Origin of the sequence: Oryzobacter faecalis (genome assembly GCF_046764005.1) — a bacterium.
In the GTDB taxonomy this organism is placed as follows: Bacteria; Actinomycetota; Actinomycetes; order Actinomycetales; family Dermatophilaceae; genus Oryzobacter; species Oryzobacter faecalis.
The window spans coordinates 451,247-562,692 of record NZ_JBKOFW010000002.1 but is presented as its reverse complement, the minus strand read 5'-3'; the positions used below and the strand labels follow the sequence as shown (position 1 = coordinate 562,692).

The window sequence follows — 111,446 nt, the reverse complement described above, 5'->3', positions numbered from 1 at the left end:
TGTTGCGCTCGATGAGCTTGGTGAACAGGCCGCCCTTGGTCTCGATGCCCAGGCTCAGCGGGGTGACGTCGATGAGGAGGACGTCCTTGCGCTCGCCCTTGAGGACACCGGCCTGGAGGGACGCGCCGAGCGCGACGACCTCGTCGGGGTTGACGCCCTTGTTGGGCTCCTTGCCGCCGGTGAGCTCCTTGACGAGGGCGCTCACGGCCGGCATGCGGGTGGAGCCACCGACGAGGACGACGTGGTCGATGTCGGACAGGGAGATGCCGGCGTCCTTGATGACGGTCTGGAACGGCTGCTTCGTGCGGTCGAGCAGGTCCTTGGTCATCTGCTCGAACTGCGCGCGGGTCAGCGTCTCGTCGAGGTGGATCGGGCCGTTCTCGGACATCGAGAGGTACTGGAGGGAGATGCCGGTCGAGCTCGCCGACGACAGCTCCTTCTTCGCCTGCTCGGCCGCGTCGCGCAGGCGCTGCATGGCGATCTTGTCCTTGGACAGGTCGACGCCCGAGCTGTTCTTCACGGTCGTGAGGAGGTGGCTGACGATGCGCTCGTCCCAGTCGTCACCGCCGAGCTGGTTGTCACCGGAGGTGGCGCGGACCTGGATCGTGGAGAAGCCGTCCTCGGGGTCCTTGCCGACCTCGAGGAGCGAGACGTCGAAGGTGCCGCCACCGAGGTCGAAGACGAGGATGAGCTCGTCCTCCTTGCCCTTGTCGAGGCCGTAGGCGAGGGCGGCGGCGGTCGGCTCGTTGACGATGCGCAGGACGTTCAGCCCCGCGATCTCGCCGGCCTCCTTCGTCGCCTGGCGCTCGTGGTCGTCGAAGTACGCCGGGACGGTGATGACGGCGTCGGTGACGGTCTCGCCGAGGTAGGACTCGGCGTCGCGCTTGAGCTTCTGCAGGATGCGGGCGCTGATCTCCTGGGCGGTGTACTTCTTGCCGTCGATGTCGTCCGAGCTCCAGTCGGTGCCCATGTGGCGCTTGACCGAGCGGATCGTGCGGTCGGCGTTGGTGACGGCCTGGCGCTTGGCGATCTCGCCGACCAGCACCTCACCGCCCTTGGAGAACGCGACGACCGACGGGGTGGTGCGACCGCCCTCGGCGTTCGCGATGATGGTGGGCTCGCCGCCCTCGAGGACGGCGACGGCGCTGTTCGTGGTGCCGAGGTCGATACCGACTGCACGGGCCATGGTGGCTGGACTCCTTCATGCGGTGACACGGGGTTGAGTGCTTGGGACTCAAGGTAGACCGCCGGGCCGGCATGACCAAACCAGACGGGCGAAACTTGCGTTCACCCGGCTCAACTCTTGTCGCGGCCCCGATGTTCCCGGGCCTCCCGGTCGGCCCCGCCGGGGAGTGCTCCCCACCCGAAGGCGCCGACCGAAGGGGTGGCGGCGGCTAGCCTGCGGGGACGCCCGGACCGGGCGACGCCGCGCGAACCGCGCAGGTGGGGGACGACACGAGGGGAACGACGATGCAACGACTCAAGGCGCTCGCGACGACGCTGGCGGTGGTGACGCTGGGTGGCCTGGTCACGGTGGCGACGCCCGGCGTGGCGATGGCCGAGGACGCCATGTGCCGCACGGCCACGGGCAGCGCGGACTTCTACCCGGGCCCGTCCGCCAGCACGACGTACGACAGCACGTTCCACAACGGTGTCGCGGTTCCCGCGGCGCTCTACTCCGGGCGGTGGGTGCCCCAGGGCCTGGCCTACTGGAACAACTGGAACGGCACGACCGAGGACGTCCTGCTCATCTCGGCCTACGACGACGACGACGGCAACAAGGTCCCCGACGGCCACAGCGCGGTCTTCGGCGTCGTCCTCAGCGGTGACCGGCGCGGCGCCAGCCTGGGCCGCATGCTCATCGCGCAGACCCACGCGGGCGGCGTCGCCATCGCCGGCGGCCACGTCTACGTCGGTGGTGAGGGCGTCGTGCGCTACTGGTCGGCCGCCACGGTCCGCTCGAAGCTCGCCGCCGCCGACACGAGCACCCCGGTCGCACCGAAGGGCACCCAGGACGTCGCCGGGAAGGCGTCCTTCCTCGGGTCGCACGGCGGCACGATCTGGACCGGTGACTTCTCCTCGACGAGCCACCAGTCGATGTGGCAGTACCGCCCGACGAGCACCGGCTCCCTGTCGTACACCGGCGCCAAGCGCTGGGTCCCGAGCAAGACCCAGGGGGTCGCGGTCGTCGGCGACAGGTTCGTCTTCGCCACCTCGGAGGGGCGCGACAACCGCGGCAACGTCTGGGTCCGCCCGACCTCGTACACGTCGGACATCACCGACGGGACGTCGTTCTGCATGCGGGCCCCGTCGATGATCGAGGGCGTCGCCTACGGGAGCTCGAACGGCAACGCCCACGTGTGGGCCGTCTACGAGAGCGGTGCGTACACCTACCGCGACTCGCTCAACCCCATCAGGAACATCCACTGGGCGAACGGGTCGACGCTCGCCGGGCTGTACGGCCAGGCCGACTGAGGCCACCTCGCCGCGGTGCCGGGGTCCGGGTGTCCGGGCCCCGGCACCGGCACGTGTGTCAGAGGCCGGCCGCGTCGAGCGCCTGCTCGGTGAGCCGGCGGCCGAGGGCGACCATCTCGGCCGCACGGTGGAAGTCCATCGTCCGGCACGCGTCGGAGGGCACGCTGACGAGGACGTCCGGCGGGTTGCTCGCCATCCGGTACCGCGTGATGAGCGAGGCCATGGTGTCGAACGAGCGGTTGAAGACCTCGGTCGACGACAGGTCCTTCGGCGCCGGGAGGTAGCCCGGGCCGTCCTCGGCCGGTGAGGCCTCGCGCTCGGGTGAGGCGGTGGGCGCGACCTCAGCACCCGGATCGGCCTGCGGCGCAACGGCGTCCGCTCCGCTCTCGGCCAGCCGCTCGGGCACGATGCGAGCCGCGACGCGCGAGGTGAGTGAGCGCACGGACTCCCCCAGGGCCGACATCGACCGGACCGGGGAGGCCGGCTCGATGTCGACGCCGCGCGTGTGCCCGGCCTGGAGGCTGACCGCGATGGTGAGGTCGGAGGTGACGGCCGTCGTCGGCTCGATCGGGACGGGGTTCATCAGGCCGCCGTCGACGAGGAGGCGCCCTCCGACGACGACCGGGGTCACCAGGCTCGGGATCGCCACCGACGCCCGGATGGCCGTGGCCACCGGCCCCCGCTGGAACCAGACCTCGCGACGGTTGTTGAGGTCGGTGGCGACGGCGGTGAACGGGATGGGGCAGTCCTCGATGAGGGCGCCGTCGAGGATGTCGGCGACCTTCCCGATGACCCGCTCGGCCCGGATCGCCCCACCGCCGCCGAGGTTCATGTCGAGCAGCCGCCACACGTCGTACTGGGTCAGGCTCGTGGCCCACTCGGTGTACTCGTCGAGCTTCCCGGCCGCGGTGACGCCGCCGACGAGGGCGCCCATCGAGGTCCCGGCGACGGTGACGATCTCGTGGCCCCGCTCGCGGATGACCTGCACGGCCCCGATGTGGGCATAGCCCCTGGCTCCCCCGGCCCCGAGCGCGAGGGCGACGCGTCGTCCCATGCGCTCACGGTAGCCCGGTGCGGACGGGTCTCGTGTCGGTGCCCGGTGGCAGGGTCGGGGCATGGAGCCACTGACGTACGCCGATGTCCTCGCGGCCGGTCTCGACGACTGGCGCGTCCTCGCCCAGGGCCTGCACGCCCGCTTCCGCACCGCCGGAACCGCCGAGGGTGCGGCCTTCGTCGCGGCAGCGGTCGCGGCCGCCGGGCCCCGGGCCGACCACCTCGACGTGTCGCTGGGGCACCGCAGCGTCGTCCTGCGGTCGGCCACGCGGCACGACAAGGGGCTGTGGCGCACTGCCGACGACGTGGAGGTGGCCCGCGCGGTGAGCGCCGTCGCCCGCGAGCACGGGCTCACGCCCGAGCCCGGGCTCGTCGTCCAGCTCGAGCTCGCGCTCGACACGTGGTCGACCCCCGAGCAGTCACGCTTCTGGGCCGCGGTGCTCACGGGGGACCCCGACCACCACCACGCGGGCGGCGACGTCGTCGACCTCGCGCCGGGGTTGCCGCACGTGTGGTTCCAGGGCACCGAGGCGCACGACGAGTCGCGCCAGCGCTGGCACTGGGACGTCTGGCTCGCCCCGGAGGTGGCCGACGAGCGGATCGCCGCGGCGCTGGCCGCCGGCGGCACGGTCGCCGACGACTCCGAGGCGCCCTCGTTCACCGTCCTCGCCGACCCCGAGGGCAACAAGGTGTGCATCTGCACCTGCCTCGACCGCGCCGGGGATGACGACGGAGGCTGACGGCGGGGAAAGACGACCACTGGGTACCGACGGTCCGCGTCGGACGTAGAGGGGGCGATGGCAGGCCGGCTGCGCCCTCACTCCCGTGCAGTCACCGACGTTCCCCGAGCTCGGCCCGGACCTCGGCACGTGGTCCTCGGTGCGCGTGGGCCGCCACGCTGGCTTCGACCGGGTCGTCCATCAGTTCGAGGGCCGGGGCAGGCCGCACTACGCCGTCCGATACGTCGACGAACCGATCGCCGACCCGTCCGGTGAGCCGGTACACGTCGCTGGGAGGGCGTGGCTCGAGGTGTACGTCAGCTCGATCGGGTACCCGGGCGTTGACGGCAACAGCGAGTGCCCGGAGCGGTCCGCCCCCGACCTGCGCGGGACGGTGTTCGCCGCGGCCCCGTCGATCTGCGGCGGCTTCGAGGCGCTGGCGCAGACCTTCGTCGGCCTCGACCGTCAGCGGCCGTTCCGGGTCCTCGTGCTGACCAGCCCCAGCCGCCTCGTCATCGACGTCCGCACCGGCTGACCGCGGCCCCCGCTGACCCCGGCCCGGACCGGTGCGAGCCGGGGTCAGCGGGGGACGTCGAGGTCGCGGTGCCAGGACTGGGTCCGGTACGCCGTGACCCACCCCATCGCGAGGTAGAGGCCGTCGGCCCCGGTCGGTGAGTCGGCGTCGACCTCGAGGCCGACCCGGTTGCGCCCGCGCTGCGCGGCGTCGGCGATCACGGTGTGCAACAGCGCCTTCGCCACCCCACGGCCCCGCGAGCGGCGGTGCACCCCGATGTAGTCGACGTAGCTGCCCTCGACGCCGTCGGCGTCCGGGCCGAGCACCGAGGACACGAGGGCGCCCCCGGGCAGGACGCTCCCGTCCTGCTGCTCGACGGTGGCGAGCCACCAGTGGTCCCAGCGGTGGCCGGGGTCCTCGCGCAGCCGCATGACGAACTCGGGGAAGCTCTCGCGGTAGCTGCTGAAGTGGTCCTGGAAGGACTCCTCGAGGACGCGGTGGACGTCCTGGAGGTCCTGGGCGACCGGCAGGCCGTCGTCGTGCCGGTCGACCGGGCGCACGACGACGCCGTCGCGCGGGGCCGGGAGCGACCCTGCCTCCGCGGGGTCGACGGGCCGTGACATCTGCAGCCAGGTCCGCACGTGCTCGTACCCCGCTGCCGCAAGCCACCGCTGCTGGCGCGGGTCGTCGGCGTAGGCGCCCGAGTCGAGGAGGGTGGACCGCAGCCGCCGGGCCCGGGCGATGTCGAGGGCGTGCCGCTCACCGGCGCCGAAGAGGGCGTCGGCGAGCGTCGCCCCGGTCGCGGGGTCGAGCGCAGGGTGCACGGTGACCTCGAGGACGGTGCGCCCGGCCGCCCGGTCGTGCACGGAGAGCCAGGCAGCGAGCCGGCCGTCACCGTCGTCGACGAGCACCTGCCGGCGGGTCCACGACCCGGTGCCGACGAGCAGGGCGAGCACGGCGTCACGGTTCGGGGCACCGCTCCCCCGGGCCGCACGCTGGTGGGCGGCGAGGAGGTCCGCGACCGGCCCAGCGTCATCGGTCCCGGGGGTGCGGGCGGTGAACGGCTCCGGGAGCCCGTCGATCGTCACGTCGGTCACGGTCATCGGGTCGACTCTGCCACTGTCCCCGGGTCGTGTGCTGAGGTGGTTGCCGGGGCGGCCGCCCGGGCACACGACTCGGGGCGGGTCAGCGGCGGACGCGGTGGTGCAGGTGCACGACCTCCCCCACCGTGTCGGCGGCGAGGAGGTCGAGGTCGAGGCGCACCTCGTCGGGGAGCGCACGCAGCCCGCCACCGACGAGGACGGGGTGGAGGAAGAGGTGCACCTCGTCGACGAGGCCTGCACGGAACGCCTCCGCCGCGAGGGTCGGACCGCCGATGCCGACGTCGAGGGCGCTGTCGGCGAGGAGTGCCTCGACGGCCACGGGGTCGAACGACGACTCGAGCCGGGTGCGGGCCGTCGACACCTCCTCGAGCGTCGTCGAGTAGACGACCTTCTCGGCGGCCCGCCAGATGCGGGCGTACTCGCCCTCGGGGCCGGGGACGTCGCCGGGCATCGTCTCCCAGACCTTCATCACCTCGTAGTCGCGTCGTCCGCACAGGTACGTGCCCACCTCGCGCTCGAGGTCGTTGACGAGACGGTGGAGCGCCTCGTCGGGTGCGGCCCAGCCGAACCCTCCCTCGGCGTCGGCGACGTAACCGTCGAGGGAACAGATCGCGGTGTAGCGCAACCGGGCCATCCCGGCATCGTGCCACCCGGGCCGGGCCACCGGAACGGGTCTTGTCGCGTCGGTCGCGACGCCCCCACACTGTGCCGATGGGTCGGTCGCCGGGGCCTCCCCCGTGAGGCGTGTCCGGACGTGGGTGCTCCACGTCCTCCGCGCGCCGCTCCGCGCCCTCGCCGCCGTCCCCGCCCTCCGGCGGGTCGCGTTCCACGCCAACCGGATCAGCGCCGGCCTGGACCTGCACTTCTTCCGCACCCTCGTCCTCTCGCTCACGGGCATCGTCGTCGTCGCCACCGTCGTCGTCACGGTCCTCGAACCCGAGAAGCGCTCCCTCGGCGGCCTCGTCGACTCCGGGTACTGGGCCGTCACGACGGTCATCGGCTCCGGCGACGCGAGCTTCGTCACGAGCGGCGGGGGCTACCTCGTCGGCTGGCTGCTCGCCTTCTTCGGCGTGGCGATCGTCGCCGCGCTCACGGCCGCGATCGTCGGCTTCGTCATCGAGTTCCTGCTCAAGGAGGGTCAGGGGATGGGCGCTGCCGGGTACCGCGACCACATCGTCGTCTGCGGCTGGAACGGGACGGCCCGCGAGCTCATCGAGGAGCTCAAGGGCGACGAGTTCGACGCGAAGGTCGTCGTCCTCCACGACAGCGAGCGCAGTCCGGCCGGCCCGGGCTGCTACTTCGTGCGCGGCGACACGACGAGCGCCGAGGACCTCGAGCGCGCGGGCGTCCCCGAGGCCGCCGCCGCGATCATCTGCCCGTCGGACACGAGCAACGAGGCCGACATGCGCTCCATCCTGTGCGTGCTGGCGATCGAGTCGATGGCGCCGCAGGTGCGGACCGTCGTCGAGGTCAACAACCCCAAGCACGTCGAGCACGTGCGCCGGGCGCACGCCGACGAGATCCTCGTGACGTCGCGGCTCGCGTCGCGCCTGCTGGCGCGGACGGCGCTCTACCCGGGCATCGCGGCCCTCGTCACCGACATGGTCTCCGGCGGTGAGGGGTCCGAGCTGTACCGCGTGCGGCTGCCCGACGAGTACGTCGACCTCGGGCTCGACGACCTGTCGAAGCGGCTGCGCGGCGAGCACAGCGCCACCCTCCTCGCGGTGGCCCGGGGCGAGCGGACGCTCGCCAACCCGCCGTCCGACTTCCGTCTGGCGCAGGGCGACACGGCCATCGTGGTCGCCGAGTCGCTGGGCGACCTGCACCCCTTGCGCCCCGACGAGGCCCTCGACCTCGACTGACTCCCGCGTCAGTGGGCGCCGAGCCGGCGGGCGGCCAGGAGCGCGAGGGCCCGGGCGACCTCGACGACCTCGGCCAGCGGCACCGACTCCCTCGGCGCGTGGGCGAGCCGGACGTCACCCGGCCCGTACTGGAGCGTCGGGATGCCGCCGACCCCCGCGTAGAGACGCAGGTCCGAGCCGTACGGGGCGGCGCCCTCCTCCGGATGACGCCCGCTCACCACGGCGACGGCGTCGACGACCTCCCCGACCAGGCCGTGGCCCTCGGGGAGCCGACCCGACGCGAACTGTCCCCCCGGCCAGGTGACCACCGGCGGGTGGTCGCGCAGGAACGGGTCGGCGGCGGCCGCCGTGGCGACGGCCTCCTCCAGCGCCTGCCGGGCGTCGGCCGGGTCCTCCCCCAGCCGCACGCCCATCCGGCCCTCGGCGACGAGCAGGTCGGGAACGGAGGACGCCCAGTCGCCCGAGCGCAGGGTTCCGACCGAGATCCCGTACGGCAGCGGCGTGTTCGCGAAGCGGGGGTCGGCGTCGGCGTTGCGCCGCGCCTCGAGCCCGCGCAGGGCGACGTGGAGCGGGAAGAAGGTGTCGATGGCCGAGACGCCCTCGAGGCGGGTGCTGCCGTGGGCCGCCCGACCGGGCACCTCGAGCCGGAAGGTCAGGGCCCCGGCGTTCGCCGTCACGACCCTGCCGCTCGTCGGCTCGGTGATGACGGCGACGTCGCCGCCATGGCCGCGCCGCAGGGTCGCGAACGCCCCGAGACCGCCGTCCTCCTCGCTGATCACGCTGTGGAGGGCGAGGCGCCGCTCGAGCGCGACCCCCGAACGGTGCAGCGCCCGGGCGACGGCGAGGTTGGCGGTGACCCCGGCCTTCATGTCGCACGCGCCGCGTCCGTGGAGGACACCGCCGTCGACGCGCGCCGAGAACGCCTCTCCACCAGCCCACTTCGCGAGGTCGCCCGTGGGCACGACGTCGATGTGCCCCTGGAGGACGAGGCCCGGCACGCCCTCGCCGGGTCCGGTGCCCACGAGCCCGTGTCCCTCGGTGCGCGGGGCCTCCGTCCCGGGGAACTCGGGGTCGGAGCGCAGCGCGTCGAGGTCGAGCGACCAGAGGTCGACCTCGAGCCCCGCCTCCTCGTACCAGCGGGCGACCACGTGCTGGAGGTCGGCCTCGGCGTCGGTCCCCGTGACGCTCGGGACCCGCACGAGCTCGACGAGCGTCGCGACGAGCTCGTCCTCGTCGAGGGCGTCCAGGACCCGCTGCTCGGCGCTCGTCAGCTCGGTCACGGACACAGGCTAGGGGCCTCGACGCGGAATGGACCGCCGCCGTCCGGGGTTGCCGCCTGTCGTGACGTCCTCCGCCCCGACCCCGGTCTCGCGCGCCTCGGTGGGGCTGGGGAGCGAACGCGGGCCCGTCCTCCTCGCCGTCATGCTGAGCACAGGGCTGGTGGCGATCGACGCGACGATCCTCGCGGCGGCGGTGCCCGCGGTCGTGGACGACCTCGGCGGGCTGACCCAGTTCCCCTGGCTGTTCTCCGTGTACCTGCTCGCCCAGGCGGTGTCGGTGCCGTTGTTCGGCAAGGTGTCCGACCTCGTGGGCCGCAAGCCGGTCATGCTCGTGGGGGTCGGGCTGTTCGTCGTCGGGTCGCTGCTGTGCGGCGTGGCGTGGTCGATGGGCAGCCTCGTCGCGTTCCGGGCGGTCCAGGGCCTGGGCGCCGGGGCGGTGCAGCCGGTGGGGATGACGATCGTCGGCGACATCTACTCCCTCGCCGAGCGCGCGACCGTGCAGGGGTACATCGCCGCCGTGTGGGCGGCGTCCTCGCTCATCGGCCCGACGCTGGGCGGGATCTTCGCCGACTACCTGTCGTGGCGCTGGATCTTCCTCGTCAACCTCCCTCTCGGCGCCGTCGCGGCGTGGATGCTGTGGCGCCGGTTCGACGAGCGCCGGCCCGCGCGCGAGGCGGGGGCCGTACGCCCACGGGTCGACGTCCTCGGGTCGCTCCTGCTGACCCTCGGCACCGTGGCCCTGCTCGTCGCGCTTCTCGAGGGCGGCGTCGTGTGGGCGTGGTCCTCGCCGGCGAGCGTCGGGCTGCTCGCGGCGGCCGCGGTGCTGCTCGCCGCCTTCCTCCTCGTGGAGCGGCGGGCAGCCGAGCCGGTGCTGCCGCTGTGGGTGTTCCGCCACCGGGTGGTCGGGACGGCGATGGCGGCCTCCCTCGTCATCGGTGTGCTGCTGCTCGGGCTGACCTCGTACGTGCCGCTGTTCGCGCAGGGGGTGCTCGGCACGGGGGCCATCGTCGCCGGGTTCGCCCTCGCGGCGATGACGATCGGGTGGCCGGTCGCCGCGACGACCGCCGGGCGGCTCTACCTGCGGTTCGGGTTCCGGTCGACGATGATGCTGGGCGCCGTGGTGGCGCTCGCCGGGTCGGGGCTGCTCCTCACCGTCGACGGGTCGAGCTCGGTGGTGCACCTCGCGGCCCCGAACTTCGTCATGGGCCTGGGCTTCGGCTGGGTCGCGAGCCCCGCCATCGTCGCGGCCCAGGCAGCGGTGGGGTGGGACCGCCGCGGGGTCGCGACCGGGGCGACGCTCTTCGCCCGCTCCATCGGCAGCGCGGTCGGCGTCGCGGTCTTCGGCGCGGTCGCGAACGCGGTGGTCCGCGGTCGCCTCGGCCACGACCCGGCGAGCCTGGACGCGGTGCCGCCGGCCGTCCTCGAACCCGCGATCCACGCCGTCTTCGTCCTCTCCGGCGTCGTGGCGCTGGCCGCCGTCGTCGCGGTGGCGTTCATGCCTCGCCACGTCGAGGAGGTCGTCGAGGACGTCGCCGCTCGCTCCTGACCAGGAGGGCGTGTGAGCCGGCGGACACCCGTCCGCCGTCGTGCCCCAGCCGTCCTAGCGTGGGACCAGCGGGACGCCAGGGGCCGACCGCCGACCCGGACGCCCGCGCGAGGAGCGCACCATGGACACCACACGGGCCACCCACACCACCGTCCTCCGCGCGACGACCGTCACCGTCGGCATGCACCGCCGTGAGGTCCGCGATCGGGGGTCGTCGCCGCCGCTCCTCCTCACCGGCCCGCGCCTCACGGCTGCGTGGGTCCTCTCCCTCGTCGTCCTCGGGCTGATGGTCGTGGCGTCCGCGCTCGGGCTGTTCGTCGACGCCCTCTACCCCGAGCAGACGTGGGCCGTCGCCGCCCTGCGCGGCAACGACCTCGTGACCCTCGTCGTGGCGGCCCCCACCCTGGCCCTCGCCCTGGGCGCCTCGTGGCGCGCAGCCACGGCTGCGTCGGTGACCGTGTGGGTGGGGATGCTCTTCTACGGCGTCTACAACTTCGCGTACTACGCCTTCGGAGCCCGCTTCAGCGACGTGTTCCTGCTCCACGTGGCCGCGTTCTCCGCCTCGGCGGCAGGTCTCGTCCTCCTCGGGACGAGCATCGACGCGCCCGCCGTGGCCCGGCGCCTCGCCTCCGGCGTGCGGGCGCGTGTGGTCGCGGTGTTCTCGGTCCTCGTCGGCCTGGCGCTCGTCGCGGCCTGGGGTGGGCTCTCGGTGCGGTTCGCCGTGACCGGTGACCTGCCGCCGGAGGACGTCATGCCTCCCGAGGCCGTGCACCTCGTCTACGCCCTCGACCTCGGCGTCCTCGCCCCGGCGTTCCTCACGGCCGGCGTCCTCCTGTGGCGCCGGATCCCCTGGGGCGCGGTCCTCACGGCCGCGGTGACGGCGTCGGGCGCGGCGTACCTCGCGGTGCTGTGGGCCGTCGGCGGCTTCCAGGCCGACGCGGGGATCGACGGCCGCACGTGGTGGTCGCCGGTCGCGATCGGGTCGGCGCTCGCCTGCCTCGCCGCGGCGGTCGTCATGCTCGTCCCGCCATCGGCGGCCGACGACCGCGACGGCTGACGCGGCACCGAGCGTGCGGAAACAGCTGCCGGAGGGGCCGTTTCCGCCCTCGTGGCGGTGGGGGTCAGGCGGTGCGGGCCGCCGCGCTCGCGACGCCGAGCCAGTCGTGCGGGTTGCCGTCCCAGCACCAGCCGAGCTTCGCCGCCCGCTCGCTGATCCACAGGGCCGGCACCCGCCGGTCGCCACGCCGCGAACCGGACAGCATGAAGCACCGGTTCCGCTCGAGGAGCGCGGGGACGTGCGTGACGGCCGCGATGCCCTCCTCGATGGTCAGCGGTGTGCGCCGCCGACCGAGGATGACGGGCAGCGCCTCCTCCGGCCGGACGCCGAGGAACTCCTCGCCCCGGTCGACGTCGAGGAGGAGGTAGGCGCCCGGGTCGGGCAGGGCGACCTGCTCGATGGCCCGGTAGGGGGCCAGGCCCTGCTCGCCGTGGTTGCGGTCGAGGATGCCCTCCTTGCGCCCACCGGTGAGGCGGAGGAGGGGGACGGTGCGCTCGGGGTCGACGAGCTCACGCGTCACGACGAGGACGAGGGGCGTGTGGCCGGGTGGGGTGTCGGCGGGGAGGTCGGGCAGCCGGGCGGCGGCGTCGCGGAGGGGCTCGAGGCGGTCGGTGAAGGCCTGCTCGGTGAGCCCGGCGAGGGCCGGGTACCCGAGGGCGAGGAGGGTCTCGACCTGCTCGTCGAGGACCGTGGTGGCGGCGACGGTGGCGGTGGCTGCGGTGATGGTGACCTCCGGGTCGGGCTCCTGGCGGCCGGGCTCCCGGCACGCCTGCCGGTGCGGGACCGGCCCATCCTCAACGCGGCCCGGGTCGCGGGCGTTCCCGGGGTTCAGGCGCGGGTGACGACGTGCGTCTCGCGCGCCCTCATCCACGGGACGGCCGCGAGCACGGTGATCGCGCCCGTGACCCCGAAGGCCAGCGCGTACGACCCGACGTCGACGAGGAGCCCCGCCACGATCGGCCCGATGATGGCGCCGGTGTCGGCCGCCATCTGGAACGCGGCGAGCGCCGGCCCGCCGTTGCGCTCACGCCCGACGACGTCCGCGAGGGATGCCTGCTGCGCCGGGTTGAGCGTCCCGGAGCCCACGCCCGCGACGACCGAGAGGACGACGAGCGTCGGCAGGTTGGCCGAGAACCCGGTCACCGCGGTGGCGGTCCCGCTGACGAGCAGCCCGGTGACGATGAACGGCTTGCGCCCGACGCGGTCGGACAGCCGGCCCGCGACGGTGAGGCCCACCGCGTTGCCGGCGGCGAACACCGCGAGGGCCATGCCCGCGACCCAGGGCTCCTTGCCGATGACGACCGCGGCGAAGAGGGGAAGGATGGCGTTGCGCACCCCGAAGTTCGCCCAGCCGTTGGCGAACCCGGACCACACGGCCGCCCGGTAGGCGCTGTCGCCCCACCCGTCGCGGACCGTCATCGCCGGGAGCGTGGCGGCGGACTCGTCGGGTCGCAGGGACGCCCCGCCGAGGAAGAGCGCGACCACCGAGGCCGCGACGAGCAGTGCCACCGCGTAGACGAGGAACGGCACGCGCAGGCCCAGGTTGCCGAGCAAGCCGCCGAACACCGGCCCGCCGACGCCGCCGATGAGGAACGCGGACGCGTAGGCCGAGGACACCCGTGCCCGGATCGAGGGCGGGGACAGCCGGACGAGCAGGGCCACCGCCGACACCGTGAACATCACGGACCCGATGCCTCCCAGCCCGCGGAAGAGGAGCAGCTGCCAGTAGGTCTGCGCGAACGCCGTGGCCCCGGTGGAGACGGCGACGATGACCAGGCCCAGGAGGTAGACCGGCCGCTCGCCGAGCCGGGCGATGAGGCGTCCTCCACCGGGCGCGAAGACGAGCCGGAAGAACGCGAAGGCGGAGACGACGACCGAGCTGGCGGTGGCCCCGACACCGAAGCTCTGCGCGAACTGGGGCAGCACCGGGGTGATGAGCCCGAACCCGAGGGCGATGACGAACGCCGAGGCGATGAGCACCCAGATCTCGCGCGGGATGCGGACCTTCCCGACCGGGTGGGGCGAGGAGGCGGACACGGTCGCCCAGTATGCCCGCGCGCCCCCCTCAGCCCTTCGCGGGCCCTCGCGACGTCGCGCCTCTCCGCTCCCGGGGTCGTGTGCCCGGGTGGCTGCCCGGGCGACCACCTGGGCACACGACTCGAGAAGAGTCAGCGGGCGAGGACCGCCACGACGAGGGGGACGGTCGCGAGCGCGACGAGCAGGCTGTCCCGCCACGTCCACCGGGCGGGGACCCACCAGGTGCGCGAGGAGGCGGTCGCGAAGCCGCGGGCGTCCATCGCGACGGCGAGGTCGGCGGCGGAGCGGAGGGTGCGGACGAGCAGTCCCAGCGTCAGGGCGCCGAGGTGGGCGACGAGGGTGCCGGGCCGCCGCCACGAGATCCCGAGCCCCCGGATCCGCCGGGCACGGCCGAGCTCGCGCCAGATCTCCCCGAACGAGTGGACCCGCTGCAGGGCGGCGGCGGTGGCGACGACAGGGCGGTCAGGGAGGCGGAGGCGCTGGGCGAGGTGGTCGCCGAGGCGGTCGGGGTCGATCCAGGGGATGAGGACGGCCGACGGCAGCGTGATGACGAGGACGCGCAGGGCCACGGTTGCCGCGGCATCGACGTCGTGACCGGCGAGGAGCCACGTGGACCAGGCGACGGAGGCCGCGGCGAGCAGGCCCGGCACCAGCCTGACGCCGGTGCGGCGCAGGCGTTTCGGCGGCTTGGCTCGCTCGCCCGGGGCGGACAGCCCGACGAGGGAGAGGACGACCTGCGCCGCGAGCACCCACACGGTCACCGACCAGTGCGGCGAGACGACGCCCGCCGGGACCGCGAGGAGGGCGGACGCGAGGAGGGCGAGGGGGCCGCAGCGCGCGACGAGCGGGGACGCCGTGGGCGGCTCCGGGACCCCGGCCGACGGGGCCCCGGCCGACGGGGCCCCGAGCCGGTGCACCGTCGTCGCGCGGTCGACGACGTGGGTGTCGTGGGTGGCCGTGACGACCGCGCCACCGGCGGTCCGGTAGGCCGCGACGAGCCCGACGAGGGCCGCCCAGGTGCGGCGGTCCTGCCCGACCGTCGGCTCGTCGGCGAGGAGGACGTCCGGTCCGTGGAGGAGCGCGGCGGCGACCGCGAGGCGGCGCTGCTCCCCGCCGGAGAGGTGGCGCGGGTCGGCCCGCTGGAGGTGGAGCAGGCCGAGGGTGGTGAGGAGGGCGCGGGCTCGGCCCTTGGCGGCGTCGTCCTCCCGGCCCAGGGCCCGGGTCGTGGCGAGGACCTCGTCGAGGACGGTGCCGGCGACGATCGTCGAGCTCGACCACTGCGGGACCCACGCCACGTGGGTGGCGAGCTCGGCGGCGGGCAGGGCGGCCGGCGAGCTCGGGCCGGTGGGTGTGGCGATCCTGACGGCGGTGCCGCCGGTGGCGGGCAGGAACCCCGCGAGCGCGTGGAGGACCGTCGACTTGCCCGACCCGCTGGGGCCGACGAGCGCCGTGAGGGTGCCCGGCGCGGCGGCCACCGGGTCGGCGGTGCGCGCCGCGACGCGGGTGCGGACGGTCCCGTCGACGAGGCGCGTCCTCCGCTCGACCGTGAGCGGGGCCGCCCGCAGCGCGGCCGTCACCGACGGTCCCGGCTGCTTCGCACTGCTGCGCCCCACGTCAGCAGCGCGAAGCCGCCCGACCGCGGCACCGTTCGCACTGCTGCGCCCCACGTCAGCAGCGCGAAGCCCATGGACTGCACCGGCCTCGCCCCGTCCGTCGCGGGGGGCGACGAGCGACGGGTCGACGGCGACCGGCGCCGGTGGCCGCTCCCCCGGCACCCACACCCCCATGTCCAGCAGCCGCTCGCGTTCGTCCGCAAGAGTCGCCCGCACCGGACCGTCGGCGACGACCCGCCCGTCGGCGGAGAGGACGACGAGCCGCGACACGAGGTCGACCCACGGGCCGAGGACGTGCTCGACGACGACGAGCGTGGGCGCCCCGGGCCTCGCGACGAGCGCGCCGACGGCCTCGCGGACCTCGGCGGCCGATGCGGGGTCGAGCATCGCCGTCGGCTCGTCGAGGAGGACGACCGACGGGTCGAGGGCGAGGGTCCCGGCGAGCGCCAGCCGTTGGGTCTGGCCCCCCGAGAGCGCCGACGTCGGGGTGTCGAGGGGCAGGTCGCCGAGACCCACGGCGTCCAGGGCAGCAGTGACGAGGGGCGCCATCGCCGCGCGCGGCATCGCCACGTTCTCGGGCCCGAAGGCGACGTCGCGCCCGACCGAGGCGGCGACGACCCCGGACCCGGGCTCCTGGAGCACGAGCCCCACCGACCCCGGCCGGGCACCGGGGGCCGCGCCGTCGACCCGCACCGAACCGGTGACGTCGCCGGCGTCGGCGGTCTCGAGCAACCCGGCGAACGCGCGGAGCAGGGTCGACTTGCCCGACCCGCTCGGACCGACGAGGAGGACGCGCTCCCCCGGCTCGACCCGCAGCGACACGTCCCGGAGCACCGGCTCGCGCCGCCCGAAAGGGCGCCAGGTGAGCGCGTCGACCTCGACGAGGCCACGCCGCGGCCCGTCCTCCTCCGGGACGTGGGTGACCACCGTCGGCGGGCCGACGGTCGTCACCCACGGTCGCGGGGAGGCCGCGGGGCGGGGGTCAGACAGCGTGGGACTCCCGGTGCTCCTGCCCCGCCGGGAACGCGGACAGCGCCCCGGCCCGGGCGAGCGCACGGGTGAGCAGCCAGCCGACGACACCGGCGAGCACGGCGCCGGAGACACCCATCGCGAGCAGGTAGGCCAGCTTGTCGCGCAGGACCCACTCGGCGTACCAGCCGCCGCCGTTCGCGAGGACCGACAGCACCGGCACGTCGGCCCACGACGCCGGGAACCTCACGACCTCGAAGGCCCACTCGAGCGGCGCCGACAGCACCCCGGCGAGCGAGGCCGCGACGACCCCGAACGCCTTGTAGCCGAAGATCGCGAACGCGAGCTCGGCGCCGAGGCCCTGGAGGATGCCGGAGACGAGGACGGTCGCGCCCCACTCGGTGCCCGGCAGCATCGAGACGAGCGCCGCGACGACCTCGCAGAACAGCGCCGCGCCCGGCCGCCGGACGACCAGTCCGCCGACGACCCCGGCGAGGAACCAGGTGCCGACGAACAGGCCGTTGAGCGGGGCGTAGCCGAGCTTGAGGGCGGTGATCGGCCCGTTGTAGAGGATCCCCCAGCCCCAGAACGCGACACCGAGGGCCGCGCCGAGGAAGGCGATCGTGAGGATGTCGACCGTCCGCCACCCCATGAGGGGTGCGGTGGCCGTGATGGAGCCGCGGCGGCGGGCCGTCGGCTCGGTGAGCTGGGTTGCCATGTGTGTTCTCCCGTGGTGTGGACACCTCGGAGAGGGACACTCCCGGCACCTCGCAGGCCACGCCTGGCGGGTGTGCCGGGGGTGCACCTGAGATTCCCGACTCCCTACACCGGTGCTAACCGGATCAGGTTCGAGGGTCTGCGGCGAGCCGCACTCTCAGCGCCGGAGCGCTCCCCTGTCGTTGGACTCGGACAGCGTATACCCGCGGGCATAGGGTAGGGAGACCCGCGTCGGAGGCCCCTCCGGCGACCCCGAACCACGCTGGAGGACGACACATGGGACCGCTCGCCTGGAAGGTTCTCGGAACCGGGAGCGCCATCCTCGCCGGGGTCGTCGCGACCAAGCTCGTCAACGCCGTGTGGGGCAGGGCCCTCAAGGACGAGATCAACCCCAAGGACCCCGACGCCCCCCTCGCCAAGGCCGTCGCGTACGCCGCCATCACCGGCCTCGCCGTCGGCGTGGCGCGCACCTTCACCGAGCGCAAGGCCGCCGCGTACTACGCGAAGTCGGCGGGCCACCTCCCGAAGGAGATCGCCGAGGAGCCCGTCAGCTGAGGTCGCCCTCGGCAGCCTCCGTCGCCGCAGGCCCCGGCTGCTCCGCGAGCCAGCGCAGGATGTCGCGCGGGACCTGCCGCGACGACGCGACCCAGAGGTGCCCTCGGCCGGGGTAGCCCACGAACCGGGCACCGGGGACGAGCCGCACCGTCTCGGCGACGACGTCGGCCGCGAAGAACTGGTCCTCGTCACCGCAGAGGACGAGGACGGGAACCCGGATGCCGGGCAGCACGGGTCGCGCGTCGAAGGCGACCTCCGACTCGGCCTCGACGACGACGTCCGATGCGGGGTGGTCGCGCCCGGACATCAGCATCCGGCCCAGCAGCGGACCCGCGAGGCGCCGCAGCCACCGCCAGCGGGCGGCCGGGAGCACGTACTCGCCGAAGGTCGCCCCGGCCAGCGACCGGTCGCCGCGCTCGACGGCGGCCGCGAGCCGGGCGTCGACGTCCCTCCCCCAGTCGTTCACGCGGGCGGCGGAGGCGACGAGCGCGACGCGTCCCAGGAGCCTGCCGTGCCGGGCGGCGAGCAGCTGGGCGACCATCCCGCCGTAGGAGACCCCGACGACGAGGTCGGCCCGGCCCCCGAGCTGCTCCCGGACGAAGCCGGAGACGTCGTCGGCGACGTCCTCCACGGTGTGGCCGCGCGGCATCCCCCGTCGCCGGCTGACGTAGCAGACGGTGTACCCCGCCTCGACGAACGGGTGCGAACCACCGTTCGGTGCTGCGCGACAGGCGACCCGAGGGCACGCTGCCCCCCGGACCGCCGCCGAGGTAGAGCAGGGTGCGGGGGCCGTCGCCCCACGAGGCGTGGTCCATCCCGGTCGCCGACGTCCCTCGGCGGACCCGTGTGCGCTCGGCCATGTGGACCTCCTCGCGCCCCACGGTCCCGCACGTCGCGGCCCCGGGGAAGGGGTGCGGCTCAGCCCAGGTCGAGGGCGCGGGCCAGGGGCATGCCCGGCCGGTAGGCCAGGTGCTCGTGGCTCGGGGCGTCGAGGACGGCGAGGTCGGCCCGCGCGCCCACGGCGACCCGCCCGACGTCCTCGCGCCGCAGCGCCCGGGCGCCGCCCACCGTTGCGGCGACGAGCGCCTCGGCTGCCGTCATCCGCATCTCGCGCACCGCGAGCGCGATGACGAACGGCATCGAGGCCGTGTTGCACGTCCCCGGGTTGCAGTCGCTGGCGAGCGCGAGGTCGACGCCTGCGTCGACGAGCCGCCGGGCGTCGACCCACGGCATCCGCGTCGAGAACTCGACCCCGGGCAGGAGGGTGGCCACGGTGGTCCCCGCCGCGCCCGCGAGGGCCTCGACGTCGTCGTCCGACAGGAAGGTGCAGTGGTCGACCGATGCCGCGCCGAGCTCGACCGCGAGGCGCACCCCCGGTCCCGGCGACAGCTGGTTGCCGTGGACCCGCAGGCCGAGCCCGGCCCCGCGGCCCGCCTCGAGGACGCGGCGTGACTCGCCCTCGGTGAAGGCGTACGGCGAGGCCGGCTCGCAGAAGACGTCGACCCACCGGGCGTGCGGGGCGCACGCGGCGAGCATCGGGCCGGTGACGAGGTCGAGGTAGGCCGCGCGTCCGGCGGCGTCCCCGCGCGCCTCGGGCGGCACGACGTGCGCCCCGAGGAAGGTCGTCTCCTCGGTGACCTCGCGCGCGAGTCGCAGCGAGCGCTCCTCGTGCTCGACGTCGAGGCCGTAGCCGCTCTTGATCTCAACGAGCGTCGTTCCGAGAGAGCGCATCTCGGCGACCCGGGCCCGGAGGAGGTTTCGCAGCTCGTCATCGGACGCGGCCCTCGTCGCCGCCACGGAGACGCCGATGCCCCCTCCGTCGTAGGGCGTCCCGGCCATCCGTGCGGTGAACTCGGCCGACCGGTCACCAGCGAACACGAGGTGGCTGTGGCTGTCGACGAACCCGGGGACGACGGCGGCACCACCGACGTCGACGCGGCGGTCGGCGACCGGGGCCGCTGCTGCCCGGCCGACCCAGGCGACCCGCCCCTCCTCCACCACGAGCGCAGCGTCCCTCACGGTGCCGATCCGCTCCTGGGCCGGGACGACCGGGCCGAGAACCGGTGTGTCGCCGTCGGGCCCGGCGCAGGTGACGAGCTCGCCGATGTTCGTGACGAGGGTCGACCGGGCACCGGCTCCGATGGGACCCGCGGTCACCGCCGGACCGCCGAGATGGCGTCGGCGAGCATCCGCCCGACGTCACCGGCGCGATGGACGCCACCGCGGACGACGTGCTCACCGTGGACGACGACGTCCGTGACGTCGGCCGCGGTCGCCGCGTAGAGGACCCGGTCGGCGGGGACCCCCGCGGTCCGGGCGCTGTCGAGGCGGACGGCCACGAGGTCGGCGAGCTGACCAGAGGCGACGAGCCCCCCACCGTCCCAGCCGAGCGAGCGGTAGCCGTCGATGGTCGCCATCGCGAGGAGGGAGGAGGGGTCGAAGCGGCCGCGCTCGAGGGTCTCGAGCCGCTCGTGCATCTCGACGCCGCGGACCTCCTCGAAGGGGTCGATGACGGCGTGCTGGTCGGAGCCGAGCGAGATCGGGACGCCGGCGTCGGCCAAGCGGCGGGCCGGCCCGATGCCGTCGGCGAGGTCGCGCTCGGTCGTCGGGCAGAAGCACGCGGTCGAGCGCGCTCCCGAGATCAGCTGGACGTCCTTGTCGGAGAGGTGGGTCGCGTGCACGACGGTCGTCGCGGGCCCGAGCAGCCCCTCGCCGGAGAGGAGCTCGGTCGGCGAGCAGCCGTAGAAGCCCTCGCAGGCGAGGTTCTCACCGGGCTGCTCGGACAGGTGGACGTGGAGGGGGCGGCCGTCGGGTCCGGCGAGCGCGCCGACCGCGGCGAGGTCGTCGCCGGGCACCGCGCGCACCGAGTGCACCGCCGTGCCGATGCGGGTCGTCGCGTCGTCGGAGAGGGCCGAGACCCGCTCGGCCCAGGCCTGCACGGTGCCGTCGCTGAACCGCTGCTGGACCTCGTCGAGCTCGAGGTGGCCGTCGGCGGTGAGGCCCCCGGCGAGGTAGCAGGTGTCGAGGAGGGTGAGCCGGATGCCGACCTCGCGGGCCGCCGCGACGAGGGCCTTGCCCATGACGTTCGGGTCGGCGTAGCGGCGCCCGCCCGGCGCGTGGTGGACGTAGTGGAACTCACCGACCGCCGTGTACCCCGCGAGGAGCATCTCGGCGAAGACCGCCTTGGCGAGGGCGTGGTAGCTCTCGGGGTCGAGGTTGCGGGTGACGCCGTACATGGCGTCACGCCAGGTCCAGAAGTTGCCGCCGTCGTCGTGCGTGCGTCCTCGCAGGGCCCGGTGGAAGGTGTGGCTGTGCCCGTTGGCGAGGCCCGGCAGGACGACGCCGGCGAGGCGCACGTCATCCGGCTCGGCCGTGGCCCCGACGAGCACCTCGCTGATCCGGCCGAGGTGGGTGAGGACGCGCACGGACCGCCGGACACCACCGGGGAGCACGGCATGCTCGCACCAGAACGCGGTCATGCACCCGCCCCGGCGAGGTCGGTGACGACGGACGCGAGGGCGTCGACGCCGGCGAGGCAGTCGTCGGCGGTGGCCCACTCGTCCGGGGAGTGCGAGACGCCGGTCGGGTTGCGCACGAACAACATCGCCGTGCGGACGCCGTCGTTGGCGAGGATGCCGGCGTCGTGGCCGGCACCCGTCCCGATGACGGGCGCACCGCCGAGCAGCGTGGCGACCCGGCGGGCGAGGACGGGGTCGAAGTCGGTCGTCGGCGTCCACGACTCCTGGGTGACGAGGCCGTCGAACTCGTGGACGACCTCGCGCACCTCGTTGACGACGCGGAGCACCGCATCCGCGACCGTGCCCCGGGCGTCGAGCCAGCCGGTGGCGCGCGACGCGATGGCGTTCACGCCTCCGGGGACGACGTGCACCCGCCCGACCGTGGCGACGCAGCCGTGTGTCTCGGCCGCCCGGCGCGTGGCGATGACCGCGGCCGCAAGGCCGAGCATGGCGTCCTCGCGGTCCTCGAGACGGGTCGTACCGGCGTGGTTCGCCTCCCCCGGGACGTCGAACCGCCAGCGCCCGTGCGGCCAGATGTCGCTGCCGACGCCCACGGCGTGACCGAGGTCGACGAGGGCCCGGCCCTGCTCGATGTGCAGCTCGACGAAGGTCCCGATGCGGGCGAGGGTCTCGTCGTCGCGGCCGAGGTGGAGCGGGTCGCGGCCGGCCGAGCGGATCGCCTCGGCCATCGAGATGCCGTCGCTGTCGGTGAGGGAGCGGGCGCGGTCGGGGCTGAGGGCGCCGGTGAGCACGCGCGAGCCGGCGCAGGCCACGCCGAACCGGGCCCCCTCCTCGTCGGTGAAGTTGACGACACCGATCGGCCGGCTCGGCCGGAAGCCGCTCGCGCGCAGGCGGTCGACGGCGGCCAGCGCGCCGGCCACGCCGAGCGGACCGTCGAAGGCGCCGCCGTCGGGGACGGAGTCCAGGTGCGACCCCATGACGACCCCGGGGTCGCCGGTCGCGACGGCGGCATCCGCGTCGCCCCACCAGGCCCACTGGTTGCCGACGCGGTCGGTGGTGACGTCGAGGCCACGGTCGCTGCACTCGCCCTCGAACCACTCGCGGAGGTCGGAGTCGGTGCGCGTGAGGGCGAAGCGGTGGTAGCCCCCGCTGCCTGCGTCGCGCCCCATGGCCTCGAGGTCCCGCCACATGCGGCGGAACCCCGTGGCGGCCCCGTCTGCTGGAGGCGTCGACGACATGAGGACATTCCACCAACTCGGCTCGGTGGGTGGGGGCGTAGCGGCGGCCGCATTGTCTCGGGTGCCAGATTGTGCAACGTCAGGCCCCGTCCGGACGCGTGATCTCCGGTCCACGTCGTCGGGCGCGTCCCGCCCCGCGAGGACTGCCTAGGCTGGGTCCATGGACGGTGAGGAGCGCGCCCTCGCGGCGCTGGCGTCATCCGGGATCGACCACGAGGTGACCCGCCACGGCCGGGTGGGCTCGCTGGAGGAGGCCGCGGCCGCCCGCGGGGTCGAGCCGCGCGACATCGTCAAGACCCTCGTCGTGCGGCGGGGGGAGGGCGACTTCCTCTTCGTGCTCGTCCCCGGGGACCGCGAGATCTCGTGGCCCAAGCTGCGGACGCACCTGGGCGTCAACCGGATGTCGATGCCGGACGCCGACACCGCGTTCTCCGTGACCGGCTACGTCCGGGGCACGATCACGCCGTTCGGCTCGACGACCGCCTGGCCCGTCATCGCCGACGCGACGATGACCGGCCGACGGGTCTCCATCGGGGCCGGCGCGCACGGCGTCGCGGCCACGCTGGGGGCCGACGACGCCGTCCGGGCCCTCGGCGCCGAGGTCGCCGACGTCACCGACCCCGCCTAGGGCCGTCGACCGTCGCGGGGTCAGCCCTCGCGCATCGGGACGCGGACGCCGCGCTCGGCCGCGACCTCCTCGGCCCGGTCGTACCCGGCGTCGACGTGGCGGATGACGCCCATCCCCGGGTCGTTCGTGAGGACGCGGCGCAGCTTCTCGGCGGCGAGCGGGGTGCCGTCGGCCAGTGACACCTGACCGGCGTGCAGCGAGCGCCCGATGCCGACGCCGCCTCCGTGGTGGATCGAGACCCAGCTCGCGCCTGACGCCGTGTTCACGAGGGCGTTGAGGAGCGGCCAGTCGGCGATGGCGTCGGAGCCGTCGAGCATCGCCTCGGTCTCGCGGTACGGCGAGGCGACCGAGCCGCAGTCGAGGTGGTCGCGGCCGATGACGATGGGCGCGCTGACCTCACCGCGGGCGACGAGGTCGTTGAACGCCTCGCCGGCCCTGTCGCGCTCGCCGTAGCCGAGCCAGCAGATGCGGGCGGGCAGGCCCTGGAAGGCGATCTTCTCGGCAGCGCCGCGCATCCACTTCTGGAGGCGGTCGTTGTCGGGGAAGAGGTCGAGGACGGCCCGGTCGGTGGCGGCGATGTCCCGGGGGTCGCCGCTCAGGGCCGCCCAGCGGAACGGGCCCTTGCCCTCGCAGAACAGCGGCCGGATGTAGGCCGGGACGAAGCCCGGGAAGTCGAAGGCGCGGTCGTAGCCGCCCTGGCGGGCCTCGTCGCGGATCGAGTTGCCGTAGTCGAAGACCTCGGCGCCGGCGTCCATGAACCCGACCATCGCCTCGACGTGCCTCGCCATCGAGGCCCGGGCGCGGTCGGTGAGCTCCTCGGGCTTCTTCTCCGCGTACTCGGCCCACTCGTCGAGGCCGACCCCCTCGGGCAGGTAGCTGAGCGGGTCGTGGGCGCTCGTCTGGTCGGTGACGACGTCGACGGCGACCCCGCGGCGGAGCAGCTCGGGGAACACCTCGGCCGCGTTGCCGACGACCCCGACCGACCACGCGCGGCGCTCGGCCCTGGCCGCCAGCGCCTTGTCGACCGCGTCGTCGAGGGAGTCGGCCACCTCGTCGAGGTAGCGGTGCTCGACCCGGCGGCGCAGCCGGCTCTCGTCGACGTCGACGATGAGGCAGGCCCCGCCGTTGAGGGTGACCGCGAGCGGCTGCGCACCACCCATCCCGCCGCACCCGCCGGTGAGGGTCAGGGTGCCGGCCAGCGTCCCACCGAAGCGCTTCTCTGCCACCGCGGCGAAGGTCTCGTAGGTGCCCTGGACGATGCCCTGGGTGCCGATGTAGATCCACGAGCCGGCCGTCATCTGGCCGTACATCGTCAGGCCGAGGTGCTCGAGGCGGCGGAACTCGGGCCAGGTGGCCCAGTCGCCGACGAGGTTGGAGTTGGCGATGAGGACGCGCGGCGCCCACTCGTGGGTCTGCATGACGCCGACGGGGCGGCCGCTCTGGACGAGCATCGTCTCGTCGGCCCTGAGGTCCTGGAGGGTGCGGACCATCGCGTCGAAGGACCGCCAGTCGCGGGCCGCCCGGCCGGTGCCGCCGTAGACGACCAGGTCGTCGGGACGCTCGGCGACCTCGGGGTCGAGGTTGTTCATGAGCATCCGCAGCGGCGCCTCGGTCGACCACTGGCGGGCGGTGAGGGTGGTGCCGCGGGGGCTGCGCACGGGGCGGGCGCCGTCCATGTCCGTCTCCTTCGTCTGGTGGTTCCACTGTGGGGGCGGCGCGTGGTGGGCGGGACCCCTCGAGCCCGGAGCGTGTCTGCGATCCGAGACCCCGGCCCCGTGCCCTTCTCGAGTCGTGTGCTCAGGTGGCCGCCGGGGCGGCCACCTGAGCACACGACTCGGGGTGTCGGGGCAGACTCGCACCCATGACAGCAGCCGAGCCGCCGACCGGTGGCCACCCGACCGGCCGAGACCACCGCGGCGGGCACGTGCACGACGGGGTGTTCGCCAGCGGCCACGCCCACGGGACCCGGCCCGGCGAGGCCGAGTGGGACGCCCGCTACGGCGAGAACGCGTCGGGGATCTGGAGCGGCGCACCCAACCACGCACTCGTCGTCGAGGCGTCGGCGCTGCCGCCGGGTCGTGCCCTCGACGTCGGGTGCGGCGAGGGTGCGGACGCCGTGTGGCTCGCCCGCCGGGGATGGGAGGTCGTGGGGCTCGACCCGTCCGGGGTCGCCCTCGCCCGGGCGCGTGCCGTCGCGGAGGCCGCCGGGGTCGACGTCACCTGCGTGCACGGCGAGCTCTCGGGCGTCGAAACCACCTTGGGGACAGGGGAGTTCGACCTCGTGTCGGCTTTCTACTCGACGCTCTTCCATGACACCGACCCGCTGGCCGCCCTCACCCGGCTCGTCGCCCCCGGCGGGTCGCTGCTCGTCGTGCACCACGCCGACGTCGACCCCGAGCGGGCCCGCGCCCACGGCTTCGACCCGGCGGAGCTGCTCTCCCCGGCCGACGTCGCCGCGGGTGTGCCCGAGGGCTGGACCGTCGCGGTCGACGAGCGACGCGCGCGCGTCATCGACGGCGGCGCCGGAGCGCACCACAGCGACGACCTCGTCGTGCGGGTCACCCGCCCCGCCTGAGGGCCGCCCCGCCGCACGCCCGCGCGGACGTGGGTGAAGATCGTCGCCCTGGCGACGGTTATCACCCACGGTCCGCGACGAGGACCACGAGGACCACGGGGCCACGGGGACCTCGGGGGCGGGGTCAGGCGAGGGGGCCGGTGTGGGCCTCGGCGACGCGGCGGACCGTGCCGTCGGTGACGAGGCGGCGGGCGACCTCCACCTCGGGCGCCAGGAAGCGGTCCGGGCCCGGGGCGGAGGCGCCCGCGGCGACGAGGGCCTCGACGACCGCACCGGTCGCAGGTGCCGGCGCGAGCGGCGCCCTCAGCTGGAGGCCGCGGGCGGCGGTGAGGACCTCGACCGCGAGGACGCGGGCCAGCCCGTCGACCGACCGGCGCAGCTTCCGGGCGCCCGACCACCCCATCGAGACGTGGTCCTCCTGCATCGCCGAGCTCGGGATGGAGTCGACGGACGCGGGGACGGCGAGGCGCTTCATCTCGGAGACGATCGCCGCCTGGGTGTACTGCGCGATCATGTGGCCGCTGTCGACACCGGCGTCGTCGGCGAGGAACGGCGGCAGGCCGTGGTTGCGTGCCACGTCGAGGAAGCGGTCGGTGCGCCGCTCCGACATCGAGGCGAGGTCGGCGGCGACGATCGCGAGGAAGTCGAGCACGTACGCCACGGGCGCCCCGTGGAAGTTGCCGTTGCTCTCGACCCGACCGTCCGGGGTGACGACCGGGTTGTCGACGGCGCTCGCGAGCTCGAACGCCGCGACCCGGGCGGCGTGGTCGACGGTGTCACGGACCCCACCGGCGACCTGGGGGGCGCACCGCAGCGAGTAGGCGTCCTGGACCCGAGTGCACGCCTCGGTGCGGTGCGACTCGCGGATCTGGCTGTGCGCCATCACCTTTCGGATGTTCGCGGCGGACACCGCCTGACCCGGCTGGGGCCGCAGGGCGTGGAGGTCCGCGGCGAAGACGTCATCCGTGCCGAGCAGGCCCTCGACCGACATGGCCGCGGCGACGTCGGCGACGACGAGCAGCTCGCGCAGGTCGTGGAGCGCGAGGCACAGCATCCCGAGCATCCCGTCGGTGCCGTTGACGAGCGCCAGGCCCTCCTTCTCCTCGAGCTCGACGGGCGCGAGGCCGGCGGCCGCCAGCGCGGCACCTGCCTCGACGACCTCCCCCTTCGAGTCGCGCACCGGCCCCTCCCCCATGAGCGCCAGGGCGCAGTGCGAGAGGGGGGCGAGGTCGCCGGAGCAGCCGAGCGAGCCGTACTCGTGGACGACCGGCGTGATGCCCGCGTTGAGCAGCCCGACGTAGGTGGTCAGGGTCTCCTCGCGAATGCCGGTGCGCCCGGTCGCGAGCGTGGCGACGCGCAGCAGCATCAGGGCGCGGACGACCTCCCGCTCGACCTCCGGCCCGGACCCCGCGGCGTGGCTGCGGATGAGCGAGCGCTGGAGGCGGTGGCGCAGGTCGACGGGGATGTGCCGCGTCGCGAGCGCGCCGAACCCGGTGGAGACGCCGTAGTGCGGCTGGGTGTCGGAGGCGAGCCCGCGGACGACCTCGCGGGTGCGCCGGACCTCCTCGAGGGCGGCCGGGGCCACGACGACCGGGGCCCCGTCGCGTGCCACCCGGACCACGTCCTCGATGACGAGCGGTCCGCCCCCGACGACGACCGGCTCGAGCCCGGGGACCGCGTCGGCCGAGGCGACGTCCGTGGCGGGACCGCCGGCCCGGTAGGAGGTCGGCATCCGCTCGCGGGAGGTCTCGTCGCTCATGGTTCCCATTGCAGCGCCGACGGCGGGGCGGGACCACCACGAGGGGCCGCGTCATGTCTCGGATCCAAGACCCGGCTGTACCAGCGGCGACGACGGGGAGGGGCTGCGGCCCGGGTGGCGGACCGTGGGCCCCGAGGCGCTCGACGACGAGGCCTGACGAGGCGGACCCGCGGGGTGCGAGGATGGCGCCATGGCCAACGCACCGGCCGCGGGGCACGCCCTCGACGTCCTCGCCCTCATCGCCCGCCGCGGCGAACCGGTGCCCGCTGCCGCCATCGCCCGCGACCTCGGCCTGCCCCGTTCGAGCGTCTACCACCTGCTCAGCGTCCTCGTCGACCGTGGCTACGTGCGCCACCTGCCCGAGGAGCGCCGCTACGGGCTCGGGATCGCGGCCTACGAGCTCGGCTCGGCGTACCAGCGCCAGGCCCCGCTCGAGCGGATGGCCCGCGGCGTCATGGACCGCCTCGCCGAGGCCACCGGCCACAACGCCCACCTCGCGGTCCTCCACGGCCGTGACGTCCTCTACGTCATCGAGCAGCGGGCGCCCGGCCGGCCGCTCCTCGTCACCGACGTCGGTGTCCGCCTCCCCGCCGCGCTGACGGCCTCCGGGATGGCGATGCTGGCCGCCCTTCCCGCCGCCCAGGTCCGCGCGCTCTACCCCGACCGAGCCGCCCTCGTGCAGCGCGACGGCCGCGGCCCGTCGTCGACGACCCGGCTGCGCGCCGAGCTCCAGGCGGTGCGCCAGCGCGGCCATGCCGTGGAGGACGGGCTCGTCACCCCCGGGCTGGGGTCGGTGGCCGCCGCGGTGCTCGACCACAACGACTACCCCGTCGCCGGGGTGGCGGTGACGTTTCCGCAGGTGGACGTGGATGCGGCGACGACCGCCCTGCTCGTGGCAGCCGTCCGCAAGGCGGCCGCGAGCCTGTCGACCCGGCTCGGACGGGCTACTCGCTGAGGGGTACCGACCCCCCGGTCGGGCCATGGACGCCCCGTCCGGGAGGGTCATACGTTGACAGGTGGCCCGGTCGACGGCGGCCGGGCCATCTCCTTGTCGAGAGGACGGTCCCATGAGGACGTGGCGTTGGCGTGTGGCAGTGGCGGCCGGGGCGGCAGGAGCGCTCCTCGTCGGGGGCCAGGCGGTGGCCGCGCCGGGGGGCAACGGCTGGACGACGGCCGGCGGTGACCGGCAGAACACCCGGTTCGCCGCGAGCGAGTCGAAGATCTCGGCGGCCAACGTCTCCGGCCTGACCACCAAGTGGGCGTTCACGACCGAGGGCGACGTGTCGGCGACGCCGGCCGTCGACGGCCAGAACGTCTACGTCCCGGACTGGCGGGGCAACCTCTACGCCGTGAACAAGGCGACCGGACAGCAGGTGTGGCGCACGACGGCCTCCACGCTCACCGGCGTCGGCTTCGACAAGTTCCGCGCCACGCCGGCCCTGACGGACACCTCGCTCGTCATCGGCAACCAGGGCCCGTTCGGCGGCGGCGGAGCCGTGGTCGCGGTGAGCAAGGCGACCGGCGCCCTGCTGTGGCGGACCCAGGTGGAGACGCACCCGGCGGCGATCATCACGCAGTCGGCGACGGTGTTCGACGGCGTCGTCTACGTCGGGGTGGCCAGCCAGGAGGAGCTGCTCTCCGCCGTCGTCCCCGGCTACCCGTGCTGCTCCTTCCGCGGCAGCATGCTGGCCCTCGACGCGAGGACCGGAGCCATCCTCTGGCGCACCTACATGACCCCCGCGAACTTCCCGGGCAACGCGGTGTGGGGCAGCTCGCCGGCCATCGACACCAAGCGGCGCACCGTCTACGTCGCCACCGGCAACAACTACGACGCCCCGCCGGAGACCCTCGCGTGCGTCGCGGCGGCGACGACCCCGGAGGGCCGCGCGGCCTGCCTCCCGGCGGACAACTACTTCGACGCGATCGTGGCGCTCGACATGCGCACCGGTGCCGTGAAGTGGGTGACCAAGGCGCTGGACTTCGACGCCTGGACGGTCGACTGCATCCCGTTCATCGGGGACGGGTCGAACTGCCCCGAGCCGGCCGGGCCCGACTACGACTTCGGCCAGGCCCCCAACCTGTTCACCGTCGCGAGCGGGCCGATGAAGGGGCGTGAGCTCGTCGGTGCCGGGCAGAAGAGCGGCCAGTACTGGGCGCTCGACCCCGCGACCGGTGCGGTCGTGTGGGTGACCCAGGCCGGTCCCGGCGGCACGGCCGGTGGGCTCCAGTGGGGCTCGGCCACGGACGGGCGCCGTGTCTACACCGCGAACGCGAACAGCGGTGGCGTCTCCTGGAACGGCGCGAACACCGGTGTGTGGAGCGGGCTCGACGCCGCGACCGGCGAGCTGGTCTGGGAGGCACGACCCTCGCAGGGCGGCTCGACGTCCGGCCCGGTGACGACGGCCAACGGCGTCGTCTTCGGGTGCTCCCTCGACCCCCTCGGGCACATGTACGCCCTCGACGCGGCCGACGGCAGCGAGCTGTGGCGGTTCGCGAGCGGCGGCTCGTGCCTGTCCGGCGCGGCCATCTCGAACGGCACCGTCTACTGGGGCTCCGGCTACAGCAACTTCGGCTTCGGCACCCCGAACAACAAGCTGTTCGCCTTCGGCCTCGGCTGAGCCGCAGGGTCCACGTCGCCGGCTGAGGGCTCTCGTCCTCAGCCGGCGGCGACCCAGTAGGTCCGGGTGTTCGTGAACGCGTGCAGCCCGGCGGCGGCCAGCTCGCGCCCGTAGCCGCTGCGCTTGGTCCCGCCGAAGGGCACCCGCGGGTCGGACGCGACGACCGCGTTGACGAACGCGGCGCCCGAGGTGACCCGTCGTGCCACGGCCAGGGCCCGCTCGGTCGACCCGCTCCAGACGCTCAGCCCGAGGCCGTAGTCCGTGGCGTCCGCGAGCTCGACCGCGTGGTCCTCGTCGCGGGCGACCGCGACGGCGGCGACGGGGCCGAAGGTCTCCTCGTCGAACACCGGCATCCCCGGACCGGTCCCGAGGAGCACGGTGGGCTCGTAGAAGCTGCCCGGCCCGTCGACGCCCCGGCCCCCGGTGGCGAGCTCGGCACCCGCAGCCAGGGAGGCGTCGACCTGCCGCTGGAGGGCGTCGCGCAGGTCGCGTCGTGCCAGCGGGCCCACGGTCGTCGCCGGGTCCGTCGGGTCACCCTGGACGAGGGCGCGGACGCTAGCGACGAACGCCGCCGTGAACGCCTCCGCCACCGGTGCCTCGACGACGAACCGCTTGGCGCACACGCAGCTCTGGCCGGAGTTGGTGAACCTCGACCGCACCGCGGCGGCCGCAGCGGCCTCGACGTCGGCGTCGGCGAGGACGACGAACGCGTCCGACCCGCCGAGCTCGAGCACCGACGGCTTGGACGCCCGGCCCGCGGCGGCGCCCACCATCTCGCCGGCGCGGTTGCTGCCGGTGAGGGTGACCGCGGCGACCCGCGGGTCCTCGATGAGCCGGGCGACCGTCTCCGGGACGTCGGACTCGGCCACGACGAGGGCCGTGACCAGGTCGGCGGGGAAGCCGGCCCGGGCGGCGAGGTCGGCCATCGCGAGCGCGCAGCCGGTGACGTTCGGGGCGTGCTTGAGGAGGACGCCGTTGCCGGCGGCCAGCGTCGGGAGGGCGAACCGCATGACCTGCCACACCGGGAAGTTCCACGGCATGACCGCGAGGACGAGCCCCACCGGCTCGTGGGCGACCCAGGCCCGCGTCGGTGTCGGACCGAGGTCGACCGGGCTGTCGGCGAGCAACGCCGGGGCGTGGGCGGCGTAGTACTCCGCCGTGACCGCCGACTTGTCCACCTCGCCGTGGGCCTCGGCGAGCGGTTTGCCCATCTCCCGCGTCACGAGCGCGGCGAGGCCGTCGGCCTCGGCCCGGAGCAGGCCGGCGAGGTCGGTGAGCCGCGCGGCGCGCTCGGCCACGGGCACCCTCCCCCAGGAGGCCGCGGCCGCGGCTCCTGCGGCGACGGCGGCCTCGACCTCCGCACCCGTCATCGGCTCGTACGAGGCGATGGTCGTGCCGTCGGCCGGGTTTACGGTGAGGATGCTCATGTCGCGCGGAGCCCGCCCCGGTCGCTCTCGGAGAGGTGCTCGAAGGTCTCGCCGGTCGCGGTGATGGTCCGGGTGACGTCGCGCCCCCCGTAGACCCAGTAGATGCGCATCGTGCCCTCGCCCCGGTTGTGGAAGCGGTGGGGGATCCCCGCGGGGACCCAGGTGGCCTGTCCCGCAACGAGGTCGAAGGACTCGTCGCCGATCTCGGCGAGGGCCTCACCCTCGAGGACGAGCACCGACTCCTCGACGTTGTGGCTGTGCAGCGGGAGACCGGTGCCGGGCGCGAACCGGGTCTGGCCCGTCGTCACCCGGTTGGTCTCGCAGTTCCACCTGCCCACGTACGGGATGGTGACGACGCCGTTGCCGCGGTCGAACGGCACGACGTCCTCCGGCGTGATGAGCAGGTTCGGCGCCTTGGGCTGGGGGGTCATGGGTGTCCTCTCGGGGAGATGGGGCGGGGACAGAGGGGTTCAGGCGGAGCGGAGCCGGGTCAGCAGCGCGTCGGCGAAGCCGGCTGTGGAGCACGTGCCGCCGAGGTCGCGCGTGCGGGAGGAGGGGTCACGGAGCACCGCGTCGACGCCTGCCTCGAGGCGGCCCGCGGCGGCGACGAGCGCCGCGTCGTCGGACCTCTCGCCGTGCCACCGGAGGAGCATGGCGGTGGACAGCAGCAGCGAGGTGGGGTTGGCGACGCCCTGACCGGCGATGTCGGGGGCGGAGCCGTGCTGGGCCTGCGCCACGCACAGGTCGTCGCCCCGGTTCACGGCGCCGCCGAGCCCGAGGCTGCCGCACAGCTCGGAGGCCTGGTCGCTGAGGATGTCGCCGAACATGTTCGTCGTGACGACGACGTCGAACTCACCGGGCGCCCGGATGAGGCGTGCGGCCGTGGCGTCGACGATCAGCTCGCGGTACCCGACGTCGGGGAACTCCTCGCGCACCTCCCGGACGGCGCGGAGGAAGAGCCCGTCGCTCAGCCTGAGGACGTTGGCCTTGTGCACGGCGGTGACGTGCCGGCGCCGGGTGGCCGCGAGCTCGAACGCGGTGCGCGCCACGCGTTCCGACGCCTTCCTGGTGATCTTGCGGATCGAGAAGGCGCTGTCGGCATCCGGCATGAACTCACCCGAGCCGGCGAACATCGAGCGGTCCGAGTAGAAGCCCTCGGTGTTCTCCCGGACGATGACGAGGTCCATCGGCTCGCGCAGGACACTGAGGTCGTCGAGCGAGCGGCAGGGGCGGACGTTGGAGTGCAGCCCGAACCGGGTGCGCAGGACGGCCGAGGGGTTGAGCCCGCCCTGCTCCGTCGCCGGGTACTCGTAGTGCGAGACCGGCCCGAGGACGGTGCCGTCGACCTGCGGGACGAGGGCGAGGACGTCATCAGGGAGGGTCGTGCCGACGGCGGCGAGCGAGGCGAGCCCGATGTCCCGGGTCTCGACGTCGAGGGCCACGCCGGTGAGCCGGGCGAGCTCGGCGAGGACGTCGAGGGTGACGGCGGTGATCTCGGGCCCGATGCCGTCGCCGGGCAGGGCGAGGATCCTCACGGCGCGTCACCTCCGCCGTGGTGGAAGCGTCGCTCGGCGATGGTGTTGACCTGGCTGCCGGGGACGACGAACCGGTCCGCGGCGGAACGCCACTGCGCGAAGTGCGGGGCACTCCGGTGGGCCGCGAGCGCGTCCTCGTCGGCATACAGCTCGTAGAAGTGGAAGTGGTGCGGGTCGGCCGTGTCCTGCACGACGTCGAACCAGAGGCAGCCCGTTTCGTCGGCGACGGAGCGCTCGGCGTTCTCCCCGATGGCTGCGAGGAAGTCATCGAGGTGCTCGGGGACCACGTGGAGGGAGACGACGAGGGCGATCATGCGGAGGGCTCCTTCGTGAGCGGAGTGGGGAGGTCGACGCCGGTCTCGCCGGAGAGCCGGGTGAGGTTGTCCCAGGTGGTGTCGGCGACGGGGATGCCGGCCGTGGCGAGGCGCGCCGCGGTCGCGTCCTCGAGCTCGCCCGGGACGAGCACCCGGTCGGCCCAGTCGGCCGTCGGGGTGGCGCGCGTGCGGTCCACGAGGTCCTCCATCCGCGCCGCGAACTCGGCCGGTTCGGCCATCGCGGCGACGTCGACGGTGAGGAGGAGGTGGCCGGCGCCGCTGCGCCCCTCCGGGGTGTAGGGGCCGGCGACGCCGTCGCCGTAGGCGCTGCCGGTCAGGACGCCGGAGAGGACGTCCATCATGAACGCGATGACGTAGCCCTTCGGCCCGGCCATGGGGAGGATGAGTCCGTGGATCGCCGCGTCGGCGTCGGTCGTCGGGGTGCCGTGCTCGTCGGCGGCCCACCCCTCCGGGATGCCGGTGCCGCGCTCGGCCGCGAGGTGGACCTTGCCGCGGGCGACGGCCGTGTTCGCGAGGTCCATGACGACGACCCCGTGGCGGCCGGCGGGGGCCGCGATCGACCAGGGGTTCGTGCCGACCGCCTTCGTCCGCCCGCCCCACGGCGCCATCGCGGGGCTCGCGTTCGTGGAGAGGACGGCGACGCAGCCGGCCTCCGCGGCGCGCCTCGTGAAGTAGGCGGCGGTGCCGAAGTGCCCGCTGTTGCGGACCCCCACCGCGCTGACCCCGTGCGCACGGGCCCGCTCCACGCCGAGGTCGACGGCACGGCTCGTCACGACCTGGCCGATGCCGTGGCGCCCGTCGAGGACGACGACGGCGCCGTGGTCGCGCACCACCTCGGGCTCGGTCACGGTCTCCGTCGCACCGCTGCGCAGCCGCTCGAGGTACCACGGCAGGCGGAGCATCCCGTGCGAGGCGTGCCCCCACAGCTCGGCGACGACGAGGGTGTCGGCGAGGAGGGCGGCGTCCGGCTCGGGGACACTGTGGGCCTGCAGGACCGCCGTCGCGAAGGTGCGCAGGGCGTCTGGGGCGACGGTCCGGGTGCCGTGGGTGTCGCTGGTGACGGTCACGGTGCTGGCCTCCCTCCGGGTGGGTCGCTATGATGGAAGCATAGTTGTATACAAGTACGCAAGAAGGGTCCGGGGCATGGTCGAGGCACGCCGCACGTCGGGGGGCCGGCTCGTCTACGAGGAGCTGCGCCGGCGCATCCTCGCCCTCGAGCTCGAACCGGGGAGACGCCTCTACGAACCCGAGCTGTCGGCCCTGATGAAGGTCAGCCGCACCCCGCTGCGCGAGGCGCTGCGCCTCCTCCTCGCCGAGGACCTCCTCGAGCAGCTCCCCACGGGCGGCATGGTCGTGCGGGGGGTGTCGGCCACCGACGTCGCCGAGCTCTACGGGGTGCGGGGCGCGCTGGAGGGGCTCATGGCCGCGGAGGCCGCCGTGCGGCTCACCGACGACGACGAGCGCGACCTGCGGGCGCTCGTGGCGCGCAACGAACGGCTCGTCGACATCCCCGAGGACGCGATGAACGCCGGCCACGACTTCCACGCGCGGATCGCCCGGGCCGCCGGGCACGGCTGGGCCGAGCGGCTGCACGCCCAGATCGACGGCCACATGGTGCGCTACCGGCGCTACTCCAACAGCAGCGACGAGCGCCGGCAGGCGGCGCTGGAGGAGCACCGGGCGATCCTCGCCGCCCTCGTGGCGCGCGACCCCGCCGGGGCGCGGGCGGCCGCCGAGGACCACGTCCTGCGCGCCCGCGACGCCGCCCTGGCATCCATCGGCGAGGACCTCCCCGGCTGAAGGTCCTGCCCCGGCCTCGCGGTCGAGGTATTCCGGCGGCCCCAGTGCCTGGCCGAATACCTCGACCGGGGACGGGACACCGGGTCGGCGTTACGGCAGGCCGACCGGGTGGTAGCGGCGCTCGGGACGGCCGGCCGCCCCGTACCTCGGGCGCATCATCGCGACGCCGGTGTCGACGAGGTGGTCGAGGTAGCGCCGGGTGCTGCTGCGCGAGAGCCCGGTCGCCTCGGCGGCGTCCGTGGCGGACAGCCCCTCGGGCCCCGCGGCCGAGAGGGCGTCGGAGATCAGCACCATCGTCTCGGCGCTGATGTTCTTCGGCAGCGACTCCTGCGTCGTCGCCCGGGTTCGGAACACGCGGTCGATGTCGGCCTGCGACACGTCCTCGAGGTTCGTGATCGTCGCGCGGTGCCGTGCGTACTCGGACAGCCGGTCGCGCAGCGAGTCGATCTCGAACGGCTTGACGAGGTACTGGAACACCCCGCCGTGCATCGCCCTGCGCAGCGTGTCGAGGTCGCGGGCCGCGCTGATGATGATGACGTCGACCGGCGGCATCCCCGGCTCCCGCAGCCGCTTGAGGACGTCGAGCCCGGTCATGTCGGGGAGGTAGACGTCGAGGAGGACGAGGTCGGGCCGGGTCTCCCGCGCCGCACGCAGCGCCTCGGCCCCGGTCTTCGCCACGCCCGCGAGCTCGAACCCGGGCTGCCGTGCGACGACGCTCGAGTGCAGCCGCGCGACCATGAAGTCGTCGTCGACGACGAGCACCCGGGTCACGACGCCACCGCCGGCCGCCGCACCGGGAGGCGCACCGTGAACACGGCGCCGTTGTCGTTCGCCACGGTCACCGCTCCCCCGCGCTTGGTGCAGATGAGCCGCACGAGGGTCAGGCCCACCCCGCGCCCGCCCGGTCGGGTCGCCTTGGTGCTGAACCCCTTCCGGAACACGCCGGCACCCACCCGCTCGTCGACGCCGGGGCCCGAGTCGCGCACCACGACGACCACCTCGTCACCCTCCAGCCGCAACGTCGCCCGCACCGTCGGGTCCTGCGAGTCGGCGGCGGCGTCCATGGCGTTGTCGACGAGGTTGCCGAGGACGGTCGTCACGTCGGCCGACAGCTGCTCGTCGAGCCGGGGCAGCGCCGTGCCCTCGTCGATGAGGAAGGTCACGCCGCGCTCGGTGGCCTGGCTCGCCTTGGCGATGACGAGGGCGGCGACCGCGGGGTCCTTGACGACCGAGCCCACGCTCGTGAACCACTGGGTGCGGTCGGCGGTCAGCTGGCGCACGTAGGCGCGGACGTCGTCGTACTGCTCGAGCTCGATGAGCCCGCTGACGACGTGCATCCGGTTGCTGAACTCGTGCGCCTGCGCGCGCAGGGTGTCGGTGGCCTGCAGCGTGCGGTCGAGCTCGTTCTGCAGCTCGAGCATCTGGGTCCGGTCGCGCAGCGTCACGACGAAGCCGATGGGCCGCCCGCGGCTCTGCACCGGCCGCCGGTTGAGCGTGACGAGGCGCCCGTTGATCGGGACGACCTGGTCGGTCGCCGGGTGCGGGTTCTCGAAGATGTCGGCGACCCGACCGCTCGGGTCGATCTCCGCGAGGGTCCGACCGGTCGAGGTCTGCGGGATGCCGAGCAGGTGGGCCGCCTCGTCGTTGACGATCGTCACGACCCCCTGGAGGTCGACGGCGATGACGCCCTCCTTGAGGCCGTGGAGGAGCGCCTCACGCTGCTCGACGAGCCCGGCGATCTCCGGCGGCTCCAACCCGAACGTCTGGCGCTTGACGTGCCGGGCGAGCAGGAGCGACCCGGCCACCCCCAGCACGCTGGCGATCCCGAGGTAGGTGAGCAGGCTCGGCATCGCGGCCCCGAGGTCGTCGACGATCGAGGGGTAGTCGCGCACCACGGCGACGACCCCGTCGGTCCGGCGGGTCTGCGGGCTGATGACCGGCACCATCGCCATCGCCGAGCCGGTGCCCTCCTCGGTCCCGACCCAGGAGCGTCCCTGCATCGCCACGGACATCTGGATGCGCACCTCGCCCTCCCGCGGGAGCGGCTCCGAGGAGGCGATGACGCGCCCGTCGGTGTCGGCGATCATCACCGCGCTCGACCCCGAGAACTGCTTGCCGATCTGGACCACGGACTGCGCCTGGCTGCTGAACACGTCGTCGACCGACGCCGCCGCCTCGCGCACGCCGGGGTTGTCCGCGAGCCCCTCGGCGACGGCGAGGGCGCGGCGCCCCTCGGTGTCCTTGAGCCGCTCCTGCGACTGCGCGACGGAGACACCGGCGACCCCCACGAGGACGATGAGGACGATGCCCAGCTGCATGAGGAGCATCCGCCCGACCAGCGTCGTCCTGCGGGTCAGGAGGCGCGGGCTCCAGCGACCGCTCATGGCCGGATCGTGGCAGATGAAGGGTCCCGGGCGCCAAGAACGGGCTGAGCAGAATGCACACAATGCTGTTTGCGTGCGCAACGGTGACAGGTGCGGCGGCGGGCTCCACCCTCGGAGGAGACCGACCGCGAGGTCGGACCCCAAACGAGACAAAGGAGTCATCGTGCGCCTTCGCACCTCGCTCAAGATGACGGCCGCGGCCGTCGCCGCGGGCCTGCTCTTCACCGGATGCGGCGTCAGCTCGGAGGAGCCCGACGCCGGCACCGCGTCGTCCGCCGGACCGGTCACCGGCCTGCGCATCCTCGTCCCCAACTCCCCCGGCAGCGGCTACGACGTCACCGCCCGCGCCGCCGCTAAGGCGATGCAGGACGCCAAGCTCTCCGAGACCATCGAGGTCTTCAACACCGCGGGGGCCGGTGGCACCGTGGGCCTGCAGCGCCTCGTGAACGAGAAGGGGTCCGAGGACCTCCTCATGCAGATGGGCCTGGGCGTCGTCGGCGCGGTCTACACGAACAAGTCGGCCGCGACCCTCCAGGACACCGTGCCGATCGCGAAGCTCATCGAGGAGTCCGAGGCGATCGTCGTGCCGAAGGGCTCGCCGTACAACACCCTCGACGACCTGGTCGCGGCGTGGAAGGCCAACCCGGGCAAGGTGCCCGTCGGCGGCGCGTCCAACCCCGGTGGACCCGACCACCTGACCCCGATGCTGCTCGCCAAGGCGGTCGGCATCGACCCGAAGACGGTCAACTACGTCGCCTACGACGGTGGCGGCGAGCTGCTCACCGGCGTGCTCGGCAAGAAGGTCGCCTTCGCGGCCACCGGCGTCGGCGAGGTCGCCGAGCAGGCCAAGTCCGGCGACGTGAAGATCCTCGCCGTGACCAGCGCCGAGCCGGTCGAGGGCGTCGACGCCAAGACCCTCAAGGAGCAGGGCGTCGACCTCGAGTTCACCAACTGGCGCGGCATCGTCGGCCCTCCCGGCCTCTCCGACGCCAAGAAGCAGCAGTACATCGACCTGCTCACCAAGATGCACGACTCGGCCGAGTGGAAGAAGACGCTCACCGACCAGGGCTGGGCCGACGCGTTCCAGACCGGTGACGAGTTCGGCACGTTCCTGCAGAGCGAGAACGACCGGGTCGCCGGCGTCCTCAAGGAACTGGGCCTGGCCTGATGTCCGACGTCACGTCCGCGAAGGGGGGCCGCTCCGAGTACGGGGTGGCCCTCCTCCTCGCGGCCCTCGGCAGCTGGGCGATCATCGACGGGCTGCGGCTCGGCGACACCGCCTCGCGGGGGCCCGTGAGCGCGAGCACCGTGCCGGTGGCGGTCGGGCTCCTGCTCCTCGCCATGGCCGTCCTGCTCGTCGTGGACCTCGTCCGCGGCGGGCGGGGCGAGCCCGAGGGCGGCGAGGACGTCGACCTCTCCCACGGCAGCGACTGGCGCACCATCGGCCTCCTCGTGGCCGCGTTCGCCTTCAACGCGCTGTTCATCGACCTGCTCGGCTGGCCGATCACCGGGGCGGTGCTGTTCTTCGGCGCCACCTTCGCCCTCGGCGGGCGGCACTACGTGCGGCAGGCGCTCATCGCGCTCGTCCTCTCCGTGGGGACCTGGTACCTCTTCTTCCTCGGCCTGGGCCTGAAGCTCCCGGCCGGTCTCCTCCAAGGGATCCTGTGATGGACGGCATCAACGGCCTCATCGAGGGGTTCGCCACCGCGCTGACCCCGCTCAACCTCCTCTACGCGGTGGTCGGCGTCGTCCTCGGCACGGCGATCGGCGTCCTCCCCGGCATCGGCCCGGCGATGACGATCGCGCTGCTCCTGCCGCTGACGACCTCGCTCGACGTCCAGCAGGCGCTCATCATGTTCGCCGGCATCTACTACGGCGGCATGTACGGCGGTTCGACGACGTCGATCCTGCTCAACACCCCGGGCGAGAGCGCGTCGGTGGTCACGGCGATCGAGGGCAACCTCATGGCCAAGGCGGGCCGAGGAGCCGCCGCACTGGCCACGGCAGCGGTCGGCTCCTTCGTCGCGGGTACCATCGGCACCCTCCTGCTCGCCCTGGTCGCCCCGCAGATCGTCAAGGTGGCCATCGGCCTCGGCGACCCCGACCTGTTCGCGGTCATGGTGCTGGCGTTCATCGCGGTCACCAGCGTCCTCGGCTCCTCGAAGGTCCGCGGGCTGGCCTCGCTCGGCATCGGCCTGACCATCGGGCTCGTCGGGATCGACCTGACGTCGGGCCAGCAGCGGCTCACGTTCGGCATCCCGCAGCTCGCCGACGGGATCGACGTCGTCGTCGTCGCGGTCGCGATGTTCGCGGTCGGCGAGGCGCTGTGGGTCGCGGCCCACCTGCGCCGCTCGCCGGTGCAGGTCATCAAGGTCAAGGCGGCGCGGATGTCGCGCGAGGACTGGCGCCGGTCGTGGCCGGCGTGGCTGCGCGGCACGGCGATCGGGTTCCCGTTCGGGGCGATCCCCGCCGGTGGCGCCGAGATCCCGACGTTCCTCTCCTACGTCACCGAGAAGAAGCTGACCAAGCACCCGGAGGAGTTCGGGAAGGGCGCCATCGAGGGCGTCGCCGGCCCGGAGGCGACGAACAACGCGTCCGCCGCCGGTGGCCTCGTTCCGCTGCTCACCCTCGGCATCCCGACGACCGCCACCGCGGCGATCATGCTGGGCGCGTTCCAGACCTACGCCATCCAGCCCGGCCCGCGCCTGCTCCAGACGCACCCCGAGCTGGTGTGGGGCCTCATCGCGAGCCTGTTCATCGGCAACACGGTGCTGCTCCTGCTCAACCTGCCGCTCGCGACGGTCTGGGCCCGCCTGCTCCACATCCCGCGGCACTACCTCTACGCCGGCATCCTGTTCTTCGCCAGCATCGGGGCGTACGCCGCGAACAAGCAGAGCTTCGACCTGTGGCTGCTGCTCATCATCGGCGCGCTCGGCTTCTTCATGCGCCGCTACGGCCTGCCGATCGTGCCGGCGATCATCGCGATCATCCTCGGCCCCGCCGCGGAGGAGAGCCTGCGCCGGGCCCTGCAGATCGCCGACGGCTCGGTCACCGGGCTCGTCGACACCTGGTTCGCCCGCACGGTCTACCTCATCGTCGTCCTCATCCTCGTCGTGCCGCCGGTCGTCCGGCGGGTCCGGCGCGGGCGCGGGGACGACACCGACCTCCGGGACACCGTCCCGGCCAACAGGGAAGGACAGTGACGATGCCCGTCCTCGTCGGTTACGTACCCACCCCGGAGGGCAAGGCCGCCCTCGACACGGCGATCTCCGAGGCCGGCCTGCGGTCCGCCCGCCTGGTCGTCGTCAACGTCAGCCGCGGCGACGCGCTCGTCGACCCCCGGTACGCCTCCCCTGACCAGTGGGACGACGTGCAGGCCAGGCTCGCCGAGAGCGGCGTCGAGTACGAGGTCCACCAGGGCGTCGAGGCCAAGGACCCCGCCGAGCAGCTCATCGAGCTCGCGGCGAAGGTCAACGCCGAGCTCATCGTCATCGGGCTGCGGCGCCGGTCGCCGGTCGGCAAGCTCATCCTCGGCAGCCAGGCCCAGCGCATCCTCCTCGACGCGGACTCGCCCGTCCTCGCGGTCAAGGCGAGCCGCTGAACGAGCCCACTGGCGCCGCGGGGACGACGTCCCCGCGGCGCCAGTGGGCCGTCCTAGTCGTGGCGACCCTGCTCGTGCAGGTCGTCGCCTTCGCGGTCCGCCCGGCGACGATCTACCGGGGCATCGAGGCCGGGGTCCCCACCGCCTGGCTCGGTGTCCTGTCGGCCTGCTTCGCCCTGACCCCGCTCCTCCTCGCCGTGCCGGCCGGGCGGGTCATCGACCGGGTGGGCGAGCGGGTCGTCGGGGTCGCGGGCGCCGGGTGCCTCGTCGTCGCGACCGGGGTGCTCGTCGTCGGCGGCGACGCGGTCGTGGGGCTGTTCGCGGGCACCGTGCTCCTCGGCCTGGGCCACCTGTTCAGCATCATCGCCCAGCAGACGTGGGTCGCGAACGCCGACCTCGGCGGGAGCCTCGACACCGCCTTCGGCCGCTACACCTTCGCCGCGTCCTTCGGCCAGTCGCTCGGTCCCGGGCTGCTCGCGGTCGTCGGGGGCACCGCCGTGCGGCCCGACACCACCCCCGTGCTCGTGTCCGGGCTGGTGCTGTCGGCGGTGCTGCTCGCGGTCGTCCCGTGGCTGCGCCCCGCGGGTCCCCGCGGACCGGGTCGCCCGGACGGCGCCGACGCCGCGCCGGTCACCACGTGGGGCCTGCTGCGCCGGCCCGGGGTGGGGCAGGCGCTCGTCACGAGCAGCGTCATCCTCGCGGCGGTCGACGTGACCCTCGCCTACCTGCCGGCGCTGGGCGTCGAGCGGAACATCGGCGCGGCGACGGTGGGCACGCTCCTCGCCCTGCGCGGTGTCGCCTCGATGGCCTCGCGCCTCGGGCTCGGGCGGCTCGTCGACCGCTTCGGCCGCAAGGCCGTCATGGTCGGGTTCTCCTGCGCCGCCGCGGTCGGGCTGGTCCTCACCGCCGTACCGGCCCCCCTGGCGGTGCTGGCCGTGGGTGTCGTCGTCGCCGGCGTGGGCCTGGGGGTCGGCCAGCCGCTGACGATGTCGTGGCTCGCCGAGACGGCACCGCCCGGTGCGCGGGGGCGGTCGATGTCGCTGCGGCTCGTCGGCAACCGCGCGGGGCAGGTGGTCATCCCCTCCCTCGCCGGAGCCGTCGCCGCGGGGACCGGCGCGGCCGGCGTCATCCTCATGACCGCCGCCGCGGTGGGGCTGGTCGGCGTCGGCGCGACCCGGCTGCCCCTCGGCGGCCGGAGCGCGGGCTCGGCCGACGCCTGACCCGCCACCCCTTCGCCGCGAGTGCGGAAGTGGTCGCCGGGGCAACCACTTCCGCACTCGCGGCGGGATCCCGTCGATCCCGGCGCGGTCAGCCGCGGCGGCCGCTGCGCAGCGACGTCACGCGGACCTCGTCGAACTCCGCGGTGATGACGCCCGTCACCTGGTCCGTGGCGCCCATCGACACCAGCCCGATCCGCGCGTCCGGGCCGAGGTCGTGGGTCCACACCCCGCCGCGCACCCAGGTCCGTCCGTCCTGGCTGGTGTAGGCGGTGTAGCGCTCCGTGTCGCCGTCGGCGGCCCTGCGCTCGGCCCCGGCGAGCCGTTCGACGACGATCCGCAGCCACGTCCAGTCGGCTCCGGGCGGCCCGACGACGGTGTTCCCGTAGCGGCTCCACCCGTCCGGCACGGGAGCGGTCTCCTTGGCGAACTCGGTCTGGCGGGTCTCCCAGATGGAGATGTCGGTCAGCTTGACGAAGTCGTCGTCGCCGCCGTACACGACGAGCCCGGCCTGCGCGTAGTTGAAGCAGCAGCCCTCGTCGGGCAGGCCGTCGAGCCGGACCTTGGTCTCGACGACGTAGTCGCCCCGGGGGGCGTCGCGCACGAGGACCGAGGCGGTGTTCGAGTCGACGTAGAGGTCGGCGTGCTCGACCGGCCAGCGCAGCACGCCGCCGCCGACGCTGGCGGATCCGGTGCGCCCCGCCGCCCACGACCAGCCGTCGTCGAGCGTGGAGCCCGAGAACTCGTCACCGTCGAGCAGGGTGCCGACCTCGTGCGGCTCGACGAGCCTCGGGCGGTAGCGGCTGCGCTCGCCCTCCTGCGCCGCCGGCGCCGGCATCCGGGTGTCGGAGGGTCCGGCGCCGCCGCGCACCACCGGCCAGCCGTCGACCCAGTCGACCGGGTCGAGCAGTGCCGGCCGCTTCGTGAAGCCCGTGGCGAACGCGTAGTACGGGTCGGTCCGGTCGACGGCGTGGTAGACGGTCCACCACTGGCCGCCCTCGTCGGCGAAGACGATGTTGTGGCCGGTGCCGACCCAGCGGTTGCCGTTCTGGGTCAGGAACGGGGTCCCCCCGACGGCGGCGTCGAGGAAGGAGCTGCCCTCCTTGTCGACGAACGGGCCGTAGGGGCTGTCCGACCGGCCCACGAACACGCCGTACCCGGTGAGGGCGCCGTTGCAGCAGTTCGTGGCCGAGCCGAAGAGGTAGTAGGAGCCGTCGCGCTCGACCACGGTCGTGCCCTCGTAGCGGTTCCCGATGGCGATGCGCGTGTCGTCCCCGGTCGCCGCGGTCCGGGCGGTGATGCCGCTCGGCGTGACGTCCACCGCGGTCGCGAACACCCCGCCGTAGTACGAGCCGTAGTACAGGATCCCCTCCTCGCCCACGGTGTCGCCGAGGACGTCGGGGTCGAAGGTCCAGAAGTACGAGCACTCCCCGCCCTGCGGGTCCTTCCGGGGCCCGACGACCGGCTGCTCGGACCAGGTCCACGGCCCGGTCGGGCTCTCGGCCACGGCGACCCCGATGGCGCTGTCGCCGCGGCAGGTGTCCGAGCCACCGCCAGCGGCCGTGGTCTCGGTGACCGTCGTGAGCAGGTAGTAGCGGTCGGTGGCCTCGGAGTACACGACGTCCGGGGCCCAGAAGGCGGCGCTCGGGTCGATCCACGCCGGGAGGTCGCCGCCGTCGAGGGGGAAGGCGTCACCGGTGTAGGTCCAGGTGACCAGGTCGGTGGAGACGCTCGTGGGGATCCGGTGGAACACGGGGTCGCCGTTCGCGTCGACGTCCTCGTCGTCCAGCGGGTCGGTCGTGCAGTAGAGGTACCAGGCGCGCTCGCCGTCGACGGTCTCGCCGTCCTGGCCGGCGATGACCATCGGGTCGGCGCAGCTGTCGATCGTCCCCCCGCCGGGCACGACCGGCGCCAGGGGGTTGTCGTAGCCGCCGGTCACCGGCAGCGGCGGTGGCACGGCGGGCACGGTGGCCGCGGCCGCCTGTCCGGGCGCGACCCCTGTCGCCACGGGGGCGCCGAGGAGCAGGGCGAGGGTGCCGGCGAGGCCGGCGAGCCCGGCCCGTCGCCACCGGCGGGCGCGGCTGCGCCCTCGAACGGGGTGCGGCGTCTCGGACATGGTGGTCCTTCCTTCCGGTGGCTCTCGGTGGGTCTGCTCAGTCATCGGTCACTCCCATGACCAGTCCTTCGATGTCGTGCTTCTGCACGACCGGGCGCAGCGTGTCGACGACGCGGGCACCGAGGTGCGCGCGCACGGAGTCCGGCAGCGCCTCCCAGAAACCGCGCGTGACCGTGAGGTCGTGGAGGTCGGCGTGCCCCGCTCCCGGCGCGTCCACGCCGAGCACGACCACCGGCCTGACCCGGTCGCTGTGGTTGGCCGTCCCGCGGTGGACCGTCAGGGCGGAGCGTGCCGAGACGTCCCCGCGCCTCGGCATCCGCAGCTGCGAGCCGGCCTCGTAGCGCGGCCACTCCGAGCGGGGCGGGAACATCCCGTGCTCCCAGTCGACCCCGCCCTCGTACTGCGTGCCCGGGGCGATCTGGAACGGTCCCATGTCGGGGGTGGTGTCGACGGTGGTGACGTTGAACGCCAGCGACGTGAGGCGGCGCCCCACCCGGGTCTCCTCCGGTGCGGGGAAGTCCCGGTGCCACGGCTGGTCGGCCGCCCCGGGGAACGGGATGTCGAAGCCGATCTCGACGATCTCGTACGCCGGTCCGAGGACCGCCTCGCAGATGCCGGTGACCCACGGGTGCGACACCAGGTCGACGAACCCGCTGAGCTGCTCGGGGTTGACCTCGACGTACCAGCGCTGCGGCCCGCGGCTGATGGCACCGCCCTCCCGGTCGCGGGCCTCCTCGAAGGCCGCGAGGACGTCCTCGTGGAGCCGGTCCACCCAGGAGGGGTCGAAGGCGCCCCTCCGGGCGACGATCCCGTCGCGCCCCAAGTCCTCGAGCTCGCTCGCCCGCGGCAGGCCGCTCACGGTCCCTCCTCCACGGACGGCGGGTCCTGGCCGAGCCGCCACTGCGTCCTCGACAGGTACTCGGACCCGGGGTCGAGGACGGCCGAGCGGGCCCAGGACCGGTTCGGGGCGTCGGGCGGGTTCTGGGTCTCCAGCGCGACGCCGTCGCCCTGCCGGTACCACCGGCCGGAGGTGCCGAGGACGGTGCCGTCGAGGTGGTTGCCCGTGTAGACCTGCAGGCCCGGCTGGTCGGTGTGGACCTCGAGGTGGCGCCCTGAGCGCGGCTCCTCGAGCCGGGCGGCGCGGCGCAGGCCGCCCCCGTCGAGGACGAGGCAGTGGTCGATGCCGCGGACCGCCTCGGTCTGGGGGTGGGAGCGGCGCGCGCACGCGCCGAGGGCCTCGCCCCGGCGCAGGTCGAGCGGGGTCCCGTCCACCGGCTCGGCGCCGTCGAGCGGGATGCCCTGGGAGTCCACGGGCAGGTAGTGCGCCGCGTCGACGGTGAGCCGGTGCCCGTCGACGCTGCCGCTGCCCTCCCCCGCGAGGTTCCAGTACGTGTGGTTCGTGAGGTTGACGACCGTCGTCGCGGTCGTCGTCGCCCTGAGGTCGACGTGCACCGCAGCGCCGGTCACCGTGTAGGTGACCGACGCGGTGAGCTCACCGGGGAAGCCCTGGTCCCCGTCCTCGCTGACCAGCTCGAGGGTGATGCGGTCGGGGCCGAGGTCGGTCACGGTCCACACCCGGGAGTGGAACCCGCCCGGCCCGCCGTGCAGGCACGTGTCGCCCTCGTTGGGCGCGAGCCGGTGCACCACGCCGGCCAGCTCGAAGCGGGCGCCGGCGATGCGGTTGGCGAAGCGCCCCACCGTCGCCCCGAGGTAGGGGGTCGGCGTCCGCAGGTACCCGCCGACGTCGCGGTGCCCGAGGACGAGGTTCGGGCGCTCCCCGTGCGGGTCGGGGTCGAAGGCGTGCAGCGAGGCGACGGTGGCGCCGAGGTCGAGGACGCGCAGCTGCGGGCGGTCCGCGCCCCCGATGGTGTGGGCGTGCACCGGCGAGCCGTCGGGCAGCCGCCCGACCACCTCGGACACCGTCACGTGGCCACCTCGCGCAGCCGGTGGGCGATCGCCTCGGGCGACACGTCGTTCACCCAGGCGCCCGCAGCCGACTCGGACCCGGCGAGGTACTTCAGCCGGTCCGGGGTGCGCAGCACCGAGAACACCTGCAGGTGCAGACGGGACACCTCCCGGGGCGAGTGCACGGGCGCCTGGTGCCAGGCCGCGATGTACGGCATGACGACGTGCTCCCCACCGGGCGCGGGGTAGTACCGGTCGAGGCGCCCCAGCAGCTCGGGGTAGAGGACGGCGAGCTCGTCGCGCTCCTCGCCGTCGAGGGCCGCGAGGTCGGGGACGTCACGGTGCGGGACCAGGTGCACCTCCACCGGCCAGCGGGCCGCGAACGGGACGTAGGCGCTCCAGTGCCGCCCCTCCAGCACCATGCGGACCCCGGCGGCCCGCTCGGCCTCCAGCAGGTCCTCGCCGAGGGTGCGCCCGGTGGCGGCGTGGTGCCGGCGGGCCTGCCGCAGGACGGCCTCCGCCCGGGCGGGCACGTACGGGTAGGCGTAGATCTGGCCGTGGGGGTGGTGGAGGGTGACGCCGATCTGCACGCCGCGGTTCTCGAAGCAGAAGACGTGCTCGACGTCGGGGCGCGCCGACAGCTCCGCCGTGCGGTCGGCCCACGCCTCGACCACGGTGCGGACGCGGCTCGGGGGGAGGGCGGAGATGCTGCCCTCGTGGTCGCTGGTGAACGCCACGACCTCGCAGCGCCCACGGGCGGGGCGCAGGGCGTGCAGCGAGGCCCCCCTCCCGGCCGGCCCCGCCGGGGCGGGGTCGGGGACGCCGATGGGGTCGGGGACGTCGGGGACGTCGGAGGTCCCGGAGGCGAACGAGGGGAACCGGTTCTCGAACACGACGACGTCGTAGTCGGCCTCCGGGACCTCGGACGGCACCGTCCCACGCCCCGTCGGGCACAGCGGGCAGGCGTCCGCGGGCGGCAGGAAGGTGCGGTCGGAGCGGTGGCCGGCGATGGTCACCCAGTCGCCGGTCAGCGCGTCGAGGCGCAGCTCCCCGGCCCGGGACCGCTCGCCCAGCTCCCGGTCGTCCGACGCGGTCCGCGGCGGCGTCCCCGGCTCGTCGAAGTAGAGGATCTCCCGCCCGTCGGCGAGGGTGCGCCGCGTCCGGCGCACGGGACCCGCGGCCACGGCCGACAGGGCTCGCGCGGCCGTCACCGGTCCGCCTCCGTCGACTCCTCGAGGACGACGGTGCCGGACTCCACGCGCAGGGGGAGGCGGTGCGGGCGGCGGCGGTTCGACGTCGGGTCCCACGCGTGGAGGAACAGGTGCAGGCGCCCCGAGTCGTCGGTGAGGACGCTGCAGTGCCCGGGTCCGCTGAGCCCCGTCCCGGTGCTCGTGATGAGGGGCTCGGCGTCCGGCTCCTCGGTCCACGGCCCGAGGGGATGGGGGGCGTGGGCGACCGCCACGCCGTAGCCGGGCGTCTGCCAGTTGCCCCCTGAGTAGAGCAGGACGCACCCGCCCTCGCCGTCGTCGAGGACGGCGGGCCCCTCGAGGGTGTGCCAGTCGTGGGTGCCGCCGTAGATGTCGCGGTCCGCCTCGTACCGCTGCCAGTCGGCCGAGGCGCGCAGGACGACGGTCGTGCTGCCCTCGAGACGGGTCATGTCGACGAGCCGCTGCACCGCCAGCACGGTGCCGGGTCGGTCGCCGTCGACGAGGTCGGTGGCGTAGAACAGCCACCAGTCGCCGGCGGGGTCGCGGTACGGGGAGGGGTCGATGGCGAACGGCAGCCCGGCCGTCAGCACGTCCCCGGTGTCCTCGAACGGCCCGGTCGCCTCGGCCGAGCTCGCGACCCGGATCTGGTGGCCGGCGTCGCCCCGCCCGCGGGAGTAGTACATCCAGTACCGCTCCTGCGCGTACGCGACCTCCGGCGCCCAGTACTCCAGGCCCTCGGGGACCGACGGCGGCAGGACGAGGGCCCCGCCGGCGTCCTCCCACGTGTCGAGGTCGTCGCTGACCAGCACCTGGAAGGCCCGGCCGTCGATCGGCGTCCGCGGGGTGGTCCCGTACATGACGTAGCGGCCGTCGTGCGTCTGCAGCACGAACGGGTCGGCGCAGTAGCCGTCCCACAGCGGCGGGACCGGCTGGTGGGGCGGGGGGACCCCGTGGTCGGTGGACGTGGTGCGGATGGGCACGGCGCTCCTAGTGCGTCGACGTCCGGCCGCCCGCCCTCACGTCGGGCGACCGGACGAGCTGGGGTCAGCCCTTGAGGCCACCGCGGGCGATGCCCTCGATGACGAACCGCTGGCTGACGAGGAACAGGATCAGGACCGGGATGCTGGCGATGGCTCCGCCGGCGAGGATCGTGGCGTAGTCGGTGGTGTAGGCGCTCTGCAGCGTCGACAGCCCGGGCTGGATGGTCAGGCGCTCCGGGCTGAACAGCACGTAGAGCGGCCAGAGGAAGTCGTTCCAGTTGGCGAGGAACGTCAGCAGCGCCAGCGTCGCGAGGGCCGGGCGCGAGAGCGGCACGATGACGGCGAGGAAGACCTTCCACCGGCTCGCGCCGTCGAGCAGCGCCGCCTCCTCGAGCTCCACCGGCAGGGAGAGGAAGAACTGCCGCATGAAGAACACGCCGAAGGCGCCGGCCGCCCCCGGGACGATGACGGCCGCGAGGCTGTCGAGCCACCCGAACCTCGCCACGATGACGTAGTTGGGGATGAGCAGCGAGATCGGCGGGACGAACAGCGTCGCCAGCACCAGGCCGGTGAGGAGGCGCTTGCCCGGGAAGGACAGCCGCGCCAGCGCGTACGCCGCCGTGGTGGCGACGACGAGCACGAGCAGGGTCTGTCCGGTCGCGGCGAGCATCGAGTTGAGGAACCACTGCGCCACCGGCGTCTGCGGGGCGTCGAGGATCTTCGAGTAGCCCTCGGTCGTCGGGTCCTTCGGGAGGAAGGTGAGGTCGGCCCGCGACACCTCGCTCGTCGACTTCAGCGACGTCGACGCCAGCCACAGCAGCGGGGTGAGGAAGAGCAGGCCCAGCAGCCCGAGGAAGACCGCGCGCCACGGGACGCGGCGCCGACCTCCCTCCGCCGCAGGGGCCTCCCGGCGGTCCTGCCGGTCCGCACGGGTGCGCGCGGGGGTCGCCGAGGAGCTCATCGGGTCTTCTCCTTCGGGGTGCGCTCGCGCAGCAGCGACAGGATGGCCAGGCTGACGAGCAGCAGCACGAGGGTGAGCACCGTGCTCATCGCCGAGGCACTGCCCATGTTGAACCGGCGCAGGCCCTCCTCGCCGATCTGCATGATGGCGCTGCGGGTCTCTCGGCCGGGCTGGCCCTGGGTGATGAGGTAGGACTGCCCGAACAGGTTCGCCGAGGCCAGGATCGTGATCGTGAGGACGAAGATCGTCACCGGTCGCAGCCCGGGCAGGGTCACGTGCCGGAACCGCTGCCAGGCGTTGGCCCCGTCGAGCTCGGCCGCCTCGTAGAGGTCGGTCGAGATGTCCTGCAGGCCGGCGAGGAAGATCACCATGTTGTAGCCCGCGGTCCACCAGATCGTCGGCAGCACGAGCGCCACCCACACCCACGGCGTGGCCGTCGTGAACGGGATCCGGTCCAGACCCAGTCCGTCGAGGTAGTGGTTGACCACACCGACGTTCGGGTCGAGCAGGTAGCGCCACAGCAGGCCGATGACGGCCACGCCGAGGACGAACGGCGCGAAGAAGATCGCCCGCACCGCGTTGCGTCCCCGGAACTTCTTGTTGAGCGCGACGGCGAGCGCCAGGGGCAGCACCATGAGCAGCGGCACGCTGATGAGGGTGAAGATGCCGGTGGCCCGCATCGAGGACCAGAACGGCTCGGACGTCGTGGAGCCGCCGGTGAACAGCTCGACGTAGTTCTGCAGCCCGACGAACGGCTTGCCCGGCAGGAGGAAGTCCCACTGGTGCAGGCTGATCCAGAGCCCGTAGACGATGGGTGCGAGGACGAACGTGCCGAACAGGAGCAGGTAGGGCCCGAGGAAGAGCAGGGCCGTGCCGAGGCCGGCGCGCATGACGGCGGGGTCGGCGCCCCTGCCCTTCCTCCGCCTCGCGCCCCGCGGTTCCGTCGCCGGAACCGCGGGGGACACGCGGGTGATGGTGGACACGGTCAGGCCTGGTACTTCTTGCGGTTCGCGTCGAGCATCGAGTCCGCCTTCTTGGCGGCCTCGTCGAGGGCGGCCTTGACCTCCTTCTTGCCGAGGATGATCTCGTTGACCGCGGTCTCGAACGTCGGCGCCGTGACGTCACCGATGCCGGGCACCGAGGGCGGGAAGACGACGTTCGGCAGCTGCTCGGCGAGGGTCGACTGGACCTTCAGCTCCTTGAACTCCGCCGACTCGCGCACGCTGTTGCGGGCGGGGATCTGCCCCGACTTCGCCCAGTCGATCGAGCGCTCGGAGATGTAGGAGATGAAGGCGCGCGCCGCGGCGAGCTTGTTCGGGTCCTTGGTCGCCTGCGTGGTGACGACGAAGTTGTGCGAGCTCGCCCAGACGGCCGGCTTGTCACCGATGGTGGGGACGGCGGCGGCCGCCCACTCGAGGTCCTTGACCTTCTCCCACTCGTTCATCATCCAGATGCCGTCCCAGGTGAGCGAGTCCTTCTGCTGGCGGAAGGCCACGGCCTGGGCGTCGTTGGAGACGTTCTTCGGGCTGGCGCCGTTCTCGATGAAGCTGCGCAGCCACTGCATCGCCTCCACGCCGGCGTCCGAGTTGAAGGTCGCCTTCGCGCCCTCCCCGTCGTAGATGCCGCCGCCGAACTGGTGGATGAGCGAGGTGAACATCAGGTGCGCGGGCCACGTGGCCGTGACCCAGAACGGGTTCTTGACCCCGGCCTTCTCCTGCAGCGCCTTCACCGCGGCCTCGAAGCCGGCCCGGTCCGTGGGCAGGCCGTCGACGCCGGCCTTGGTGAGCTGGGCGGTGTTGCCGTAGAACCCGAGCGGGTGGATGTCGAGCGGGATGCCGTAGCGCTTGTCCTGGTACACACCGGCGCTCCACACGACGGGCGCGAAGTCGGACTCGGTGAGCTCGAGGCCGGAGGCGACCTCGTCGAGGGGCACGATGACGCGCCGGGCCGCGTTGGTGGCGAGCTGGTCGATGTGCATGATGCCGACGTCGGGGCCGGCGCCCGAGGACACCGCGTTGGGGACCTTGGCGTAGTAGTCGCCCCACTGGAGGGTGTTCATCGAGACGGTGACGTTCGGGTTGGCCTTGTTGAACTCCTCGACCATCTGCTTCATGAACGGGCCGTCACCGCCGGTGAAGCCGTTCCAGAAGGCGAGCGCGACCTTGGGGCCGGTGTAGGTGTCGCCCTTGCCGAAGGCGCCGCTGGAGGGGGCGGCCCCGGGCGGCGCGCTCGAGCCGGCGCACGCGGCGAGCGCGCCGCTGGCACCGACCGCGCCGAAGGACCCGAGCAGGAGGCGGCGGGAGAGCTCCCGGGGGGTGGAGGTGGCCGACATGGTGTGAACTCCTTCGTGGATGGCTGACGCGAGGTGCGCCGACGGGGCCGGGGGTACGAGGTCGGGAAGGGTGGAGGCGCGGGGTGCGCGTGAGCGGGTCATGGTGCGGTGCGGGCGAGGACGACCGCGGTCCACGAGACGGGGGACAACCGCATGTCGAGATACCCCGTTTCGGCCGTCACATCCGGGTCGGTGCGCGGCCGGACGGCGTCGGGCTCGGCGGCCGTGTTCGTGCGGTAGGGGTCCTCGCCCTCGAGCCGCAGGCACTCGACGACCCGGGTGCCCGGGAAGCCCCGCAGGTCGATCCCGACGTCCACGGCCTCCGTGGTGTGCCGGTTGACGAGGAAGACGGCCAGCCGGCCGCTCTCCTCGTCCCACGTCGCCGCGGCGTCGACGGTGTCGACCTCGCCGTGGGCGGGGGTGTCGTGGCGGGCACCCTGGACCGCCACGAGCAGCGCGGTGCCCCGGGCCAGCCGGGCGGTGTGGGCGAACGGGTGGTAGATCGTCTGCCGCCAGGCGGGCCCGTTCGCCTCGGTGCGCAACAGGCCGATGACGTTGACGAGCTGCGCCTGGCAGGCGATCTTCACCCGGTCGGCGTGCCGCAGGAAGGTGTTGAGGAACCCGCCCACGGCCACCGCGTCGGCGAGCGAGAACGTGTCCTCGATGAGCGGGGGTGCGTGCTCCAGCCCGAGGTTGGTGTGGCCCACGAAGTCGCGTTGGTACCAGACGTTCCACTCGTCGAAGGAGAGGTCGATCTGCTTGCGACGACGACGCTTGGCACCGACGTGGTCGGCCGTGGCGACGACGGCGCGGATGAAGCGGTCCATGTCCTCCGACGAGGCGAGGAAGCTGGCGAGGTCGCCGTCCCTCTCCTCGTAGTAGGCGTGCAGGCTGATGTAGTCGACCTCGTCGTAGGCGTGCTCGAGGACGGTGGCCTCCCAGGCCCCGAACGTCGGCATGTGGCTGTTGGAGCTCCCGCAGGCGACGAGCTCGATGGAGGGGTCGACCTGGCGCATCGCCTTGGCGGTCTCCACGGCCAGGCGCCCGTACTCGTCGGCCGTCTTGTGGCCGGTCTGCCAGGGCCCGTCCATCTCGTTGCCCAGGCACCACAGCCGCACGCCGTGGGGGTCGCGGTGGCCGTGCCGCGCCCGCAGGTCCGACAGGGCGGTCCCGCCGGGGAGGTTCGTGTACTCGAGGAGGTCGCACGCCTCCTGGACCCCGCGGGTGCCGAGGTTGACCGCGAGCATGGGCTCTACGCCTGTGCGGCGCGCCCAGCCGGCGAACTCGTCCAGACCCACCGTGTTCGGCTCCAGGCTCCGCCACGCCAGGTCCAGGCGCGTCGGGCGGGACTCCACCGGCCCGACCCCGTCCTCCCAGCGGTAGCCGGAGACGAAGTTGCCGCCGGGGTACCGCACGACGCTGACGCCGGCCTCGCGGGTCAGGTCCGCCACGTCCTCGCGGAAGCCGAACGCGTCGGCACGGGGGTGGCCCGGCTCGTGGATCCCGCCGTACACGCACCGCCCCATGTGCTCCACGAAGGACCCGAAGATGCGGCGGTCGACCTCCCCCACGGTGAACGAGGGGTCGAGCGCGATGGTGGAACGGGGCAACGGGGGCCTCCCACGGCGATGTGGACGTTCTCGGCCCTTCAGGTATACAACGTTGAAACAACGTTGTAAAGACTGTGGTTGGATGTTTCCATCGTGGGAAAGGAGGCTCGGGATGGCGGTGCGGCTGCGTGACGTGGCCGAGCATGCGGGGGTCTCGGTGAAGACGGTGTCGAACGTCGTCCACGGCCACCCCAGCGTCAGCCGGACCATGCGCGCCCGGGTGCAGTCCTCGATCGAGGCGCTCGGCTACCTGCCCAACATGTCCGCCCGGTCGCTGCGCACCGGACGGAGCGGGCTGATCGGCCTGGCGATCCCGGGCCTGGCCGACCCCTACTTCTCCCGCGTGGCCGAGGCCGTCATCGACGCCGCCGCCCGTCGCGGCATCTCGGTCCTCGTGGAGCAGACGACCGGCGACCCGACGCGCGAGGGCGACGTGCTCCTCGGGCGACGTCCCACCATCGTCGACGGCCTGATCTTCTCGCCGATCTCGATCACCCAGCAGGCCCTCGACGAGGCCTCGCCCGCCGTGCCCCTCATCCTCCTCGGGGAGCACCTCATGGTCAGCCAGCGCACGCGCGTGGCCGTCGACAACGTCGCCGCCTCCGTCGACGCGGTCACGCACCTGCTCTCGACCGGCCGGTCCGCGGTCGCCGCGGTCGGGGCCAAGCGGGGCTCGACGGCCGCCACCGCCGAGGTGCGCCTCGCCGGCTACCGCCGTGCCCACGGGGAGCGCGGCCTCACCGTCGACCCGGCGCTCGAGGTCGCCACCGCGCACTTCTCACGGGCGGCCGGCGCCGAGGCCGTGGACCGGCTCCTCGATGCCGGGACGCCCTTCGACGCCCTGTTCTGCTTCAACGACCTGCTCGCGCTGGGCGCCATGCGGGAGCTGCGCCGCCGGGGCGTGCGCGTGCCCGACGACGTGGCCGTCGTGGGCTTCGACGACATCGAGGAGGGCCGCCACAGCGACCCGGGGCTGACGACGATCGCCCCGGACATGGGCGTGCTCGCGGACCGTGCCGTCGACAGCCTGGTCCAGCGCCTCGACGAGCCCTCGCTGCCCGAGGGCTACAGCGTCGTCGTGCCGCACCGGCTCGTCGTCCGCGAGAGCGCGCCGGCCGGCTGACCCTCCTCAGACGCCGATGCGCTCCCACGGGCCCCAGACGGCGAAGGTCAGCCCGCGGCTCGCCTGGATGTTGAGGAAGAGCGTGTGCCCGTCGGGGCTGAACGTCGACCCGGCGAACTCGTCACCGGTGCGCCCGGCCATCCGGTTCAGCGCGATGTCCCACAGCTGCCCGCCGCGGGAGAGGCCGCGGACGTAGTTGTCCTCGGTGTTGTCCTCGCAGAGCACGATCGTGCCGCGCCGGCTCACCGTGACGTTGTCCGGGAAGTCGAGGACGTCGCGGCCCGGCGACTGGTAGACGAGGAAGAGCGTCTCGGACCGGGTGTCGTAGCCCCAGACCTGCCCCGACCCGGTGCCGTAGCCGGTCGAGGTGTTCGGCCCGTCCATGACCGCCCCGCCGCCCTGCGTCGAGGTGAAGTAGACGACGCCGTTGTCGTAGACGGTCCCCTCGAGGCGGGAGAACCCGGCGGCACCCTGCGCCCGGCCCTGGTCGCCGACGTGGTTCAGCGCCTCGTCGTTCGTCGTGGGAGCCACCTGCCCGGGGGTGTAGGGGAAGGTGGGGTCCGGGTCGTCGATGTCGACCCACTCGACCCGGTAGCGCGTGCCCTTGGCCTGGCTCGCCTCGAGGTGGGCTCCGTCGACACCCTTGACCTTGAGCATCTGCAGGTGGCCGTCGTTGTCGAGGCGGCCGGTCTCCATCGGCGAGGTCCCCGGCGTGTAGCGGTAGAAGCCCGACGGGAAGCCGAAGTTGTCCTCGCTGAGGTACAGGTGCCCGCCGCGCGGGTCGAACGCCACCGACTCGTGGGCGAAGCGCCCGGCCTTCGTCACCGGCTCACCGCTCGCGCGCCCGCTCGTCGGCACCTCGAAGACGTAGCCGTGGGGCTTGGTGAGCGGGATGTTGGAGGTGCGCGTGAAGTCCGGGCCGACGTCGGGTCCGTTGACGGTCTCCTCGCACGTGACCCAGGTGCCCCACGGCATCGGGCCGCCGGAGCAGTTCATCATCGTGCCGTTGATGCCGGTCCAGGCCCGCGCGACCTCGCCCGTGCGGCTCGTCTCGACGACGGTGCAGCCGCCGAGGGCCTTCGGGTCGTACGTGTGGTCACCGATCGGGCCGAAGGCGGTGCCGTTGCCGTTGACCTCGTGGTTGCGGACGAGGGTGACGGTGCCGTCGTCCGCTTGGAACGCGGCCATGCCGTCGTGCCGCCCCGGGAGGACGGTGCCGTCGTCGAGGACGACCGGCGTCGACGTGTCGTGGAACGACCGGTAGGAGAAGCCCTCGGGGAGGTGGAGGCGCACCACGCCGTCCCGCAGGTCCGGGACCGCGCGCAGGCCGCGGAACGCCGGTGCGCCGAGGGCCCCGGCCGGTGCGGCGACGAATCCCGCGAACGGTCCGCCGAAGACGGCCCCTCCGGCGACGACGGCTCCTCCCTTGAGGACGGTACGGCGTTCGATCGACATGGTCATGCGCTCCCATCGGTGGTGGTCGGCGGATCCCTCACCGTAGGACGGTCGCGTCGCCGATGGAAGATTCGCGACCGGGTCCCTTCACCGACCCCGTCGCGGCCCGTTCTACGGTGGCGGCATGAAGGCGATGACGCTGCCCTCGTTCGGCGGACCCGAGGTCCTCACCCTCGCGGACGTCGACACCCCTGAGCCACGCCCCGGCGAGGTGCTCGTCGAGGTCGCGGCCTCGGGCGTGAACCGGGCCGACCTCCTCCAGCGCCAGGGGTTCTACCCGCCTCCGCCCGGTGAGTCGCAGGTGCCCGGGCTCGAGGTGAGCGGCCGGGTGGCGGCGCTCGGGGAGGGCGTCGAGGGCTGGGCGGTGGGCGACGAGGTGTGCGCCCTCCTCGCGGGAGGCGGCTACGCGGAGGCGGCGCGGGTCCCCGTGGGCCAGCTGCTGCCCGTGCCGCGCGGGGTCTCGCTCGTCGACGCGGCGGCGCTGCCCGAGGTCGTGTGCACGGTGTGGTCGAACGTCTTCCTCACCGCGAACCTCCAGCCGGGCGAGACCCTCCTCGTCCACGGCGGGTCCTCCGGCATCGGGACCATGGCGATCCAGCTGGCGCGCGAGGTCGGGGCCCACGTGGCCGTGACGGCCGGGTCGGCGGCCAAGCTCGAGGCCTGCCGCGCGCTCGGCGCCGAGGTGCTCGTCGACTACCGCGAGGAGGACTTCGTCGAGCGGGTCCTGGCGGCCACGGACGGCCACGGCGCCGACGTCGTCCTCGACAACATGGGCGCGAGCTACCTCGCCCGCAACGTCGCCGTCCTCGCCACGGCCGGGCGGCTCGTCGTCATCGGGATGCAGGGCGGCACGAAGGCCGAGCTCGACCTGTCGGTGCTGCTCCGCAAGCGCGCGGCCGTCATCGCGACGTCCCTGCGTGCCCGGCCGCTGTCCGAGAAGGCGACGATCGTCGCAGCGGTCCGTGAGCACGTCTGGCCCCTGGTCGAGGCCGGGCGGGTGCGGCCCGTGGTCCATGCGCGGTTCCCGCTCGCCGAGGCCGCTGCCGCCCACCGCGAGCTCGACTCCGGCACGCACGTGGGCAAGGTCCTGCTCACCACGTGACGGGGGCAGGCGGGCCCGCCACCCCTACCGGCACCGGACCAGGCTCCGGTAGACATCGGCCATGAGCATCGTCGCCGCCGTCCTCACCGCCCTGGTCGCGCTCGTCCACGTCGGCATCGTCGTGCTCGAGATGGCGCTGTGGACGACCCCTCGGGGCCGGGCCGCCTTCGGCCTCACGCCCGAGTTCGCCGAGCAGACCACGGTGCTCGCGGCGAACCAGGGCCTGTACAACGGGTTCCTGGTGGCAGCCCTCGTCCTCGGCCTGGTCGGGCCGGCCGACCACCGGTTCGCCTTCGCGGTGTTCGGCCTGTCGTGCGTCGTCGTCGCCGGGCTGTACGGCGCCGCCACGGCGAGCCGCCGGATCCTGTGGGTCCAGGCGGTGCCGGGCGCCCTCGCGCTCGCCGCCCAGCTGCTCTCGGCCTGACCCCGGTGTCCGGTGGCGGCTGCTGCCGGCTCAGCGCACGAGGACGTTGAGCAGGACGGTCAGCAGCACGGACAGCGCCACGGACACGAGGAGCATGACGAGGCAGCCGGTGGCACCGCCGACCGGTCGGACGCGCAGGGGACTCATGACCGCACCTGTGCCCGGTCCGGCTCCGTTCAACCCCGAGGACGTCGACCTCCTCGGTCCGTGGGGCGTGGCCGCTCGGCCGCCACACCCGCGGCGGGGCCGGGGCTGGCGTGTTGCAGGATGGGGGCATGAGCGAGCAGCCGCGTGACGACCGCGACCGGGACGACGAGGGTCAGGCGGTGCCCGCCACCGTGACGAGCGACGGCGAGCGCGTCGTCGTCGTGACCCCCCAGGGGATGGGGGTCGCGCCGCACGTCACGTCGGACGCTGCGCCGGAGCGCGAGCGGTCGACCAACCCCGCCGACCTCGTCGAGCAGCCCGCCAAGGTCATGCGGATCGGCTCGATGGTCAAGCAGCTCCTCGAGGAGGTGCGCAGCGCGCCGCTCGACGACCGCGGCCGGGCGCGGCTCGCCGACATCCACGACCGCTCGATCGCCGAGCTCAAGGACGGCCTCGCCCCCGAGCTCATCGCCGAGCTCGAGCGGATCGCCCTGCCGTTCAGGGACGCCGAACCCTCCGACGCCGAGCTGCGCATCGCGCAGGCGCAGCTCGTCGGCTGGCTCGAGGGGCTCTTCCACGGCATCCAGACCGCCCTGGTCGCCCAGCAGATGGCGGCGCAGGCCCAGCTCCAGCAGATGCGCCAGCTGCCGCCCGGTCACGGCGCGCACCAGGGCGCTCCGCACGGCACGCACCCGGGGGGCCCCGGCGGCCCCCAGCAGCCCGTCGAGCCCGGGCACGCCGAGGGCACCGGCCAGTACCTCTGAGGCCGTGCCGGTCGTGAGCCCCCCGGGCCGCGGTCAGAGGGCGGCCGCGGCGGCCCGGCCGGCCGTCCTCCCCGAGAACAGGCAGCCACCGACGAACGTCCCCTCGAGGGCGCGGTACCCGTGGACGCCACCGCCGCCGAACCCGGCCACCTCGCCCGCGGCGTACAGCCCCGGGACGGGCTCGCCCGAGGGCGTGAGCACCCGGCCCGACAGGTCGGTGTGCAGCCCGCCGAGCGTCTTGCGCGACAGGATGCGCAGCCGGACGGCGACGAGCGGGCCGTGCTTCGGGTCGAGGATGCGGTGGAGCGGGAAGGCCCGCTTGGTCAGCCGGTCGCCCCGGTAGCGCCGCGCCACCCGGATGGCCGCGACCTGGGCGTCCTTGGTGTACGCGTTCTCCACCTGCCGGTCGCGCTCGACGACCTGCTGCTCGATCCGGGCCGCGTCGAGGGGCGCCTCGGGGGTGAGGGCGTTCATCCTCGCGACGAGCTCGGTGAGGGTGGGCGCCGTGAGCCAGTCCTCGCCGTGCTCGAGGAAGGCCCTGACCGACGGGGTGACCTTGGTGACCGGCCGCTTGAGGACGTCGCGCCAGCTCCTGTTCGTGAGGTCGAGGTTCTGCTCGGACCCCGAGAGGGCGAACTCCTTGCCGACGATCGAGCTGTTCAGCACGAACCACGAGTGGTCGAAGCCGGTGTGCCGCAGGTGGTTCAGCGTCGCGAGGGTGTCGAACCCGGGGAAGTTCGGTGCGGGGAGACGGTTTCCGGCTCCGTCGAACCACATCGACGACGGTCCGGGGAGGATGCGGATGGCGTGGCCCGGCCAGACCGGGTCCCAGTTGCGGACGCCCTCGACGTAGTGCCACATCCGGTCGCGGTTGACGACGCTCCCTCCGGCCGCCTCGGTGATGGCGAGCATGCGTCCGTCGACGTAGGCGGGGACGCCGGTGAGCAGCTCGCGCGGCGGCTCCCCCAGCCGCGCCGGCCAGTTCTCGCGGACGAGGGCGTGGTTGCCGCCGATGCCGCCCGAGGTGACGAAGACGGCCTGGCCCCCGTACTCGAACTCGCCCACGACGTCGCGGTTGCTGGCCGCTCCCCGCGGCGAGCCGTCCTCGGCGAGAACCGCACCGCGCGCACCGGTGACGGCGCCGCCGGTGACGACGAGCCCGTCGACCCGGTGTCGCGGCTTGTAGAACACCCGCCCGGCCGCGATGTGCTCGCGGACGCGCGCCTCGAACGGGGCGACGACGCCGGTGCCCGTGCCCCACGGGATGTGGAAGCGCGGCACCGAGTTGCCGTGCCCGCCGGCGGTGCCGTCCCCGCGCTCGGCCCACCCGACGACGGGGAAGAAGGAGATGCCGAGCCCGCGCAGCCACGACCTCTTCTCGCCGGCCGCCCAGTCGACGTACGCGCGCGCCCACGCGCGCCCCCAGTGGTCCGGGCCCGGCGACCCGTCGTCGGCGACGAGGCGGTCCCAGCCCGCCGTGCCCTGCCAGTCCTGCCAGGCGAGGTCGACGCTGTCGGAGATGCCCATCCGCCGCTGCTCCGGGCTGTCGACGAGGAACAGGCCGCCGAAGCTCCACCACGCCTGGCCGCCGAGGTTCGCCTCGCCCTCCTGGTCGAGGAGGACGACCGAGCGGCCGGCCTCCGCGAGCTCGCAGGCGGCGACGAGGCCGGCGAGGCCGGCCCCGACGACGACGACGTCGGCATCCATGGGGAGAACCTAGTGCCCGACGACCCGGACCCGGCCACCCCCGACGGTCGTGACGAGGTGCGACACGTCGTCGAGGACGACGTGCGCCACCTCCTGGAGCTCCTCCCTCGGCGTCGTGCCCAGCACCCCGACGAGGCCGCGGCAGCCGGCCTCGCGGGCCGCCCGCAGCCCGGCGACGGAGTCCTCGACGACGAGGCAGTCCGAGGGGTCGACGCCGAGCCGGCGCGCCGCCTCCAGCCACGGGTCGGGGAACGGCTTGCCCCGCTCGACGTCGCTCGCGGTGACGACGACGGGAGGATGCGGCAGCCGCGTGGCCGTGAGCCGCGCCTCCGCGAGGTCGTCGGTGCTCGACGTGACGATGGCCGTGGGAACCCCTCCCGCGGAGAGCATCCCGAGCAGCTCGGCGGCGCCGGGGAGCACCGTGATGCCCTCGACGTCGGCGACCTCGATGGCCCGGATCCGCGCGAACGCCTCGGCGCGGACGTCCTCGGGGAGCAGCGCCGCGACGACCTGCTCGGCCGTGACCCCGTGGAAGCCGCGCAGCCGGCGCGGGTCGACGCCGTACTCGCCGCTCCACGCCGTCCACGACCGCTCGACCGACCCGATGGAGTCGATGAGGGTGCCGTCCATGTCGAGCAGGACCGCGCCGAACGGCTCGGCGAAGGGGGACGAGGACGCCGGGACGGGGGACGACATGACGTCACCCTAGGTCGGCGACCTAGGGTGGTCCGCATGGCCGAGCCGCGCCCGACCACGTCCGCCCCCGGGGCGGGTCGCACCACGGGGTCCGGGCGCGCCCGGGTCAGGCGGCTCGTCGGCCACCCCCGCACGGCCGTCCTCAGCGCCCTCACCGCGGTCGTGTCCCTCATCGGAGGGTGGACGTGGGCGGCCGCCACCCAGCCCGGCGGGTTCGACCAGGCCCGCGAGTCGATCTCGGCCCTCGCCTCGTCCGCGACCCCGCACCGCTGGATCATGACGAGCGCGCTCGTCGTCACCGGGCTCGCCCACCTCGTCACCGCGTGGGGGCTGGAGGCCGCGCGCCGGCCCGGTCGCGTCCTCCTCGCCGCCGCCGGTGTCGCGACGCTCGGTGTCGCCGCCCTCCCGCTGCCGTCGCGCACCGAGTCGTCGGCGGCGCACACCGTGGTCGCGACCCTCTCCTTCGCGCTGCTCGCCGCCTGGCCGTGGTTCGCGGCGCAGGAGGGTGGGGCCGCCGTCCTCCGGCCGCGGGTCGCGCGGCCCGCAGCGGTCGTCCTCACCCTCGCCGTTGCGTCGCTGGGGCTCGGGTTCGCCCTCGGCGGAGGGCTGTTCGGGCTGCACGAGCGCGTCGTCGCGGCGCTCACGGTGCTGTGGCCGCTCGTCACGGCCGTGGGCGTCTGGTGGTGGTCGGGTCACCGGGTCGGGTCGAGGCGGGTGCGCCACACCCTCGCCGCCGCCGGGCTCACGGCTGCGTGCGCGTTCGCGGGCATCTCGGCGACCTCGGTCGCGCCCGTGACCGCGGAGACCCGCAACTACCAGGCGTCCGTCTCCCTCGACCCGAACCCCGCCCGCAGCTCAGACCTCGTGGCGACCACGGCGTTCGGCGACATCGTCGTCGGCTTCGGTGGCGCCGCCCCCGGCATCCACGCCGTCCCGCAGGTCAAGGCCAACATCACCGAGGTGCTCTCCCGGCCGGGTGTCTCCCTGGCGACGCTGCGCCCCGGGCCGGAGGAGCTGAGCCAGGCGATCCGCGACGCCGCGGTCGACGTCGTCGTCCGGTTCACCGCCGGCGCCCTCGGTGTCGTCCTCCTCGTCCTCGGCGGGTGGGCCGCCGTGACCCGGCGCCGGCCGCCGACCGCGCTCGTCGTGGCCGGCCTCGTCGGCTGGCTCACGTCGACCGCCGCGGTCGGCGGGTCCCTGTGGGCCACCTACCAGCCCGACCGCCAGGAGACGTTCACGACGACCGGCGTCCTCGGCACGCTGCAGCGCAACCAGGGCATCCTCTCCGACGTCGAGACCCGCGCGACCCAGGTGGCCCCCTACCTGCGCAACCTCATCGCCCTCTCGACGGCACTGCAGCAGAAGTACTCCGCGGCACCGCTCGAGGCCGACACGTCCCTGCGCGTGCTCCTCGTCAGCGACATCCACGGCGGCAACCAGTACCCGCTGATGCGCACCGTCATCGAGGAGGAGTCGATCGACCTCGTCATCGACGCCGGGGACCTGCTCAACTTCGGCACCGTCGAGGAGGGCGAGGCCGCGGGCATCTTCGCCGGCATCGAGTCGCTCGGCGTGCCGTACCTGTTCACCAAGGGCAACCACGACGCGACGAGCGCGACCGACACGGCGGTCGTCGACCGGATGGCGCGCATCCCGAACGTCGTCCTGCTCCAGGGCGGCGACGGCGACTACACCGAGGTCGTCGCCGGGGGTGTCCGCATCCGCGGCTTCAACGACCCACGGTGGTTCGGCGACTCGGGCAAGGGGTCGCCCGCCAAGCAGGTCCCGGCGCGCGAGGCGTTCGTGGCCTCGTTCACCGGGCGCCCTGTCGCCGACCTCGTCGTCGCGCACGAGCCGTGGGCGGTGCAGGGCGTCGAGGCCGGCGTGACCGCGAACGGCCACATGCACTCGGTCGACCTCGAGGGCAACCGGGTCCAGGCCGGCACGTTCACCGGTGGTGGTCCGCTGACGCACTTCCTCGCCGGCGAGGCCGGTGAGGAGCTCGTCGGTCAGCCGTCGGCGTTCGACGTCCTCACCTTCGGCACCGACTGCCGGCTCGCGACGCTGACGCGCTACCGCTTCCGCGACGTCATCGAGGGGCGGCCGGCGTACGACGACGTCTCGCTCGTCAACGGCCGCCGGGTCGACGAGCGCGAGGCCGACCCCAGCCGCACCTGCACCCCGGACGGGGAGGTCACGACCGAGCCCGTCGCCGCGGCCGACCCGGCGAGCACGGCCACGGCGTCGCCGACGCCCTCGCCGTCGGGCACCCCGTCCGTCGTCGCCACCCTCGTCGGCCCGGGCGTCACGCCCTGAGGACGGCCCGCGTCACCCCGTGAGCTCGGTGCGGTAGGCCGTGTGCGCCTTGGCCTCGTCACCGCACGACAGCGGCGCCTCGGGCAGCGCCTCGGCCGTGACCCGGACGACGGTGCGCGGCGGCAGCCCCCGGCGCCCGAGGACCTCGACCGTCGTGCGGTCGCCGTCCTCCTCGACGAGCCCCGGGACGAGGTCGTCGACCGAGCCCGGCCCGTGCGCCCCGAGCACGGCGACGAGGGCCGCCTGCACCGGTGGGATCCAGCGCGAGGTACCGCGGAGGAAGGCGGCGTCGACCGCGCCCTCCCGCAGCGAGGTGACGGTGGCGAGCGCGGTGTCCGGGTCGAGTCGCCCGAGGCAGGTCCCGTCCGGCAGCGACAGGAGCGTGCCGGAGAACCGGTGCCCGCCCAGGTGCGTGCACTCCCACACCTCGTCGGGCAGCGCGCGGGCGAGGGTGGCGACGATGGGCCGGCCCCGCACGGCGCAGCAGGCGTCGCGGACGCCGTGCGTGCACACGAGGAGCATCGGGTCGGCGTCCTCGTCGCTCGCGCTGAGGGGCGAGCCGAGCGCCTGGGCGGCGGTGTGGAGGTCGTCGGAGGTGCGCCACAGGCCGCGGACCCATGTGCGGCGCACGGTGTCGACGGCGTACCAGGCGTTCTGTGCGTCGCCCTCGTCGCGGCGACCCGGGCGGCGGACGAGGAGGACCTTGCCACCGAAGGAGGCGGCCGCGTCCTCGACCTCCCGGCCCAGCGCGCCGAGGAGGGGCGGGGTCTGCATCGGCTTCTTGGCCCACGGTCCGGGGTGCTCGACGAGCAGCCACCGCGACGCGACGGGTGCCGTGCCCGCCTGCGGGTCGGCGCGGTGCCGCGACGCCGCCGAGCAGCGCGAGAGGTCGGTCATGGCCATCCCGCGATGCTATGCGGTGGTGGCACGCGGGCCGGCGGGAGGTCCACGGCGGTGCCACGCCCTCGGCCGCGTCGTCCGGCGCTGCCCGCGGGACCTCCACCCCCGGTCCCGCTCGGCAGGCGCGACCGGCCTACCAGCGAGTAGCGTCGCCGCCATCCACACATCGTCGTCTGGAGGTCCCATGGCCCACCGTCGTGCCCTGGCCGCCGCCGCGCTCTCCGCGGTGACCGCCCTCGTCGTCTCCGCCGCGCCGGCCACGGCCGCCGCCCCCTCCTACGTCGCGCTGGGCGACAGCTACTCCTCGGGCACCGGGACCCGCAGCTACATCGTCGACGGCACCTCGTGCCTCCGGTCGGTGTACGCCTACCCCTCGCTCATCGCCTCCGCCCGCGGGTACGCCCTGAACTTCCGGGCGTGCTCCGGCGCGAAGATCCCCGACGTCACGAACACCCAGCTCTCCGCGCTCGGCGCCGGCACGAACTACGTGACGATCTCGATCGGCGGCAACGACGCCGGCTTCGTCGACGTCCTCACCACGTGCGCCCAGCCGGCCTGGCTGAGCAACTGCAACGGGGCGATCGACAAGGCCGAGAGCTACATCCGCAACACCCTGCCGACCGCCCTGAGCTCTCTCTACGCGCAGATCAAGGCGCGCTCGCCGCAGGCGAAGGTGACGGTCGTCGGCTACCCGCGGATCTTCAACGGCGAGGACTGCAACCTGCTCACCTGGTTCTCGGGCAGCGAGATGACGCGCCTCAACGCCACCGCCGACCTCATCAACTCCGTGACGAGCGGGCGCGCCTCCGCCGCCGGGTTCTCCTTCGCCAACCCGACCTCGCGGTTCGTCGGCCACGCCGTCTGCGACGACGTCGAGTACATCAACGGGCTCTCGAACCCGGTCGTCGAGTCGTACCACCCCAACCGGTCCGGCCACTCCAGCGGCTACACCCCGGTCGTCAGCCCGCTCGTCACCGGCGCCACCGTCACCGCGAGCCCCGCCCTGATGACGAAGGCGGCGGGGTCCTCGAAGCGGCTCGCCGAGCAGCAGCGCCAGTACGCGACCCTCGACGCGTCGATCGCGCCGGAGCTGTTCGTCGTACCCGACCTCACGACACCGGAGGCGAAGGCCGCGGCCGCGAAGGCAGGGGTCGACCTGTCGAGCCGGGCGAGCATCGACGCCGCCGACCGCCGCTACGCCGCCATCCAGGCCCGGGAGCACGCCGTCCGCTGACCCCGGCCCCCGCGAGACGACCACACCCGAGGACTCGTCGAGCGGGGTCCCGCCCGGTGGTCCGGTCATGACGGCCCGGCCCGGTCCCTGAGAGGATCGGACCGGGCCGTCGTCGCACCCGGCGCGCGAGGCCGCACGCCCCAGGAGGACGCATGACCGACCGACCGCTCGTCGCCGGGGTCGACACCTCGACCCAGTCGTGCAAGGTCGTCGTCCGCGACGCGGAGACCGGCGAGGTCGTCCGCAGCGGGCGCGCCTCGCACCCCGACGGCACCGAGGTCGACCCACGGCACTGGTGGTCGGCCTGGGAGGAGGCCACCTCCGGCGGGCTCCTCGACGGGGTCGCGGCGGTGTCGGTCGGCGGGCAGCAGCACGGCATGGTGCTCCTCGACGAGCACGACGAGGTGGTCCGTCCGGCCCTGCTGTGGAACGACACCCGCTCCGCGCGGGCCGCCGCCGACCTCGTCGACGAGCTCGGCGCGCAGGCCTGGGCCGACGCCACCGGCGTCGTCCCGGTCGCGGCCACGACGGTCAGCAAGCTGCGCTGGATGGCGGTGCACGAGCCCGACCACCTCCGGCGGGCGGTGCGCTGCGTCCTCCCCCACGACTGGCTCACCGGCCGGATCCTCGGGGAGGCCGGCGCGCGCGGTGGCTGGACCACCGACGGCGGCGACGCGTCGGGCACCGGCTACTGGTCCGCGGGCACGCGCTCCTACCGCGAGGACCTCCTGCGCCACGCGGTCGGGGACGCGGGCGCGCACCTCGACGTCCCGCGGGTCGCCGCGCCCTCGGAGACGGTGGGGCACAGCCCGGCCCACGCGGGGAGCGGGATCCACGGGATGGCCGTGGCCGCCGGCACGGGCGACAACATGGGGGCGGCGATGGGCCTCGGGCTCACTCCCGGGGACGTCGTCGTCTCGCTCGGCACGTCCGGCACCGCCTTCGCGCGCCACGACCGGGCGGCGGCCGACCCGACCGGTGCCGTCCAGTCCTTCGCCGACGCCGAGGGCGGTTTCCTCCCGCTCGTGTGCACGCTCAACGCCGCTCGCGTCCTCACGGCCGGGGCCGCCCTTCTCGGTACCGACCACGCCGGGCTCGACCGGCTGGCCCTCGCCGCGGAGCCCGGGGCCGGGGGCCTCACCCTCCTGCCCTACCTCGACGGCGAGCGCACGCCCAACCTCCCGACGGCCACCGGGTCCCTGCACGGGCTGACCCGCGCCAACGCGACCCCCGAGAACCTCGCCCGCGCGGTCGTCGAAGGGATGCTCCTCGGGCTCGCCGACGCCGTCGACCGGGTGCGGGCGGTCGGCTGCCCGGTCGAGCGGGTGCTCCTCGTCGGCGGAGCCGCGGCGTCGCAGGCGGTGCAGGAGATCGCACCCGACCTGTTCGGGGCGCCGGTGGCCGTGCCCGCACCGGGTGAGTACGTCGCCGCAGGGGCGGCGCGCCAGGCGGCGTGGGCGCTGTCGGGGGCGGCCAGCCCCCCGGCGTGGCCGGTCGACGTCGACGTCACGGTCGACCCGGGCGACCTCGCCCGTGGGGCCGAGGTCCGCGAGCGCTACGCGGATCTCGTGACCGCCACCCACCCCGACGCCCGCTGACTCCGCCGGCCAGCGGGCCTGCTCCGGCGAGGTGTCAGGCCGTGGTGCCGGGCTCGAGGCGCGCGCCCGGCTCGATGACCACGCCGCGCCCGATGACCGAGTCGCGGGCCACGACGGCGATGTGGTCGTCGTGGGGGCGCGTGGCGCGGGTCGCCGCACCGACCCGCGCCCCGTCCTCCACCCTCACCCGTTCGTCGAGTACGGCCGTCGTGCCCCGGGCGTCGCGCCCGACGACGACCCCCGAGAACAGCACGGCGTCCTCGACGACCGCGCCGGGCTCGATGACGACCGCCGGCCCGATGACGCTGCGCCGCACGGTCCCCCGGACCCGGCAGCCGGGGCTGACGAGCGGGTCCTCCACGACGGCGCCGGCGTCGATGCGGGCGGCCGGCTGCTCGGGCCACCTGGTGTGCACGGGCCAGCCGGGGCGCCCGAGGGCGTCGACTCGCCCCGCCAGCAGGTCGCGGTGCGCGGCGAGGTACGCCGCGGGGGTGCCGAGGTCGGCCCAGTACCCGTCGAGCGGGAACACGTGCACGGCGCCGTCGCGGACCAGTCGGGGGACGAGGTGCTCGCCGTAGTCACCCAGGCCCGTCGTGCCGTCCTCGTCGGTCGGGGCGAGCTCGCGGCGCAGCTCGTCGAGGGTGCGCACGAGGACCTTGGGGTCGAAGACGAACACCTCTGCGGCGATCGTCGTGCCCGACGGCTCGTCGGGCTTGTGCTCGACCGCCGTGACGCGCTGACCGCGCCCGACCGTGACGACGTCCTTCTGCGCCGCCCGGGTGGGGGTCACCTCGGTGGTGACGACCGTGCAGTCGCTCCCCCGCTCGAGGTGCTGCTCGACGACGGGGCGCAGGTCGAGCGCGAACACCTGGTCGGTGCTGAGGACGACCACGGCGTCCGCCCCGAACCGGAGGACGGCGTCGGCGTACTGGTGGAGGTCGTCGGCGTTGCCGGCGGAGAAGCCGTCGACGGCCCGCGAGCCACCGCCCTCGGCCGGCATCAGCCAGCGCAGCCCGCCGCGGGTGCGGTCGAGGTCCCACGGGCGGCCCGACGCGAGGTGCCGGTGCAGCGAGCCGGCCTGGTACTGCACCGAGAGCCAGACGTCGTCGATGCCGCTGTTGACGAGGTTCGACAGCGCGATGTCGACGAGCTGGTAGCAGCCGCCGAACGGCAGGGTCGGCTTGGCGCGCTCGCGCGTGAGGACGTCCATCCGCGAGCCGTGGCCGCCCGCCTGGACGACCGCCAGCACCTTCGAGGACGACCGCATGGGCCCACTGTGCCTGACCCGGCGCTCGAGCGGACCCCTAGGGTGGCGGGATGAGTGACTCACCGCGCGAGCTCGACCTCGTCCTCGTCGGCGCGACGGGGTTCGTCGGCCGGCTCACGGCCCATCACCTCGCCGAGAGCGCACCGGAAGGGCTGAGGATCGGTCTCGCCGGCCGCTCGCTGACCCGGCTCCAGCGGCTCTCGCGCGAGCTGCCCGAGGGCGCCCGCGGCTGGCCGCTCATCCCGGTCGACACCACCGACCCCGACGAGTGCGCCGCCCTGGCGGCGCGCACGCGCGTCATCGCGACGACGGTGGGTCCGTACCTCAGGCTCGGGGCCGCGCTCGTCGCCGCGTGCGCCGAGGCCGGCACGCACTACGCCGACCTCACCGGCGAGACGCTCTTCGTCCACCGCAGCATCGCCGCCAACCACGAGACCGCCCGGGCCAGCGGGGCCCGCATCGTCCACGCGTGCGGCTTCGACTCCGTGCCGAGCGACCTCGGCGTGCTGCTGTGCGCCGAGGCCGCCCGGGCCGACGGGGCCGAGCTCGGCCGCACGCGGCTCGCGGTGAAGGCGATGAAGGGGGGCTTCAGCGGCGGGACCGTCGACTCGGGGCGCACCCAGGCCGCCGAGCTGCGCGCCGACCCGGCGGCCCGGCGGGCCGTCGCCGACCCCTGGGCCCTCGCCGACGGAGGACGCCCACCGCGCCCGGTGCCCACGGTCACGTCCGAGGCGGGTGCCGCGTCCTCGGGCGGTCTCGTCGACCGCCTGCCCGCGCCGGTCGCGGGTCTCGTGGGGCGCGCGGTCAAGGCCTCCCCGGTCCGGCGCCAGCCCGACACCGGCAGGTTCACCGGACCGTTCGTCATGGCGGAGTTCAACAGCCGCGTCGTCGCCCGGTCGGCCTCGATGCTCGGGTACGGGGCAGGGTTCCGCTACGGCGAGTTCTCCGACTTCGGGCCCGGGGTCAAGGGCGCGGTCAACGCCTCGGTCACCTCCGCCGCCCTGCTCGGCGTGGTCGCCGGGATGTCGTTCGCGCCGACCCGCCCCGTCCTCGACCGCCTGCTCCCGAAGCCGGGTGAGGGCCCGAGCGCCGAGACGATGCGGTCGGGGAGGTTCCGGATGGAGGTCACCGCCGAGGCGACGAACGGCTCGCGCTACCGGGCCGTGGTCGGCGCCCCGTACGACCCCGGCTACGGCGGCACGGCCGTGATGCTCGGCCAGGCCGCCCTCGCCCTGTGCGAGGACGGGGACCGGCTGCCCGACGCGGCGGGCGTCCTCACCCCGGCCACCGGCATCGGCCTCACCCTCGCGGAGCGGCTGCGCGAGCACGGGTTCACCCTCGACGTCGGCCCGATACCCACCAGGTGACCCGACCGTGCTCCGGCGCCGTCCCGGAGGCCCCGGTCACCCGTCGAGGGGGCTGAGCACGGTGACCCGGAACGGCGCGGCCACCAGGTCGAGCAGCGGGGCGTAGGCGCCCGCGGCGGCGGCCTCGAGGTGGGCCGCCCGCGCCTGCACGGACTCCCAGTCGGCGACCTCGACGAGGACGTCGGTCGACGGCATCCTCCCACCACCGGCCGGCGGCTCAGTCGGTGATCCTGAGGACGCGGGTCGCCCGGGACGCGGTGCGCGCGATGAGCTCGGCGTTGCGCTGGTCGCTGCCGAGCGAGCGCTCGCGGGCCTCGTCCTCGCCGCGACCGAAGTGCACGTGCCGCGCCACGAGCCGGGCCAGGCGCAGGTCCTCGTCGACGTCGACGAACCAGCAGGCGTCGAGCATCGGGAGCACCTCGTCCCACGGTGGCTCGTCGTGGAGGAGGTAGTTCCCCTCGACGACGACGAGCCTGGCCGCCGGTCCCACGGGGAGCGCGCCGGCGATGGCGTCCTCGACCTCGCGGCGGAACTGCGGTGCGTAGACGACCGAGCCGTCGTCGGCGCGGACCCGCCGGAGGAGCGCGACGAAGCCGGCGGCGTCGAAGGTGTCCGGGGCCCCCTTGCGCTCGACCCGCCCGAGCCGCCCGAGCTCGGTGTGCGCGAGGTGCCAGCCGTCCATCCCGACGAGCGCGGCCTCGTCCGCGAACCGGGCCGCCAGCGCCTCGGCCGTCGTCGACTTGCCGGACGCCGGCGCACCGGTGATCCCGAGGAGGACGCGCCGCCCGTCGCGCAGGAGGTCGGCGGCCGCCCGCTCGAGGTCGTCGAGCGTCACGTCCTCCGCCGGGAGCCCTGCGCCGTCGCCGCCGGTCACCGCGCGGCCCGCGACGAGGACGCGGGCCCGGCGCCAGAGAAGGCAGACGGTGAGCCCTCCGTCCGGGAGGCGATCCGGGCGGCGATCCGCTCGGCGTCGATCCGCAGCTCGCGCAGCATCCCCGAGATCGGGTTGGTGAACCCCGTGAACCACAGGCCCGCGGCGCCGGGCGGTTCGTGCGCGCCGTGGACGACCGGCCGCTCGCGGTCGTCGAGGACGCCGAGCGACCCGACGAGCGCGTCGAGCCCGGTGCGGTAGCCGGTGGCGAGGAGGAGCGCGTCGGGCCGCAGCCGGGTGCCGTCCTCGAGCAGGACCTCCGCGCCCTCGACCCGCTCGACCGCCGCGACGGGTTCGACCCGGCGCGCCCGGATGGCCGCGACGACCCCGACGTCCTGCACCGGGACCCGCCCGGCGAGGACCCGCGAGTAGAGGTCGGCCCCCGCCCTCGGCATCCCGAACGCGGTGAGGTCGGGCTCCTGCACCACGGCGAGGGCGTTGGCGAGCCGGTCGACGAGGCGCGGGGGGAGGCGCCGCACGAGGATGCCGGTGCCCTGCTGCGGCCAGCCCAGCCGCGTCCTCGGGAGGATGTGCGGCGGCGTGCGGACCGCGAGCCAGACCCGGGTGGCGCCGTGCTCGGCGAGGTCGGTGGCGATCTCGGTGCCGGTGTTGCCGGTGCCGACGACGAGGACGTCGCGCCCCGCGAAGGGGCGGCCGTTGCGGTAGTCGCGGGCGAGGACGACCTCGCCGGTGAAGCCGTCGAGGCCGGGCCAGTCGGGCACGACCGGGGTGTGGTTGTAGCCGGTCGCGACGACGACGTCGCCCGCGGTGAGCGCCGACCCGTCAGCGAGGCGGACGCGCCAGCGCGCTCCCGGCGGCGCCGCGTCATCAGCCCGTTCGACCGCCTCGACGGCGACACCGAGCCGCGTCGCGAGGCCGTGGTGCGCGGCGTACTGCTCGAGGTAGGCGACGACGTCGTCGCGGGCGACCCACCGGCCGTAGCGGCGCGGGATCGGCAGGCCCGGCAGTCCCGACCAGCGCCGCGGGGTGTGGAGGTGGAGGCGGTCGTAGTGGGTGCGCCACGACTGGCCGACGACCGGTGCCCTGTCGACGACGAGGGCCCGGACCCCCCTGGCCTTCAGCGAGGCGGCGACGGCCAGGCCCCCCGGCCCGGCTCCGATGACGACGACGTCGACGTGGTCCACGCGGGCACGCTACCCCCGCCCGGTCGGGGGCCGGATCCTGGCCGGGGCGCGTGATCCCGGTCTCGGGGTCTCGCGTGACCGCCACCCTGACAACTACGCTGTGTCGTAGAAAGACGAAGGGAGGCCACCATGTCCGACCACGACCCGGTCACCGAGCTCTCCGAGGAGGAGTGCTGGGAGATGCTCCACGACGACGAGTTCGGCCGGCTCGCGTACCACCTGGCCGACGAGGTCCACCTCGTGCCGGTCAACTACGCGCTCGACGGGCACCGCCGCATCGTCATCCGCACCGCCGAGGGGAGCAAGCTCCTCGGGATGACGATGAGCGCCGACGTCGCCTTCGAGATCGACACGGTCGCCGAGGACGAGGCGCGCAGCGTCGTCCTGCGCGGCCGGGCCCACGAGCTCCACGGCGCCGAGGCCGACGCCACCGACCAGCTGCCCCTGCGCCCGTGGGTCGACACCGCGAAGTACCACGTCGTGGCGATCGAGGTCGACGAGCTGACCGGGCGCCGCTTCGAGCTCACCCGGCCGTGGCGGCACCTGCGACCGCACGAGACCGCCTGACGACGATCACCACCGCGGGGCGCACGGGGCTCAGCCGCGCACGGGCGTGAGCGGCTCCTGGCCGGCGAGCACGGCGAGGACGTTGTCGGCCGCGAGGTCGGCCATCGCCGCCCGCGTCTCGACGGTCGCCGACCCGACGTGCGGCAGGAGGACGACGTCCTCGCGCGCGAGGAGGCCCGGGTGGACGCGGGGCTCGTCCTCGAACACGTCGAGGCCGGCGCCGGCGATGACCCCGGCCTCGAGCGCCCGGACGAGGGCGGCCTCGTCGACGACCGGGCCGCGGGCGGTGTTGACGAGGTGGGCGCTCGGCTTCATCGAGGCCAGGCGCCCGGCGTCGACGAGGTGGTGGGTCTGGGGGGTCAGGGGGCAGTGGAGCGAGACGACGTCGGCGGTCTCGAACAGCTCGTCGAGGCCGACCACCCGCGCCCCGAGCCGGTCCACGGCGACCGGGTCCGGTTCCGACCGGCCGCTGAGGGCGACCTCCATCCCGAGCGCCACCGCCCGCCGGGCCGTCGCGAGGCCGATGGCTCCCGGGCCGACGACGCCGAACACCTTGCCGCGCAGGCCTGTTCCGAGGCCACCGGTCATGCTCCACCCCCACGGCTCCCCCGTGCGCACTCGCCGCTCGGCCGCGCCGAGGCGGCGCGTCGTCATCAGCGTCAGGGCGATGGCGAGGTCGGCCGTCGCGTCGGTGAGGACGCCCGGGGTGTTCGTGACGACGACGCCGCGGGCCCGGCAGGCGGCGACGTCGACGTTGTCGTGTCCGACGGCGACGTTCGCGACGACCCTCAGCGCCGGCCCGGCGGCGTCGAGCAGCTCGTCGTCGACCCGGTCGACGAGCATGCAGGCCAGCGCGTCGGCGCCGGCGACCGCGGCGAGGAGCTCGGCGCGCGGCGTCGGGGAGTCGACGTCGCGGTGGACGAGGTCGTGGGCGGCCGCGAGGCGCCCGGCCGCACCCCCGGGGACGCGCGCGGTGAGGACGACCCGGGCCATTGCTCAGACCAGCCGGCGGACGATCGGCAGCGGCAGGTGGCGGATCGCCTTCCCGAGCGGCACCCAGGGCCACGCCGGCACGAGGGCGTTGGCCTTCTCCTTCTCGATGGCGTCGACCATGGCGCGCACGCCGGTCTCGGTGTCGACCATGAAGGGGGTGTGCGTGACGCGCTCGTTCATCTCGCTGCGGATGTAGCCGGGGTAGATCGTCGAGACGCGGATGTCGAGGTCGGGTTCGCCGAGCATCTCGTTGCGGACGCCCTCGGCGAGCGAGGCGACACCGGCCTTCGTGGCGGCGTAGGTGGTGATCGTCTTGCGCATGCCGCGCATGGCCGTCACGGACGAGATCATGACGAGGTGCCCCCGCTTCTGGGCGCGGAAGATCTCCATGGCGGCCTCGGTCTGGGCGAGCGCGGCGACGAAGTTCGTCATCGCGGTCTGCCGGTTCGCGTCGTAGCGGCCGGTCCCGAGCGGGGCGCCCTTGCCGAGGCCGGCGTTGACGATGACGCGGTCGAGGGTGCCGAAGTCGTCGCGAAAGGCCCGGAACACCTCGAACACCGCGTCGTCGTCGAGGACGTCGAGCGCGCGCAGCTCGACCCGGCGGCCCGGGTTCGCGGCGAGGATCTCCTCGCGCAGCCCCTCGAGGCGCTCGGTGCGGCGGGCGCAGAGGGCGAGGTCGTGGCCGCGTGCGGCGAGCTGGCGGGCCATCTCTGCGCCGAGGCCGGAGCTCGCGCCGGTGATGAGTGTGGTGGGCATGAGAGGGGCTCCTCCGGGGTCACGGGTCAGGGGGCGCCGGCGATGAGCCGGGTGCAGCGGGCGTCGAGGATGCGGACGACGTCGCCGAACGCGCCGTACGCGGGGTTCGTCGTCTGTCCGTGGTGGAAGCGGTAGTGGATCTGCTGGGCGATGCCGGCGAGGCGGAAGGCGCCGAACACCTCGTAGAAGCGCCACTGCCCAGGGGTGACGTCGAGCGAGCGGGCCCGCAGGTAGTGCTCGACCACCTCGGCGCGCGTCATCATCCCGGGGGCGTGGGTCGGCTGCAACCGGATCGCGAGCGAGGGCGCGTCGTCGTCGGCCTGCACCCAGTAGGCGAGGGCCGAGCCGAGGTCCATGAGCGGGTCGCCGACCGTGGCGAGCTCCCAGTCGAGGACGCCGACGACGCGCGTGGGGTCGCCGGGGGCGAGGACGAGGTTGTCGAAGCGGAAGTCGTTGTGCACGAGGACGTGCGGGAGGTCGGCCGGCTGGTGGGCGTCGAGCCACGCCATCGTCGCCTCGAAGTCACCGACGTCGGGGGTGCGGGCACGCCGGTAGCGGGTGGCCCAGCCCTCGACCTGTCGCCGCACGTACCCGTCGCCGCGGTCGAGGGCGCCGAGCCCGGACGCGTTCAGCTCGACCTCGTGGAGGGTGACGAGGGTGTCGACGGCGTTGCGGCACAGTCGGTTCACGCTGTCTCGGTCGAGCCCGAGGTCGTCCGGGACGTCGCGCCGCAGGATCGTCCCGACGACGCGGTCCATGACGTAGAACTCCGAGCCGATGACGCCGTCGTCACCGCAGTACCCGACCATCGTCGGCACGAGGGGGAAGGACGGGGCGAGCGCGGCCTGGAGGTCGTGCTCGCGCCGCATGTCGTGGGCACCCTTGGCCTTGGTGCCGGACGGTGGGCGGCGGAGGACGAGGTCGCGGCCGCCGGCGTCGGGACCGCCCTCGTAGCGCAGCAGGTAGGTGAGGTTGCTCGCCCCGCCGACGAACTGGGTGACCTCCGGGGTGGTGCCGAGACCCGCTGTGTCGGAAGCGTTCTCGCGGATCCAGGTGGCGGCCCGCTCGACGTCGAAGGCGTCCTCGGCGCGCACCGGCGCTGCCCCGGGGGCGGGTGCGACGCTCACGGGAGGAACTCCGCCGGGTCCTGGCCGCCCTTGCGGGCCAGCCGCTTCGCCTGCGCGAGCATGGCCCGCTCGTACACCGGCCGCGCGAACCGCTTCGTGAGCCAGGCCTGCCGTCCGAGGCGCTCGGTGAGGATGACCTTCTTGCGCGCGTCGATGCCGTCAAGGACGATGCGCGCGATGGCGGCGGCGTCCTCCTTGGCCTGGGTGATGAGGCGGACACCGGCCTCCTGCATCGCGGCGTCCTTGCCGGAGAACGACTCGTGGAGGTTGGTGCGGAAGAACGCCGGGCACACGACGGAGACGTCGATCCCCCACGGGGACAGCTCGAAGAGGAGCGTCTCGCTGATCGCCACGACGCCGGCCTTCGTCGCGTTGTAGCTCGCCATCCCCGGTCCGTGGACCAGGCCGGCCAGGGAGGCGACGTTGGTGATGTGCCCCGCGCGCTGCTCCTTGAGGAGCGGGGTGAACGTGTGGCAGCCGCGGGCGACACCGAGCAGGTTGACGTCGACGACGCGCTCCCAGTCGGAGATGGCCTCGACGTCGATCCGCCCACCCGTGGCGACACCGGCGTTGTTGACGAGGAGGTCGAGTCCGCCCCACTCCGCGCGGACCCACGCGAGGGCGGCGTCCCAGTCGTGCTGGGACCGGACGTCGAGCCGCCGGTAGTCGACGCCGTCGGGGAGGGTGTCGGGTCGCTCGTCCGCGAGGTCGACGGCGAGGACGCGGTCGCCGCGCGCCGCCATGAGGCGGGCCAGCTCGAGGCCGAGGCCGGAGGCACCGCCCGTGACGAGGGCGCGGCGGGTCATCGGCCCGACCCCTCGGCCGCAGCCGAACGGTGCTGTGCCGCTTCGGTGTACGGCCGGAGCAGGTGTCGGGCGACGACGCCGAGGTGCACCTCGTCGGGCCCGTCGGCGAGCCGCAGGCTCCTGGCCCCGGCGTAGGCGGCGGCGAGGGGGAAGTCCTCGCTCATGCCGCCACCGCCGTGCAGCTGGATCGCGAGGTCGATGACGTCGCACGCTATCTGCGGGACGACGGCCTTGATCTCCGAGACCTCGCTCAGCGCCCCGCGGATGCCGACGGTGTCGAGCTTCCACGCGGCGTGGAGGACGAGGAGGCGGGCCTGGTTGACGGCGATGCGGGCCCGGGCCAGGCGCTCCCGGTTGCCGCCGAGGTCGGCCAGGGGCCTGCCGAACGCGACCCGGCTCGTGGAACGCGCACAGGCGAGCTCGAGGGCCTTCTCGGCGAGGCCGACGAGGCGCATGCAGTGGTGGACCCGGCCCGGGCCGAGGCGGCCCTGGGCGATCTCGGATGCCCGGCCCGGGCCCACGAGGATCGCGCCCTGCGGCAGCCGGACCCCCTCGAGGGAGACCTCGCCGTGGCCGAGCGGCTCGTCGAAGTGGCCCAGGGCGCTCAGCATCCGCTCGACCCGAACGCCCGGGGCGTCGAGCGGGACGAGGACCATCGAGTGCTGCGCGTGCCGGGGGGCGGCGGGGTCGGTGAGCCCCATGAAGATGCCGAGGCGGCAGTCGGGGTGCCCGGCACCGGTCGACCACCACTTGCGCCCGTCGAGGACCACGTCCTCGCCGTCGAGCCGGGCGGTCGCGCGCATGTTCGTGGCGTCCGAGCTGGCGACGCCGGGCTCGGTCATGAGGAAGGCGCTGCGCAGGCGGCCGTCGAGCAGGGGCACGAGCCACTGCTCCTGCTGCTCGGGGGTGCCGTACTGGAGCAGCACCTCCATGTTCCCGGTGTCGGGGGCGTTGCAGTTGAGGACGAGCGGGGCGAGGGTCGAGCGGCCGGTCTGCTCCGCGACGCTCGCGTAGTCGGCGTTCGTGAGGCCGGTGCCGCCGTCGGTGCCGAACCGCTCCGCCCAGGCGTCGCCGTGGCCGGCCGGGAGGAAGAGGTTCCACAGGCCCAGGGCTCGCGCCTTGGTCTTCAGGTCCTCCACGGCGGCGGTGGGTGGCCACGGGTCCTCGCCGCGCGCCCTCCGGGCGGCGACGTCACGGACGAGCCCGGCCTCGACCGGCGCGACCTCGGTGTCGACGAACTCGCGGACCCGGCGCGCGAGGTCGGCGGCCCGGGGCGACGGTGCGAAGTCCATGGAGCGACCCTAGACCGCACGTCCCGAGGAGTCGCCGGGGGATTGTCCCGGCGCGGACCGGGTACGGGGCAGGCCACGCACGGGCGGACCTGCACGCCGCGCGCCCACTGCCGTCACCCGTCAGGAGCAGCCCATGGACACCACCTCCGTCGTCTGGCTCGTCGCCGCCCTCCTCGTCGTCCTCGTCGTCGCCGTCCTCGTCAGGTCCCGCACGGGCTCGCGCCACACGGACCGGAAGCGGACGACGGCCGGCCAGCTGCGGGACGAGGCCGCGGCACGGGACCGGCGGATGCGCCAGGAGGAGGCCCACGCCGCCAAGGTGCAGGCGCAGGCCCAGCTGGCCGAGGCGGAGGCGGCCCGGCAGCGGCTCGAGGCCGAGCGCCTCACCGAGCTCGCCCAGGAACGCCTGAGCAGCGCCCGGAGCCTGCGGCAGGAGCGCGACGAGACCCTCCGGGAAGCCGACCGGCACGACCCCGACGCCTCGACGGCCGAACGAGGTGGCCGGTACGCGGCACGGATGCGGGCCGAGCGCCTCGAGTCCGAGGCCCGGCACCGGGACGGCGAGGGCGGCGAGGACGGCCACGACGCTCGCCGGGAGGCCCGGCGCGACGGCTGACCGCCGCTCCCGCTCCCCAGCCGCGACCTCGCGCCGGCGGTCCGGTCAGGCCAGACCCGCGCCGACGTGTCGTTGCGGACATCGCTGCGCCGGTCGTTCTCGAGCGGTGGAGAATGGGGGGTGGGAGGAGGTGTGTCGACATGACGGACGGACTTCCCACCACCGCGGTGACCAGCACGAGCGACGAGGAGCGCGACCTCCGGGCCCGCGCCCTGAAGCGCCTGGAGGACAAGCGTGGCCTCATGGCCCACTCGTTGGCCTACGTCAGCGTCAACGTGCTGCTGACCGCGATCTGGTTCGTCACCGGCGCCGGGTTCTTCTGGCCGGTCTTCCCCATCTTCGGATGGGGCATCGGCCTGGCCTTCCACGCGTGGGCCGTCATCTGGCCGGAGCCGGGTGAGGAGCAGGTGCGCGCGGAGATGGATCGCCTGCGCGGGCGTCGGACCTAGCAGGGTTCGAGTGTGACCGGGACGCCGTTGAGGACGGCGTTCCCCGACACCGCCTCGACGACGGACGGGTCGGTGAGGTCGTTGACGCAGACCCCTGGGAGGGCCGTGGCGCCGGTGAGCCGCACCCCGTCGCGGGCGTGCCCGTAGCCGTGCGGCAGGCACACCACGCCGCGCGCGACGTCCTCGGTGGCTTCCACGTCGACCTCGACCTCCCCCGCCGCCGACCGCACCCGCACCCGGTCACCGCCGCGCAGCCCTCTGACCGCGAGGTCGTCCGGGTGCGCCAGCAGGGCGTGGCGCGGGCGCCCGCGGGTCAGGCGGGGCTGGTTGTGCAGCCACGAGTTGTTGTCGCGCTGGTGACGCCGGCCGACGAGGAGCAGGTCGTCGGGCCCGAGCCCGGGGCCCGCCTCGAGCGCCGCGACGAGGCGCGGGAGGTCGTCGAGGACGACGTCGGCGTCGAGGTGGACGCGCCGGTCAGGGGTGTGGAGGCGCCCGGGGAGGCGCGGGCGCAGCGGCCCGAGGTCGAGGCCGCCCGGCCCGGCCCCGGTGAGCTTCCGGAGCGAGAGTCCGGCGCCACCGGTGCGCAGCAGGAGGTCGAGCTGGCGGGTCGGCGAGGTCCGCAGGCGGGCCTCGGCCTCGAGCGAGCGGCGGGTGAGCCGCCGCCGGAGGGTGGTGCCGAGGGAGGCCCCGGCGCGGCGCTCGCGCTCGCGGACGACGGCGAGCCCGAGGTCGCGGGCGATCTCCCAGTCGTGCCGACCCCCGGGGTCCTTCGGCAGCAGCGCCGGGGTGAAGCGGGCGGTGTCGCGGACCGCGAGGACGTGGAAGACCAGGTCGTAGTGGTCGCGCTCGAGGGGGCCGGTCGGGGGCAGGACGACGTCGGCGTGGCGGGTCGTCTCGTTGAGGTAGAGGTCGACGGCCACCATGGCGTCGAGGTCGCGGACCGCCTCGTCGAGGCGGTGCCCGCCGGGGGTCGACGAGACCGGGTTGCCGGCGATCGTCAGGAGGGCCCGGATCCGCCCCGGACCGGGGGTCGCCATGTCCTCGGTGAGCGTCGAGACCGGGAGCTCCCCGCCGAAGCCGCGCAGGCCGCGGACGCGTGAGCGCCTGCGGGAGAACCCTCCCGGGCCGATGAGGCCTCGCCCCACGAGGTCGACCGCCGGCGACGTGAACATCGTCCCGCCGGGGCGGTCGAGGTTTCCCGTGAGGACGTTGAGCGCTTGGCAGGCCCACTGGCACACCGTGCCGTAGGCCTGCGTGGAGACGCCCATCCGCCCGTGGACGGCGGCGGAGGGTGCGGCCGCGAGCTCGTGCGCGAGCCGGCGGACGTCATCGGCCGGCACGCCGCTGAAGCGCTCGGCGAGCTCGGGCGTGAACGGCTCGACGGCTGCCCGGACGGCGTCGATCCCCTCGACCCACGACGGCGGGGTGGCGAGGTCCGCGACGAACAGCTCGCGGACCATCGCGAGGAGGACGGCGGCATCCGAGCCGGGCCGGACGAAGAGGTGCTCGTCGGCGACCTTGGCCGTCTCGGTGCGGCGCGGGTCGAGGACCACGAGTCGCCCTCCGCGAGAGGCGAGCTCGCGTCGCCGCTGGGGGAAGTCGGGGACGGTCCACAGTGACCCGTTGGACGCCATCGGGTTGTGCCCGACGAGGACGAGCAGGTCGGTGCGGTCGATGTCGGGGACCGGGAGGAGGAACTGGTGGCCGTAGAGCGCCCAGGCGACGACGTGGTGCGGGAGCTGGTCGACCGAGGTGGCCGAGTACCGGCTCCTCGTCCGGAGGAGGCGGAGGAGGGTCGGGTGGTGGGTCAGCGCCCCGAGGCTGTGGACGTTGGGGTTGCCGAGGTAGACGGCCAGCGCGTCGTCGCCGTGGCGCTCCTGGACGCCGACGAGCAGCTCGGCGGCTCGGGCGAACGCCTCGTCCCACGTGGACTCGCGGAGCTCGCCGTCGGTGCCGCGCACGAGCGGGCGGCGGAGGCGGTCGGGGTCGTCCTGCAGGTCCGGGAGCGCGAGCGCCTTGGGGCAGACGTGGCCGCGCGAGAGGGGGTCGCCCTCGTGCCCACGGATGCCGGCGACGGTGCCGTCGGGCGCCATCGTCACCTCGAGCCCGCACATCGCCTCGCACAGCGTGCACGCGGCGTGCCGGGTGTCCGCGCCCGGGGCGGTCATCGGCGGCGCGGGTCGAAGACGGGGGCGACCCGCTTCATCGCGGCCTCGCGGGCGATCGTCGTGTTCCGTGTGGCGAGGAGGCGGGCCTGCTCGAACCGCTCGCGGGCGAAGGTGCGCCGGTCGCCGGCGGTCCAGGTGCGCTCGAAGAGCCGCTTCGTGGCGGCGACGGCGTCGGGCGAGCGGGTCGCGACCTCCTCGAGGAAGCGGGTCGCGGCGACGAACGGCTCGTCGTGGACCTCGCTCGCCAGGCCCAGCTCGACGGCCCGGGTGCCGCTGACGACCTCACCGGTCATCGTCAGCCGCTTGGCGACGTCGATGGGGACGAGCTGGCTCAGGGCCTGGGCGCCGCCCATGTCGGGGACGAGGCCCCAGCGCGCCTCGAGGACCGACCACTGGGCGTCCGCAGTGGTGAACCGCAGGTCCGCGGACAACGCGATCTGCAGGCCGCCGCCGTAGCAGTGGCCGTGGACGGCGGCGACGACCGGGACGGGGAGGCGGCGCCACGCCCAGCAGGCCTCCTGGAACAGGTTGGTGCCGCGCAGGGGGCTCGGGACGAACGAGCGGGCGACGCGGGGCGGGTCGGCGAGGACGGTGGCGAAGTCGAGGCCGGCGCAGAACGAGTCGCCGTTGCCGCCGAGGACGACTCCGCGCAGGGTGCGGTCGCGCCGCAGCTCACGGGCGGTGTCGCGCAGCCCTTCGAGGGTGTCGAGGGTGAGGGCGTTGAGCTTGTCCGGTCGGTCGAGACGGACCTGGGCGATGCCGCCCTCGACCTCGCAGCGCACGGTGCTCGACATGCCGCCACCCTACGTGCGCCCTGGGCTCCCGGCACGGTCGTGCTCGTCGCGTCGCCGGCCGCGGGCAGGGCTTCGGTGCCGCCCGGGCCGCGCCCTCCGGACACGGCGGGCGCCCCGGCGTCACCCCTGTCCGCCGACTACGCTTCGCACCCCCACACGATGCAAAGTCACCCGCCTCCCCACCGGACGCAAAGCCGGCTGCATCCCCCCACGACGCACCTGCCTTCGCCCCCACCAGGACGCACAGCCGGCTGCATCCGCCCACGACGCACCTGCCTTTGCGCCGTCAGGGGGAGCAAAGCGTAGTCGCCGAACGGCACCCCTGACGGACCGGCCTCAGCCCGCGCGCACGGCCTCGGCGTCGTCGCCCGCCGCCTGGCCCGCACGCGCACCCGCCTCCGCACCGGCACCGGCACCGGGGCCAACCGGACCCACTGGCCGCCAGGTCGCGCGATTGGGGTGCGAGCGCCGGTGGACGAGCACCGACAGCCCGAGCACGACGAGCCCCAGCACGGCCAGGGCCACGCCGACCCACGACGGCGCCGTGTACCCCCAGCCGGCCGCGATGACGACGCCACCGAGCCACGCCCCCAGCGCGTTCGCGAGGTTGAGCGCCGCGTGGTTGCTCGCCGCGGCCAGCGTCTGCGCCGAGCCGGCGACCTGCATGAGCCGCAGCTGGAGGTTGATGACGAGCACGGACGCCAGCACCGAGGTCAGGGCCAGCACGACGAGGGCCGGCACGACCCACCGGGCGACGACCGCGAACATCGCGAGCGAGACCCCGAGCCCCGCCATCCCGATGACGGTCGAGCGGATCACCGACCAGTCGCCCATCCGCCCGGCGACGAGGTTCCCCACGAGCCCGGACGCGCCGAACACGAGCAGGAACAGCGGCACCGCCGAGGACGGCAGACCGGTCACGTCGGTCACGGTCGGCGCGATGTAGGAGTACATCGCGAACATCCCGCCGAAGCCGATCGCGCCGACCCCGAGGGTCAGCCACACCTGGAGGCTGGTCAGCGCGGTCAGCTCCGAGCGCACGGTCTTCGAGCGGTCGCGCGCCAGGTGCGGCACCGCGTACGCGACGAGGCCCACGGTGACGACGCCGATGACCGCGACGAGCCAGTACGCCGACCGCCAGCCGAGGTTCTGCCCCAGCCAGGTCGCGCCCGGGACACCCAGGACGTTCGCGATCGGGATGCCGAGCATCACCCGGCCGACGGCGCGCCCGGCCTGACCCTGCTGGGCGAGGTCGACGGCGACGAGCGCCGCGACGCCGAAGAACGCACCGTGCGGCATCCCGGCGAGGAAGCGCGCGGCGACGAGCGTCTCGTACGACGGGGCCAGCGCGCTGAGGACGTTTCCGACCGTGAATGCCACCATGAGCCCGACGAGCAGCGCCCGCCGCGGCCAGGTCGCCCCGACGACGGCGAGCAGCGGGGCCCCGATGACGACGCCCGCCGCGTACGCGGAGATCGTGTGGCCGGCCTCCGGGATGCTGGCCGACACGCCCTCGGCGATCTCGGGGAGCAGCCCCATCGTGACGAACTCGGTGGTCCCGATGGCGACGCCGCCCATGATGAGGGCGATGGTCGCGAGGGTGGCATGGCGGGGCTGGGGCACGTACCGACAGCGTCGTGACGCCCCCCGGGCATTCCCGCTCCTACGATGAGGCGATGCGCGCAGCCCAGGTGACCCGCCTCGACGGGCCGAGCAGCGTCGAGGTCGTCGACCTCCCCGACGTGGACCCCGGCGCCGACCCGACGAAGGTCGTCATCGAGGTCGCGGCCGCCGGCATCTGCTTCCCCGACGTCCTGCTGACCCGCGGGCAGTACCAGGTCACCCCCGACCTGCCGTTCGTCCCCGGGTCGGAGGTCGCCGGCCGGGTCCGCTGGGCGCCCGCCGGCAGCGGGGTCGAGGAGGGCGACCGGGTCGCCGCGTTCCCGTTCCTCGGTGGCTTCGCCGAGCTCGTCGCCGCCGACCCGGCTGCCGTCTTCGCCCTCCCCGACAGCACGACCTACGAGCAGGGCGCTGCCCTCCCGATGAACTACCTGACCTGCCACTTCGCACTCCGTGAGCGCGGCCGCCTCACGGCCGGCGAGACCGTCCTCGTCCACGGCGCGGCCGGCGGCATCGGCACCGCCGCCCTCCAGCTCGCCCGGGCGTGGGGCGCCCGCACCATCGCCGTCGTCTCCTCCGCCGACCGTGAGGATGTGGCCCGCCGCGCCGGCGCCGACGAGGTCGTCCTCGCCGACGGCTTCCGCGGCGCCGTCGCCGACCTCACCGGCGGGCGCGGGGTCGACCTCGTCGTCGACCCCGTCGGCGGGGACCGCTTCACCGACTCGCTGCGCTCCCTCGCCCCCGGTGGCCGGCTCCTCGTCATCGGGTTCACCGCAGGGTCGATCCCCGAGGTGAAGGTCAACCGCCTCCTGCTGACCAACGCCTCGGTCGTCGGTGTCGGCTGGGGCGCGTGGTGGACCCACCCCGGGGGACCGGGCGCGGCGTTCCTCCGTCAGCAGTGGCACGACCTGCTCCCGCTGCTCGAGGCCGGCCGCATCGACCCGGTCATCGGGGAGGTCCGCGACCTCGCCGAGGTCGCCGACGCCCTCGCCGCCGTCGACGAGCGCCGCGCCCTCGGGAAGGTCCTGCTCGCACCCTGAGCGCAGGCGCCCGGCCATAGGCTCGGGGCATGGACTTCCGCAACGTCTATGCCCAGGGGTTCGCCCGGGTCGCCGCGTGCACGGTGCCCGTCGCCCTCGCCGACCCCGCGGCGAACGCCGAGCGCATCGTCGCCGAGGTCCGCCGGGCCCACGACGACGACGTCGCGGTCGTCCTCCTCCCCGAGCTGAGCCTGTCCGGCTACGCCATCGACGACCTCCTGCTCCAGGACGTCCTCCTCGACGCCGTCGAGGCCGCGGTCGTCACCGTGGCCGAGGCCACCGCGAAGCTCCTCCCCCTCGTCGTCGTCGGCGCCCCGCTGCGCCACGGCAACCGCCTGTACAACTGCGCGGTCGTCATCCACCGCGGCGAGGTCCTCGGCGTCGCGCCGAAGTCGTACCTGCCGAACTACCGCGAGTTCTACGAGAAGCGCCACTTCGCCGCGGGCACCGGCCACCAGGGCGAGTTCCTCGTCCGGCCCGGGTGGCCGGGTGCCGACGTCGACGGCGAGATCCCCTTCGGCCCCGACCTGCTGTTCCAGGCCGAGGACGTCCCCGGGCTCACGGTCCACGCCGAGGTGTGCGAGGACATGTGGGTGCCCGTGCCCCCGAGCCACGAGGCCGCGCTCGCCGGCGCGACCGTCCTGCTCAACCTCAGCGCCTCCCCCATCACGGTGGGCCGCGCCGAGGACCGCCACCTGTACGCGCGCTCGGCGAGCGCGCGCTGCAACGCCGCCTACCTCTACGCCGCCGCGAGCGCCGGCGAGTCGACGACCGACCTGTCGTGGGACGGGATGACGATGGTCTACGAGCTCGGCGACCTGCTCGGTGAGAGCGAGCGGTTCCCCGACGGCCCGCGCTCGACCGTCGTCGACGTCGACCTCGACCGGCTGCGCCAGGAGCGCCTGCGCCAGGGCAGCTTCGACGACAACGCGCTCGCCTACACCGCCGACGACTCCGGGTTCCGGGTCGTCCCGTTCCGCCTGAAGCCGCCGAGCGGAGACCTCGGCCTCCGCCGCGCCGTCGACCGGTTCCCGTTCGTCCCGGATGACGAGGCACGCCTCGCGCTCGACTGCTACGAGGCCTACAACATCCAGGTCTCCGGCCTCGAGCAGCGGATGCGCGCCATCGGCGGCGGCGACCCCGAGCGGATGCCGCGGATCGTCATCGGCGTCTCGGGCGGGCTCGACTCCACCCACGCGCTCATCGTCGCGGCCAAGGCGACCGACCGCCTCGGCCTGCCCCGCACGCACGTCCTCGGCTTCACGATGCCGGGCTTCGCGACGAGCGCCGGGACGAAGAGCAACGCCATCCACCTCATGGAGTCACTGGGCATCGAGTGGGAGGAGCTCGACATCCGTCCCGCGGCGCGCCAGATGCTCGCCGACCTCGGCCATCCGTTCGGGCGCGGAGAGGAGGTCTACGACGTGACCTTCGAGAACGTCCAGGCCGGCCTGCGCACCGACTACCTGTTCCGCGCGGCGAACCAGCGCGGCGGCATCGTCCTCGGCACCGGAGACCTGTCCGAGCTGGCGCTCGGCTGGTGCACCTACGGCGTCGGTGACCAGATGTCGCACTACGGCGTCAACACCGGGGTGCCGAAGACGTTGATGCAGCACCTCATCCGGTGGGTCGTGTCGTCGGGGCAGTTCGAGGGCGAGGTCAACGACACGCTGCTGGAGATCCTCGGCCAGGAGATCAGCCCGGAGCTCGTGCCGGCGAGGGAGGGCGAGAAGATCCAGTCGACCGAGGACTCGATCGGGCCCTACAACCTCCACGACTTCACCCTCTTCCATGTCCTGCGCCGCGGCTACCGCCCGAGCAAGATCGCCTTCCTCGCCGAGCACGCCTGGGCCGACGCCGCCCGTGGCGCCTGGCCCCACGGGTTCCCCGAGGGCGCCCGCCCCGAGTACGACCTCGCCGACATCACGCGGTGGATGGCGGTCTTCCACCGGCGCTTCTTCGGCAACCAGTTCAAGCGGTCGGCGATCCCCAACGGGCCGAAGGTCGTCGCCGGCGGGTCGCTCTCGCCGCGGGGCGACTGGCGGATGCCCTCGGACGCCGCGGCCACCGCGTGGCTCGCCGAGCTGGAGGCCGAGGTCCCCTCCTCCTGAGGCTGGTGGGGCACCCGGGGCCGGCGCGGGTGGTGGTAGCACACCAATCGCCTCGACGGGGGTTTACGGCCGCACGGGAGAGGGCCACCATCGGGAGCACGGCCGGCGCCCCGTCGGTCGAGGACGCGGTCGGGGTGCCGCACCGACTCCCCTGCTCCGCGTCGCCCACCTGGCACGGGAGACATCATGAGCGTGAGCACGAGCACCACCCCCACCCGCCGACTCAGCCGCCGCACCTCGGTCGCCGCGGCGCTCGCTGCCGTCGCCGTGGTGGGCGTCGGCGCGTTCCAGTACGCCGACGCGGCCGACCCGGGCGTCGACATCGTCTACGTCGCGACGGGCGCCGACTTCCCCGACGCCCTCTCCGGCAGCGTCCTCGCCGCCCTCGACGGGGCGCCCCTGCTCCTCGTGACCCGCACGTCGATCCCGGCCGCCACGGTCACCGAGCTCGAGCGGCTCGACCCGCGCTACATCCGGGTACTCGGTGGGACGGGTGTCGTCAGCGACGCCGTCCTCAACACGCTCAAGACGTACGCGACGGCCAACACGGCCGACGAGGTCACCCGCATCGCCGGTGCCAACCGGTACGCGACAGCCGCCGAGATCTCCAAGAAGGTGCCGGCCGCGGCGATGAAGATGCCCGAGAACCAGGTGAAGGTCGTGACGGGGTCGCCGGCGGCACCCACCGTGATCGGCGTCGTCGCGTCGACCACCGTGACGCTGCCCGACGTCTGCCCCGGGGTGGACCAGTGGAAGGTCCGCGCGACGGCCAACGGCTACTTCCTCACGTCGGGCTCGGTGACGTCCGGCGGCGCCACGGCCGCGCTGTCCCTGGACAACGCGGGGACGTTCGACGGCGCGACCGTGGTCAACCAGAACTTCGTCGAGGGCGTCGGCCAGACCCGTGAGGCCTACACCAGCGACTTCATCTACGACAACGTCGACGCGGGCAACCACACGATCCGCGAGTGGGGGGTCGAGAGCACGGACGTCAGTGTCACGATGGCCAACAACCGGCTGCTCGTCCAGGTGATCGGCTACACCTGCTGAGCGTGTCCCCGCTCGGCGGCGGCGTCCCGCAGGGCGCCGCCGTCGAGGCGGAACCGGGTCCACTCGTCCTGCGCGACGGCGCCGATCGACTCGTAGAACCCGATGCTCGGGGTGTTCCAGTCCAGGACCCACCACTCGAGGCGGTGGTAGCCGCGCTCGACGCAGAGGCCCGCGAGCGTCCGCAGCAGCTCCTGTCCGAGACCCGAACCGCGATGGGCCGGAGTCACGTACAGGTCCTCGAGCCAGATGCCGTGGGTGCCGGTCCACGTCGAGAACGACAGGAACCAGATGGCGCAGCCCACGACCTCACCGTCGACCTCGGCGACGTGGGCGAAGGCGGCGGGTTCGCGACCGTCCGGGAAGAGCCCCTCGCGCAGCTGCTCCTCGGTGGCGTCGACCTCGTGGAGCGCCTTCTCGTACTCGGCGAGCTCGCGGACGAGGCGGAGGACGACCGGCACGTCCTCGGGGGCTGCGGGGCGGATGCGCTGGCTCACCCGGCGATCGTAGGCGGCGGGCGAGGGCCCGCCTCGCCGGCTCCAGCAGTGGTGTGCCGCCGACTTCTTCAACCCGCTTGATCAATCGATCCAGCGGCTTGGGCACCTACTCAACCGGCTTGATCTATCAATCCAGCGGTTTGAGCAACCACTCAACCGGTTGGACGGATCGATCAAGGGGGTTGACGAGGTTCCGCAGCACGTGACGATGCACGACCGCCCGTCCGCCGCCCCCCGCGTGGCAGCGTGGACCCGTGACCGACCCGACCGACCCGATCCACCACCTCGCCGAGACCGAGCACTGGGAGGCCGCCCGACGGACCGGTCGCTACGAACGCTCCACCCTCGGACGCTCCCTCGCCGACGAGGGCTTCATCCACCTGTCGACCGCGGCGCAGTGGCCCGGCGTCCTCGACCGCTACTACCGCGAGCACGAGGGCGACCTCGTCCTCCTCACCGTCGACCCCGCCCTCCTCGACCCGGAGACCGAGCTGCGGTGGGAGGCAGGCGGACCCACCACCGGCGAGCTGTTCCCGCACCTCTACGGCCCCCTCCCGCTGGGCGCCGTCACGGCGACCCGCCTCCTCACGCCTCCCCACGGCGCGCCGACCGGCTGAGCGGCCGGCCCCGCCGGCGTCAGGAGGGCGCGAGGGCCGTGGCCGGCAGGTCGAACCAGCGCAGGTGCTCGAAGTCGTCCGACAGCACGGCGGGGACCGACAGGTCGGGCGGGACGGCCGCCGCCAGCAGCGCCGCACCATCGGCCAGGTGCGCCGCCAGCACGTCCTCACCCGCGGTGGCGTGCGAGCGCGGCACCTCCATGCGACCGTCGTCGGTGTAGCGGATGCCGCCCAGCCGGACGGGCGGCTCGACGACGCCCTCGCGGTGCCTCCAGCGCCCGGTCACCGGGTCGAAGAGGTAGTCGCCGAGGAGCCGCCACCCGTCGCGTGCGACGAGGCGGACGGCCTCGACGACGTAGTCGGCCACCGTCTCGGAGATGAAGTAGTTGAAGTTCACCCGCACCCAGCCGGGCTTGATGCCCTCGCAGCCACCGGTGATCTCGCGCTCGAACTCGTGGCTGCGCTCGAGGTCGATGCCGAGGAGCCGGTGTCCATACGGCCCCGCGCACGAGCACCCACCACGCGCCTGGATGCCGAACAGGTCGTTGAGCAGCGCGACGACGTAGTTGTGGTGGAGGTACTGCCCCGAGGGCGCCCGCACGACGAACGAGACGATCGACAGGCGCGGGGCGTCGAGGTTGCCGAGGATCTCGATGCCCGGCTCGGCCCGCCAGGCCGCGACCGCCCGAGACAGGAAGTGCTCCTCGCGCGCCCGGATCGTCTCGACCCCCACGGCCTCCTTGAGCTGGAACACGAGCCCGGCCCGGACCGACTCGATGATCGCCGGGGTGCCGCCCTCCTCGCGGTGGGCGGGGTCGGCGAGGTACGCGTGCTCCTCGGGGTTGACGTAGGCGACGGTGCCCCCACCGGGGACGACCGGCACCCGGTTCGTGAACAGCTCGCGCCGCGCGACGAGCACCCCGGGCGTCGACGGCCCGCCGATGAACTTGTGCGGCGAGAGGAATACCGCGTCCTTGTAGGCGAGCGGGTCGCCGTCGGCCGGTGCCGTCATCTCGATGTCGACGTAGGGGGCGGCCGCCGCGAAGTCCCAGAACGCGAGCGCCCCGTGGGCGTGGAGCATCGCCGAGATGCCGTAGGTGTCGCTGACGATGCCGGTGACGTTCGAGGCCGCGCTGAACGACCCGATGACGAGGGGTCGGTCGGCGAACTCCTCGAGCCGCTCGAGCAGGTCCTCCTGGCAGACCCCGCCGTCGGCGTCCTGGCGGATGGCGACGACGTCGGCGACGCACTCGCGCCAGGGGATCTCGTTCGAGTGGTGCTCGTACGGCCCGATGAGGACGACCGGCCGCTCGTCGGCGGGCACGTGCCGCGCCAGCTGCCAGCGGTCCTCGAGGTTGCTCGGCAGCCGCAGCCCGAGCACCCCGATGAGCTTGTCGATCGCGCCGGTGCAGCCCGAGCCGGTGAACAGCACGACGGTGTCGTCGTCACCGTGGACGGCGTCGCGGATGATGCGGCGCGCGTCCTCGCGCAGACGGGTGGTCTGCAGGCCGGTGCCGCTGCTCTCGGTGTGGGTGTTGGCGTAGCCGGGCAGCACCTCGTCGCGGATGAAGTCCTCGATGAAGGTCAGCGCCCGCCCGCTCGCCGTGTAGTCGGCGTAGGTGACCCGACGTCGCCCGTACGGCGTCTCCATGACGTGGTCCTCGCCGATCACCGACCCGCGGATGAGCTGGAGGAGCGCGTCGGCGCGCCCCGGTGCCTCGTTGCTGCCGTGCATGCGTCCAGCGTCCCACGGGTCGGGGCCGGCCCCGTCGCGGGACCGGCCCCTCCCCTCGTCGTGGGGCGAGCGCTCACTCGAGCGAGAAGCCCTCGACGTCGTCGTCCCACCAGCCGCCGCCGCCGTTGACGGTGCGGTCACGGGCGACGCCGCGCAGCACGTAGCCGCAGGCCTGCATCCCGGCCGTGTCGAACGACCACGTGCCGTTCGTCCCGGTCGTGGCGGCGGCGGGGTAGGCCGTGGCCCCCGTGACCGACCACCGTGGCGTGCCACCCGGCGTCGTGGCCGTGTAGGGCGCGCCCTCGACCGAGAGCGAGACGTGGTCGAAGTGCTCGTCGGTGGCGGAGAAGGTGCCCTCGAGCACCGCGCCGATCGGGAACTTCATGCACGAGCCCGCCGGGATGGTCGGCTGGCCGGGCAGGTGGTAGCCGGTGATCTCGACGTCGACGACCGGGCTGGCCTGGTCGAGGTGGAGCCGCACCTCCTGCCGGGTCGAGCTGTCCGGGCAGGTGATGACCTGCGCGGCGTAGGTCGTCGTGGCGTCCTTGGCCAGCAGCTCGATCTCCCACGTCCCGACGCGCGGCTGCGAGGACCACGGGTAGAGGAGGTTGCCCACGACCTGCCGCCAGCCCGCACCCGACGGCGAGGGGTCGGCGAGGTAGGTGAACCAGCCGCCGGCGTCGGCGCTCTGGTGCACCACGTGCTGCGTGGGCGGGGCCCCGCCGATCGACTCGGTGACCCAGACGTCGAACGGGCTGGTCAGCTGCTCGGTCGCGAGAACCGTTCCGTCGGAGGCGATCTGGTGGGCGAACAGCTTGTACTTCATCGGCGTCGCCGCGAGGTCGGGCGCACCCGGGATGAAGCCGGCGATGCCGATGCCGCCGCCGAACGGCCGCTCGTGCACGTGCGTGAGCCCGGTCGCCTGGTCGACCTGGCACACCGCCAGGCCGCTGACGCTCTCGAGCACCGGGGCCAGCGGGGTGACCGCGCCGGCGGGCAGCTCGAAGCGGGCCTCCTCGCGGTTGCCCCACGTGGGCACCCAGCTCGGGTTGCCGGGCGGCGGCGCCTGCTGCCACGACAGGATGGCGCGCACGCGCGGCTGCACCGGACCGTCCGAGCAGGCCCGGCGGCGCGAGTACGACCCCAGCGGGTGGTACACCGAGAACCGCAGGCCGCCCTTGGGCACGTCCTCGTCGTGGACCACGGTCGACGTCGTGCCGACGTACTGCCAGCCCGATCCCCAGTCGACCCAGAACGCGACGTACTCGGTCGAGCCGGCGGTGCATGCCGACCCGCTGTAGCCGTACGGCCTCTTCACGGTGAAGACCCCGACGAGGGCGTCCTGCACCGGGTCGTAGCCGACGCAGCCGAGCTCCTCGTACGAGGTGTCGCCGTCGGTCTTCAGCAGCTCGGCGAGGAAGTCGGCGTACGACATCCCGATCTGGTCCAGGACCGAGCCGAGCGAGGCGCTGCCCGTGAAGGGCAGGGGAGCCGCGAGGGCGTCCTTGGCCGCCTTGCCCTTCTTCGTCGTGACCCGGCGCTGCTTCACCACCGGCGCGGACGTCACGGCCTCGCGCAGCCCGGTCGTCGTCGCCTTGAGGTAGGCGGGGAAGACGAACCGCGCGGCGGGCACGTCGTTGGACAGGTACGCCTCGGCGAGGTCGACCGGCGCGGGCGTCGGGGCGACGGTCACCTTCAGCTCGGACTGCGGGTCGATGACGTCGGCGACGAGCTCGGGCAGCTTGATCGCGCCGATCTCGACGAGCTCCCACAGCTTCGGGAAGCGGCGGCTGCGCGGCCGCACCCGCACGTCCATGACGTTGCCCCACGGCGGCGGCCAGTCGGGCTGTCCCGCAGGCGGCGGCACGTTCCACGACACGATCGCGCGCACCATCGGGTGGTTCTCGATCCAGCACAGGGTGTGCCGCATCGGCGTCACGACGTTGACGGCGTGCACGAGCGGGCGCGGCCCCGGGGTGTCGTGCACCGGGAACGAGTCGGCGCCGGCGTCGACCCAGGTGGCACCGTCATCCGTCGAGACGTAGAACCGCACGTACTCGGTGGAACCGGACGCACACAGCGGCCCGGAGTACCCGCTGTTCGCGGTGATGGCGACCGTCGCGGTCAGCTGGTCGAGCGAGGGCGTGAGGCCGACGCAGGTGAGCTTCTCGAAGGTCGTGTTCCCCGAGACCGGCTCGAACCCGAGCAGCTCGGTGGGCAGCACCCCCTTGGCGTCGACGAACGCACTGAGCGCGAGCGTCTGGGTGCGGACGGCGACGAGCGTGTCGTCGACCTGCACCGCGGTGTCCTTCTCGCCCAGGGGGCGACGTGGCTTCGTGGTCATGCTGTGATTCCTTCCCCGTGTGGGGCCACCCCCGACGGGTGCCCCCGGAGCCCTCGGCGAGGACTCCCCCGTACGCACCAAGAGCCCCCTCCCGTCACTCCTGATACGGCACCCCCGGCGACCTGCGACGACGCCCCCGCCGCACGACGAACCGCCGGCACCGAGGGGGCTCGCTGCCGGCGGTCGGCCGGTGTCAGGACGAGGGGGTGGGCGGGGTCAGCGGGTGCGCAGGATGTCGCCCAGCACGTCCGGGTAGTCGGTGATGATGCCGTCGACGCCCCAGTCGATGCCGCGGTTCATGTCGCTGCCGTGGTTGACGGTCCACACGTACGTCTTCAGGCCGAGCTCGTGGGTGCGGTCGACGATCGCCTTGTCGATGTTGCCCAGGGCCGGGTTGACGGCGTCGACCCAGGTGCTGGCGGCGACGAGCTGCTCGTCGGTGGGGCGGGTGTAGTACAGCAGCGCGACCGGGACGTCGGGGGCGAGCTGGTGGTAGGAGCGCAGCCACGCCTCGTCACCGGCCTGCATGATGACCTTGCCCTTGCGCAGCGCCTGGACGAACGTCGGGATGGAGCGCAGCTCCTTGTCGATGTCGGTCTCGATGCCGGGGAAGGCCCACGGGTCCTTGGCCTCGAGGAGCATGCCGGCGCTCGACCCGACGGCCTCGACCCACTCGCGCAGGGTGAGGATGCGCTCGCCCGCGAACTGCTGGCCGAACCAGATGCCGGCGTCGAGCTGCTTGATCTCGGCGAGGGTGTAGTCGGCGACCCGGTACGAGGTGCGCTCCGGGAAGACCTGCTCGACGTTCGTCGTCTTCGCGAGGCTGAGATCGTGGGTGACGACGAGGTGGCCGTCCTTGGTCCGCATGATGTCGTTCTCGATGTAGTCGGCGCCCTGCTTCAGCGCCAGCCTGATCGAGGCGAGGGTGTTCTCGGGGGCTGCCGCGGACGAGCCGCGGTGTCCGATGACCGCGACGTCCGGTGGGGCCGCGGCGGCTGCGCTGCCGACCGGGACGGCCGCGAGCACCGCGGTGAGGAGCAGGAGGAGGAGCGTGGGGAGGACGCGCGGGCGGGACATGGCAGGGGATCCGTTCCTGGGTCGACGACTCTGTCTGGACGATGCCGTTTGTAAGCGCTTACAGGCAGCACCAGCCATCGACCCTGCCACGGCCGGGTGGACCTGTGGGGGATCCGGTGCGCGCCGATCGACGACCGGTCGTCCTCCGGACTCTCGGCTCGAGCGGCTCCTGACCCGACCCTGACCGCCCCTTCACCGAGCGTTCACCGCCTCGACTCGCGAGGGCTGCGGCCGCGGGGCAGCGTGGACGGCATGCGCCTCCTCCGACCCGTCCTCGCCTCCGTCTTCGGCTCCGTGCTCGCCCTCGGCGCCGCCGGTGTCGCGCCCTCCGTCGCGTCCGCCGCCCCGCCCGCGCGGTCGACCGTCCAGCCCCTCGAGCGGGCCCACGCGCACAACGACTACGAGCACGACCGCCCGCTGCTCGACGCCCTCGACCACGGGTTCACCTCGGTCGAGGCCGACGTGTGGCTCGTCGACGGCGAGCTGTACATCGGCCACGACGGCCCCGACCTCACCCGCACGCTGCGCAGCACGTACCTCGACCCGCTCGCTGACCGGGTGCGCGACAACGGTGGCCGGGTGTACCCGCGGTGGCGCGACAGCCTGCGCCTCCTCGTCGACGTCAAGTCCGAGGGCACGGCGGCCTGGCCGGTCATCGAGGCCCAGCTGGGCGAGTACCCGTTCCTCGTCTCCTCGTACCGCGAGGGCCGGGTGCACGAGCGTGCCGTCACCGCCGTCATCTCGGGCAACCGCGACCTCCCGGCGATGAGCGCCGCCTCCACGCGCTTCTCGTTCTACGACGGGCGGCTCGGCGACCTCACCGGCCCGCTCGACGACTCGCTGATGCCCCTCGTCAGCGACAACTGGACGCGGCACTTCACGTGGCAGGGCGTCGGCGAGATGCCGGCCACCGAGCGCGCGAAGCTGCGCTCGATCGTCTCCACCGCGCACGCCCGCGGCTACGACGTGCGCTTCTGGGCCACGCCCGACCTCGCCGGCCCCGCCCGGGAGGCCGTGTGGCGCGAGCTCGTCGCCGCCGACGTCGACGTCCTCAACACCGACGACCTCCCCGGCCTCCAGTCCTTCCTGCTGGCGCAGGACCCGGAGGAGGCGGCCGCCTGACGCGACGCTAGGCCGCGCCCCCTCCCTCGCCCTCGCCCTCGCCCTCGACCGTCAGGACGATGAGCGGGCTGTGGCGGAGCATCTCGTCGACGTCGGTGCGCCGCCACCGCCTGGCCGCCGCCTCGATGAGCGGGCGGCGCTCGTCGGGGTCGCAGATGACGCGCGCCGTCGCGGGGACGTCGGCGACGACCGACTGCTTGAGGTGGATGACGACCCGCGGGTCCGCGTCGACGTTGCGGATCCAGTCGCGCGTGCGGTCGGCGCGCGGCATCCCGGTGATGAAGAGGCGGCCGTCGTCGCTGTGCAGGAAGATCTCGATGCGCCTGGCCCGACCGGTCCGCCGCCCCGTCGTCGTGAGGTCGATCAGCTGGCTGTGGCCGAGCGCGGCGCGGACGGCGTCGCTCGGGCGGTCTCCTGGCTCCATGTCCACTCCTCTCGGCGGAGGCGTCGCGCCGGTGACGGCGGGCGCGTCCGGACAGGAGAACCGCTCGAGGGCGAGCGGTAGTCCCGGTCGGTGGAGGACGCCGGGCCTCAGAGCTGGAGGATCGTCACCGCGACGGCGAGGGAGGCCGACACCCCCGTCGGGTCGTGGAGGTCGCCGGGGTTCCTGATGACGTCGTCGGCACGCGCGCGCACGGCCTGCCCCGGGTCGTCGGAGACGAGGTCCTCGCACAGGGCGCCCACGACCGCGCGGGCGTCGTGCTCGTCGAGCCCGTCGAGGGCGAGGCCGTCGTGGAGCAGCCTCGCCGCCTCCTCGAAGACCTCGAGCGCCAGGTCACGGTCGACCTCGGGCCGCTCCCTCGCAACCCGCTCGGCGGTCGCGAGCAGCTGGTCGTACGGCGGGTCGAACGTCTGGTGCGGCATCCCGCGAGCGTGACAGCCGGCCGCGCCCGGGCCAACCGGGTTTCGGCGCCGCCGCCCACCTGTCGCGACGTCGCCGCAGGTCGTACGGTGCTGAGCACGACGACGACGAGGAGAACCAGCATGAGCTCGGTCGACAAGGCCCCCGCCCCCGTGACGTGGATGCGGCGGCTCGAGGAGCTGTCCGCCCTCGACGAAGCGGTCGGCGCCGTCGAGCCCACCATCCGCTCGACCTTCGCCAGCGGGTTGCGCGGCAAGGTGCTGCGTGGCGACTGGCTGGGCCACGCCCTCCACCCGGTGCTCACGAGCATCGCCCTCGGGTCGTGGCAGTCGGCGTCGCTGCTCGACCTCGTCGGCGGGAAGGGCTCCCGCGATGCCGCGCGCCTCCTCGTCGGGGCGGGTCTCGCGGTCGCGGGTCCCACGGCCTGGACCGGCTGGGCGCAGTGGGCCGAGGCGGGGCCGCGGGAGAAGCGTGTCGGCCTGGTCCACGCTGCGAGCAACGGCCTCGTCATCGGGCTCTACGCGGCGTCCTGGGTCGCCCGCCGTCGCGGCGCCCACGGCGCGGGGGCCACCCTCGGGTACGCCGGCGCGTCGGTCGCTGGCTTCGCCGCCTACCTCGGCGGCCACCTCACCTCGGCCCGCAAGGTCGGCACTCGTCATCCCGCCTTCGCGACGACCGACACCGACTGACCTGCGCCGATCGTCGGACGTCATCGGTCGAAACGCTTGCGGGCGTCGATCCTGCGGGCCCACCCTTGTGGGGGACCTGCTGCAGGGCCCACCACGACAGGGGCGGTGACGATGACGAGCAAGGAGTCCGGCTCCGCGGCGGCCGGCTGGGTCAGCGCCATCGCCACCGCCGCCGCAGCCGCCATCGCGCTGTTCGCCTGGCTCTGGCCCGACCCCTCCGCCGACGGCCCGCCCCGCACCCCGGTGGCCGGCGCCGCGGTCACGACGCCGGCAGCGGGTGCGACGCCGGCAGCGGGCGCGACGGACGACGGGACGACGCCGCCCGCAACTCCCAGCCCGCGGGCGAGTGCCTCGCTCGAGCCGCTGCCGCCCATCCCACAGCCCGTGACCACCTGCAGCAGCATCGTTTTCGCCGGCCCCAGGACGAGCTGTCCGTTCGCGCTCAACGTCGAGGCCGGATGGCGGGAGGCCGGCGGCGGGACGGTCCGCTTCAAGGCGCACAGCCCGGTGACCAACCTCGCCTACGACATGCGCTGCACCGACGGCAAGGTCGTCGTCTGCACGGCGCAGACCACGGCGGTCGTCTACATCCGCAACTAGCCTGCCCCGTGCACCCGGCCCCTACCCTCGCCCGCCGCGGTGGGACTGGTCGGTCTGGGCGACCTTGCGGTCGGTCGTGATGATCCACACGGCCAGCGCGATGCCGGCCACGGCGGCCAGGAGGAAGAACACGATGGCGATCCCGGGGTAGCCGAGCAGGGTCCAGGACGACGGCACGCGCATCATCAGCGCGGCCCCGATGAGGGTTGCGGCGATCACCAGGCCGAGGGTGAGGCGGTTGGCGGTGCGCTGCAGCACCAGGTGGAGGCGCTGCTCGTCGATGGCGTCGACGCGGAGCCGGAACTCGCCGGCGGCCATGGCGTCGAGGATCCGGTTGGCGCGCTTGGGCAGCTGGGCCGTGAAGTCCTTCGCCTCGATCGCCGCGGAGAGCAGTCCGCCGGGGGTCGCCTTCAGCCTCGAGGCGAAGATCTGGCTGACGTTGTCGCGGATGCACTGGGCGGGGGCGAACGTCGGGTCGAGGTGGGAGGTGGCCTGGTCGAGGTTGAGCATGGCCTTGCCGATCATCGACATCTCGGCCGGCGGGCGCAGCCCGTGGACGCCGGAGAGGCGGCTCAGGTCGACCAGCACCGTCCCGACCTGCAGGTCCGCGCCGCTCGCCACCGCCTCGGAGACCAGGTGGGTCACGTCGTCGCGGAAGGCGGCCGCGTCGTAGCCCTCGATCGGGTGGCCCATCGCCGCCAGGATCGCGGCCGTCTCCTCGCCGTCGCCGTCGCTGATCGCCAGGAGGAGCTTGACGACCTGGTCCTGGACGCGCGGGGGGACCGAGGCCGTCATCCCGAAGTCCAGCAGGGCCAGCCGGCCGTCGTCGGTGAGGAGGAGGTTGCCGGGGTGGGGGTCCGCGTGCAGGACCCCGTGGTCGAGGATCATCCGCAGGTAGGCCTGGAACAGCTGCTCGACGATCGGGCGGGCGTCGATGTCCATGAGCCCGAGGCGTCCGATGTCGGTGATCTTGCGGCCCTCGACACGGTCCATGGTCAGGAGCCTGCTCGTCGTGTACTCCAGGACCGGCTGGGGCACGAGGAGCCGGTCGCACTCGGCGGTCAGCTCCGCGAAGGTGACGAGGTTCTTGGCCTCGCGCCGGTAGTCCAGCTCCCCGGCCACCGAGCGGCGGAACTGGGCGAGCAGCTGACCGAACCCGAACTGGCGGCCCGCCTCGGTGCGCTTGTCGACGACGGTGGCCAAGCGGGTCAGGACCTCCATGTCGTCACGGATGGTCTCGCGCACCCCGGGCCGCTGCACCTTGACGACGACCTCGTGGCCGTTGCGCAACGTCGCGGCATGGACCTGCCCGATCGACGCCGAGGCCAGCGGGTCGACGGAGAAGTCACTGAACCGCTCCCCGATCGACGCCTCCAGCTCGGACTCCACGACCTCCCGGACCTCGGCGAACGGGATCGGCTCGACGGTGTCCTGCAGCCTGGCCAACGCGGTCGTGTACGCGGCCGGGAGCAGGTCGAAGCGGGTCGACAGCAGCTGCCCGAGCTTGATGAAGGTGGGCCCCATCCGTTCGAGGTCCGCCGCGAACTGCTCCGCCGTCTCGGTGTCCCCGCTGATGGGGTCGCCGGTCCCGGGACCCGGGTCATCGACGGAGAACTCGTCCAGCTGCGCCCCGGACACCAGGTCGGATCGGCCGTAACGGTGCAGGAGTCGCACGAGGTCCACGTATCTGCTGTCCACAGGGCTCGGCATGCGCACATCCTTGCGCCTGCACCCTCGAGTGCAACCACCGGCACTCCTCTGGGACTCTGGCGGTGTGACGACTGGAGCAGAGCGTGACCGCGACACCGAGGGTCGGGCTCGTCAAGCGAGGCCTCGGGACGCGTTGGGTCGACCACTGCCCTACGGCGCTGAGGGTGTCGAGCCGGTGTCCGAGGAGCCCCTGCCGCCGCGGGAAGCGCTGAGGAAGGCCAGAGAGCTCATCGACGCAGGCCGCCCGTTCGCAGCCCACGAGGTCCTCGAAGCACGGTGGAAAGCCGGACCGACCGAGGAGGCGGATCTGTGGCAGGGCCTTGCGCAGGTCTGCGTTGCTCTCACCCATGCCGCCCGCGGGAACCAGGTCGGGGCGGAGCGGCTCTTCGAACGGGCGGCGGACAGACTGGCCGCGTTCGCATCGACGGGACGCGGGGCCCACGGCGTCGACGTGACCGAAGCGGCGGATCAGGCTCGCAGGCACATCGGCACCTTCTGACGGTGCACCGTTCCACGGTCTCTTGCGAGCCCTCAGTCCGTCAGCGGCCTGACGCGCACGTGCCGCGCGTTCGGCGCCAGCCGATCGCGCATCCGCTCGCCGGCGTGGGCTAGCTCGCGCCCGCCTCATCCGCGCGGCGGGTGGGGTAGCGGAGATGGAGGACGCGGTTGCCCTGGATGACCGTCGTCGCGTCTCCCAGGAGGTGCTGGGCGTCGAGGTCGCCGAAGAACCTCTTGCCCCTGCCGAAGACGACGGGGACGACGTCCATGGCCACCTCGTCGACGAGGCCGAGCGCGAGGGCCTGCCCGCCGACGTTGCCGGCGCAGATGGCGACGACCTTGTCCCCGGCTCGGCGCTCGGCCTCCTCGACGGCCGCGGCGACGTCGGAGAAGAACGGCACGTCGGCCTCCGGGTGCCAGCCGTCGGGCTTCGGGCGGTGGGAGACGACGACCAGGTGCTCACCGGCCGGCGGGTTGCCGTCCCAGCCGTTCGTGAGGTCGAACAGGTGACGGCCCATGATCGTCGCGCCGATGCTGTCCCAGAACGGGCGGGTGTACGCGGCGGAGGCGGCACTCACCCGGAACCGTGCGTGTTGCCGCTCGCCGGCCTCGTCGGTGAGCGGTTGGTCGCCGTTGACGTACCAGTCGAAGAGCGGTCCGGGGTCGTCGTCCTCACCGGCGATGTAGCCGTCGACCGAGACCACTGCGTGCAGCACCACCGTTGCCATCCCTCGACAGTGGCAGACCCTCCACGCGGTCGGGGTCCTGCGCACGGGCCGCGTCGATCCTCCGTGAGTCGGGCCGCGTGGATCCCCCACGGCGCCCGCAGCCACGAGACGTCACGGGGAAAGCTCAAGCGACTGGATCAACACATCAAGCGGCTTGCGGGAGTCGGCGGATCACGTGTGTCGTGCCCGAGCACGCGCGTCATCGGAGCGCAAGTGCATCGGTGTGCACGTTTGCACGGCAGTGCACTTCAGCGCTACCGTCGTCGTCGTGACCATCCGACCCCGCTCCCGCGACACCGGCCGCGACCGCTGTGCCGTCGTCTCGGCCGCGACCTCGCTGCGCGACCGCAAGCGCGACGAGACCCGCCGCTCCCTGGCCGACGCGGCCTACGCGATCGTGCGCGACGAGGGCGTGGAGGCCCTGACCGCCGAGGCCGTCGCCGACCGCGCCGGCGTCTCGCGGCGCACCTTCTTCAACTACTTCCCCTCCGTCGACTCCGTCCTCACCGCCAGCCTCGCGCAGTTCTTCGACTCGGTCACCGAGCGCCTCCACGCGCGTCCGGCCGACGAGGACGTCCTCGACACCGCGCTCGCCTGCCTCACCGACTCGAGCGACACCGAGCTGCTCGAGCGGATCGCCGTCATCGCCCGCGCCGCCGAGGTCTCGACCCACGCGCGCGGCCTCGTCCTCGTCGAGATGCACGCCTGGCTCGACGAGCTCGAGGAGTGGCTGCGCGGCCGGCTCCCGGAGGGCACGAGCGACCTCGTCGTCTCGACGACGGCCTCGATCGCCGTCGGTGCGGCCGAGGGCGCCTTCCGCGTCTGGGCCCGCGCCACCGCGGATCCCACGGCCGAGCCGGTCGACCTCGGCGAGGCCGTCGCCACCTCGCTCGCCATCGCCCGCACCGGCCTGGGCTCCGCCCGGCCCCACCGCACCGGCAGCGCCGCCGGCCGGTCCTCCTGACCGCCCCACCCCGAGAAGGTCCCATGTCCTCCCTCCTGTACCGCCTCGGCCGCTGGTGCGCGACGCACGCCTGGCGCGTGCTCGCCCTCTGGGCGGCGCTCCTCGTCCTCGTCGGTGGGCTCGCCGGAACCGTGGGCAACCCGCTGAGCAGCCGGATCACCATCCCGGACACCCAGTTCCAGCGCGTCCTGGACAACCTCGGCCGCGAGATCCCCGAGGCCGCCGGCGGATTCGCCACGGTCGTCCTCGAGAGCGGGTCCGGCGAGTTCACCGACGCGCAGCGCGCCGCCGTGCAGGAGGTGCTCGCCGACTGGCGCGAGGTCCCGCACGTGACCCGCGTCATCGACCCCTTCGAGGCGCAGGAGCAGCTCGACGCGTCCGGCGCCGAGCTCGAGGCCGCGCGCACGCAGCTCGCCGAGGGCGAGAAGAAGCTCGCCGACGGCCGCGCGCAGCTCGACGCCGGGAAGGGCCGGCTCGCCGGCGGCGAGGCCCTCCTGAAGCAGCTCCAGGCCGCGAACCCCGACGACCCCTCGATCCCGGCCCTGCGCGAGCAGGTCGAGGAGGGACGCGCTCAGCTCGCCACGGCCGAGGCCGACCTCGAGAAGGGCACCGCCGAGCTCAAGGCCGGGCGCGACCAGCTGGCCGACGGCACCGACGTGCGCGCCGCGTCCGGCGGCACCGGGCTCGTCAGCGAGGACGGCCGCGTCGCCGTGACCCAGCTGCAGTTCGACGACGCACCGCAGTCGGTGCCGCTCGAGGACCGCGAGAGGATCCCCGCCGCGGCGGAGGCGAGGCTCGCCGCCGCCGGCGTCACCGCCCACTACAGCGTCGAGATCACCCAGGACGTCGCGCTCGTCGGTCCCGGCGAGGTCATCGGCCTCACCGTGGCGGTCCTCGTCCTCGTCGTCGTCCTCGGCAGCCTCGTCGCGGCGGGCCTCCCGCTCCTCGTCGCGCTGCTCGGCGTCGGCGTCGGCCTCGGGGCCGCGATGGCGACGACGGCGGTCGTCGACCTCAACCAGACGACGCCCGCCCTCGCCCTCATGCTCGGCCTCGCGGTCGGCATCGACTACGCGCTCTTCATCGTCAACCGCCACCGGTCCTCGCTGCTGCGCGGTGACGACCCCGTCGAGTCGATCGGCCGCGCCGTCGGCACCGCGGGCAGCGCGGTCGTGTTCGCCGGGATGACGGTCGTCATCGCCCTCGCGGCCCTCACCCTGTCCGGGATGCCGATCCTCGCCGAGATGGGCCTCGTCGCGGCGGCGACGGTGGCGGTGGCGGTCGTCGTCGCCGTGACGGTCAGCCCCGCCGTCCTGCGGCTCATGGGCCCGCGGGTCGTGTCCCGCCGCGGGTGGCGCAAGGCGGGCTGGGCCGTGCCGGGCGACCCCGCCTCGCGGACGGCCCCCTCGGCCGACGACCCCGAGGACGGAACCGCCTCCGCCGAGGAGGAGCACGGCGGCTGGTACGTCCGGCTCGTGACCCGCCACCCGTGGCTCACCGTGCTCGGCGTCGTCGCCGTCCTCGGGACGGCCGCGGTCCCCGTCGCCTCGATGCAGCTCGGGCTCCCCGACGGCGGCGCGGAGCCGAAGGGCTCGTCCGCCCAGGTGGCCTACGAGACGATCGGCTCGGCCTTCGGCGCGGGCATGAACGGCCCCGTCGTCGCGGTGGCCACCCTCCCCGAGGGCGACCGGCCCTCCACCGACGCGCAGGTGCTCCACGAGCAGGCCCGCATCGCCACCGCGCTCAAGGACGTCGACGGCGTGCGCAGCGTGCTCCCGTTCGGCGTGAGCGGGGACAAGGACACCCTCGCCTTCCAGATCGTCCCGACCACCGGCCCCGCCGACCCCGCGACGAAGGAGACCGTCGACCGGATCACCTTCGCGAGCGGTCTCCTCGAGCGGCACACCGGCATCGACGTCGGGCTCACCGGCCAGACGGTCGCGAACATCGAGCTGTCCGAGCGGATGGCGGCGGCACTGCCCGGCTACCTCCTGGTCGTCGTCGGCCTGTCGGTCGTCATCCTCGTCCTCGTGTTCCGGTCGGTCGTCGTGCCGCTCGTCGCGACCGGCGGCTTCCTCCTGTCCATCGGAGCCGCGTTCGGCGCAACCGTCGCGGTGCACCAATGGGGTTGGGCCGCAGCGGCATTCGGCGTCAACCACCCCGGACCCATCCTCGCGTTCGGGCCGATCATCCTCATCGGCGTGCTCTTCGGCCTCGCGATGGACTACCAGATGTTCCTCGTCTCGGGGATGCACGAGGCGCGCGCCCACGGGCAGGACAGCCGCACCGCCGTCCGCACCGGGTTCGTCCACGGCGCCAAGGTCGTCACGGCCGCCGCGGTCATCATGTTCTCCGTCTTCCTCGGGTTCGCGTACTCCCACCTCGCGATGGTCCGGCCGATCGGGTTCGGGCTCGCGGTCGGCGTCATCGTCGACGCGGTGCTCGTGCGGATGACGCTGACGCCGGCCGTCATGCACCTCCTCGGCGACCGCGCCTGGTACCTGCCGCGCTGGCTCGACCGGTTGCTGCCCGACCTCGACGTCGAAGGGCTCAAGCTCGCGCAGCGCCTGGAGTCAGGCCACTTCGGCGGCGGGCGGCACACAGCACCAGCGCCGGCGGCCACCTCTGAGGCCGAGCACACCAAGGAGCCCGTCTCCTCCTGACCCGACCCCGGGTCAGCGGGGGAGGGCGCGGCGCGGCAGGGCGCTCGGGTGGTGGATGAGGTCGGTCAGCAGGGCGACCGCCCGCTCCGCGGCCGGGTTGGCGGTGCCGGAGTCGCGGACGAGAGCGGCCAGGTGCCGCACCGGCGCCGGCGGCTCGAGGTCGATGCGGGCGACGGTCGCCGGCAGGCTGCGGGCGGCGAGGCCGGGCATCACCGACACCCCGATGCCGGCACCCACGAAGCCGATCGCCGTGTAGTGGTCCTGCGCCTGCACGGTGAACCTCGGGCGGAATCCGGCTGCGGCACAGGCGGCCACGAGCAGCCGGTGGCCGAACGCCTTGGGGTAGTCGTTGCTCACCCACGTCTCCCCGCGCAGCGCCGTCAGGGGGATGGCGGCCTCCTCGGCCAGCGCGTGGGTTCGGGGGACGACGGCGACGTACTGGTCGTCGATGAGGTCGACGCGGTTGTAGCCCTGTGGCACAGGGGAGTCCGGCGGGTCGATGACGAGGTCGATGTCCGGCCGCGGCCCCCGGTGCTCGACCTCGGTGAGGACGAGCTCGAGGACGAGGTCGGGGAACTCGTTGGTCAGCCGCTTGACGAGAGAGGGCATCCACGCGGCCCCGGCCGACGCGAAGTAGCCGATCGTCAGCCGCCCCGACCGCCCGTCGCGCAGGTCCGAGACGACCTGCTCGAGCCGGCCCCACTGGCTCATCACCTCGTCGCTCTGCGCGTCGAGGACGACCGCCGCGTCGGTGGGGACGATCCCGCGCCCCGAGCGCTGGAACAGGGTGAGGCCGGTCTCGCGCTGGAGGGCCTGGAGGTGCTGGCTGACGGCCGAGGACGTCAGCCCGAGGTTGTCGGCGGCGGCCTGGACCGAGCCGCTCGCGACGACGGAACGGAAGACGCGGAGGCGGTGGGGGTCGAGCATGGGCCAATGTTAAGCGCTGCTTGATGACTCCTAAGCAAAGTCGCGTTGTGCTGAACAGTTGCAGGGTCCACCATTGAGGACATGAACACTGCATCCCTCTCCGTCCAGAAGGCCCGCGCCATCGCCTCCCAGTTCCGGACCAGCCGCCAGGCCGGCCGTGGCTGGACCCAGCACACCGACCGCGACCTCGTCCGCGAGTCGCACGAGCTCTACCTCATGGCCCAGTCCAGCCCCCGCATGTTCTGAGCCGCACCCCGACCCGGCAGGCGCCACCGCCGCCGCCGCCGGGACGCGCGACCGCACCCGGTCGCACCGCCTCACTGACCCTCACGCCACGACCTGGCGGAGGGTCAGAGTCGTCTCCGGGGTCGTGTGCTCCAGCTCGGCGCGCTGGGCGAGGTAGAGCTCGGCGCACGCGAGGGCGTCGGTGAGCGCCTCGTGGAGGGGGTAGGGCGGCAGCCCGCGACGGGCCCGGGCCGTCGCGAGGCGCAGCGCACCCGGTTCGGCGTGCCGCCGATCGGCCCGCACCAGCGCGCGGCGCTCGAGCTCGAGGGTGTCGACGACGACGAACGGGGGCTCTACCCCCCACGACCGCCGGCAGGCCGCCCCGAGGAAGCCGGTCTCCACCGCCGCGAAGTGCGCGAGGAGCACCCGCCCGGCGAGGGCGCCCAGGAGGGCGCCCACCGCGTCCTCCGGCGCCGTGCCGTGGACGAGGTCGTCGTCGGTGATGCCGTGGACCGCCGCGCTCTGGCCCACACCGTCCGCGCCCCCGTCGCGCACGACGACGCGGCCGGCGCCCCCGAGGCGGACCTCACCCCCGTCGACGGGGACCCAGCCGATCGACAGGATCCGGTCGCGGCGCGGGTCGAGCCCGGTCGTCTCGAGGTCGACGGCGAGGAGCGGCAGGCGGTCGAGCGGGGTGTCCCGGTCGGGCAGGGGTGTCGCGAGGTGGTCGGCGAGGGGACCGGGCCGCACCCGGCGCAGCGCCCGCAGCCGGCGCCCCTCCGGACCACGGCGCAGGAGGGCGTCAGCCCAGCCGTTCACCGGACCTCCGGGGGGCTGCTCACGACACGTACTGGACCGGGTAGCGGTGCGCGAGCGCACCCTGGGCGGCCCGCACGATGGCGAACGCCTCGCGCAGGTGCCGCTTGTCGAAGTTCGAGAGGGCGCTGGGGTCGACGTACGAGTCGGGGGCGGTCCCGGCCCGCACCTGTGCGGCCTGGTGTCGGAGCCGCACGTAGGAGATGAACTCGTAGGCGTCCCGGAGGTCCGCCGCCCGCTCGTCGGCGAGGACGCCGGCGGCCCGCGCGGCCTCGAGGCGCGCGTGGGTGTTGACGGCCGGCGTGCCGACCGCGAGCGCGTGGACCCGGGCGAGCTCGACGACGGCCGCCACGCCGCCCCGCTTGATGTCGAGCGTGCGCCGGTGCTCGCCCTCCCTCTCGAGGACGAGCCCCCGGAAGAACCCGAGCGGCGGCTCGCGGTCGCGCGCGTGGGCGGCCAGGTGGGTGAGGAAGGTCGTCGAGCCCGGCGTGATCGACAGGACGTGCCGCTCCAGCCGCTCGTGCAGGGTGCGGTCCCCGTGGACGGGCCGCATGTCGAAGAAGACGCTCGCGCCGAGGACGGCCTCCGGGACGGGCTGGGCCACCCACCGCGAGAACCGCGTGCGCCACCCGTCGAGGCTGCGTCGCCATCGCGGGTTGCTCGCCATGATGTCGCCGCGGCAGCGCGGCCAGCCGCAGGCGGCGAGGTCGGCGGTCACGCGCTCGGCGAGCGCCTCGAACCACGCGGCGTCCCCCGCCCCGGCGGCGTCGTCGACGACGAGCGCGCTGTCCTGGTCGGCCGCGAGGGCCTGCTCGAGCCGGGCCCGCGAGCCCAGGGTCACCCAGCAGTACGGCACCGGCGGCGGCCCGAGGTCGGCTTCGGCGAGGGTCAGCAGCCGGCGCTCCACGGCGTCGCCGACCGCCGTCACGACCCGGCCGATGTCGTCGGCCGTGGCGTCCTGCTCGACGAGCGAGGCGACGACGTGGGGCAGCCGGCTCGCCGCCCGCGCGACCCCCTCGGCATCCGGCTGGCCGGCGACCTCGCTCGCGAGGTAGACGGGGTTGCCCTGCTCGACGCGCAGGAGGTCGGTCGTCGTCACGAGGCCGACCGGGCGCCCCTCGGCGTCGACGACCGGCACGTGGTGGATGCCGCGCGCGACCATCTGGAGGAGCACCTCGAACGCCAGGGCCTCGACCGACCCGGTCACCGGCTCGCGCGTCATCACCTCGCTCACCGGGACGGTCGGGTCGACCCCGGCGGCGAGGACGCGCGTTCGCAGGTCCCGGTCGGTGACGATCCCCTCGAGGCGCCCGCCCTCCATGACGAGGAGGGAGGAGACGCCCTCGTCGTCCATCGTCCGCGCCGCGTCCCGCACGCTCACGGTCGCCGGCACGGCGACGGGTGCCCGCTCGACGAGGTCCCGGACCCGGGTCCGGAGGATGGCCGAGCCGGTCGTCGAGAGCTGGAGCTCGGCGACCGCGCCGCTCAGCCGGCGGCGGCGCTGGGCGTCGAAGAACGCGTCGACGTCGGGGTGGTCGGCGCACAGCCGGGCGAAGTCGTCGGCGGGGAGGAGGAGGGCCAGGCAGTCCTCGATGGCGGTGACGTCCATCGTCGACGGGTTCCCCTGCGTCAGGGTGATCGAGCCGAAGCAGGTGCCCTCGCCGCCCCGGTCGACGAGGGTGCCCTGCGCGTCGTGGACCTCGGCCGCGCCGGACCGCAGGACGAAGAGGTGGTGGTTGTCGTGCCCGCGCTCGATGAGGCGGGTGCCGCGCCGGTAGTAACGCACCGTCATGCGGGCGGGCAGGCGGTCGAGGACGGCCGGGGGCAGGGCGTCGAACGGCTCGTGCGCGGCGAGGAAGTCGCGCATCGGCGCGAGCTCGGCGTCGAGGGCCATGTGTCCATCGTGGCAGGAGTCCGCCCGCGGGCGCCCGGGCCGCGTCCGCGCAGGTCAACCGGCTCGTCGAAGGTCGCGCCCTGCGGACGCAAACCCCCGCTCGTCCCGCCGGGGTGCTTGAGTGAGTGGTCCGCGGTGCCGAGCCCGGCGCCCGAGTGGAAGGGAACAGCCATGAGCGACATCCCGAGCGAGGAGCAGCTGCCCGACGTGGGCTTCGGCACCGAGGGACCGGCCGACAGCGGAGCCGACGAGACCGGCGTCCCCGGCGAGCACGACGGCGGCGCCGACGGCGGGGCGGACGGCGGCGGCGCCGACGCCGAGGGACCGGCCGACAGCGGGGCCGACGAGACCGGCGTCCCCGGTGAGCACGACGGCGGCGCCGACGGCGGGGCGGACTCCGGGCAGTGACGACGCCCGCCGACGCCCGGGCCACGGTCCCGACCGACGGCCCGGGCGCCGGCGCGGCCACGCGCGGGCTCGCCACCTTCGTCGCCCTCACCCGCGAGGAGTTCGCCCGCGACCACTGGGGCCGCGCCCCCCTCCTCACCCGCGCCGACGCCCTCCCCCCGCCGACCCACGGCTTCGGCCAGGCCGCGGTCGACGAGCTGCTCTCCTCCCGGGCGCTGCGCACCCCGTTCCTGCGGATGGCTCGCACCGGCGCCACCCTGCCCGACAGCGCGTTCACCCTCGGCGGGGGTGTCGGGGCGACGGTCGGTGACCAGGTGAGCGAGGACAAGGTGCTGCGCCTGTTCGCCGAGGGGGCGACGATCGTCCTCCAGGCGCTGCACCGGACGTGGGCACCGGTCGCGACGACGGCGCGCGAGCTCGCCGCCGACCTCGGCCACCCGGTCCAGGTCAACGCCTACGTCACCCCTCCCCAGAACCAGGGGTTCGCGGACCACTACGACGTCCACGACGTCCTCGTCGTCCAGGTCGCCGGCGAGAAGCACTGGCGCGTGCGTCCTCCCGTCCTCGAGGCGCCGCTGCGCAGCCAGCCGTGGACCGAGCGCCGCGACGAGGTCGCCCGCGCCGCCACCGCCGCCCCCGTCGTCGACGCCGTCCTGCGTCCCGGCGACTGCCTCTACCTCCCCCGCGGCTGGCTCCACTCGGCCACCGCGCTCGGCGGGGTCAGCACCCACCTGACCTTCGGCATCCACGTCTGGACCGTCCGCACGCTCGTCGACGACCTCCTGCGCGCGGCGGCCACGCACCTCGACGCCGACGCCGAGGCCCGGGCCTCCCTCCCCCTCGGCGCCGACGTCCTCGATGCCGGGACGAGCCGTGACGCCCGCGGGGTCGTCCGTGCCGCCCTCGACCGCGCCCTCGACGCCGTGACCGACGACGAGCTGGCCGCCCTCCTCGCCGCCCGGGCCCGCGGCGCGCAGCGGGCCGAGCCGCTCGGCGTCCTCGGGCAGCACGCCGCCGCCGAGCGCACCCACGTCCACGGGTGGCGCGTGCGCGACGGCCTCGCCTCCCGGTGGGAGGGCGACACGCTCGTCACGCGCGTCGGTCGCGTCGAGGTCCCGCACGACGCGCACGACGCCCTCCGCGTCGTCCTCTCCGGCGCCCTCGAACCGGGGCGGCTGCACGAGGACCTGCTCCGCCGTCTCGTCCTCGCGGGGGTGGTCGTCCCGTCGGATGACGAGGCGCCGGCCGCGGCCCCGCGCCCGCCTCTCCCCTGACCGGGTACCTAACCCGAGGCCCGGACCACGAGGGTCGTCGGCAGGACGGTCTCGGCCGGGACCTCGCGGCCTGCGATCCGCGCGAGGAGGAGGTCGGCCATCACCGCGCCCATCTCCTCGACCGGCTGCCGCACGCTCGTCAGCGAGGGGTCGGTCAGCAGGCAGACCGGGGAGTCGTCGAAGCCGACGAGCGCCACGTCCTCCGGCACGCGGATCCCGTTCTCGCGCAGGACGCGCAGCGCACCCGCGGCCATGAGGTCGGAGGCCGCGAAGACCCCGTCAGGGCGCTCCCCCGTGGCGAGGAGCTCGCGCATCGCGGAGGCCCCGGACCCTTCGCCGTAGTCGCCCTCGACGACGCGGAGGACGTCCGGGTCGCGGCCCGCCTCCGCCCAGGCGTCGCGGGCGCCGGCGAGGCGGTCGACCCCCGACGACATGTCGAGGGGGCCGCTCACGACCGCGACGCGGCGCCGCCCGGACCGCACGAGGTGGTCGACCGCCGCGCGGCCGCCGGCGCGGTTGGCGGCGTCGACGACGCACGCCGGGTGCCGGCCGACGGGCCGTCCCGCGGTGACCGTGGGGAGCCCGCGCGCCTCGAGGACGTCGGCGAGGTCGTCCCCCGCGTGCATCGACAGCAGGAGGGCGCCGTCGACGTGCTGGTCGGTGAGGTACTCCTCGACGCGGGCGCGCTCGGCCGCGCAGCCCGCCATCGTGAGGACGAGCTGGTGGCGCGAGGCGGCGAGCCGCTCGCCGATGCCGCGGACCGTCGCCGCGAAGAACGGGTCGCCGAAGAGGCGGTCGCCGTCCTCGGACACGACGAGGGCGACGGTGTCGGTGCGGCGGGTGACGAGCGAGCGGGCCGCCCGGTTGGGCACGTAGCCCAGCTCGTCGACGGCGCGCTGCACGGCGGCCCGCGCCGCGTCGGACACCTGGGGCGAACCGTTGACGACGCGCGAGACGGTGCCCCGCCCGACCCCGGCGGCGCGGGCGACCTCGTCGAGGGTGGGGGCCCGCCCGGCACCCGTGCCGTGGCCGGGTTCCCGGTCGGCCTCGGCACGGGTGCCAGACGGTGCGGGACGGGACGGCCGCGGTGGACCCGCGACGCGGCTGCGCGTGGGAGCGCTCCCATCCTCCACGTCCCGATCGTGCCGCGTGCAACGCGCGAGATCCACCCCTGTCGAGGGAGCGTGTCGAAACCGTGACCCCGGGCTGCCGGTCGACCACGCCCCGGCCCGCATCCCTCGGACGTGGGTGAACATCGTCGGCAGGCCGACGATGTTCACCCACGTTCGCGAGAAGGGCTCGTCCGGTGGCGGCGCGCCCGCACAGGGGTCCGGTCGGATTGTGTGCGGTGCCCACATGAGGGCGCCGCCCGCCCGCGCCTAGCGTCCTCGTCCATGGCCGACGCACGCGACGACGCCCCCCGACCGCCCGTCGCCGGGCTGCTCCCCGACCTCGACGGGCGCACCGCCCTCGTCACCGGGGCCGCGAGCGGCATCGGCCTCGCCGTCGCCCGGGCTCTCGCCGACCGCGGGGCCAAGGTCCACGCGGTCGACCGCGATGCCGGCGCCCTCGCCGCCCTCGCCGACATGGCGCTCGTCACCCCCGTCGTCGCCGACCTCTCCGACCTCGACGCCCTCGGTGGCCTGCCCACGGACGTCGACGTGCTCGTCAACAACGCCGGCGTCCAGCACGTCAGCGCCGTCGAGGACTTCCCCGTCGACCGCTTCGACCTCATCCACCGGCTCATGCTCGCCGCCCCGTTCCGCCTCATCCGCCAGTCGCTGCCGCACATGTACGAGCGCGGATGGGGGCGGGTCGTCAACGTCTCGAGCGTCCACGGGCTGCGGGCGAGCGCGTACAAGTCGGCGTACGTCAGCGCCAAGCACGGCCTCGAGGGCCTGTCGAAGGTCGTCGCGCTCGAGGGCGGGCCCAAGGGCGTGACGAGCAACTGCGTCAACCCGGCCTACGTCCGCACCCCGCTCGTCGAGGCGCAGATCGCCGACCAGGCCCGCACCCACGGCATCGAGGAGTCCGAGGTCCTCGAGGACGTCATGCTCGCCCCCGTCGCGGTCAAGCGGCTCGTCGAGCCGGAGGAGGTCGCGAGCCTCGTCCTCTTCCTCTGCGGCCCGGCCTCGGCGTCGGTCAACGGCGCGAGCCTGACCATGGACGGCGGGTGGACGGCCCACTGAGGGCGCTCGGCCCGCCGCGCGGGCCCCGCGCCCTCCCTAGGATCGGGGCCGTGACGACGCAGCCGGAGGCGGGGGCCGCCCTCGAGGACCTCATGGGCCTGCTCGAGCTGCTCGCCGACGACGCCCCGGCCGCCGACGTCGCCGCCGCCACCGCACCGCCCGCCGCGCGCGACCTCGCCCTGCGCATCGCCACCGCCCGGGAGGTCCACCAGCGGCGCGAGGCCGGCCTCGCCGCCCTCCTCGAGACGGCCCGGGCGCTGGCGACCGAGCACGACCCGGCGCAGGTCCTCGACGCGATCGTCCGCCGGGCCCGTGCCCTCCTGCGCGCCGACCTCGCCTACCTCACCCTCTTCGACGCCGAGCGCCAGGACACCTACATGCGCGCGACCGACGGCTCGGTGTCGGCGGCGTTCCAGTCGGTCCGGCTCGCGCTCGGCGCCGGCCTCGGGGGCCTGGTCGCCAAGACCCGGAAGCCCTACTGGACCGCGGACTACTGGACCGACGACCGGTTCCGCCACACCCGCGAGATCGACGGAGCCGTCGGCGAGGAGGGCATCGTCGCCATCTGCGGCACGCCCCTCGTCGTCGACGGCGAGTTCGTCGGCGTGCTCTTCGCCGCGAACCGCAGCTCGCGCCCGTTCACGCACGAGGAGGTCGGCCTCCTCAGCAACCTCGCGACGCTCGCGGCGGTCACGCTCGTCCAGACCCGCGCCCTCGCGGACGCGGAGGACGCCCTCCACCGGCTGTCCGAGGCGCACGAGACCGTGCAGCAGTACGCCGCCGGGGTGGAGAAGGCCGCGGCCGCCCACGACCGGTTCGCCTCGCTCGTCCTCGAGGGTG

At 74.1% G+C, this 111,446-nt stretch carries 102 protein-coding genes and 1 riboswitch (2 of these 103 running past the window's edge); of the genes, 43 read left to right on the top strand and 59 right to left on the bottom strand.

The window, feature by feature from the left end; translation table 11 throughout:
• Nucleotides 1-1,186, bottom strand: partial view of a molecular chaperone DnaK gene (gene dnaK / locus ACK8HX_RS06485; protein ID WP_411939844.1) — the 5' portion only. It extends 737 nt beyond the left edge of the window; only the first 1,186 of its 1,923 coding nucleotides appear in the window; it begins with the start codon at nt 1,184-1,186; its stop codon lies beyond the left edge, outside the window.
• Between the two features lie 284 nt (nt 1,187-1,470).
• Between dnaK and ACK8HX_RS06480 the strand changes: the two genes are divergently transcribed.
• Nucleotides 1,471-2,475, top strand: coding sequence for a hypothetical protein (locus ACK8HX_RS06480; protein WP_411939843.1), 1,005 nt, complete (start codon nt 1,471-1,473; stop codon nt 2,473-2,475).
• Between the two features lie 58 nt (nt 2,476-2,533).
• Here ACK8HX_RS06480 and ACK8HX_RS06475 read toward each other — a convergent pair whose 3' ends face one another.
• Complete coding sequence (locus tag ACK8HX_RS06475; protein WP_411939842.1) at nt 2,534-3,529, bottom strand: patatin-like phospholipase family protein; 996 nt, start codon at nt 3,527-3,529, stop codon at nt 2,534-2,536.
• Nucleotides 3,530-3,590: 61 nt separating this feature from the next.
• On the opposite strand from ACK8HX_RS06475, the gene ACK8HX_RS06470 reads away from it, so the two are divergent.
• The gene (locus ACK8HX_RS06470) at nt 3,591-4,268 is read left to right on the top strand and encodes a VOC family protein (protein WP_411939841.1); all 678 of its coding nucleotides are present in this window, start codon (nt 3,591-3,593) and stop codon (nt 4,266-4,268) included.
• An 85-nt stretch (nt 4,269-4,353) separates the two neighbouring features.
• Nucleotides 4,354-4,782, top strand: coding sequence for an AMIN-like domain-containing (lipo)protein (locus ACK8HX_RS06465; protein ID WP_411939840.1), 429 nt, complete (start codon nt 4,354-4,356; stop codon nt 4,780-4,782).
• 44 nt (nt 4,783-4,826) lie between these two features.
• On the opposite strand, the gene ACK8HX_RS06460 is transcribed toward ACK8HX_RS06465, so the two are convergent.
• On the bottom strand, nt 4,827-5,864 hold the full coding sequence (locus tag ACK8HX_RS06460) for a GNAT family N-acetyltransferase (protein WP_411939839.1): 1,038 nt from the start codon (nt 5,862-5,864) through the stop codon (nt 4,827-4,829).
• Nucleotides 5,865-5,946: 82 nt separating this feature from the next.
• The gene (locus tag ACK8HX_RS06455) at nt 5,947-6,498 is read right to left on the bottom strand and encodes a dihydrofolate reductase family protein (protein WP_411939838.1); all 552 of its coding nucleotides are present in this window, start codon (nt 6,496-6,498) and stop codon (nt 5,947-5,949) included.
• A gap of 103 nt (nt 6,499-6,601) precedes the next feature.
• Here ACK8HX_RS06455 and ACK8HX_RS06450 point away from each other — a divergent pair, with 103 nt between their 5' ends.
• Complete coding sequence (locus ACK8HX_RS06450; protein WP_411939837.1) at nt 6,602-7,726, top strand: potassium channel family protein; 1,125 nt, start codon at nt 6,602-6,604, stop codon at nt 7,724-7,726.
• A gap of 8 nt (nt 7,727-7,734) precedes the next feature.
• On the opposite strand, the gene ACK8HX_RS06445 is transcribed toward ACK8HX_RS06450, so the two are convergent.
• Complete coding sequence (locus tag ACK8HX_RS06445; RefSeq protein ID WP_411939836.1) at nt 7,735-9,006, bottom strand: ArgE/DapE family deacylase; 1,272 nt, start codon at nt 9,004-9,006, stop codon at nt 7,735-7,737.
• A 61-nt stretch (nt 9,007-9,067) separates the two neighbouring features.
• Between ACK8HX_RS06445 and ACK8HX_RS06440 the strand changes: the two genes are divergently transcribed.
• Both ACK8HX_RS06440 and ACK8HX_RS06435 read left to right on the top strand, forming a co-directional pair.
• On the top strand, nt 9,068-10,552 hold the full coding sequence (locus tag ACK8HX_RS06440; protein WP_411939835.1) for an MDR family MFS transporter: 1,485 nt from the start codon (nt 9,068-9,070) through the stop codon (nt 10,550-10,552).
• Between the two features lie 121 nt (nt 10,553-10,673).
• Nucleotides 10,674-11,609: a hypothetical protein gene (locus ACK8HX_RS06435; protein WP_411939834.1), complete on the top strand. Its 936-nt coding sequence runs from the start codon at nt 10,674-10,676 to the stop codon at nt 11,607-11,609.
• Nucleotides 11,610-11,673: 64 nt separating this feature from the next.
• Here the strand turns inward: ACK8HX_RS06435 and ACK8HX_RS06430 are convergent, their stop codons facing one another.
• The 4 genes from ACK8HX_RS06430 to ACK8HX_RS06415 all read right to left on the bottom strand — a co-directional run bounded on the left by ACK8HX_RS06430 (nt 11,674) and on the right by ACK8HX_RS06415 (nt 16,946).
• Nucleotides 11,674-12,480 carry a DUF5701 family protein gene (locus tag ACK8HX_RS06430; RefSeq protein ID WP_411939833.1) on the bottom strand — a complete coding sequence of 269 codons (807 nt, stop codon included), beginning with the start codon at nt 12,478-12,480 and terminating at the stop codon, nt 11,674-11,676.
• Nucleotides 12,438-13,646, bottom strand: a complete 1,209-nt coding sequence (locus ACK8HX_RS06425) for an MFS transporter (RefSeq protein ID WP_411939832.1) — start codon at nt 13,644-13,646, stop codon at nt 12,438-12,440. The genes ACK8HX_RS06430 and ACK8HX_RS06425 overlap by 43 nt, the downstream gene beginning before the upstream one ends.
• Nucleotides 13,647-13,777: 131 nt before the next feature.
• A complete protein-coding gene (locus ACK8HX_RS06420) occupies nt 13,778-16,186 on the bottom strand; it encodes an ATP-binding cassette domain-containing protein (RefSeq protein ID WP_411939831.1) in 2,409 nt (802 codons plus the stop codon).
• Between the two features lie 55 nt (nt 16,187-16,241).
• Complete coding sequence (locus ACK8HX_RS06415; RefSeq protein ID WP_411939830.1) at nt 16,242-16,946, bottom strand: ECF transporter S component; 705 nt, start codon at nt 16,944-16,946, stop codon at nt 16,242-16,244.
• Between the two features lie 84 nt (nt 16,947-17,030).
• Nucleotides 17,031-17,133: riboswitch (TPP riboswitch) on the bottom strand.
• A gap of 88 nt (nt 17,134-17,221) precedes the next feature.
• On the opposite strand from ACK8HX_RS06415, the gene ACK8HX_RS06410 reads away from it, so the two are divergent.
• Entirely contained in the window at nt 17,222-17,500 is a 279-nt protein-coding gene (locus ACK8HX_RS06410) for a DUF4235 domain-containing protein (protein WP_411939829.1), read from the top strand.
• On the opposite strand, the gene ACK8HX_RS06405 is transcribed toward ACK8HX_RS06410, so the two are convergent.
• The 4 genes from ACK8HX_RS06405 to ACK8HX_RS06390 are packed head-to-tail and all read right to left on the bottom strand — an operon-like array spanning nt 17,493 to nt 22,217.
• Nucleotides 17,493-18,422 (bottom strand): alpha/beta fold hydrolase, encoded by a 930-nt coding sequence (locus ACK8HX_RS06405; protein ID WP_411939896.1) that lies wholly within the window; start codon nt 18,420-18,422, stop codon nt 17,493-17,495. The two genes, ACK8HX_RS06410 and ACK8HX_RS06405, sit on opposite strands and share 8 nt — an antisense overlap.
• Entirely contained in the window at nt 18,419-19,657 is a 1,239-nt protein-coding gene (gene hutI / locus ACK8HX_RS06400) for an imidazolonepropionase (protein WP_411939828.1), read from the bottom strand. Before hutI ends, ACK8HX_RS06405 begins: the two co-directional genes overlap by 4 nt.
• Nucleotides 19,654-20,979, bottom strand: coding sequence for a formimidoylglutamate deiminase (locus ACK8HX_RS06395; RefSeq protein WP_411939827.1), 1,326 nt, complete (start codon nt 20,977-20,979; stop codon nt 19,654-19,656). Before ACK8HX_RS06395 ends, hutI begins: the two co-directional genes overlap by 4 nt.
• Nucleotides 20,976-22,217 (bottom strand): allantoate amidohydrolase, encoded by a 1,242-nt coding sequence (locus ACK8HX_RS06390; protein WP_411939826.1) that lies wholly within the window; start codon nt 22,215-22,217, stop codon nt 20,976-20,978. The genes ACK8HX_RS06395 and ACK8HX_RS06390 overlap by 4 nt, the downstream gene beginning before the upstream one ends.
• 160 nt (nt 22,218-22,377) lie before the next feature.
• Between ACK8HX_RS06390 and ACK8HX_RS06385 the strand changes: the two genes are divergently transcribed.
• Nucleotides 22,378-22,845, top strand: coding sequence for an aminoacyl-tRNA deacylase (locus ACK8HX_RS06385; protein ID WP_411939825.1), 468 nt, complete (start codon nt 22,378-22,380; stop codon nt 22,843-22,845).
• Nucleotides 22,846-22,865: 20 nt separating this feature from the next.
• Here ACK8HX_RS06385 and hutU read toward each other — a convergent pair whose 3' ends face one another.
• Entirely contained in the window at nt 22,866-24,521 is a 1,656-nt protein-coding gene (gene hutU / locus ACK8HX_RS06380) for a urocanate hydratase (protein WP_411939824.1), read from the bottom strand.
• Between the two features lie 185 nt (nt 24,522-24,706).
• Here hutU and ACK8HX_RS06375 point away from each other — a divergent pair, with 185 nt between their 5' ends.
• Nucleotides 24,707-25,420, top strand: a complete 714-nt coding sequence (locus ACK8HX_RS06375; protein WP_411939823.1) for a class I SAM-dependent methyltransferase — start codon at nt 24,707-24,709, stop codon at nt 25,418-25,420.
• Nucleotides 25,421-25,544: 124 nt separating this feature from the next.
• On the opposite strand, the gene hutH is transcribed toward ACK8HX_RS06375, so the two are convergent.
• Entirely contained in the window at nt 25,545-27,179 is a 1,635-nt protein-coding gene (gene hutH, locus ACK8HX_RS06370) for a histidine ammonia-lyase (protein ID WP_411939822.1), read from the bottom strand.
• Between the two features lie 190 nt (nt 27,180-27,369).
• On the opposite strand from hutH, the gene ACK8HX_RS06365 reads away from it, so the two are divergent.
• Both ACK8HX_RS06365 and ACK8HX_RS06360 read left to right on the top strand, forming a co-directional pair.
• Nucleotides 27,370-28,134, top strand: coding sequence for an IclR family transcriptional regulator (locus ACK8HX_RS06365; protein WP_411939821.1), 765 nt, complete (start codon nt 27,370-27,372; stop codon nt 28,132-28,134).
• 112 nt (nt 28,135-28,246) lie between these two features.
• On the top strand, nt 28,247-29,797 hold the full coding sequence (locus ACK8HX_RS06360; RefSeq protein ID WP_411939820.1) for an outer membrane protein assembly factor BamB family protein: 1,551 nt from the start codon (nt 28,247-28,249) through the stop codon (nt 29,795-29,797).
• A 38-nt stretch (nt 29,798-29,835) separates the two neighbouring features.
• On the opposite strand, the gene ACK8HX_RS06355 is transcribed toward ACK8HX_RS06360, so the two are convergent.
• From ACK8HX_RS06355 to ACK8HX_RS06335, 5 genes are read right to left on the bottom strand one after another with little or no spacing between them, the layout of a single operon-like run.
• Nucleotides 29,836-31,224, bottom strand: coding sequence for an aldehyde dehydrogenase family protein (locus tag ACK8HX_RS06355; RefSeq protein WP_411939819.1), 1,389 nt, complete (start codon nt 31,222-31,224; stop codon nt 29,836-29,838).
• The gene (locus ACK8HX_RS06350) at nt 31,221-31,655 is read right to left on the bottom strand and encodes a cupin domain-containing protein (RefSeq protein ID WP_411939818.1); all 435 of its coding nucleotides are present in this window, start codon (nt 31,653-31,655) and stop codon (nt 31,221-31,223) included. Before ACK8HX_RS06350 ends, ACK8HX_RS06355 begins: the two co-directional genes overlap by 4 nt.
• 39 nt (nt 31,656-31,694) lie before the next feature.
• The gene (locus ACK8HX_RS06345; protein WP_411939817.1) at nt 31,695-32,759 is read right to left on the bottom strand and encodes an isocitrate/isopropylmalate dehydrogenase family protein; all 1,065 of its coding nucleotides are present in this window, start codon (nt 32,757-32,759) and stop codon (nt 31,695-31,697) included.
• Nucleotides 32,756-33,073 (bottom strand): putative quinol monooxygenase, encoded by a 318-nt coding sequence (locus ACK8HX_RS06340; RefSeq protein ID WP_411939816.1) that lies wholly within the window; start codon nt 33,071-33,073, stop codon nt 32,756-32,758. Before ACK8HX_RS06340 ends, ACK8HX_RS06345 begins: the two co-directional genes overlap by 4 nt.
• The gene (locus tag ACK8HX_RS06335) at nt 33,070-34,161 is read right to left on the bottom strand and encodes an Ldh family oxidoreductase (protein WP_411939815.1); all 1,092 of its coding nucleotides are present in this window, start codon (nt 34,159-34,161) and stop codon (nt 33,070-33,072) included. Before ACK8HX_RS06335 ends, ACK8HX_RS06340 begins: the two co-directional genes overlap by 4 nt.
• 76 nt (nt 34,162-34,237) lie before the next feature.
• Here ACK8HX_RS06335 and ACK8HX_RS06330 point away from each other — a divergent pair, with 76 nt between their 5' ends.
• A complete protein-coding gene (locus tag ACK8HX_RS06330) occupies nt 34,238-34,894 on the top strand; it encodes a GntR family transcriptional regulator (protein ID WP_411939814.1) in 657 nt (218 codons plus the stop codon).
• 90 nt (nt 34,895-34,984) lie between these two features.
• Here ACK8HX_RS06330 and ACK8HX_RS06325 read toward each other — a convergent pair whose 3' ends face one another.
• Nucleotides 34,985-35,665: a response regulator gene (locus ACK8HX_RS06325; protein ID WP_411939813.1), complete on the bottom strand. Its 681-nt coding sequence runs from the start codon at nt 35,663-35,665 to the stop codon at nt 34,985-34,987.
• Nucleotides 35,662-37,278, bottom strand: coding sequence for a sensor histidine kinase (locus ACK8HX_RS06320; RefSeq protein WP_411939812.1), 1,617 nt, complete (start codon nt 37,276-37,278; stop codon nt 35,662-35,664). Before ACK8HX_RS06320 ends, ACK8HX_RS06325 begins: the two co-directional genes overlap by 4 nt.
• Nucleotides 37,279-37,441: 163 nt before the next feature.
• On the opposite strand from ACK8HX_RS06320, the gene ACK8HX_RS06315 reads away from it, so the two are divergent.
• From ACK8HX_RS06315 to ACK8HX_RS06295, 5 genes are read left to right on the top strand one after another with little or no spacing between them, the layout of a single operon-like run.
• Entirely contained in the window at nt 37,442-38,446 is a 1,005-nt protein-coding gene (locus ACK8HX_RS06315; RefSeq protein ID WP_411939811.1) for a Bug family tripartite tricarboxylate transporter substrate binding protein, read from the top strand.
• A complete protein-coding gene (locus tag ACK8HX_RS06310) occupies nt 38,446-38,946 on the top strand; it encodes a tripartite tricarboxylate transporter TctB family protein (protein ID WP_411939810.1) in 501 nt (166 codons plus the stop codon). The genes ACK8HX_RS06315 and ACK8HX_RS06310 overlap by 1 nt, the downstream gene beginning before the upstream one ends.
• Nucleotides 38,946-40,481 carry a tripartite tricarboxylate transporter permease gene (locus ACK8HX_RS06305; protein ID WP_411939809.1) on the top strand — a complete coding sequence of 512 codons (1,536 nt, stop codon included), beginning with the start codon at nt 38,946-38,948 and terminating at the stop codon, nt 40,479-40,481. The genes ACK8HX_RS06310 and ACK8HX_RS06305 overlap by 1 nt, the downstream gene beginning before the upstream one ends.
• 2 nt (nt 40,482-40,483) lie before the next feature.
• Nucleotides 40,484-40,879 (top strand): universal stress protein, encoded by a 396-nt coding sequence (locus ACK8HX_RS06300; RefSeq protein ID WP_411939808.1) that lies wholly within the window; start codon nt 40,484-40,486, stop codon nt 40,877-40,879.
• A 59-nt stretch (nt 40,880-40,938) separates the two neighbouring features.
• On the top strand, nt 40,939-42,099 hold the full coding sequence (locus ACK8HX_RS06295; protein ID WP_411939807.1) for an MFS transporter: 1,161 nt from the start codon (nt 40,939-40,941) through the stop codon (nt 42,097-42,099).
• Nucleotides 42,100-42,187: 88 nt separating this feature from the next.
• Here ACK8HX_RS06295 and ACK8HX_RS06290 read toward each other — a convergent pair whose 3' ends face one another.
• The 9 genes from ACK8HX_RS06290 to arfA form a co-directional block, all read right to left on the bottom strand.
• Nucleotides 42,188-44,212, bottom strand: coding sequence for a family 43 glycosylhydrolase (locus ACK8HX_RS06290; protein WP_411939806.1), 2,025 nt, complete (start codon nt 44,210-44,212; stop codon nt 42,188-42,190).
• Nucleotides 44,213-44,249: 37 nt separating this feature from the next.
• Nucleotides 44,250-45,071 (bottom strand): phytanoyl-CoA dioxygenase family protein, encoded by an 822-nt coding sequence (locus ACK8HX_RS06285; RefSeq protein ID WP_411939805.1) that lies wholly within the window; start codon nt 45,069-45,071, stop codon nt 44,250-44,252.
• Complete coding sequence (locus ACK8HX_RS06280) at nt 45,068-46,138, bottom strand: aldose epimerase family protein (RefSeq protein WP_411939804.1); 1,071 nt, start codon at nt 46,136-46,138, stop codon at nt 45,068-45,070. Before ACK8HX_RS06280 ends, ACK8HX_RS06285 begins: the two co-directional genes overlap by 4 nt.
• Nucleotides 46,135-47,328 (bottom strand): galactose-1-phosphate uridylyltransferase, encoded by a 1,194-nt coding sequence (gene galT, locus ACK8HX_RS06275; RefSeq protein ID WP_411939803.1) that lies wholly within the window; start codon nt 47,326-47,328, stop codon nt 46,135-46,137. The genes ACK8HX_RS06280 and galT overlap by 4 nt, the downstream gene beginning before the upstream one ends.
• On the bottom strand, nt 47,325-48,305 hold the full coding sequence (locus ACK8HX_RS06270; protein ID WP_411939802.1) for a glycoside hydrolase family 43 protein: 981 nt from the start codon (nt 48,303-48,305) through the stop codon (nt 47,325-47,327). The genes galT and ACK8HX_RS06270 overlap by 4 nt, the downstream gene beginning before the upstream one ends.
• Nucleotides 48,306-48,369: 64 nt before the next feature.
• Nucleotides 48,370-49,266: a carbohydrate ABC transporter permease gene (locus ACK8HX_RS06265; protein WP_411939801.1), complete on the bottom strand. Its 897-nt coding sequence runs from the start codon at nt 49,264-49,266 to the stop codon at nt 48,370-48,372.
• The gene (locus tag ACK8HX_RS06260; RefSeq protein ID WP_411939800.1) at nt 49,263-50,156 is read right to left on the bottom strand and encodes a carbohydrate ABC transporter permease; all 894 of its coding nucleotides are present in this window, start codon (nt 50,154-50,156) and stop codon (nt 49,263-49,265) included. The genes ACK8HX_RS06265 and ACK8HX_RS06260 overlap by 4 nt, the downstream gene beginning before the upstream one ends.
• A gap of 95 nt (nt 50,157-50,251) precedes the next feature.
• A complete protein-coding gene (locus ACK8HX_RS06255; RefSeq protein WP_411939799.1) occupies nt 50,252-51,598 on the bottom strand; it encodes an ABC transporter substrate-binding protein in 1,347 nt (448 codons plus the stop codon).
• A 98-nt stretch (nt 51,599-51,696) separates the two neighbouring features.
• Nucleotides 51,697-53,208 carry an arabinosylfuranosidase ArfA gene (gene arfA, locus ACK8HX_RS06250; protein ID WP_411939798.1) on the bottom strand — a complete coding sequence of 504 codons (1,512 nt, stop codon included), beginning with the start codon at nt 53,206-53,208 and terminating at the stop codon, nt 51,697-51,699.
• 112 nt (nt 53,209-53,320) lie between these two features.
• On the opposite strand from arfA, the gene ACK8HX_RS06245 reads away from it, so the two are divergent.
• A complete protein-coding gene (locus tag ACK8HX_RS06245) occupies nt 53,321-54,331 on the top strand; it encodes a LacI family DNA-binding transcriptional regulator (RefSeq protein ID WP_411939797.1) in 1,011 nt (336 codons plus the stop codon).
• A gap of 6 nt (nt 54,332-54,337) precedes the next feature.
• Here ACK8HX_RS06245 and ACK8HX_RS06240 read toward each other — a convergent pair whose 3' ends face one another.
• Nucleotides 54,338-55,792, bottom strand: a complete 1,455-nt coding sequence (locus ACK8HX_RS06240; RefSeq protein WP_411939796.1) for a PhoX family protein — start codon at nt 55,790-55,792, stop codon at nt 54,338-54,340.
• A gap of 118 nt (nt 55,793-55,910) precedes the next feature.
• On the opposite strand from ACK8HX_RS06240, the gene ACK8HX_RS06235 reads away from it, so the two are divergent.
• The 3 genes from ACK8HX_RS06235 (at nt 55,911) to ACK8HX_RS06225 (ending at nt 58,223) form a co-directional block, all read left to right on the top strand.
• Complete coding sequence (locus ACK8HX_RS06235) at nt 55,911-56,888, top strand: NAD(P)H-quinone oxidoreductase (protein ID WP_411939795.1); 978 nt, start codon at nt 55,911-55,913, stop codon at nt 56,886-56,888.
• Between the two features lie 61 nt (nt 56,889-56,949).
• On the top strand, nt 56,950-57,312 hold the full coding sequence (locus ACK8HX_RS06230) for a DUF1304 domain-containing protein (protein ID WP_411939794.1): 363 nt from the start codon (nt 56,950-56,952) through the stop codon (nt 57,310-57,312).
• Between the two features lie 275 nt (nt 57,313-57,587).
• Entirely contained in the window at nt 57,588-58,223 is a 636-nt protein-coding gene (locus ACK8HX_RS06225) for a proteasome activator (protein ID WP_411939793.1), read from the top strand.
• Between the two features lie 33 nt (nt 58,224-58,256).
• On the opposite strand, the gene ACK8HX_RS06220 is transcribed toward ACK8HX_RS06225, so the two are convergent.
• Nucleotides 58,257-59,930, bottom strand: a complete 1,674-nt coding sequence (locus ACK8HX_RS06220; protein WP_411939792.1) for an FAD-binding dehydrogenase — start codon at nt 59,928-59,930, stop codon at nt 58,257-58,259.
• A gap of 9 nt (nt 59,931-59,939) precedes the next feature.
• Nucleotides 59,940-60,626, bottom strand: coding sequence for an HAD family hydrolase (locus tag ACK8HX_RS06215; protein WP_411939791.1), 687 nt, complete (start codon nt 60,624-60,626; stop codon nt 59,940-59,942).
• Between the two features lie 36 nt (nt 60,627-60,662).
• Here ACK8HX_RS06215 and ACK8HX_RS06210 point away from each other — a divergent pair, with 36 nt between their 5' ends.
• Complete coding sequence (locus ACK8HX_RS06210; RefSeq protein ID WP_411939790.1) at nt 60,663-62,942, top strand: DUF998 domain-containing protein; 2,280 nt, start codon at nt 60,663-60,665, stop codon at nt 62,940-62,942.
• Nucleotides 62,943-62,954: 12 nt separating this feature from the next.
• Here the strand turns inward: ACK8HX_RS06210 and ACK8HX_RS06205 are convergent, their stop codons facing one another.
• Complete coding sequence (locus tag ACK8HX_RS06205; protein WP_411939789.1) at nt 62,955-63,845, bottom strand: sucrase ferredoxin; 891 nt, start codon at nt 63,843-63,845, stop codon at nt 62,955-62,957.
• 181 nt (nt 63,846-64,026) lie between these two features.
• Here ACK8HX_RS06205 and ACK8HX_RS06200 point away from each other — a divergent pair, with 181 nt between their 5' ends.
• Nucleotides 64,027-65,076: an SGNH/GDSL hydrolase family protein gene (locus ACK8HX_RS06200; RefSeq protein ID WP_411939788.1), complete on the top strand. Its 1,050-nt coding sequence runs from the start codon at nt 64,027-64,029 to the stop codon at nt 65,074-65,076.
• Nucleotides 65,077-65,228: 152 nt separating this feature from the next.
• A complete protein-coding gene (gene xylB, locus ACK8HX_RS06195) occupies nt 65,229-66,674 on the top strand; it encodes a xylulokinase (RefSeq protein ID WP_411939787.1) in 1,446 nt (481 codons plus the stop codon).
• A 34-nt stretch (nt 66,675-66,708) separates the two neighbouring features.
• Here xylB and ACK8HX_RS06190 read toward each other — a convergent pair whose 3' ends face one another.
• Nucleotides 66,709-67,941, bottom strand: coding sequence for a glucose-1-phosphate adenylyltransferase family protein (locus ACK8HX_RS06190; RefSeq protein WP_411939786.1), 1,233 nt, complete (start codon nt 67,939-67,941; stop codon nt 66,709-66,711).
• 50 nt (nt 67,942-67,991) lie between these two features.
• On the opposite strand from ACK8HX_RS06190, the gene ACK8HX_RS06185 reads away from it, so the two are divergent.
• Nucleotides 67,992-69,308, top strand: coding sequence for a saccharopine dehydrogenase family protein (locus ACK8HX_RS06185; protein ID WP_411939785.1), 1,317 nt, complete (start codon nt 67,992-67,994; stop codon nt 69,306-69,308).
• Nucleotides 69,309-69,344: 36 nt separating this feature from the next.
• On the opposite strand, the gene ACK8HX_RS06180 is transcribed toward ACK8HX_RS06185, so the two are convergent.
• Genes ACK8HX_RS06180 through ACK8HX_RS06170 form a run of 3 tightly spaced genes read right to left on the bottom strand, consistent with a single transcriptional unit; the run spans nt 69,345 to nt 71,384 of the window.
• Complete coding sequence (locus ACK8HX_RS06180; protein ID WP_411939784.1) at nt 69,345-69,503, bottom strand: hypothetical protein; 159 nt, start codon at nt 69,501-69,503, stop codon at nt 69,345-69,347.
• Nucleotides 69,504-69,525: 22 nt separating this feature from the next.
• Nucleotides 69,526-70,143 carry a nucleoside/nucleotide kinase family protein gene (locus tag ACK8HX_RS06175; protein WP_411939783.1) on the bottom strand — a complete coding sequence of 206 codons (618 nt, stop codon included), beginning with the start codon at nt 70,141-70,143 and terminating at the stop codon, nt 69,526-69,528.
• A 35-nt stretch (nt 70,144-70,178) separates the two neighbouring features.
• Nucleotides 70,179-71,384 (bottom strand): flavin-containing monooxygenase, encoded by a 1,206-nt coding sequence (locus ACK8HX_RS06170; protein ID WP_411939782.1) that lies wholly within the window; start codon nt 71,382-71,384, stop codon nt 70,179-70,181.
• 129 nt (nt 71,385-71,513) lie between these two features.
• Between ACK8HX_RS06170 and ACK8HX_RS06165 the strand changes: the two genes are divergently transcribed.
• Nucleotides 71,514-71,951: a pyridoxamine 5'-phosphate oxidase family protein gene (locus tag ACK8HX_RS06165; protein ID WP_411939781.1), complete on the top strand. Its 438-nt coding sequence runs from the start codon at nt 71,514-71,516 to the stop codon at nt 71,949-71,951.
• A 30-nt stretch (nt 71,952-71,981) separates the two neighbouring features.
• Here ACK8HX_RS06165 and ACK8HX_RS06160 read toward each other — a convergent pair whose 3' ends face one another.
• From ACK8HX_RS06160 to ACK8HX_RS06140, 5 genes are read right to left on the bottom strand one after another with little or no spacing between them, the layout of a single operon-like run.
• Complete coding sequence (locus tag ACK8HX_RS06160; RefSeq protein WP_411939780.1) at nt 71,982-72,944, bottom strand: 2-hydroxyacid dehydrogenase; 963 nt, start codon at nt 72,942-72,944, stop codon at nt 71,982-71,984.
• Between the two features lie 3 nt (nt 72,945-72,947).
• The gene (locus tag ACK8HX_RS06155) at nt 72,948-73,700 is read right to left on the bottom strand and encodes an SDR family oxidoreductase (RefSeq protein ID WP_411939779.1); all 753 of its coding nucleotides are present in this window, start codon (nt 73,698-73,700) and stop codon (nt 72,948-72,950) included.
• 26 nt (nt 73,701-73,726) lie between these two features.
• The gene (locus ACK8HX_RS06150) at nt 73,727-74,827 is read right to left on the bottom strand and encodes a phosphotransferase family protein (RefSeq protein ID WP_411939778.1); all 1,101 of its coding nucleotides are present in this window, start codon (nt 74,825-74,827) and stop codon (nt 73,727-73,729) included.
• A complete protein-coding gene (locus ACK8HX_RS06145; protein WP_411939777.1) occupies nt 74,824-75,633 on the bottom strand; it encodes an SDR family NAD(P)-dependent oxidoreductase in 810 nt (269 codons plus the stop codon). The genes ACK8HX_RS06150 and ACK8HX_RS06145 overlap by 4 nt, the downstream gene beginning before the upstream one ends.
• Complete coding sequence (locus tag ACK8HX_RS06140) at nt 75,630-76,925, bottom strand: acyl-CoA dehydrogenase family protein (protein WP_411939776.1); 1,296 nt, start codon at nt 76,923-76,925, stop codon at nt 75,630-75,632. Before ACK8HX_RS06140 ends, ACK8HX_RS06145 begins: the two co-directional genes overlap by 4 nt.
• Before the next feature lie 133 nt (nt 76,926-77,058).
• Between ACK8HX_RS06140 and ACK8HX_RS06135 the strand changes: the two genes are divergently transcribed.
• Nucleotides 77,059-77,541 (top strand): hypothetical protein, encoded by a 483-nt coding sequence (locus ACK8HX_RS06135; protein WP_411939775.1) that lies wholly within the window; start codon nt 77,059-77,061, stop codon nt 77,539-77,541.
• Nucleotides 77,542-77,681: 140 nt separating this feature from the next.
• Nucleotides 77,682-77,990, top strand: a complete 309-nt coding sequence (locus ACK8HX_RS06130; RefSeq protein ID WP_411939774.1) for a 2TM domain-containing protein — start codon at nt 77,682-77,684, stop codon at nt 77,988-77,990.
• On the opposite strand, the gene ACK8HX_RS06125 is transcribed toward ACK8HX_RS06130, so the two are convergent.
• From ACK8HX_RS06125 to ACK8HX_RS06115, 3 genes are all read right to left on the bottom strand, one after another.
• Nucleotides 77,987-80,158 (bottom strand): molybdopterin-dependent oxidoreductase, encoded by a 2,172-nt coding sequence (locus ACK8HX_RS06125; RefSeq protein ID WP_411939773.1) that lies wholly within the window; start codon nt 80,156-80,158, stop codon nt 77,987-77,989. The genes ACK8HX_RS06130 and ACK8HX_RS06125 overlap by 4 nt on opposite strands.
• Nucleotides 80,155-80,952 carry a crotonase/enoyl-CoA hydratase family protein gene (locus tag ACK8HX_RS06120; RefSeq protein WP_411939772.1) on the bottom strand — a complete coding sequence of 266 codons (798 nt, stop codon included), beginning with the start codon at nt 80,950-80,952 and terminating at the stop codon, nt 80,155-80,157. The genes ACK8HX_RS06125 and ACK8HX_RS06120 overlap by 4 nt, the downstream gene beginning before the upstream one ends.
• 336 nt (nt 80,953-81,288) lie before the next feature.
• Nucleotides 81,289-82,575 (bottom strand): MFS transporter, encoded by a 1,287-nt coding sequence (locus ACK8HX_RS06115; protein WP_411939771.1) that lies wholly within the window; start codon nt 82,573-82,575, stop codon nt 81,289-81,291.
• A 53-nt stretch (nt 82,576-82,628) separates the two neighbouring features.
• Between ACK8HX_RS06115 and ACK8HX_RS06110 the strand changes: the two genes are divergently transcribed.
• The 3 genes from ACK8HX_RS06110 to ACK8HX_RS06100 all read left to right on the top strand — a co-directional run bounded on the left by ACK8HX_RS06110 (nt 82,629) and on the right by ACK8HX_RS06100 (nt 86,773).
• Nucleotides 82,629-83,612, top strand: coding sequence for an NADPH:quinone oxidoreductase family protein (locus tag ACK8HX_RS06110; protein ID WP_411939770.1), 984 nt, complete (start codon nt 82,629-82,631; stop codon nt 83,610-83,612).
• A gap of 29 nt (nt 83,613-83,641) precedes the next feature.
• Entirely contained in the window at nt 83,642-85,723 is a 2,082-nt protein-coding gene (locus ACK8HX_RS06105) for an NAD(+) synthase (RefSeq protein ID WP_411939769.1), read from the top strand.
• Nucleotides 85,724-85,915: 192 nt separating this feature from the next.
• Nucleotides 85,916-86,773, top strand: a complete 858-nt coding sequence (locus ACK8HX_RS06100) for a cell wall-binding repeat-containing protein (RefSeq protein ID WP_411939768.1) — start codon at nt 85,916-85,918, stop codon at nt 86,771-86,773.
• Here ACK8HX_RS06100 and ACK8HX_RS06095 read toward each other — a convergent pair.
• On the bottom strand, nt 86,761-87,267 hold the full coding sequence (locus ACK8HX_RS06095; protein WP_411939767.1) for a GNAT family N-acetyltransferase: 507 nt from the start codon (nt 87,265-87,267) through the stop codon (nt 86,761-86,763). The two genes, ACK8HX_RS06100 and ACK8HX_RS06095, sit on opposite strands and share 13 nt — an antisense overlap.
• Before the next feature lie 254 nt (nt 87,268-87,521).
• On the opposite strand from ACK8HX_RS06095, the gene ACK8HX_RS06090 reads away from it, so the two are divergent.
• Nucleotides 87,522-87,884, top strand: a complete 363-nt coding sequence (locus ACK8HX_RS06090; RefSeq protein WP_411939766.1) for a DUF952 domain-containing protein — start codon at nt 87,522-87,524, stop codon at nt 87,882-87,884.
• A 19-nt stretch (nt 87,885-87,903) separates the two neighbouring features.
• Here the strand turns inward: ACK8HX_RS06090 and ACK8HX_RS06085 are convergent, their stop codons facing one another.
• The 3 genes from ACK8HX_RS06085 to ACK8HX_RS06075 all read right to left on the bottom strand — a co-directional run bounded on the left by ACK8HX_RS06085 (nt 87,904) and on the right by ACK8HX_RS06075 (nt 93,040).
• A complete protein-coding gene (locus ACK8HX_RS06085) occupies nt 87,904-89,619 on the bottom strand; it encodes an aminotransferase class V-fold PLP-dependent enzyme (protein WP_411939765.1) in 1,716 nt (571 codons plus the stop codon).
• 73 nt (nt 89,620-89,692) lie between these two features.
• A complete protein-coding gene (locus ACK8HX_RS06080; RefSeq protein ID WP_411939764.1) occupies nt 89,693-91,963 on the bottom strand; it encodes a hypothetical protein in 2,271 nt (756 codons plus the stop codon).
• Between the two features lie 216 nt (nt 91,964-92,179).
• Nucleotides 92,180-93,040 (bottom strand): glycerophosphodiester phosphodiesterase, encoded by an 861-nt coding sequence (locus ACK8HX_RS06075; RefSeq protein WP_411939763.1) that lies wholly within the window; start codon nt 93,038-93,040, stop codon nt 92,180-92,182.
• Nucleotides 93,041-93,292: 252 nt separating this feature from the next.
• Here ACK8HX_RS06075 and ACK8HX_RS06070 point away from each other — a divergent pair, with 252 nt between their 5' ends.
• Nucleotides 93,293-94,162: a phosphatidylinositol-specific phospholipase C/glycerophosphodiester phosphodiesterase family protein gene (locus tag ACK8HX_RS06070; protein ID WP_411939762.1), complete on the top strand. Its 870-nt coding sequence runs from the start codon at nt 93,293-93,295 to the stop codon at nt 94,160-94,162.
• 7 nt (nt 94,163-94,169) lie between these two features.
• Here ACK8HX_RS06070 and ACK8HX_RS06065 read toward each other — a convergent pair whose 3' ends face one another.
• Both ACK8HX_RS06065 and ACK8HX_RS06060 read right to left on the bottom strand, forming a co-directional pair.
• On the bottom strand, nt 94,170-94,586 hold the full coding sequence (locus tag ACK8HX_RS06065) for a nitroreductase family deazaflavin-dependent oxidoreductase (protein ID WP_411939761.1): 417 nt from the start codon (nt 94,584-94,586) through the stop codon (nt 94,170-94,172).
• Nucleotides 94,587-94,693: 107 nt separating this feature from the next.
• The gene (locus tag ACK8HX_RS06060; protein ID WP_411939760.1) at nt 94,694-95,026 is read right to left on the bottom strand and encodes a hypothetical protein; all 333 of its coding nucleotides are present in this window, start codon (nt 95,024-95,026) and stop codon (nt 94,694-94,696) included.
• A 120-nt stretch (nt 95,027-95,146) separates the two neighbouring features.
• Between ACK8HX_RS06060 and ACK8HX_RS06055 the strand changes: the two genes are divergently transcribed.
• Entirely contained in the window at nt 95,147-95,713 is a 567-nt protein-coding gene (locus ACK8HX_RS06055; protein ID WP_411939759.1) for a DUF2231 domain-containing protein, read from the top strand.
• A gap of 111 nt (nt 95,714-95,824) precedes the next feature.
• Complete coding sequence (locus ACK8HX_RS06050) at nt 95,825-96,313, top strand: hypothetical protein (protein WP_411939758.1); 489 nt, start codon at nt 95,825-95,827, stop codon at nt 96,311-96,313.
• 21 nt (nt 96,314-96,334) lie between these two features.
• Here ACK8HX_RS06050 and ACK8HX_RS06045 read toward each other — a convergent pair whose 3' ends face one another.
• The gene (locus ACK8HX_RS06045) at nt 96,335-98,023 is read right to left on the bottom strand and encodes an ABC1 kinase family protein (protein WP_411939757.1); all 1,689 of its coding nucleotides are present in this window, start codon (nt 98,021-98,023) and stop codon (nt 96,335-96,337) included.
• 175 nt (nt 98,024-98,198) lie between these two features.
• Here ACK8HX_RS06045 and ACK8HX_RS06040 point away from each other — a divergent pair, with 175 nt between their 5' ends.
• Nucleotides 98,199-98,522 (top strand): DUF309 domain-containing protein, encoded by a 324-nt coding sequence (locus tag ACK8HX_RS06040; RefSeq protein ID WP_411939756.1) that lies wholly within the window; start codon nt 98,199-98,201, stop codon nt 98,520-98,522.
• Between the two features lie 109 nt (nt 98,523-98,631).
• Here ACK8HX_RS06040 and ACK8HX_RS06035 read toward each other — a convergent pair whose 3' ends face one another.
• Complete coding sequence (locus ACK8HX_RS06035; protein ID WP_411939755.1) at nt 98,632-99,249, bottom strand: dihydrofolate reductase family protein; 618 nt, start codon at nt 99,247-99,249, stop codon at nt 98,632-98,634.
• Between the two features lie 268 nt (nt 99,250-99,517).
• Here ACK8HX_RS06035 and ACK8HX_RS06030 point away from each other — a divergent pair, with 268 nt between their 5' ends.
• On the top strand, nt 99,518-100,213 hold the full coding sequence (locus ACK8HX_RS06030; RefSeq protein WP_411939754.1) for a TetR family transcriptional regulator: 696 nt from the start codon (nt 99,518-99,520) through the stop codon (nt 100,211-100,213).
• A gap of 23 nt (nt 100,214-100,236) precedes the next feature.
• Nucleotides 100,237-102,873, top strand: coding sequence for an MMPL family transporter (locus ACK8HX_RS06025; RefSeq protein WP_411939753.1), 2,637 nt, complete (start codon nt 100,237-100,239; stop codon nt 102,871-102,873).
• 12 nt (nt 102,874-102,885) lie between these two features.
• Here ACK8HX_RS06025 and ACK8HX_RS06020 read toward each other — a convergent pair whose 3' ends face one another.
• On the bottom strand, nt 102,886-103,800 hold the full coding sequence (locus tag ACK8HX_RS06020) for a LysR family transcriptional regulator (protein ID WP_411939752.1): 915 nt from the start codon (nt 103,798-103,800) through the stop codon (nt 102,886-102,888).
• A gap of 81 nt (nt 103,801-103,881) precedes the next feature.
• Between ACK8HX_RS06020 and ACK8HX_RS06015 the strand changes: the two genes are divergently transcribed.
• On the top strand, nt 103,882-104,046 hold the full coding sequence (locus ACK8HX_RS06015) for a hypothetical protein (RefSeq protein WP_411939751.1): 165 nt from the start codon (nt 103,882-103,884) through the stop codon (nt 104,044-104,046).
• An 81-nt stretch (nt 104,047-104,127) separates the two neighbouring features.
• On the opposite strand, the gene ACK8HX_RS06010 is transcribed toward ACK8HX_RS06015, so the two are convergent.
• On the bottom strand, nt 104,128-104,844 hold the full coding sequence (locus ACK8HX_RS06010) for an exonuclease domain-containing protein (protein WP_411939750.1): 717 nt from the start codon (nt 104,842-104,844) through the stop codon (nt 104,128-104,130).
• A 19-nt stretch (nt 104,845-104,863) separates the two neighbouring features.
• Complete coding sequence (locus tag ACK8HX_RS06005) at nt 104,864-106,735, bottom strand: DUF294 nucleotidyltransferase-like domain-containing protein (RefSeq protein ID WP_411939749.1); 1,872 nt, start codon at nt 106,733-106,735, stop codon at nt 104,864-104,866.
• Nucleotides 106,736-106,906: 171 nt separating this feature from the next.
• Here ACK8HX_RS06005 and ACK8HX_RS06000 point away from each other — a divergent pair, with 171 nt between their 5' ends.
• Both ACK8HX_RS06000 and ACK8HX_RS05995 read left to right on the top strand, forming a co-directional pair.
• Nucleotides 106,907-107,143, top strand: coding sequence for a BatC protein (locus ACK8HX_RS06000; RefSeq protein WP_411939748.1), 237 nt, complete (start codon nt 106,907-106,909; stop codon nt 107,141-107,143).
• On the top strand, nt 107,140-108,417 hold the full coding sequence (locus tag ACK8HX_RS05995; protein ID WP_411939747.1) for a cupin domain-containing protein: 1,278 nt from the start codon (nt 107,140-107,142) through the stop codon (nt 108,415-108,417). Before ACK8HX_RS06000 ends, ACK8HX_RS05995 begins: the two co-directional genes overlap by 4 nt.
• An 8-nt stretch (nt 108,418-108,425) precedes the next feature.
• Here the strand turns inward: ACK8HX_RS05995 and ACK8HX_RS05990 are convergent, their stop codons facing one another.
• A complete protein-coding gene (locus tag ACK8HX_RS05990; protein ID WP_411939746.1) occupies nt 108,426-109,550 on the bottom strand; it encodes a LacI family DNA-binding transcriptional regulator in 1,125 nt (374 codons plus the stop codon).
• Nucleotides 109,551-109,811: 261 nt separating this feature from the next.
• Here ACK8HX_RS05990 and ACK8HX_RS05985 point away from each other — a divergent pair, with 261 nt between their 5' ends.
• Nucleotides 109,812-110,606, top strand: a complete 795-nt coding sequence (locus tag ACK8HX_RS05985; protein ID WP_411939745.1) for a 3-hydroxybutyrate dehydrogenase — start codon at nt 109,812-109,814, stop codon at nt 110,604-110,606.
• Between the two features lie 50 nt (nt 110,607-110,656).
• Nucleotides 110,657-111,446, top strand: partial view of a helix-turn-helix domain-containing protein gene (locus ACK8HX_RS05980; RefSeq protein WP_411939744.1) — the 5' portion only. 1,049 nt of this gene lie beyond the right edge of the window; the window shows 790 of its 1,839 coding nt (coding positions 1-790); it begins with the start codon at nt 110,657-110,659; its stop codon lies off the right edge, out of view.

Coding starts and splice junctions, on each gene's coding strand:
- ACK8HX_RS06480 (WP_411939843.1), top strand. CDS start 1,471: ATGCAACGACTCAAGGCGCTCGCGACGACGCTGGCGGTGGTGACGCTG.
- ACK8HX_RS06475 (WP_411939842.1), bottom strand. CDS start 3,529: ATGGGACGACGCGTCGCCCTCGCGCTCGGGGCCGGGGGAGCCAGGGGC.
- ACK8HX_RS06470 (WP_411939841.1), top strand. CDS start 3,591: ATGGAGCCACTGACGTACGCCGATGTCCTCGCGGCCGGTCTCGACGAC.
- ACK8HX_RS06460 (WP_411939839.1), bottom strand. CDS start 5,864: ATGACCGTGACCGACGTGACGATCGACGGGCTCCCGGAGCCGTTCACC.
- ACK8HX_RS06455 (WP_411939838.1), bottom strand. CDS start 6,498: ATGGCCCGGTTGCGCTACACCGCGATCTGTTCCCTCGACGGTTACGTC.
- ACK8HX_RS06435 (WP_411939834.1), top strand. CDS start 10,674: ATGGACACCACACGGGCCACCCACACCACCGTCCTCCGCGCGACGACC.
- ACK8HX_RS06415 (WP_411939830.1), bottom strand. CDS start 16,946: ATGGCAACCCAGCTCACCGAGCCGACGGCCCGCCGCCGCGGCTCCATC.
- ACK8HX_RS06410 (WP_411939829.1), top strand. CDS start 17,222: ATGGGACCGCTCGCCTGGAAGGTTCTCGGAACCGGGAGCGCCATCCTC.
- ACK8HX_RS06395 (WP_411939827.1), bottom strand. CDS start 20,979: ATGACCGCGTTCTGGTGCGAGCATGCCGTGCTCCCCGGTGGTGTCCGG.
- ACK8HX_RS06390 (WP_411939826.1), bottom strand. CDS start 22,217: ATGTCGTCGACGCCTCCAGCAGACGGGGCCGCCACGGGGTTCCGCCGC.
- ACK8HX_RS06385 (WP_411939825.1), top strand. CDS start 22,378: ATGGACGGTGAGGAGCGCGCCCTCGCGGCGCTGGCGTCATCCGGGATC.
- hutU (WP_411939824.1), bottom strand. CDS start 24,521: ATGGACGGCGCCCGCCCCGTGCGCAGCCCCCGCGGCACCACCCTCACC.
- ACK8HX_RS06375 (WP_411939823.1), top strand. CDS start 24,707: ATGACAGCAGCCGAGCCGCCGACCGGTGGCCACCCGACCGGCCGAGAC.
- hutH (WP_411939822.1), bottom strand. CDS start 27,179: ATGAGCGACGAGACCTCCCGCGAGCGGATGCCGACCTCCTACCGGGCC.
- ACK8HX_RS06365 (WP_411939821.1), top strand. CDS start 27,370: ATGGCCAACGCACCGGCCGCGGGGCACGCCCTCGACGTCCTCGCCCTC.
- ACK8HX_RS06360 (WP_411939820.1), top strand. CDS start 28,247: ATGAGGACGTGGCGTTGGCGTGTGGCAGTGGCGGCCGGGGCGGCAGGA.
- ACK8HX_RS06355 (WP_411939819.1), bottom strand. CDS start 31,224: ATGAGCATCCTCACCGTAAACCCGGCCGACGGCACGACCATCGCCTCG.
- ACK8HX_RS06350 (WP_411939818.1), bottom strand. CDS start 31,655: ATGACCCCCCAGCCCAAGGCGCCGAACCTGCTCATCACGCCGGAGGAC.
- ACK8HX_RS06340 (WP_411939816.1), bottom strand. CDS start 33,073: ATGATCGCCCTCGTCGTCTCCCTCCACGTGGTCCCCGAGCACCTCGAT.
- ACK8HX_RS06330 (WP_411939814.1), top strand. CDS start 34,238: ATGGTCGAGGCACGCCGCACGTCGGGGGGCCGGCTCGTCTACGAGGAG.
- ACK8HX_RS06320 (WP_411939812.1), bottom strand. CDS start 37,278: ATGAGCGGTCGCTGGAGCCCGCGCCTCCTGACCCGCAGGACGACGCTG.
- ACK8HX_RS06310 (WP_411939810.1), top strand. CDS start 38,446: ATGTCCGACGTCACGTCCGCGAAGGGGGGCCGCTCCGAGTACGGGGTG.
- ACK8HX_RS06305 (WP_411939809.1), top strand. CDS start 38,946: ATGGACGGCATCAACGGCCTCATCGAGGGGTTCGCCACCGCGCTGACC.
- ACK8HX_RS06300 (WP_411939808.1), top strand. CDS start 40,484: ATGCCCGTCCTCGTCGGTTACGTACCCACCCCGGAGGGCAAGGCCGCC.
- ACK8HX_RS06290 (WP_411939806.1), bottom strand. CDS start 44,212: ATGTCCGAGACGCCGCACCCCGTTCGAGGGCGCAGCCGCGCCCGCCGG.
- ACK8HX_RS06265 (WP_411939801.1), bottom strand. CDS start 49,266: ATGAGCTCCTCGGCGACCCCCGCGCGCACCCGTGCGGACCGGCAGGAC.
- ACK8HX_RS06260 (WP_411939800.1), bottom strand. CDS start 50,156: ATGCGCGCCGGCCTCGGCACGGCCCTGCTCTTCCTCGGGCCCTACCTG.
- ACK8HX_RS06255 (WP_411939799.1), bottom strand. CDS start 51,598: ATGTCGGCCACCTCCACCCCCCGGGAGCTCTCCCGCCGCCTCCTGCTC.
- ACK8HX_RS06245 (WP_411939797.1), top strand. CDS start 53,321: ATGGCGGTGCGGCTGCGTGACGTGGCCGAGCATGCGGGGGTCTCGGTG.
- ACK8HX_RS06240 (WP_411939796.1), bottom strand. CDS start 55,792: ATGACCATGTCGATCGAACGCCGTACCGTCCTCAAGGGAGGAGCCGTC.
- ACK8HX_RS06235 (WP_411939795.1), top strand. CDS start 55,911: ATGAAGGCGATGACGCTGCCCTCGTTCGGCGGACCCGAGGTCCTCACC.
- ACK8HX_RS06230 (WP_411939794.1), top strand. CDS start 56,950: ATGAGCATCGTCGCCGCCGTCCTCACCGCCCTGGTCGCGCTCGTCCAC.
- ACK8HX_RS06225 (WP_411939793.1), top strand. CDS start 57,588: ATGAGCGAGCAGCCGCGTGACGACCGCGACCGGGACGACGAGGGTCAG.
- ACK8HX_RS06220 (WP_411939792.1), bottom strand. CDS start 59,930: ATGGATGCCGACGTCGTCGTCGTCGGGGCCGGCCTCGCCGGCCTCGTC.
- ACK8HX_RS06215 (WP_411939791.1), bottom strand. CDS start 60,626: ATGTCGTCCCCCGTCCCGGCGTCCTCGTCCCCCTTCGCCGAGCCGTTC.
- ACK8HX_RS06210 (WP_411939790.1), top strand. CDS start 60,663: ATGGCCGAGCCGCGCCCGACCACGTCCGCCCCCGGGGCGGGTCGCACC.
- ACK8HX_RS06205 (WP_411939789.1), bottom strand. CDS start 63,845: ATGGCCATGACCGACCTCTCGCGCTGCTCGGCGGCGTCGCGGCACCGC.
- ACK8HX_RS06200 (WP_411939788.1), top strand. CDS start 64,027: ATGGCCCACCGTCGTGCCCTGGCCGCCGCCGCGCTCTCCGCGGTGACC.
- xylB (WP_411939787.1), top strand. CDS start 65,229: ATGACCGACCGACCGCTCGTCGCCGGGGTCGACACCTCGACCCAGTCG.
- ACK8HX_RS06190 (WP_411939786.1), bottom strand. CDS start 67,941: ATGCGGTCGTCCTCGAAGGTGCTGGCGGTCGTCCAGGCGGGCGGCCAC.
- ACK8HX_RS06185 (WP_411939785.1), top strand. CDS start 67,992: ATGAGTGACTCACCGCGCGAGCTCGACCTCGTCCTCGTCGGCGCGACG.
- ACK8HX_RS06180 (WP_411939784.1), bottom strand. CDS start 69,503: ATGCCGTCGACCGACGTCCTCGTCGAGGTCGCCGACTGGGAGTCCGTG.
- ACK8HX_RS06165 (WP_411939781.1), top strand. CDS start 71,514: ATGTCCGACCACGACCCGGTCACCGAGCTCTCCGAGGAGGAGTGCTGG.
- ACK8HX_RS06160 (WP_411939780.1), bottom strand. CDS start 72,944: ATGGCCCGGGTCGTCCTCACCGCGCGCGTCCCCGGGGGTGCGGCCGGG.
- ACK8HX_RS06155 (WP_411939779.1), bottom strand. CDS start 73,700: ATGCCCACCACACTCATCACCGGCGCGAGCTCCGGCCTCGGCGCAGAG.
- ACK8HX_RS06145 (WP_411939777.1), bottom strand. CDS start 75,633: ATGACCCGCCGCGCCCTCGTCACGGGCGGTGCCTCCGGCCTCGGCCTC.
- ACK8HX_RS06140 (WP_411939776.1), bottom strand. CDS start 76,925: ATGGACTTCGCACCGTCGCCCCGGGCCGCCGACCTCGCGCGCCGGGTC.
- ACK8HX_RS06135 (WP_411939775.1), top strand. CDS start 77,059: ATGGACACCACCTCCGTCGTCTGGCTCGTCGCCGCCCTCCTCGTCGTC.
- ACK8HX_RS06130 (WP_411939774.1), top strand. CDS start 77,682: ATGACGGACGGACTTCCCACCACCGCGGTGACCAGCACGAGCGACGAG.
- ACK8HX_RS06125 (WP_411939773.1), bottom strand. CDS start 80,158: ATGACCGCCCCGGGCGCGGACACCCGGCACGCCGCGTGCACGCTGTGC.
- ACK8HX_RS06120 (WP_411939772.1), bottom strand. CDS start 80,952: ATGTCGAGCACCGTGCGCTGCGAGGTCGAGGGCGGCATCGCCCAGGTC.
- ACK8HX_RS06110 (WP_411939770.1), top strand. CDS start 82,629: ATGCGCGCAGCCCAGGTGACCCGCCTCGACGGGCCGAGCAGCGTCGAG.
- ACK8HX_RS06105 (WP_411939769.1), top strand. CDS start 83,642: ATGGACTTCCGCAACGTCTATGCCCAGGGGTTCGCCCGGGTCGCCGCG.
- ACK8HX_RS06085 (WP_411939765.1), bottom strand. CDS start 89,619: ATGCACGGCAGCAACGAGGCACCGGGGCGCGCCGACGCGCTCCTCCAG.
- ACK8HX_RS06080 (WP_411939764.1), bottom strand. CDS start 91,963: ATGACCACGAAGCCACGTCGCCCCCTGGGCGAGAAGGACACCGCGGTG.
- ACK8HX_RS06075 (WP_411939763.1), bottom strand. CDS start 93,040: ATGTCCCGCCCGCGCGTCCTCCCCACGCTCCTCCTCCTGCTCCTCACC.
- ACK8HX_RS06070 (WP_411939762.1), top strand. CDS start 93,293: ATGCGCCTCCTCCGACCCGTCCTCGCCTCCGTCTTCGGCTCCGTGCTC.
- ACK8HX_RS06065 (WP_411939761.1), bottom strand. CDS start 94,586: ATGGAGCCAGGAGACCGCCCGAGCGACGCCGTCCGCGCCGCGCTCGGC.
- ACK8HX_RS06060 (WP_411939760.1), bottom strand. CDS start 95,026: ATGCCGCACCAGACGTTCGACCCGCCGTACGACCAGCTGCTCGCGACC.
- ACK8HX_RS06055 (WP_411939759.1), top strand. CDS start 95,147: ATGAGCTCGGTCGACAAGGCCCCCGCCCCCGTGACGTGGATGCGGCGG.
- ACK8HX_RS06050 (WP_411939758.1), top strand. CDS start 95,825: ATGACGAGCAAGGAGTCCGGCTCCGCGGCGGCCGGCTGGGTCAGCGCC.
- ACK8HX_RS06045 (WP_411939757.1), bottom strand. CDS start 98,023: ATGCCGAGCCCTGTGGACAGCAGATACGTGGACCTCGTGCGACTCCTG.
- ACK8HX_RS06035 (WP_411939755.1), bottom strand. CDS start 99,249: ATGGCAACGGTGGTGCTGCACGCAGTGGTCTCGGTCGACGGCTACATC.
- ACK8HX_RS06025 (WP_411939753.1), top strand. CDS start 100,237: ATGTCCTCCCTCCTGTACCGCCTCGGCCGCTGGTGCGCGACGCACGCC.
- ACK8HX_RS06020 (WP_411939752.1), bottom strand. CDS start 103,800: ATGCTCGACCCCCACCGCCTCCGCGTCTTCCGTTCCGTCGTCGCGAGC.
- ACK8HX_RS06015 (WP_411939751.1), top strand. CDS start 103,882: ATGAACACTGCATCCCTCTCCGTCCAGAAGGCCCGCGCCATCGCCTCC.
- ACK8HX_RS06005 (WP_411939749.1), bottom strand. CDS start 106,735: ATGGCCCTCGACGCCGAGCTCGCGCCGATGCGCGACTTCCTCGCCGCG.
- ACK8HX_RS06000 (WP_411939748.1), top strand. CDS start 106,907: ATGAGCGACATCCCGAGCGAGGAGCAGCTGCCCGACGTGGGCTTCGGC.
- ACK8HX_RS05985 (WP_411939745.1), top strand. CDS start 109,812: ATGGCCGACGCACGCGACGACGCCCCCCGACCGCCCGTCGCCGGGCTG.